Here is a 115,343-nt window from a genome sequence, read left to right on the forward strand (position 1 = left end):
ATGGTGCTGAATGTAAGCGGCGCTTTATTTATCGGAATGGCAGCTACCGCTTTGATCGCCTTTTTCACCGGTCAGCTCCATTTTTCAAAGGGATTTATGTCGCTTCCTCATTTGCCGGAAGGATTGATGATCTCAAATCCATTTACCGCTTTTGGCGATGTCATTCATCACGGCCTGTACGCTGTCGTCTTTTCTTTTCTATTAGTCACCATTTTTGATACGACAGGCACGATGATCGGAGTTGCCGAGCAAGCCGGGCTGATGAAAAACAACAAGCTGCCGAACGTGCGAAAAGCGCTGCTTGCTGATTCAACCGCGACGACAGTAGGAGCTGTTTTCGGCACAAGTCCGACGACTGCATTTATCGAGTCTTCCGCCGGTGTCGCAGCCGGGGGAAGAACGGGGCTTACGGCTTTGACTGTCGCGGTGATGTTTGCGGCTTCAATGTTTTTCAGTCCGCTTGTCAGCGCCTTGTCAGGTATAGCCGCCATCACCTCGCCTGCTTTGATTATCGTCGGCAGCCTGATGATGGGCTCAGTTTCCAATATGAACTGGAAAGAGATGGACGAGGCATTTCCTGCGTTTCTCGTCATTCTAGCCATGCCTTTGACCTCGAGCATTTCTACAGGAATCGCGCTTGGCTTTATTTCGTACCCAATTGTAAAAGCGGCGCGGGGAAAATGGAGAGAGATTCATCCGCTCGTCATCGTTTTCGCCATTCTGTTTTTCATCCAGCTGTTTATTTTATAAGGATAGACCAAAAAACCCAAACGTCGCCGTTTGGGTTTTTTATGTAAACAATAAAGAGACAGCGGCCGCTAAAAAACAACAGGCGGCAAACGCATAGTGCAGGATGTTGATACAGCTTTTTCTGGCCCGATAATATTCATCACTTTCCTTATCGGTGCCAATTAAAAAAGGGGCATCCATGACCTTGTCAAAAATAAGCGTCAGGATATAACGGCAAACCCCTGTGTATACCAGCAGCGCAATCACCTTCAGCCAAATTGGGGAAACAAATATGAGAACAGTGAAAGCTGACAGTAGCATGTACATCTGCCTTGCATACTCGCCATTCCTCAGCATAACTTTAAAAAACAACTCCTTATAGCCTGTGCAGATCGTTCGTCTTTTAAATATCCTTTTTGAATTTCGGTATAATAATGGTTTTCTTCTCATCCTGTCTTTTACTTTTGGCATTCCCGCCTCCTGACTCATCATCATCACAAGTCCTGCAAGGGCAAGCCTGCTTTTTTTCTCTTCAGTCACCTCAGCTTCAAAAGCCGTGAACGAGGCTGTCTTTTTCAAACTGCGGATAACTGAGAAAAACAAAAATAAAATGCCAAAAAGCGCAAGCAAGTGCCGCTCAGTAAAAACAATCAGGATAGCAGAACCAGCAAAAAGAATAGCTCTGACAAGGGTATCGCCAATCCATCTCGAAATGGAGCGCGGCTTTCTGATCCTGTCTTGCTTTAAGGATAAAAAGAATATATGAAGGCCAAACAAATAACACAATAGAGCAGTGCTTTCTGCGAATGTGATGAGAACAGAATGACTGATCAAGGGAAGGACAATGAAAAAGAGAAGCAGCCATTTAGCCAGCGTGGCCAGAAAAGAATACAAAAGCGCATACCGTTTGAGCTGATAGATGATTTCCTTCTTTTGCAGCAAAAACACTTTGTCCGCTTCCATTAAAAATGTACGAATCGAACCTGTAAACATGATCAGCACACACACAGCATACAGCCATCTCCATTCCGCCACTTCAGACCACTCATAAAGAAGGCCTCTTCCGTTCATCAAATCAATATACTGATAGATGACAAAAGCAATCGCCGGCAAAACGATATAGAGAGCGACTGTCCAGTCAATGACCGCATGCAACACTTTAAACTGATACTTATAATAGTCAAACAGCCTTCGAAAAAAGAGCGTACGCCCGTTCATAGCCGATCACCTTGAACTGCCTTATAAAAACAGTCAAGCAATGACTGCCCCTCTAATCCGGTCTTGTCCTGAACATCTTTTAACGTGCCTTGGAGAAATAATGAACCTTTCTCAATCATATAAAACCGGTCACAGATTTTTTCCGCGGTATCGAGTACATGCGTGCACATAAGAATTCCGGCTCCACGTTCTTTTTCAGCCTTAAGCATGTCCACAAAGCGTTTCGTCGATATCGGATCAAGGCCGATAAACGGTTCATCAATCACATACATATCCGGCTTAGAGAGAAAGGCCTGGATAAGCATTAGTTTTTGCTGCATGCCCTTCGAAAAGGTGACAGGCAGCTCATGTTTGACATGATCTAGCGAAAACGTCTGCAGCAGGCTTTGGGCCCGATGCGCAAATTCACTCTCTTCAATGCCGTGAAGTGTGCTGATCAGATCCAAATGCTCCCACAGCGTCAGTTCTTCGTAGAAGGACGGATGCTCCGGAATATATGCAAATGAACAGTCGTTCCAGGCAATATGCCCTTTAAAATCTTCTGAAAGGCCGAGTATCGCCTTGATTGCGGTGCTTTTTCCTGCGCCGTTAGCTCCGATCAGTCCAACCAGTTCCCCTTTTCTGACTTCCAGAAAAACATCGGTGAGCACTTTTTTTCGGCTTGTATACCCGGCCTGTTCTATTGAAGCTTCAAGCAAATTTGTCAAAACTCACTCACCTCCAAAATTTACTACGAAATAGAATAAAAAAAGTTTCTTTAACCATAATAATATTGAGCCGAAATACATAGTAATCCAACAAGGATGGCTGCCCAACGCGAAATTGGAAAAAATTAATAGGAGTTATCCCTAGATTCATCACTGCAATATCGTGTATAATGAGGGCGAATTATTTTAACAATTACAGATGTCTGCCTTTGTTGCTATTTCGTACGCAGTTGATAGTCGTGAGTTGTGGTTAGTCAAGTCCATCCGATCTTATGATAGGGAGTGGTTTTTTGAAACCTTCAACAAACCGTATGCTAACTCGAATCAAATCAGTTTACATGTTTATTCAAGAAAAAGGTCTTGTGACAACACAGGAACTGGTTGACGAATTCGGCATTACACCTAGAACGATTCAAAGAGACTTAAATGTGTTGGCATATAATGATCTTGTTCATAGTCCAAGCCGTGGCAAGTGGGAGACAACGAGAAAGAAAGTAAAGATTACCTCATAAATTGAAAATTACATAGGGCCGCCTGAGAGCGGTCCGATAGATAACAGGGCGAAGAAACTACTGAGCCTTGTTTTTGTGTGCTTATAAATAAAACCCCGCATTCGGTATGCGGGGTTTTTGTCATGCTTGCGGCTCATTTAGCAAATGAAGCTCTTCCTCTGTCAGCTCACGGTATTCTCCGGGTGCCAGAGCGGGATCTAGGGAAACGCGTCCCATCGAAAGCCGCTTCAGATAAACCACTTCATTGCCGACTGCCTTTGCCATTTGCTTGACCTGATGGTATTTTCCTTCTGTAATTGTCAGATATATAACGGTATTGCCACTGTCGTTTGTTTTGATTTCCGCTTTTGCCGGCTTTGTTTTATAGCCGCCCTCTATGTAGACACCCGTTTCCAAATCGGAAATGTCTTCCCGAGAAATCTGTGATTTTAAATGGACTTCATACGTTTTTGGAACATGCTTTTTAGGAGAAAGGAGCCGATGTGCGAGCTGGCCGTCATTTGTGAGCAGCAAAAAGCCCTCTGTATCTTTATCAAGCCTGCCGGCTGGAAATGGCTCAAATCTCATCTCCTCCGGCGTCAGCAGATCGACCACTGTTTGCTGCCGGCTGTCCTCAGTCGCCGACAGCACGCCCTGCGGTTTATTCATCATAAGATAAATGAACTCTCGATAATCAACCGGTTCCCCGTATACGGTCACCTCCTGCGTATCAGGATCAACGTGCTCCTTTACATCTTTGGCAGGTTTGCCGTCGATCATCACGGCTCCAGCCTTCACAACGGCTTTGACTTCTTTTCTGGAACCATACCCGCTGTTGGCAAGCAGCTTATCAAGTCTCATTCCCAATCTCTCCTTTATAAAAGAAAGCCCGCAGCATGCGAGCCCTCAGTTTCATCATATCTAGTTCATCAGCCTGCATGTCTGCCTTTCCTAAAGAAACCTGGCAAACGGCGGCCTAAAATTTTCTGCAAAAATCCTAATCGGTAGCCGCAATACAGGTAGACAGCTCCGCCAACAGCGGCCGCGATCACCACAACAATCGCAGCTTGCATCTGGCCATCCTGATAGGAAATAAAGAAGCCTAATACCCACTGCACGATTTTCACGGCAATACCCATAATGGCTGATAAGACCAGCATCAAAACAGTTCGTTTAACAAGTATCTTATACGAATAGCCTGCATGGCGCTTAATCATGATAAACCCATATAAAAGGGAAGCGATATATCCAAGCGCCGTCGCTAAAATCGCTCCGTCAGCCTGCATCAGCTTGATCAGCGGAACATTCAGCACAAGCTTGATCACGACACCGATCACAAGGCTGACAACCGCAAATTTTTGCTTATTGATGCCCTGCAGAATAGCTGCGTTGACTGTAAACAAAGAGAACAGAATTGCGACAGGCGAATACCAAAGCAAAATGTTTGCCCCCAGTTCAGGATGAAGGCTCTCTGACCCGTAAAAGAACGTATACGTCGGTCCTGACAATAGAGAGATCCCGACAACAGCCGGAATAATTAAAAACAGGATCGTCTGCATCGTTTGATTAATCTGCTGATTTAACAGCTTATAGTTTCCGCTTGTAAACGATTCAGTAATCGTTGGAATTAATGTCAGTCCAAAAGCAGTTGCTAGGGAAACCGGGATCATCACGAGCTTCTGAACATACAGGGTTAGAATCGCAAGCATGTCCTGGCTGATGGCTTGATGACCGGCTTCAATCATCGCTTTGTTAAACGTATTTGTATCAATATAGTTATACAAAGGGATGGCTAGTCCGACAAAAACGTACGGAGCAGCATAGCTGAACAGCTCGAAAAACATTTTCTTGTAGCTTAGGTTTGCTGTCGGACCCGTATTCGGCATCATCGCCAGCAGGCTGCCCTTCCGTTTGTTCCAATAAATATAAAGCACGACCAGCCCTCCGAAGGCACCGATCAGCGCTGCGAAGGTTGCATAGCCCACAGCGATGACAAGGCCGCCGTTGAAAACCTTCAAAATCAAGAATGTCGCACTCAATAGAAAGATGATGCGGACAATCTGTTCAACGACTTGGGAAACAGCTGTCGGACCCATCATTTGGTGCCCTTGAAAGAATCCGCGGACAAGGCTCATAATCGGTACGACCAAAAGCGCTAAGCTGACCATGCGGATGACATAAACGACATGATCAATTGTCAGGCCGTTATTATCCTTGCCTCCCAGCGATATTTCCGCAAACATCGGAGCCGATAGATACAGAATGAAAAAGGCTATCATTCCTGTGACTAGCATAACCGACATGCCCGCCTTGAGCATTTTCCTGCTTGTCTCATAATCCCCTTTTGAATTATATTTGGAAACAAATTTAGAAACAGCGGCCGGAAAGCCCATCGTAGCAATATTCAAAAATAAAGTGTATTGGTTGTATCCGTATTGAAATAATGCACCGCCTGTCGCCCCGACCATAATGCTGAAGGGAATTAAATAGACCATCCCCAGAATCCGCGATATATATGTACCGAGCGTTAATACAAACGTGCCTCTTAACAGTTTGCTTGACATGTTTCTTCATCACCATTTTCTACGAAGATTCAACTTTTCTATTTTACCACAACTGGGCATTTAGACGGTAATAAATACAAAAGCAATCCTGTGAACATTCATGTCCGCGGCAAAAGACGTTTAAGGAGCGGCTTTCTTTCGCTATAATAGTACTGCGGACGGGTGTCCGCACACGAAATGAAAAGAAAGTTGATGATAAAGATGAAACAATATGACGTAATCGTAATCGGCGGAGGCCCTTCAGGCTTGATGGCTGCGATTGCAGCAGGAGAACAGGGCGCTGGCGTGTTGCTGATAGATAAAGGAAATAAATTAGGACGGAAACTCGCGATTTCCGGGGGCGGCCGCTGCAATGTGACGAACCGCCTTCCTGTGGAAGAAATTATCAAGCACATCCCCGGCAACGGGCGTTTTTTATACAGCGCGTTTTCTGAATTTAATAATGAGGACATTATCAAGTTTTTTGAAAACCTCGGCATTCAATTGAAGGAAGAGGATCACGGCCGGATGTTTCCTGTGACCGACAAAGCCCAAAGTGTCGTTGACGCGCTGTTAAACAGGCTAAAGCAGCTCCGCGTAACAATCAGAACGAACGAGAAAATTAAATCTGTTTTATATGAAGATGGACAGGCAGCAGGGATTGTGACGAATAATGGCGAAATGATCCATAGCCAGGCAGTCATTATTGCTGTCGGCGGTAAAAGCGTGCCTCATACCGGAAGCACGGGAGACGGCTATGAATGGGCTGAAGCCGCGGGCCATACCATAACAGAGCTGTTTCCGACAGAGGTTCCCGTCACTTCTGGCGAACCGTTCATTAAGCAAAAAACACTTCAGGGCTTATCACTAAGAGATGTAGCCGTCAGTGTGTTAAATAAAAAAGGCAAACCGATTATCACACATAAAATGGACATGCTGTTTACCCATTTCGGCCTCTCAGGACCTGCCATTCTCAGATGCAGCCAATTTGTCGTAAAAGAGCTGAAAAAACAGCCTCAAGTGCCGATCAGAATCGACTTGTATCCGGATATCAATGAAGAAACGCTTTTCCAAAAGATGTATAAAGAACTGAAGGAAGCACCGAAAAAAACCATTAAAAACGTGCTGAAGCCTTGGATGCAGGAGCGCTATCTCCTATTCCTGCTCGAAAAAAACGGCATCTCTCCGAACGTATCGTTTTCTGAGCTGCCGAAGGATCCTTTCAGACAATTTGTAAGGGACTGCAAGCAGTTTACTGTCCTCGCAAATGGCACACTGTCGCTTGATAAGGCATTTGTCACGGGAGGCGGGGTATCTGTAAAAGAAATTGACCCGAAAAAGATGGCTTCTAAAAAAATGGAGGGGCTTTATTTTTGCGGTGAAATTCTGGATATCCACGGCTACACAGGCGGATACAATATTACCTCCGCCCTTGTCACAGGCAGGCTTGCAGGGCTAAATGCCGGGCAATACGCCCGTTCTTAATCATTACTCTTTAAATCTCTTGCCGCCAAACTCACATTTGAACATTCCCCGCATTCATGTTAGGGTGAGACTTGTTTTGTTTCACCTGATTGCGGGGTAATTTTAAGAGAGGAATGAGCTGCCATCGTACGACCATACTAAGCCTGCGAGCAAGATATAGGCGTACACAAAAAATTAGAGGGTGAGAAATGTTGAAACATATATCTAGTGTATTTTGGATTGTGATTGCAATCACAGCTGCAGCTGTATTATGGGGTGTTATTTCTCCTGACAGCCTGCAAAATGTGTCTCAATCGGCACAAGCATTTATTACCGATTCATTTGGTTGGTATTATCTTTTAGTTGTCTCTTTGTTTGTCGGGTTTTGTCTCTTTTTGATTTTCAGCCCGATCGGAAAAATCAAACTCGGAAAGCCTGATGAAAAACCGGAATTCGGGTTATTATCATGGTTTGCCATGCTGTTCAGCGCAGGCATGGGAATCGGCTTAGTATTCTACGGTGCGGCTGAACCGATCAGCCATTACGCAATTAGCTCTCCATCAGGTGAAACAGAAACCCCCCAAGCCTTCAGAGATGCACTCCGCTATACGTTTTTCCACTGGGGTTTGCACGCTTGGGCCATTTATGCCATTGTGGCATTATGCATTGCCTATTTCCAATTCCGCAAAGGCGCACCCGGGTTAATCAGCAGCACACTGTCACCGATTCTCGGGGATAAAGTAAACGGACCGATCGGAAAGGCCATTGACTGTATTGCAGTTTTCGCCACTGTTGTCGGGGTGTCAACAAGTCTTGGTCTTGGCGCAACCCAAATTAACGGCGGTTTGAATTACCTGTTCGGCATTCCGAATGCGTTTATCGTCCAATTGGTTTTAATCATTATTGTGACAGTGCTCTTTTTACTTTCTGCGTGGAGCGGACTCGGAAAAGGAATTAAGTATTTAAGCAACACAAACATGGTATTGGCCGGATTGTTAATGTTGTTTATGCTCGTTGTCGGGCCTACAGTGCTGATAATGAACTCATTTACAGATTCTATCGGACAATACATTCAAAATATCGTTCAAATGAGCTTCAGACTGACACCGAACGATCCTGAAAAACGCGAATGGATTAACAGCTGGACGATTTTCTATTGGGCATGGTGGATTTCCTGGTCTCCATTTGTCGGCATTTTCATCGCCCGTGTATCCAGAGGCCGGACGATCCGCGAATTTTTAATCGGCGTCTTGGTGACACCTTGTATTTTGACATTTCTATGGTTCTCCATTTTCGGCGTATCAGCCATGGATCTCCAGCAAAAAGGCGCGTTCAATGTAGCAAAGCTGTCCACTGAAACGATGCTGTTCGGAACACTTGATCACTATCCGCTGACAATGGTGACATCGATCCTTGCATTGATTCTGATCGCAGTATTCTTTATCACGTCAGCTGATTCAGCTACATTCGTGCTGGGCATGCAGACGTCGTACGGTTCTTTAAATCCGGCGAATTCTGTGAAACTCAGCTGGGGTATCATTCAGTCCGCCATGGCGGCTGTGCTCCTATATTCCGGAGGGCTTGCCGCTTTGCAGAACACAGCGATTCTGGCAGCGCTGCCGTTTTCTATCGTTATCCTGCTGATGATTGCCTCTCTCTATCAATCGCTCTCAAAAGAAAGAAGAGAGATCAAAAAAGCGGAGAAACTCGATAAACCAAGAAGTCCAAGAGTGAAAAAAGCATATTAACAAAAAAGATCTTTCCGCGCCTGCGGAAAGATCTTTTTATTTGCGATATAAAATAAGGGCGGAAAAACAGTAAAGCTGCTCGCCGTCTGGGTCGCACGCCGCCGAAACCGTATATTTGATATCTATCAGCTGCTCCTCCGATATCCCTTTTAAAAATGAATTGATTTCCGTTTGTAAGTCTTTTTCATGCTCTTCATCAAATACCGCTACCTTCAGCATTTTATCCGCTCTCCTTTCTCTATCAATCTATTCCGTTTGGAACAGCGTTATGATAGAGAAATGATGATTATCTCGTTTCCGGATAAAAAGCTTTCCGTATATGGGATTTCCTCTGTGGCTCGCCGCCGTGCTGCTCCACTTTCAGCAGCACGGCATAAACAATGCGCATATGGCAGTAGCTGATAAGGCTGACGCTGAAAAAAGGGACAATGCCCGGCAGGTACGCAAGCAAGAAAAAGAGAGCAACAGTCAGCGCAAGCATAGTAAGCGTATATTGCAAATACGCCACACTGAGCAAGAGCGAAAATTTCACATACAGACGTTTTTTCCAGTCAAAATGGACAAGCAGCGGAAACACATAAAAAAGCATGGATACGAACAAAAAGCCAAATATCATAATGGCGAAGCGCAGGATGTGCAGAAGGAAATGACTTGGATAAATTAAGGCCAAATCAATATAAATGATCACTCCGATGAGCGCCAGTACAGCGCCGAGCAGATTTGAACGAAAAAATTCACCCTTGTATTCCTGCCAAAACGTTTTGAGCACCGGAACGTTGTCCTGCCCCTGGATCCACTTCCGCATGACAGCGAATAAAGCCGCGGTCGCGGGCATGATGCCAAACACGCCGAGACCGAGCAACGTAAAAAACAGCCACAGCAAGTTTGTATACGCAAATCTCATAATCCATTCGCAAAAACGCAGCATCCGTCCCAGTGAGCCATCATGTTCCATGGCGCCCCCTCCTTTTTTGCATTATACATTCTGCATCTGAAAAAGCTCTTTCATGCCGATCGGCTTCTTTTCGGCAACCGAGCGCCACATTCCCTCACCAACCGCGATGGAGTAGGCTCCAGCTTCAGCCCCGGCTAAAATATCATAGCGGCGCAGCGGGTCTTTCCCTAAAAAAAGATCCTCAAGCAAAAGCGGATCACCTCCGCCATGCCCCCCTTCATTTTTGACCACTTGTATCGTCTGCTTTGATTCAAAAAGCGGATAGTATTCGATTGTCTGCTCAGGAAAAGCAAACGGAATTCTGGAAGGTTCGTGAAATTCATTTGATTCAATACGTCCTTTTGTGCCGTTGATCGTCAGCCGGTAGCCTTCATACGGGGCCGAAAAAATAATCGAGTAGCTTAACAGTGCGCCGCCATCATATTTGACTGCCGCCACGTACGTATCCTCGATGTCAATTTCCTCGTCAAAAATACACGCGTCAGGCCTGTATGCAGTATATAAGCTGGACTGGTCTCCTGCTTCAAGATGATCATCCTTTATAGAAGCTTTAGAGGAACGGGGATGCCACCTTGAATAGTAGTGGCATTTTTCTTTAACACGGCACGTCCCGCAAAAACGCCCGTCTTCTTCCGGCAAGGGGTTCCACTCACTGTCCGGCCCATAGTAATTCAAGGCGCCATAAGCAAATACCTCTTCCGGATTTTGCCCGAGCCACCAATTGACGAGATCGAAGTGATGTGTTGATTTATGGACAGAAAGACCGCCGGAAAACTGTCTCGACCTGTTCCAGCGTTTAAAATAGCTGGCGCCATGATACGTATCAATATACCAATTTAAATCAACAGAAGTGACCCTGCCTATTTTTCCGTCCAGAATCATTTCTTTTATTTTCCGATGAAACGGGCTGTAGCGATAGTTAAACGCGACGGTGACTTTTCCTTCGCTTTTGGCCTCCGCTTCAAGCACCCGATTCGCATCCTGCACTGTTGTCACCATTGGTTTTTCAGTAATCACATCTGTATTCCACTGAAGGCTTTTTACAATATATGCGACATGCGTATCGTCCCTGCCTGCCACAATGACGATATCAGGCTTTGAGACGCGCATCATCTCGTCAAAAGCATCTTCGCTAAACTCAGGCACGTGGGCCAGCTCGGGAAATTTCTTCTTGCAAACGGCAAAACGTTTCGGATCGGCATCCAGCAATCCCGTAATCTCATAATGAGTTGAAAACCGCTCCATCAGTGGTTTGATAAACATACTGAATGCTCTGCTGCTCAATCCGCAAAAGACGATGTTCTTCAATATCCTCACCTCTATCGGGCTTCAGTTAGTTGAGAAATCAGCTGCAGCGCTTCCTCTGTTTTTTCAGCATACACAGGGATAAACGCCGCCATATCGCGATTCAATTGAAAAGAATAGCCGTTCAGCTGTTTTTTCCCTTTTTCGATCTGAACGGCATAGATCGTTTTTTCTCCTGTTTTTTTATTAACAGTTGTATAAGGAGATGTTTTTTCAGGAGGCAATCCGTTTAACGGCTGAAAATTTTCCGGATCATCGTAAGCTTGAAACATGTCTTCAGGCACGATGAAAACATCTCCCTCATGGGCGGTAATTTCAGTCAGCAGTTTTTCCTGAAAAGCTGGAAAGATATCGACCTTCCCGGCATTCTGCTCGGCGGCCTTTTTTATTTTTTCCTGTACGCCAGCCTGCATATCAGAAAAGAGAATGACATGCATTCCGTCCGGCCTGCTTGAGCATGATGCCAAAAAGAGCACTGAGACGATCACACACAAAGCCGTACGTATCCTTTTTGTCATTTCCCCGCTGACCTAAAAAGAGGCTCCAGCTCTGTCATAGCTAAAATAAACGCGCCGGCTCCGTGCAGATCGTTTGTGCTTCTTTCGCGGCTGACATAATAGTCATAGAAACCGGCTGACGTTCCGACACATATGTCTTTGACGAGAAACGCTCCGTCTTCTGATGTTTCGGTTTTATGCTGAATCAAGCCTTGATACGCTTTTAGCAGTGTTGTTTCGTAAGCTCTGTCTAGATAGCCTTTATTGATTCCTTTTGCGATTGCGTACATGTACAGACAGGATCCTGAGCTTTCCAGCCAGTTATCAGACCTGTCTCCCTTATCAACGATCTGGTACCATAACCCCGTCTCTTTGTCTTGATAGCGACAGATGCTTTTAATCATGTCCTGCAGCGTGTTTTTCCACACATGACGGTTCGGATGCTTCTTCGGCAGCTCTTCAATCATGTCAGCAAGAGACATGACGTACCAGCCGATGGAACGTGCCCAAAATTCCGGTGAACAGCCTGTCTCTTCATTGGCCCAAGGCATTTTTTTCGCTTCATCCCAGGCGTGATAAAAAAGTCCGGTTTTTGCATCCTTCGTATGCTTTCTCATCAATGACTCCTGAAGCACAACCTGATCAAACAGCTCCGTCTCCTGCTTCAGATTGGCATATTTCAGTGCAAACGGCCCCCCCATGTATAAGCCGTCAAGCCACATTTGGTAAGGATAACCGTCTTTGTGCCAAAAACCGCCCTCAGACGTCCGGTTCAGTGTTCCATATAAGCTGCGCAGCCTTTTTGCCGCTTTGACATACCGTTCATCCTTCGTCTGCTCGTATAATGGAAAAAGAATGAGACCTGCTTGAATGGCGTCCAGTTCATCTCTTCTAAATAATAGATTGCCATTATCATCGATTAAGAGATCTGCATAAGCCTTCGCATACTCAAAATACCGCTTTTCCCCGGTTGCTTCCCACAGCCGCAATACACCGCATAAGAAAACACCCTGATGGTAGTGCCAGCGGTTTGCAGGTGGCAGCTCCTCGACTGTGTACGTGTTCATAATGGTGTTTGCCAATGCCTCCGCGTACGTAAGAGGCGATTTTACAGCGATTGATTGATCCATTGATCCCATCCCTTTCCTAATAAATTCCTTCCTCGCCAAATTTCTTCGCCAAACGATTCGCTAGCATGACCAAAATCAGCCCGACCGCCGCTTTAAATACGCCGACTGCTGTACTGTAGCTGAATTGGCCCTGTTTCAGCCCTGCAGTATAAACATACGTATCAAAAATTTCCGCCACTTCCCTGTTAGTCGCATTTAACAGCAAATACACATGCTCGAAGCCAAGCTCCAGCGTGTCTCCGATTTTCAAAATCAGCAAAACGACGATAACGCTTTTAATGGCGGGCAGCGTAATATGCCACATTTGCCGCAGCCGTCCCGCTCCGTCCATTTTCGCCGCTTCATACAGCTGGGGGTCAACCGCTGTAATGGCCGCCAGATAAATGATCGTCGACCAGCCCGCTTCCCTCCAGATAACCTGCAGAATATACAGGGGCCGGAACCATTCTTCGTTCAGCAGAAAATTGATTTTTTCACCGCCAAAAAACACAATCAGTTCATTAATCAAGCCTCCGTCTACCGTTAAAAGCACAAACGAAAGCGATACAACAATGACCCAAGACATAAAATGCGGGATATAAATCAGCGTCTGAACAAATTTTTTAAAGAGAGCAATCCGCACTTCGTTCAATAGAAGCGCCAGCAGTATCGGCACCGGGAAAAATATGGCCAGGTTCAAAGCAAATAACACGAGCGTGTTTTTTAACAAGAGAAAAAATGTAGGCTCAGTAAACAGCCTGATAAAATGCTTCAGCCCCACCCACTCACTGCCCAAAATGCCGAGGAACGGCTGATAATCCTGAAACGCAATCACAATTCCCCACATCGGGACATACTTAAAAAGCAAAAAATAAATACACCCCGGCAAAATCATCAAGTACAAATATTTTTGTTGAATCAGCTTGATTAGTAAGCGCTTTCTTTTTTCTTTTTTAAAAATGACTGCATCAACAGCCGGCGCTTGCGCTTCTGCTGTTTTCATTTTTTCCTAGCCTCCTTTCACGGATTCTTGCATTCACTGTAGCGCAGCAGGCAAAAGTCCGTCTACAATCATATGATCACATCCTGTTTTATCCCTTTATAATCAAGGGTTCAGCCGGTCCACCTGAAAAAAAGACACCGATATTAGAAAATGATTATTGACAATATCTATCAATCTTTGGATTAATTGTATTAAGGTGAAGTGGATGTTATGAAATGGGGGGTTTTATGAAAAGAAGCCAATACAAGTTTTACTACAAACTGATCACGTTTTTCTGCCTGCTCAGCACCATTCCGGTTATTTTGGTCGGATTATTTTCGTACGAGCACTCTCAGAAAACGGCTATTTCCAACGTTTCGGAGGAAAAATTCGACACACTCCAGCAGACCCAGCAAAGCATCGAGCATATATTGAAAACCGTCGATCACTCTTTAACCCACTATGTGAGTTCGCCGCCTCTCCTTCGCACATTGTCCGAGCCTTTGCACTCAGACCAATTTCAAATCTATAACCAAGTGAACCAAGAGCTCAATTATCTGCAAAGCTTTGATACCGATCTGTCCAACATGACGTTAGTCAGTTATACGAAAAAATGGTACATGAACAATTCCGGTTTGTACCGTTTGAATACAGACACTCTTCATGAAGCAGCCTCAGCGTACACGAAACAAAAAGCGAGCCGCTCCTATTGGACGCTTGAGGAAAACAATCATTTGATTTCAACCAAAGAAGGCACAGCAGAAAACTGCCGCTACAATATCAATTTAATTAAGCAGCTTCCTTTGAACAGCACAAATACAAAGGGATTGGCCGCCGCAAGCATCCCGAGCTGTTCGCTTGTCAAAAATATGCCCGGCTATTCAAACGCCAACAACCTGTTTATCATCGATGAAAAAGGCCTCATCATCCTTCATAACAATATGTCTGACGTTGGTGAATCTCTTCATAACGACGGCTTTGTCCAAAAAGTGCTGGCGCAAACGGCCAATAGCGGACAGTTTGAAACAGTGATTGACCGGATTCATTATAAAGTCACCTATCAAAAATCTGACTATAATGCATGGACTTATTTTTCTCTCGTTTCCCTGCCTGAGTTAAAAAAAGAAGCCAAATCAATCGGCTGGATCACTTTTGCAGTATGCCTCATTTTGTTAACGCTTTCATTGCTGTTCTCTTGGCTTGGCTCCCGCCATTTTTACAAGCCGATCAGGGTGCTTTACGAATCATTCGCAAGACATGGAGCCATACAAGAGAAACAACAGCCTCCTCAAAATGAATTTGAGTTAATTGAACAGAGCTTTAAGCAGCTGAAGGACAGAAATGACGACCTTGAAGAAACGATGAAGCAGCAGGCCACTCATCTGCAGCAATATTTTATGGTCAGGCTTATGCTTGGAAAACTGACGGATGAGGAGGTTGATAACCGTTTTGAAAGCCTCGGCTTAAAGCAAAATTGGCGGCACCTTGCCCTGCTTGTGCTCCAAATTGACACACTGAATCATACGCCTTATGAGAAAAAAGATATGGATCTGCTTTTGTTTGCCGTCAACAGCCTGATTGAGCGCAACATCCCGACGGACAAACATCTTGCCCCCGCCGTAGTTGACAAACAGCAGGCGACGATTTTGATCAATCAAAGCGGGACAAAGGAAGAATTCATGGCTGAGCTGAATGAGACTGCAAGGATGATTCAGGAAAAAGCGGAAGCTGAGCTGCAGCTGTCTGTCAGCATCGGCATCAGCCAGCCGTTTGATGTGCTGACAAAAGCGAAAACAGCCTATGCGGAAGGCTCAGAAGCGTTGAAATATCGGCTGAAAGCGGAAAACAAGTCGATCATCTTTTACGAAGACCTTGACCAGAAAAAAACCTTCAAAACCCATTTTCCAAAGCAGCTTCAGCATGAGCTGTTCGATGCTGTCAAAGCAGGAGACAAGGAGAAAGCGGATAAATGCCTGCACGCGATTTTACAAGCCATTTTCACCCAGAACACCAACCCGTATCAATTTCAAATCGCCATCGCCCGTTTTTTGAACCATGTGATTGAGCTGATGCATGTGCTTGGGATCGAATTGTTTGAGCTTGAAGAAAACAAAATGCTGTATGACCAAATTTTTGAGCTGAAAACGTTCGAGGATACCGAAAACTGGCTAAAGAATGAGTTTATTGATCCGATGACAGACAAAGTGAACGCCCGCGCGGATGCCCAGTACAAAAATATTTCCGACAACATCATTCATATCATCCATCATGAGTTTGAATCCGAATTGACACTGGACGAAATCGCACGCAGGCTGCATTACAACCCAAATTATTTAAGCAGTATTTTCAAAAAAGAAATGGGAATTTCATTCAGCGAGTATGTCTCAAGCTACCGACACCATATGGCGAAAAGCTGGCTTGCCGAAACCGACATGGCGGTCAAGGACATTGCCGAAAAGCTGAAATATAAAAACTCCCAAAACTTCATCAGATCATTTAAGAAGCTGGAAGGGATTACACCGGGAAACTACCGCCAGCAAAAAAGAAGCATGTAAAAAACCCAAAACCGCTTGCGCGTTTTGGGTTTTTCCAATGTTATTTTGCTTGTTTAAACGCTTCTTCGTATTCCTGAATAATTTGTTTTCCTCCGCTTGACTCCCATTTTTCCACTTCTTTATCGAACTGGCTTTCTGTGATGTCTCCAATCATATATTTGTAGGTCGCGTCATCAATGATTTTCTTCAGTTCGTCACCCCGTTCCGACTCCGATGCGGAATACAGGCTTTCAGCCGGGTTTGAGACGATAATCTTTTCATTGTCCTCGGTCAGCTCCTCGTACGCCGTCCGAAGCGGATCTCCAGTGTTTTTTAAGTAGGCTTTATCAATGGCAATTAAAGCGGACAGCGGCTGAATATCAGTCTGCCAGTCTTTTACCTGGCTTTCTTTGCGTGTAAACGTTTTGTCCTCACCTTTGTTGTAATGAACGCCGTCAATGCCATAAGTCATCAGGCTATAGACATCTTCTTCGGCAATTCGGTCAAAAAACGCCAAGATCCGTTTAAGCTCAGCTTCCGTTTTCACACTCGTTTTCGGGAAAGCAAACACGCCGTTATGGCCTCCTGATGCCCATACCCGCTCTTTCCCATCTGGGCCTTTTATGCGGTTGATGATCTCGAGCTTCATCGATTTATCAGAGGCATGGTCGCGCAGATTGACCGCATCTACCATATTGCCAATATAAATTCCGGCTTTTCCTTGAGAAAACAGCTCTTGCTGCTGGGTTTTGCTTGTGACGGGAAAATCCTTATTCATATACCCGTTATCACGCAGCTTTTTCATATAGTTCATCGTGTCTTTGTATTCCTGTGTCATGAAATCAGGCGTGAATTTGCCGCCCGATTCCTTCCAATCTGTCGGCATGCCTTCATACGAGCCAATCGTTTTAAACGCGCCGTAAATCAAGTCATTACGGTCTGCCAGCCCGAATGTATCATCTTTCCCATCCTTGTCCGGGTCGTCCTCCGTAAATGCTTTGGCCACTTCATAAAGCTCATCCAACGTTTTCGGGGTTTTCAAATTTAAATTGTCCAGCCAGTCCTTCCGAATGACGATCCCCTGTCTGGAAAGCGGGCGCTCTCTGTATATCCCGTAGAGCTTGCCGTCAATTGTCACATTTTTATTAATGAGTTTGTTCATTTTGTTTAAGTTGGGATAATCCTTGATATAATCGCCGATTTCCCAAAACATTCCTGACCGAAAGGCATTCATGACTGACGAATTTTTAATATCCTGGATGGTCACGATTTGCGGAAGATTGCCGGCTGCAAGCGCTGCATTCAGCCTGTCTTCTTTCACCGCGTCTGGAACCCAGGTGATGTCGAGTTCTGTATTTGTCAGCTTTTCAATTTCTTTAATCGCCCTGTCTTTCGGCGGCTGCTGGTGATACAAAATCGCCATCCAAGACAGCTTTACCTTTGAATCTGGGCCAGCTTTGCCTTCAGCCGAAGACTGATCAGTTCCTTTACAGCCCGCCAGCACTCCGCCGAGTGCCAGTACAAGCACAATCAAAAGCACCCTCCATTTGTTTCCCATCGTACCCCTCCGTTTCATATTTCTTTATCCTTTGACAGATCCCAGCAAAGCTCCTTTTGCAAAATGCTTTTGTATAAACGGATAGACAAGCAGAACAGGGATGGTCGCCACCACTATGACCGCCATTTTAATGGTTTGCTCAGGCGGCGGGCTGCCCGACCCCATTTCAGACATATCCCCCTGCATACCGCTTGATACAATGACGATTTGGCGCAGAAGCACCTGAATTGGCCATTTTGCTGAATCATTTAAGTACAAGATCGCTGTCATATACGTGTTCCAATACGTGACCGCATAAAATAGTGAAATCGTTGCGATCGCAGGAAGAGACAGCGGCAGCACAATTTTAAAGAATATGCCCAGATCATTGCACCCGTCAATTTTCGCGGACTCTTCCAGGCTTGACGGGATATTTTGAAAGAAGTTTTTCAGAATGATCAGGTTAAAGGCATTAATGGCTGTCGGCAAAATAAGCGCCCAGTAAGAATCGAGCAATCCAAGCGATTTGACCACAAGGAAAGTCGGAATCATGCCGCCGCTAAACAGCATCGTAAATACGACGAGAAACATGAGCGGCTGCCGGCCGATTAAATCACGGCGGGATAACCCGTAAGCCATCAGTGACGAAAGAAACATGCTGACCGCAGTGCCTATCACTGTCACAAACACAGAAACAAGCAAACTCTTATAAATAATATCTGTTGAAAAAATGTAGCGATAAGCATCTAGCGAAAAAGTGGTCGGTATTAAAATAAATTTTTTCGACACGACTTCTTCTACTGTGGCAAAGGATGCTGCGATAACATGAATGAACGGAAGTACGCATATTAAAGCGAACATCAGCAAGAAACCATAAATCAACATATCAAACAGACGGTTTTTCAGTGAATGTGCGATAGCTCCCACCTCCCTTTGTAAGCGTTATCATATTTTTGGAAACCGAGCTCAGCATGTGACGATATCGTGTCTAAAATGTAGCAAATCTGTGATTGCCATGTCTATAATCATTTGAACAGTGTCCCCGGCCGGGCGGGGGCTGCCGCGAATTGAGACCGATAACAAAAGAAAAAGAGCATAATCTTAGAAAATGATTATGCTCCGTTCTCCTCCTCGTTCAGAAGTTCAGCCGTATTGATTTGTGGCGAAAACCCAAGTTCATTCACGGCAGATTCAATGGACCATGGCCGGCCCGGATTATCAGAGACGGCGTAATAAGTGCCATACCGGATGTTGGTCTCAATGGCGGCTTTGAAAATCGACAGCAGATCGGGGTGAGAAAGCAGTGTCTTTTTCGTCCGTTCTTTTTCATGCAGCGTATCCATTTCATCTGTCACGACTGTTCCGATTCGAAGGTTGATTACTGATAGCTTATTTTCCAAATAAAACAAATGGCCGATCTGTTCAGAGGTCAGCTTTAATACACCGTACAAGTTTTTTGACAGCGGATAATCGCTTGTTGTGATTTCCCGTCCTAAGAGCGAGCGCCCGTCTTTTTCATATACATCTGTGACATGATTGCTGCTGGCGAACACGAGCTTTTGAATGCCGAGCTCCGCTGCCGCACGGCACAGATAATAGCTTGCCCTATAGAAAACATCCGTCATTTTTTCAAACTCAGCGATGTCCATAATATCGTATTTGATTTTCACAGCGAGTAAATTCAAGATGGCATCGGTATCTTTTGGAATCTTCTTCAACAGCTCCTCATAATTTGCCGCGTCAGCCTGAATGGAAGAGGCTTTGCCATCGAAATGATCTTTATCAAGCACAGTCACTTCATAGTCTGAAATAAGCCCTTCAGCAAGCAGTCTCCCAATCACACCATTTCCGCCGGCGATCAGCACTTTTTTCACGATGTTCACTCCCCTTTTTTATAGATTGCCCATTTTCGGCGGGGCTGACACTTTTTTGGCACTCACATTCTTAGGCTTATTCAAAAGTCACCGGCAGCTCCTCAAGCGCCCGAAATCCAAAAAGCGGCCGATACCGCCATTCAAAATCCGCAAGATTAAGGCTGGGCATTCGCTGCAGAAGAGTGTTAATCGCAATTTGCGCTTCTAATCGTGCCAGCGAGGACCCTAAGCAAACATGATGGCCATGCCCGAATGAAAGATGCGGATTAGGACTTCTCGTAATATCGAAGACATCGGGGTTCGTGAATATGCTAGGGTCTCGATTAGCCGCTCCTAACAAAAGATAGACTTGTTCTCCTTGACGGATCGTCACCCCGCAGATGTCAATATCCTCTGACGCAACTCTGGCTGTCATTTGCGTGGGGCTTTCATAGCGTAAACATTCCTCGACTGCGGTACCAATAAGATCTGGATTTTCTCTCAGTTTCAAAAGCTGTTCTGGATGCTGCAGCAGACAAAGGACTGAATTGCTGATGAGATTGACCGTTGTCTCATGTCCGGCGATCGCCAGCAATATGCACGTAGATGCCGCCTCCTCTTCCGTCAGCTTATCCTTTTCTCTCCCCTTCAAGAGCATGCTGATCATATCCTGTTGAGGGTGGCGTTTTCTCTTTTGAATCAGCTCTTTGAAATATGCCATAGCCTGCACAGCCATAATATTGCCCTCTGTTAATGCCTTTCTTGAGCGGGTAAAATCAATCGTTTGAATGAGACTCGCAGCCCACTCCTTTAATTGCTCCCTATCTTCCTCCGGTACACCTATAATGTTAGCTATGACAAAACTTGCTAAAGGAAAAGCAAAGTCCGAAATGACCTCCATCTTTTTTTTACCTTGCACTTGATCAAGCAAATGATGGACAGTTTCAATGATATACGGCTGATAACTCTCTGTCGTTCTCGGCGTAAACGCTCCGCTGGCAAGCGTCCGCAATCGTCTATGATCAGGCTGGTTCTGAAACAGCATCATTTGATTTTGCACATGTGAAAGGTCCTGATATTTGGTTGAGCTCTCAGGCAGCGGGGTGCGGACTTTGAATCTCGCATCTTTCAAAATAGCAGCCGTTTCTTCATATCCTGTGACATACCAGCCCGGGTATTTTAAGAAACTCCCTTTATAGATAGGATGAACAGCTCGCAATGTGTCGTAAAAAGAATATGGGTTTTTCAAAAACTCAGAAGATGCAGTTGACGATGCAATTGTCACGTGATTTTCTCCTTTCTGTTCAAAAATAAAAACAATCGACATCATACCGATTGCTTTTATTGATTCTTTCAGCTTTTCGCACTTAAACTAGCCTTCATTTCTTCGACTGATTCAACTTCAAAGCCTAAATCACTCAGCATTTTATGATCCTCCGTCTCCTCTTGCCCGGCAGTTGTTAAGTAGTCTCCGACAAAAATGGAGTTTGCGGCGTAAAGCCCTAATGGCTGCAATGTGCGGAGATTGACCTCTCTTCCTCCGGAAATGCGAATTTCTTTTGATGGATTGATAAAACGGAACAGCGCCAGCACTTTTAAACAATACAGCGGGTTTAATTCGTTGACGCCTTCTAACGGCGTGCCATCAATTGCATGCAAAAAATTCACAGGAATGGAATCCGCGTCAAGAGCCTTCAAGCTTTTGGCGATGTCAATGACATCCTGTTTCGTCTCCTTCATCCCGATAATGGCGCCTGAACACGGAGACAGCCCCGATTCTTTTGCGATTTCAACCGTATTGACTCTGTCATCGTATGTATGTGAGGTTGTGATGTTTGAATGGTTTCTCTGTGACGTATTCAAATTATGATTATAGCGGTCTACTCCTGCATCTTTGAGCCGCTTCGCCTGCTCTGGCTTCAACAGTCCAAGACATGCACAAATCTTCAGTCCATACGTCTCTTTAATTTCCTGAACCGCATCTACGACCTGATCCACTTCTCTGTTAGACGGACCTCTGCCGCTTGCCACGATACAATATGTGCCGATATTCAGATCGTGCGCCCGCTTCGCGCCTTCAAGCAGCGTTTCCTTATTCACCATCCGGTAAGACTCAATCGGCGCTTTCGAAATCGCAGACTGTGAACAATAGCCGCAGTTTTCCGGGCAGAGCCCGGATTTCGCATTCATAATCATATTGAGCTTTACTTTTTTTCCGTAAAAGTGTTTTCTGATGTGAAAAGCCCCGTGCATTAATAGCAAAATATCTTCATCAGGACAATGTAATATTGAAAGCGCCTCTTCGTCAGTCACTTCTGCTCCAGCCAGCACCCGGTCTGCGAGTTCCATCCATTGATTCATTCTCATACCCCCACTTGATTCATCAGTAATGATAGATTGATATGGTCTTTTACCATATGTAGAACCGTTTCTTTCGTCACGTTGGCAAGCTTTGGCGTAACCCCTAAAATCGGCACACCGCATAAGCGCTCAATCATCTCAGGATTGGTTTTTTCATCTTCATCAGGAGAGTCACTGATTCCATTGATGATAATTCCGGCGATTGGAAGCCCCATGCTTTCTGCATATTTGACAGTTAAAAAGGTATGATTAATGGTTCCAAGGCGAGGACGCGCCACAATAATCATGGGAAGCTGCAACGCTTTTATGACATGACTGACCAAATAGTCCTCTCCCAATGGCACAGAAATACCGCCTGCACCTTCTACGATGAAGCATTCATGTTTTTCTCTAATCCGCCCCCAATGGCTTAAAACCTCTTCCATGGTGACAGTCTTTCCCTCAAGTTTCCCTGCAACGTATGGTGCAAGCGGCGCCTTGAAGGCAAAAGGCGTAATGTCTTCATGAGAAAGACTGGTCTGCGACATATCTTTCAGCAAACTTGTATCACTATCTGGATGATGGCGCGATATCCCGCTTAAAAATGGTTTATACACCCCGACATGTCTATTATTGTCTTTCAATAAGGCAGCAAGACCGCTGGATATAACCGTTTTCCCTACTTCTGTATCAGTTCCCGTCACAAAAAAACCCCTCAAATGATGTGCAGCTCCTTTCCGATTGAATGAAATGTTTGCAGCAAATGATCAATATCACCCATACTGTGGTCAGACGTGATTGTAATTCGAATCCGGCTTTCACCCGGCGCAACGGTTGGCGGCCGAATGGCAGGAGCATAAATTCCCTTGCCCTGCAGTTTTTCAGCAAATAGGACCGTTTTATGGGCATCGCCAATGACTACAGGAATAATCGGTGTGTGATCTCCTTTCACCACATAACCCATATTCTTCAGACTGGTTCTGATCATGCTGATATAAGAAAATAAAAGCTGTCGTTTTTCCCTGCTGGCTTCAATGATGTTGAAAGCCTCGTGAGCAGCCGCACAGCTGGCTGGCGGAATAGCGGTTTGAAAGATAAATGTTCTGGCATGGTTCAGCAAAAAGTCGATGAAGACCGCTGATCCTGCCGCAAAACCTCCTTCCGCGCCAACAGCTTTGCTTAAGGTGCCGATAACAATGTCGGGACAAACACCAAAGTATTCACTCGTTCCTTGTCCCGAATCGCCCAAAACTCCTGTTGCGTGGGCATCATCAACGACCACGAAGGCATGATAGCGTTTCGCAAGTGAGATGATCTGATCAAGAGGGGCGATTGTGCCATCCATGCTGAATACTCCGTCTGTTACGATAAAACGGCGCTGATAACGCTGTGTTTCATTCAGCTTGTTTTCAAGATCATTCATATCAATATGCCGATAAACAACTGTATCAGCCTTAGAAAGTCGGCAGCCGTCGATCATACTTGCATGATTGAGCTGGTCACTTAAAATGACATCTTCCTTTTCTGGCAAGGATGAAAGGACACCGACATTGGCCAAGTAACCGCTCGAAAACAGCAGGGCCGCTTCTGTCAGTTTAAAGCTGGCAATCTTCTTTTCTAGCTTTTCATGCCAGACCGAATTGCCTGTCGTTAAACGTGAACCGCTGCTTCCTGTCCCAAATTGCTGCAATGCTGTTTGGGCTGCATCGATCAAACGTCTATCGCTTGCGAGCCCTAAATAATTGTTTGAGGACCAGACCGTTTGATTTTCGCCATCAATATTCCTCTCTGGAACCGGCGCTCCATCCATTGACCGCAGGTTACGATGTACGCCGGCTTCTTTCATTCTGTCTAACCGCTCGTTTAACCAGGAATCAATCTTCAAGGCTCGTAACCTCGTGGATCGCTTGTTTCATAATGGCAACCATTTCCGAGAGCTCTTCAGCTGTGCTGGCAAGAGGAGGAAGAAATGCAATCACGTCCCCAAGCGGTCTTGTCAGCATTCCTAACTCTCTCATTTTTAAGGAAACTTTGTATCCAATCCGCCGATCAGCCGGGTAAGGTTCTTTAGTTTCCTTTGATCGTACAAGCTCTGCACCGCACATAAAGCCAAGCTGCCGAATATCCCCAACATGAGGAAGAGCGTGCAGATCTTGAAGAAGAAAATGGAGCTTTTTACTTTTTTCCGCTACTTGTTCCACAATGTTTTCAGATTCAAATAATGCCAGATTTTCAAGCGCAACCGCACAGCCAAGCTGATTGCCTGTATAGGAATGGCCATGGAAAAAGGTTTTTAGGTTTTCATAATCATCATAGAATGCCTTATAGATGTCTTCAGTGGCAAACGTAACGGCAATTGGCAAATAGCCTCCTGTAATGCCTTTACCGGCAGCCATCAGATCAGGCTGGACATTCTCGTGCTCGCACGCAAACATTTTTCCTGTACGGCCAAAGCCTGTAGCGACTTCATCAACGATCATTAAGACATCGTATGTTGTACATAGCTCGCGCACGCCTGCCAAATATCCTTCCGGCATCACGATCATACCGGACGCGCCTTGTACCATTGATTCAATGGAAAGCGCGGCAATTTCCTCATGATGTTCCTCAAGCAGCTGTGCAAGCTCTCGGAGGCACTGATCACGGCACTCATCAGGATCACCGCTTTCAGAACGATACACATAAGGAATCGGGGCCTTGTAACTCTCGAACATCAACGGGCCGTATACGTGGTGAAAAAGCTCAATTGAACCGACACTGACGGCGCCAATCGTATCACCGTGATACCCGTTTTTCATTGCGATGAATTTTTGTTTCTCGGGCTTCCCGATGTTCTTCCAATACTGAAACGCCATTTTTAGGGCTATTTCCATCGCCTCTGCGCCGCTGTCTGAATAAAAGACCCGCGTGAGCTTTTTTGGGCTGATGTCGATTAATGTTTCGGCAAGCTGGGTTGCTGGAACATTGGTCATGCCCAATAACGTGGAGTGCGCAATTTTTCCGAGCTGTTTTTTTATGGCGTCATCTAGTTCTTTTTTGCGGTGTCCGTGGACATTAAGCCAAACCGATGAAAAACCGTCATAGTATTCCTTGCCGTTTATGTCTTTGACTTTGATTCCAGTCCCGCTTTCGATGATTAAGGGGTTTTCATCATAATCTTTCATTTGGGTAAATGGCAGCCAGAGGTGCTTTTTACTTTTTTCTATCAAATCATGAGTCATGATCTTCCTCCCACTCTATTAAAATAGGCTGCTTCTCCAGGTCATGTATGTACGTGTTTACATCATTGGATCCATCAATAAAAAAGACTCGGCAGCCCTCTTCAGTCCCGTATTCTTTCATTGCTGTAATACGCTGATAGCCCATTTTCTTACCCGCAACATAGCCTGTTATGTAATCCGGATCGTCCGACCAGCATAATTCTGCAACGACTGCCGGGTGCCGGCTTACCTTTGAAGCGAGCGCAAGGGCCTCTTTTATTCTTGAATGAGCTGGCACGTGACTGTGAAGCGCCCATTTTTCAAAATTAGCGTCCGGCCAATCCATTCTGGAGACCCGCACCCCTTTTTCTTTTGTTTGATCCATTCGCTTGCCTGTATGAATATCAAACAACACCGCACCCCTGACATCTGACCATTCAGGGATTTGTTCATATGCTTTTTCAATCACGTCTCGTGAAACGCCTTCTTTTTCCAATAACAATCGGGCAAGCTTTTGTCCTTCTTCCGGGCAGCTCACTTCATTCGTATGCACAGGCAATGGCTGAATGGTTTTTATCGATTCATGTACCTCTTCAAATTGAATTTGCATAAAATCAGGTTTTCCTCTTGAATGGGATAACCCTTTTTCTAATAAAGCATTGACTGTATGCTTCATCTCATGGAAAGGAATAAGCCGTTCTCCGCCGGATATATGCTTTCCGCCGTCTTCATGAGATCCATTCATTGAAGCCCTCATTCTGACACTATAAAAAGTTTCTTCTTGCATCATTTCTCGCCCTTTCACTGATAACTGAAGAACGTGTAGCGCTTCTCACCTAAATTGTTAACCAATTATATTCAAAGGTTAACAATTAGAATATATTATTCTCTCCTGTTTCTGTCAATAGAAGAAAGGATCGATTTATGGCAGTTGGTTAAAAGGAAACAAAAAGACCGTTTTCACACAAAACGGTCTTTTTCGATTTCTTTTTACAGTCACAGCCACTTTTGCAAAAACCGGACAGCTTCATGCCTTATAACTGCTGTTTCGAAATGTCCCGAAGCAGAACGGACCACTCGGTAGCAATCAGCAGCTCCCTGTCCAGCATAGACAGCTGTCAATTCTTTTTCGATTTTGTCCACGCCCTCAGCCGGCGTTAACCGATCGTGTACACCAACAAGACTAAGGTGCGGGCGCGGCGCGATCAGGCTTTGGATCTCCGATGCGGAAAAATGCTTTGCAAGCGATGGGACGTAATAATAAAAGCCGTGCCTGTCAAGATTCTGTGTTTTGATCAGCACGTGATGATCCACCTGGCTGCACAAATCCACACACACCTTAATCCGGTCATCGAGCGCCGCTGTCCACCACGCCATCAAACCTCCCATAGACATGCCGATGGTTCCGATCCTGTCAGGCTGAACATCAGAGCGTGACTGCATATAGTCTAACGCACTTAAACTGTCATAAATCATCATCCCCCACATCACTTTTCCGGTGAGAAGCATTTCTTTAAATATCTCGCTTTCCGCTTTTCCCCGCCGATCTCCAAACCCCCAATGATCAATCGCAAGAACGCCGTATCCGAGTGAAGTAAGCTCATCAGAAAAAGAAGGCGTTTTCAAATAATCCGCTCCCTCAATCAGCTCACTTTTTCCCCTATCATACTGGCCTCCATGCGAATGCTGAAACAATACGGCTGGGCACGGTCCTTCTGTTTTCTTCGGCTTCACAAAATAAGCGGGCGCCTTTTCATGTCCATTTAAATCGAGCAGGAGCGTTTCAACGATATTTTCTTCTCTTTCTTCAATACGTAATGTCTCAACACTGATTGGCCTCCGATCAGGCAAATCACCAAGCAATCGAAACAGTTGCTTTCTTCTTTCGGCTCTCATCCCATCACCCTTCCTTATTCGCTTACTTCACATTTACGAGACAGATCTGGGTTCCCCTTTATTTTTCCAACATAAATCACATCATTTACTAAATATTTAGTAAATATTATGGAATATTTCGAAAACAATTATTGTAACCGCTTACTTTTATATGATAATATCAATTTATCAAAAACAGATGAGTTAATATTTTACTAAATAGATGAGAGGGATACCCATGGTTCGTATTAAAGATATCGCCTTGAAAGCTAAAGTTTCCAGCGCAACTGTGTCCAGAATTTTAAATGAAGATGAGTCGCTTTCTGTTGCGGGCGAAACGAGACAAAGAGTCATCAACATCGCTGAAGAGCTTGGTTATCAAACCGTTGCCAAACGCCGAAAATCCCGCGGGCAAAAACAGCGGGCTCAGCCGCTGATCGGTGTGCTGAGCTGTCTGTCCCCTGATCAGGAAAGGCAGGACCCTTATTTTTCTTCCATTCGGAAAGGGATTGAAAAGGAATGCTTTGAACAGGAAATTTTCATTACAAATTCGATTCATCTCGGCTCCTTTCAGGAACATATCTTTCGGGAATTGGATGGTGTCATTGTCATCGGCCGTGTTCATGATGAAGCGGTTAAGCATATCAGCGGGAGGCTGGAGCATGCCGTATTTATCAATCATTCACCAGATCCGCAAGCATACGATTCGATTGGCATCGATTTTGAATCGGCTTCACGCCAGGCGATTGATCACCTTTTCGACTTAGGCTACAAACGGTTAGGCTACATTGGCGGACAAGAAAAAGAGCATACGCTGAAGGACGGCCAAAGCATTCGCAGAACGATTGAAGATAAACGCCTGACCGCTTTTTTGGAGTCAGCCGCCCCCCAGCCTGAGCATGTGCTGATCGGAGAATACAGCATGCGTGAGGGCTATCGCCTGATGAAGAAAGCAATCGATCAAGGCCATCTGCCGGAAGCATTCTTTATTGCCAGCGATTCTATGGCGATCGGCGCATTAAAAGCGCTGCAGGAAGCCGGACTGCAAGTGCCGCGGGATACCGCAATCGTCAGCTTTAACGGCATTGAGGAAGCTGAATTTGCCAGCACGCCTTTAACGACGGTGAAGGTATACACAGAGGAAATGGGCCGGACAGGCGTAAAACTGCTGCTTGACCGTCTCAATGGCCGAACGCTTCCTCAACATGTCACCCTGCCTACAACATTAATCGTAAGACAAAGCTGCGGATGTACAGCAAAGGAGGTGACATAAGCAAAGATTCATCACGATGATAAGGAGGAAAAGATGAAACACACTTTTGTTTTATTTCTCTCTCTTATTCTGCTTGTTCTGCCCGGGTGTTCAGCAGAGAAAAGCTCAGCAGATACCGCAAAAAAGACGTTAACCATTTATTCTACAATGTCAACCGACAGTGAAAGAGATACGTTCAGAAAACTAGCGGCAGCATTCGAAAAGGAACACAGTGACATTCATGTCAGCCTTCATTTCCCAGGCAATGACTATGAAAATATGATGCGTGTCAGAATGGCGGCCAATGATTTGCCAGATCTATTCGATACACATGGCTGGGGGAAAATCAGGTACGGAGAATATACAGCGGATCTCCGGGATATGAAATGGACTCAAGATCTTGATCCCAATTTAAACAGCATCCTCAAAAATAAAAGCGGAAAGGTGTATGCCTATCCAATCAATCAGGCAAAAGACGGTCTGGCGTATAATCGCAATATTTTAGACCGTTACGGCATTGCTCCGCCGGAAACCATGGATGACTTTATCAAAGCACTGAGAACGATTAAAGAAAAGAGCAAGGGAAGCATTGTTCCCTTCTGGTTTGCCGGATATGACAAAAGCTCATTCGCCCAATATTACGACCAATTCGCTACACCTCTTCTCATCACAGACCCTGCCCATAATGAAAAAAAACAGCTCATCAACGGCACTTTTCAATGGAGTAAATTCACTTATTTATCAGAAATCCTCAAACAAATGCAGAAAGAAAAATTGATCAATATCGACGCCGTCACGGCAAAAAAATCACAGCTCATTGAATTAATGGCCCAAAACAAAATCGCCTTTACAATGCAAGGCGGCACACTCGGCCAAGACGTTGCCCAGATCAACCCGAACGTCAAGGTCGGCATTATCCCGACACCTGCCATCCATCCCGGTGATGACCCGATATGGATCGGCGGTGAACGCTACACCCTTGCAGCATGGAAAGATTCGCCTCAATTAAAAGAGGCAAAAGATTTTATCGCATTTATGGCCCGCCCGGCCAATGCCAAACAAATGGCTGAAGCCACATCGCTTCCTTCAGGGCTGACCAATGTGAAAGCTGATATTTTCTACGCAAACGATTATGAGTATTATCAAGATGTCAAAGTCGAGCCTTACTTCGACCGGTTATACTTGCCAAACGGAATGTGGGATGTCCTGGGCACGGTTGGGCAGGAGCTCGCGGCTGACATTTTGGCGCCTCAAGACATTTCGCAGAAGCTGGGAAGAGAATATAAACGACTCCGGGAGCAATCCGAAACACAGGGAGCTGAAAACAATGAGTGAGATCGCAAGGGACGTTCATGTGAAACAGGTTAAGCCAAAAAAGCAGTCCTCACTTTGGTGGATGTACATTCCTGCTTTGCTCTCCGTTCTGGTCTTTATGATTTACCCGTTTGTGAAAGGCACATTGATTACCTTTACAAACTGGAACGGATTTTCACAAGTCTACCAATGGGTTGGATTCGCGCAATATGAAAGGCTGTTTTCTGATCCTGATACTTGGCATATCTTAAAAAACACGCTGCTTTACGGGCTTGGCAGCACCTTTTTTCAAAATGTGGTCGGGCTTCTGTACGCTCTCCTCTTAAATCAAAGCATTAAAACGAAAGCGGTAACAAGAACAATTGTGTATTTGCCGGTGATGATCAGCCCGCTCATTATGGGCTACATTTGGTACTTTTTCTTCTCCTATGACGGAGGCGCGCTCAACGATTTGCTCGGGGTCTTCGGCATCAGCCCTATTAATGCGCTCGCCAGTCCCTCGCTCAATCCATGGATCATTGTCATGATTAACACCTATCAATATGTCGGGATCGCTATGGTTGTCTACTTAGCCGGTCTGCAAAGCATTCCGAAAGACTACTATGAAGCGGCGCAAATGGATGGCGCGAAACAAGGCCAGCAGTTTTTTACCATCACGCTGCCGCTGTTAATGCCCTCCATTACCATTAATATAGTCATCAACATTATCGGAGGCTTAAAGCTGTTTGACGTCATCATTGCACTCACCGCAGGCGGCCCCGGAAATGCGTCACAATCCATGTCCACGTTTATGTATGATTTGTATTTCAAACGGCAGGATGCCGGCTATGCCGCAACGCAAGGCATATTTATGGCATTTGTCATTTTGATCATCAGCTTTTGCGCGCTTGCGTACTTTAAAAGAAAGGAGACGGAAATGTCATGAGAGCCGCCCGTACAAAAAGCATGCGGATCATTACGCTTCTTGCAGCCATTGTGGCCTGTGCGCATTTTATTCCTTTTTATATCCTGCTGACCACTTCATTGAAAGCAAAAGGAGACTACAGTTCGAAATGGATATTTCCAGCCGACATCTCCTTTCATAATTTTTCAGAGGCGTGGGAGCGCGCTTCGCTAGGAAACTCTTTTATAAACACCATGATCATCACAGGTTTTTCTGCCTTGTTATTAATTATATTCGGCTCACTTGCCGCCTACCCGCTTGCCCGGCGGGAAACGAAACTGAATAAAGCCGTTTTTGCCTTGCTGATTTCCATTATGATCATCCCTCCGTTAACGTCCATGGTTCCTTTGTACCGAATGGTCGTGGACGCCGGAATGGTCAATACACACGCAATCGCCATTTTCATCAATACAGCGGCTTACATGCCGTTAACCGTATTCTTATATTCAGGCTTTATCCGATCGACCATTCCAAAAGAGCTTGTAGAAGCCGCAAGAATTGACGGTGCAGGCATGCTGAAAATCTTTTTTACGATTGTGTTTCCTCTGCTGAAGCCGATCACTGCGACCATCTGTATCATTTCTTGTGTCTTTATTTGGAACGACTATCAATTTGCCATTTTCTTTTTACAAGATCAAAAGGTTCAGACATTAACAGTAGCCATGGCAGGTTTTTTCGGAGAAAACGCAAACAACCTTCATTTAGTTGCCGCAGCGGCACTTATGGCAATGCTGCCGATGGTTGTTCTGTTTTTGGCGCTGCAAAAATACTTTATTGCCGGCCTGTCTTCCGGAGCGGTAAAGGGTTAACATTAAAGGGGGAAGCAATATGAAAAAGATTACATTTATCGGTGCAGGGAGCACGATTTTCGCCAAAAATGTTTTGGGAGACTGCCTGTTAACAGAGGCACTGAATGGATTTGAGTTCGCTCTTTACGACATTGATCCCAAACGCCTGCAGGAATCCCAGCTCATGCTCGAAAATCTAAGAGACCGTTATAACCCAAGTGTGGCCATCAACAGCTATGATGACAGAAAACTCGCCTTGCAAAACGCAGGCTATGTCATCAATGCGATTCAGGTTGGAGGATACAAACCGAGCACAGTCATCGATTTCGAGATTCCTAAACGGTATGGGCTGCGCCAGACGATCGCCGATACAGTAGGCATCGGCGGGATATTCAGATCTCTCAGAACAATCCCGGTCTTATTTGATATCGCAAAAGATATGGAGGAAATGTGCCCTGACGCATGGTTCTTAAACTATACAAATCCAATGGCCACTCTTACAGGCGCCATGCTCCGCTATACCAATATCAAAACAATCGGGCTCTGCCACAGTGTTCAAGTGTGCACGAAGGATTTATTTAAAGCTCTCGGAATGGAGCATGACGGAATTGAGGAACGCATTGCGGGCATTAATCATATGGCTTGGCTTTTGGAAGTCAAAAAAGACGGCACAGATTTATATCCAGAAATCAAAAGGAGAGCGAAAGAAAAACAAAAAACAAAGCATCATGATATGGTGCGGTTTGAATTAATGGATAAGTTCGGCTATTATGTCACGGAATCGTCCGAACATAACGCAGAGTATCACCCGTACTTTATTAAACGGAATTACCCTGAACTGATCAGCGAGCTGCAAATCCCGCTCGACGAATATCCGAGAAGGTGCGTCAAGCAGATTGAAAATTGGGAGAAAATGCGGGATGATATCGTCAATAATAAAAACCTTACGCACGAACGCTCAAAGGAATATGGTTCAAGAATTATAGAAGCAATGGAAACAAACGAACCATTCACCTTCGGAGGAAACGTCTTGAATACAGGGCTGATCACCAACCTTCCTTCAAAAGCGGTTGTGGAAGTGACATGCGTCGCCGACAGAAAAAAAATTACACCGTGCTTCGCCGGAGAACTGCCTGAGCAGCTTGCAGCCTTAAACCGGACGAATATTAATACACAGCTGATGACAATCGAAGCGGCTGTCACACGAAAAAAAGAAGCGGTTTACCAAGCTGCAATGCTTGATCCGCATACAAGCGCGGAGCTTTCCATGAAGGACATCATCTCCATGTGCGACGATTTATTTGCAGCACACGGCGATTGGCTTCCGGAATACAAATAAAAACTAGGGGACCGCTCTCCCCTAGTTTTTTGGTTTTGTTTCGCCTTCCCAGGCCATCATGCCGCCTTCAACATTGACTGTTTTAAAGCCTTGCTCATCCAGGTACTTGCAGACGTTCATGCTGCGCATTCCTGAGCGGCAGATAAATACGTACTCTTTGTCTTTATCAAGGGTTTCCATTTTTTCAGGAATATCCCCCATGCGAATATGAACGGCTTGCGGGATCATGCCTTCCGCTACCTCTTCATCTTCTCTGACATCAATTAAATATAATTCTTCGTCCGCCTCAATTTTTTCTTTCAAAGCGGCTGTGCTGATTTCTTTTATTTCCAAAGAAAACACTCCTATTCACAGTGATCATGTTCAGTATATCAAAGTCAGCCGAACGATTGCTATTCTGAGACTGATGAAAAAAAATCCCCTTTTGGCAAAGGGGATTTTTTCTAGGCTTAGTTTGCCACAATATTGACAAGCTTCCCAGGCACCGCGATGATTTTCCGAATCGTTTTGCCTTCAAGCTGCTCTTTGACCTTTTCATCTGCTTGAGCAAGCTGTTCCAGCTGTTCTTTCGTTGCATCGGCAGGAACCTGTAATTTCGCTTTTACTTTTCCGTTCAGCTGAACAACGATTTCAACTTCATCATCCACAAGTTTTGTTTCATCATATACAGGCCAAGCTTCGTAGGCAATTGTGCCGGAATGGCCAAGCTTCTCCCATAGCTCTTCCGCTAAGTGTGGCGCGACAGGAGAAAGAAGCTTCACGAAGCCTTCCATATATTCTTTCGGCAGTTCTGTTGCTTTATAAGCTTCATTAATAAAGACCATCAGCTGGGAAATACCCGTGTTGAAACGAAGGCCTTCATAATGGTCTGTGACTTTCATGACCGTTTCATGATAGACGCGCTCCAATGTTTCACCCGCGCCTTCAACGATTTTTCCATTAAGCTCACCGCTGTCTTCAATAAATAGGCGCCATACACGGTCAAGGAAACGGCGCGCACCGTCTAATCCTGATTCAGACCAGGCGATTGAAGCATCAAGAGGTCCCATGAACATTTCGTACAATCTCAGCGTATCAGCACCGTGAGAGGCCACGATTTCGTCAGGATTGACAACGTTCCCTTTAGATTTACTCATTTTTTCGTTGTTTTCGCCGAGAATCATTCCTTGGTTGTACAGCTTTTGGAACGGTTCTTTCGTCGGCACTACGCCGATATCATAAAGGAACTTATGCCAGAAGCGGGCATACAGAAGGTGAAGCACGGCATGTTCTGCACCGCCGATATACATATCGACCGGAAGCCATTTTTCCAATTTTTCTGGTGATGCCAGCTGATCCGGATTGTGCGGATCAATATAGCGCAAGAAATACCAGCAGCTTCCCGCCCATTGCGGCATTGTATTCGTTTCTCTTCTTCCTTTTTTCCCTGTCTCAGGGTCTGTGACTTCCACCCACTCTTTAATGTTCGCAAGCGGTGATTCGCCCGTTCCGCTCGGTTTGATTTCATCCGTTTTTGGCAAAATCAGCGGCAGCTCCTCTTCCGGGACAGCTGTTGACGTTCCGTCTTCCCAATGAATGACCGGAATCGGCTCGCCCCAATAACGCTGGCGGCTGAAGAGCCAGTCACGAAGACGGTACGTCACTTTCTTCTCACCGTTTTTCGTTTCTTCCAGCCAAGCGATCACTTTTTCAATCGCTTCCTGTTTGTGAAGGCCGTTCAGGAAATCAGAGTTCACGTGCTCGCCGTCGCCAGTATAGGCTGCTTCCTCAACGTTCCCGCCTTTTACGACTTCCTTCACCGGAAGGCCGAATGTTTTGGCGAATTCAAAATCACGCTCATCGTGTCCTGGAACTGCCATGACAGCACCTGTTCCGTATGATGCAAGAACATAATCCGCAATCCAAATCGGCAGTTTTTCTCCGTTTACAGGATTGATCGCATACGCTCCTGTAAATACGCCTGTCTTTGTTTTCGCAAGATCTGTGCGTTCTAGGTCACTCTTTGATTGAATTTCTTTGATATAAGCTTCAACAGCTTCTTTTTGCTCTGCCGTTGTGATGTTTTCCACCAATGCGTGTTCCGGGGCAAGGACAGTGTATGTAGCGCCAAACAGCGTATCTGGTCTTGTTGTAAACACTGTAAAGGAATCATCATGTCCATCTATAGCAAAATGAACGTGAGCGCCTTCCGAACGGCCGATCCAGTTGCGCTGCATATCTTTAATGCTTTCCGGCCAATCAAGCTCTTCCAAGTCCTCAAGGAGCCTGTCCGCATAAGCGGTGATTTTCAGCATCCACTGCTTCATTGGGCGTCTCTCTACCGGATGGCCGCCGCGTTCGCTCTTGCCGTCAATGACTTCTTCGTTGGCAAGAACAGTACCGAGCGCAGGGCACCAGTTTACAGGCACTTCGTCAACGTAAGCAAGGCCTTTTTCGTATAGCTTTAAGAAAATCCATTGCGTCCATTTATAGTATTCAGGGTCAGTCGTATTGATTTCGCGATCCCAGTCATATGAGAAGCCAAGCGCTTGAATTTGGCGGCGGAAGTTATCAATATTCTGCTTCGTAAACACAGCGGGGTCGTTCCCTGTGTCAAGCGCGTACTGTTCAGCTGGCAGGCCGAATGCGTCCCAGCCCATTGGATGAAGGACATCATAGCCCTGCATGCGCTTCATGCGGGACAGAATATCCGTAGCTGTGTATCCTTCAGGATGGCCGACGTGCAACCCAGCTCCAGACGGATAAGGAAACATGTCCAGCGCGTAAAATTTTTGTTTTTCATTATTATCAAGAGTGGCAAATGTTTTGTTTTCAAGCCAATATGTCTGCCATTTCTTTTCTATCTCTTTGTGCTGAAAACTCAAAGTAAAAACCTCCTTCTGATTGAATACGGCGTGTATGGTTCAAGTATTGACGGGAAGGAGAGGATTATATTCAGAATATTCCCAAACTAAAAAAAACTCCCTCATCCCAAAAAGGGACGAGAGACTTTCGTTTTCCCGCGGTACCACCCTCGTTAGCGCGGCATACGCCGCACTCACTTGATACTTTTAACGCAGTTATGCGTCAGCGGCTTTTCACCGCTGCAACTCTGAGGTGAGTTCGGAAACAAACTTGATTGACTTTCACCAGCCGTCAACTCTCTGCAACAATATCTGTTTCTTACTGCTCCTCTTCATTGTTCTTATCGCAACCGTAATCTAACTGTATTTTATAGAATTCTGTTCATAAGTGCAAGCAGGTTTGTATACAATGGGAATGTACCCTGAACGGGCGGAGATTGAGGACAATTATTCGGGTGGAGTTTTGGTTTGACGTTTGGACTCGGCCGGTTCGCCGCCGCTGTTCAGTTCTCTCACAAAGTCAAAACTTCTGAGAACAGCTTCACCGCCGTAGCCTGAGATAATGGATAAGATGACAAGTTGAATTCCTGAATCGGGGTCAGCGGATAATACAAGTAAAATGGAAGCCGTCATGCCGATAAACCAATCTTCCAAAAATCCAAGGTAGATAAACCGCTTCGTCATTCTGGGCTTCTCCAGCCTGCCTCTCTTTTTCACATGACCGAGAATCCCCATGATTCCTCCAATTACACAAGCAATGAGTACCTGATGCAGCATCTTCATCATCACCTTCCTAAAGCCCTTATTTCGTAAAGCGACTTCAGGCCATCCAGCCCCCTTAAACGATTCCGATGATTTTCGATATCTACATACCGGCAAATCTGTAAAAAGCTTGTTTCTTCCATTATATGTGAACACATGATCGGTAAGCTTGATGCATTGGATTCATTTTTCACCCAGTGACATTGACCTAGTCACCTATTTAGCATGTAGAAAACCTTTCCGTTCATATGTTCAAATTCTGTTCTTATTTTTAGTGTATACGAGGACAAGCCCTAATGACAAACAACAAACTGCACTTGCTTGAATCAGAACATGTGTTGTGCTACGGTTACTGTAGAATTCATTTTTAAAAAGGGGAATATCAGGCTTTCGCATAGCAAGCTGACGGCCTAAGGGGGATTTATATGGCTAGTTTTCAATCATTTGGGATACCAGGACAGCTGGAAGTCATCAAAAAAGCACTTGATCACGTGCGAGTCGGTGTGGTAATTACAGATCCCGCACTTGAAGATAATCCTATTGTCTACGTAAATCAAGGCTTTGTTCAAATGACCGGCTACGAGACCGAGGAAATTTTAGGAAAGAACTGTCGCTTCTTACAGGGGAAACACACAGATCCTGCAGAAGTGGACAACATCAGAACCGCTTTACAAAATAAAGAACCGGTCACCGTTCAGATCCAAAACTACAAAAAAGACGGAACGATGTTCTGGAATGAATTAAATATTGATCCAATGGAAATAGAGGATAAAACGTATTTTGTCGGAATTCAGAATGATATCACCAAGCAAAAAGAATATGAAAAGCTTCTCGAGGATTCCCTCACGGAAATTACTGCACTTTCAACTCCTATTGTCCCGATTCGCAATGGCATTTCGGCTCTTCCGCTAGTCGGAAACCTGACAGAGGAGCGATTTAATTCCATCGTTTGCACATTGACGAATATCTTATCAACATCCAAAGATGATTATTTGATCATTGATTTATCCGGATTGGCCCAAGTGAACGAACAAACGGCCGACCAAATTTTCAAGCTGAGCCATTTGCTGAAATTGACCGGAACTGAGTTAATCATTACTGGCATTAAGCCTGAATTGGCTATGAAAATGAATAAACTGGATGCCAATTTTTCGTCGCTGAAAACATATTCAAATGTAAAGGATGCCGTTAAAGTGCTTCCGATTATGTAAAAAGATCCCGCTCACCCAGCTGGATCTTTCAGATTGTTGACAAAATCCTAAAATGGTTTTCATTTTAGGATTTTGTCATCTTTTCAGCGTGATTGAAAACCCTTGAAGTCTAGGAAGGACGAGCATAGGAGCGGAGCGAATGTTCTAATTCGTGAGCACCGAAGCGCAGGCCTGACAACGAATGCGAGGGTTTGTCGACACGCTGAAAGATCCCGCTCATTCGGCGGGATCTTTTATTATGAAGAGATTGATGCCTGCTTATTTGTTTCTTTAGCTGATTTTATCCGTTTGTCATATAGAAGCGTTGTGGCAATACTGATCAGCAGCAATACCAACAGAGATAAAACAAGAGCCCTAATGCCGTAATGATCGACAAGCACTCCTCCGAACAGGGGACCAATCATTCTGCCGCCTGTCGCCGCACTGTTGACAAAGCCTTGATAAAAGCCTTCTTTCCCTTTAGGGGCAAGCTGATTGGCAATAGTCGGCACAGCAGGCCAAACAAGCATTTCTCCGATAGTCAGGATCACCATCGCAGCGAGAAACATCGGAAATTGCTTTGCAGTCAGCAGCATGCTGAAAGACACAATAAAAATGATAAAGCCGATGACCATTTGCGCTTTTAGCGACTCGGCCCATTTTTTCACCACAAAACTGACGAGCGGCTGGCCGAGCACAATGAGAATTCCGTTAACCGTCCACAGCACGCTGTATAAGGAAAGAGATATTCCAATGCTTTGTGTGTACGAAGCAATTGTGGTTGACCACTGAGAATAAGCCAGCCATCCGAGTACATAGCCTCCGCTTAAAATGATCAGTGCGGCAAATTTTGCTTTGCTGTTCACAGCATCATAATCAAGCACGGATGTTTGGGATGCATCGCCCGTTTGAATATTTCGAAATCCGAAATATACAATAAAGAAAAAGATCAGATACAATACGGCATTTGCCAAAAATACATATGAAAACGAGAAAGATGCCACGACACCGCCAAGCGCTGAACCAACGGCCACGCCCGCGTTTTGCGCGACATATATCGCATTAAATGCCTTCCTTCCCCCTTCAGGCCATACCGATCCCGCCATTGCGTAGCTTGCCGGAAAAACAACACCGGAGCCAAAGCCCACAATCGTCAGCAGCACAATATAGGCTGGCCAATCATGAAAAAAGACAAGACCCATCAGGCTTGCTAACGTAATGGCTATCCCAAGCATAATCGATTTAAAACCGCCGATTTTATCAAACAAAAAACCTCCGCATAAATTGCCAGCCACACTGGCGCCGGAATTCAGCATCAGGACAAGTCCGGCTACTGTTAACGACTTTCCTAAATGATTATGGATATAAATCGTATTCAGCGGCCATAAAAAAGAAGCACCCGTCACATTGATAAACATTCCAATGACTAAAATTTTAAGAGCACGCGGCATACTCATCCCCCTTTCTTACCTAAAAAAGCTCATGAAAAAAACGAAACCTAAAACGGCTCCGTACGAATCCAGTTATCATAGCACATTCATTCTATCTGTCTCTCTCACATTTTTCAACTGATGAGCGTGAAAAAATCTAACAAATATTGTTTGAAAAATGTAAAATAAATAGAAAAAGGGGTCATATTATGGAAATGGTATTAGCATTCTTAGGTTTTCTGGCATGTCTCATTGCACTGGGCTATGGATTATATCACCTTGTCAGATATGTACTGAAAAAGGAAAAACGTTTCTCAAAGAGACTTTTTTGGCCGCTTTTCATTGGAGGCCTTGTGCTGCTCTTTACCGGGGCAGCATTGGCAGAACCTGACACTGCCGCAGCAAATGCCGAGAAAAAATATTCAGCGCTAAACGCCGAATATAAAAACCTCACAAAAGAGCACGAAGAACTTGAGAAAGAATATAAATCTGTCAGCTCTGAAGCAAAGAAATTAAAAGACAACAAAGAAGATCAAGACAAGCTTGAGAAGCTTAAAAACGAAAATAGCGATCTAAAAAAGACTCAGAAATCATTAAAAGCTGAGATTAAAGAGCTTCAAGAAAATCAAAAGCAGCTCAAAGAAGATGCAAAAACGGCAAAGGCTGAAAATGAAACACTTCGACAAGATAAAACAAAGCTTGAAAATCAATTAAAAGAGACGGAAAGCCAAACCGCCAGCTCTCATGAAGACACTGGAAGTTCTTCAAACAATACGAGTAAAAGTGATGAAACCAAAACAGCTGACAAAGCAGAAGGCTGTAATATCAAAGGAAGCAGAAACGGCATCTACCACACGCCAGGCAGTACATACTACGACCGGACAACCGATCCGGCTGAAATGTTTTGCTCAGTTGAAGAAGCTGAAGCCGCCGGTTATCGGGCGCCAAAACGATAAACAAAAAGCTCCAGAATGTCTGGAGCTTTTTCTGTTTCACAACGACGATTTAATGACCTTCTTATAATAAAGAACTGACAGAAAACCAAAAATGGAGTAGAGCGCAGTATATAACACCATCACCATAATCATAGGCGCCCATACCTCTGATCCGAATAAGAACCAGCCGGATTGGACGGCAAAGTAACTGTGGAAGAGGCCGACAACGAGCGGAATGCCGAAGTTGTACATTTGTTTGATGCGTATCCCCTTTATCAGGTCGCCCTGCGTAAAGCCGAGTTTTCTTAAAATTGTATAGCTCGGTTTTTCATCTTCACTTTCACCCATTTGTTTAAAATAAAGGATACAACCTGATGTAATCAGGAACGTTAACCCTAAGAAGCCGACGATGAACATCACCATACCAAACAGTGATTTTTGCGCAGCGCTTGTATCTAGTCTTGATAAATGCTCGTTTTTCTTGTTCACCTGTTGAAAAAGCTCATTTGCTTTTTCCATTTGATCGTCATGTTTCACATTGACGCCGATAAATGTAGATTGCGCCAGCTGAATGCGGGGGTCTTTATCCTTGTCCAGCTGTTTAAACAGGCTGTCATCCACAATGACAGCGGGCATGCCCCCGCTTGTAAACGTGTAGGACACAAGAAACTCTTCTCTTAATCCTTTATATTTTAATGGCTGCGTCTCGTGCTTGCTTTTTACTTTAATAACACCAGAGTCCTTGAAAACCATTATTTTTTGCAGCAAGTCGGTGTATCCTGAGAAAACGGCTTCTCCAGCCGCCACATCGACTCCTTTTACATCTTTGTCGCTAACAACAGCAAGCTGCATATTGCCGGGATCGCCCTGCATCTCTTTCGGAGTTCCATCCATAATATTTGCAATGTCAACATTTGCTTGCAGGACAGGTGTTGCCTTTTTTACAAACGAGATGTTGCTTTCCCTCAATTTGTTTTCAAATAACTTGGCATCTTTCTCATTCATGAATGAAAAATCAGCCGCTACATTTTGTTCAGCGGTCTTTTCCGACGAGTAATACGAGATGTAAGCAAGAGATAACAGCCCGATGGCGAGCGCTGAAACGGTTGTAATAATCGTCAGCAGCAGCGCATTCGATTTCATTCTGAACATGATCGAAGACAGTGACAGAACCTCAGAAATATTTAAGTAGCCGCCCTTGCTTTTTCGAATGATATTCGAGATAAACGTAACTGATCCTTTATAAAACAAAAACGTCCCGATAATGACGCTCCCCAGAATGAAGCTCATCGCAACAAACAGTTCATTAATGGTCTTAAATTTTCCGCCAAACAGCTCAGAAGACACATAGTATCCTGTCAAAATCAACACGATGCCTAAAGCGCCGATCAGCATTTGGAAAAATGATATTTTCTTCACTTTGTCTTCAGTGGAGGACGTTACTTTAAACAAAGATAAAATACTCTGTTTTTTGATAAACGTATAATTCATGATCATGATCAAAAGGTAAATGCCGCAGAACACAATGACCGTTTGGACCAAGGCCTGCTCAGAAAAATGCAGTTTCGCATCCGCTTTGACATCGACAATTTTGAACAGAATCATCAAGACAAGCTTCGATATCGAAAACCCGGCCGCTACCCCGATCGCTAATGAACCGAAATACAGCATGACATTTTCTGCACTTAAGATGCGAAAAATTTTATGCTTCGTCATTCCAATTAATTGAAACAGCCCGATTTCTTTACTCCGTCTCTTAATAAAAATCGTATTGGCATATAAAATGAAGATCGCCACTACAGCCACAAGCAAAATCGAAGCGGTTTTAATAGCCGCGGCTCCCTTGATTGAAGCCTTCACTTCGTTAATTGCTGGATCATACTGCAGCGTGACAAAGGCGAAATAAAGCGCCACGCTAAAGATGAGCGCAAACACATACAAATAGTAATTCCGGAGATTCTTTTTCAAATTTCGCAGGATGAGCTGATTAATGTTCATGCTGCACCCCGCCTAACACGCCTTGCGTTTTCATAATATCCTGGAAAAACGTTTGCCTGTCCTGGCCCCCTTTATTCAGCTGTGTATACATTTGCCCGTCCTTAATAAAAATGACTCTGCCGCAGTAGCTGGCAGCGACGGGATCATGGGTAACCATAATAATCGTCGCGTTGCGTTTTTGATTGAGCTGGCTCAGCTTATTTAATAGATCGGAGGCCGATTTCGAATCGAGCGCGCCGGTCGGTTCATCAGCGAAAATAATGCTCGGGTCATGAATAAACGCTCTTCCAGCGGATGTTCTCTGCTTCTGGCCGCCGGAAATTTCATTCGGGTATTTATCCCGCAATTCATATATTCCCAGTTCCTTGGCAACTTCCTCAAACTTGCGATTGGCTTCCTTTTTTGATAGTTTCGTGATCGATAAAGGCAGAAGGATATTCTCTTTCACTGTCAATGTGTCTAACAAATTGTAATCCTGAAAGATAAAGCCTAAATGCTGTTTTCTAAATTCAGCCAGCTGCTTTTCCTTCATAGCCGTCATGTCATTTCCATTAATATGAATGGTTCCGTGACTGACCTGATCGATTGAGGACAGAACGTTGAGCAAAGTGGTTTTTCCCGACCCGGAAGCACCCATAATACTGACGAATTCGCCCTTTTCAATGTGAATATCGATGCCCTTCAGCACTTCCTGTTTATTCAGCTTGTTTCCATAACTTTTTCGAATTTTATTCGCTTCTAAAATCACCATTTACGCAGTCTCCTTTATATTGGATAATCTCATTATAAAAAGGAATGCCGGGCTTTTCCTTCGATACGGCGAACAAAAAAGAAAAGCATGTGACATTTTCGTCACACGCTTATGACATGTTCAAATTGATTCCGTATTGGAAAGGTTAATGTAAAAACTGTTCCCGCACCAAACTCCGACTCAACATCAATATGGATCAATAACGGCGCCGCTGCTTTTTTTGCCAAGTACAGCCCCATGCCAGTTGACGCTTGATCATGGTGATCCGTTGTGGATGTAAACCCTTTATCAAAAATACGCGGTACATCTTTTGGATCAATGCCCCTGCCACAATCTTTCACTTGGAGCTGCGTCTGTTCCCCTTTTTGAAAGCTTTTGATCTCGATTTCAGAGGCTTCGCTGTATTTCACCGCGTTTGTCAGCAGCTGCCTGATGATAAACGCCAGCCATTTTGCATCGCTCAGCACTTCTTTGGCCTCGAGCTGTATGTCAAAACCGATCCCTTTTTGGATACACCACGATTGTAAATCTTTGATTTCTTTAAAGATCAAAGGCTGAAGCTGAATGAATTCTACTGACAGGTCGTTTTCAATAAATGAAATGCGTTTTTGATGAAGCTGCTGATCAAGAAGCAGGTGAATACGCAGCCATTCATATGACAGCTGGGATTTCAGTGCTTTTTCTTCCATTCTATCAATGATTAAATGCATCGCTGTTAATGGAGTTTTGACCTCATGGATCCATGCCATCAGCTCATCTTTTTCATTTTCCAATGCTAAGCGATGCCGTGCTGCGGTCTGCTTCAAGTGTTCTGTTTGCCCGGCAATGCTTCTTTCAACCATTGCTTCAAACGGCGTTTCCGGTTCATTTATGGCTGTCACATCGAGATTGTTCTCCCATGTTTTCAAGCTTTTATAAAACGCTGTTTCTTTCCGATAGCGGAACCAAAGGAATATGATAAAAAACAAGATGCACAAATACACCATATAAAGTACATTCCCAAATGATATGGAAGGATCGACAAAAGCAATGAACAGCATCAAAGCCTGCTGAAACAAAAACGCGGCAATCCAGCTCCGCCTTTCGATAAGGAATGCTTTAATCATAGAACTTGTCCTCTTCCTTCGCGATGTAGCCCTGGCCCACCTTTGTCTCGATATATGCACCAAGCTGCAGGGCGTCCAGTTTTTTTCGCAGGCGATTGACATTGACGGTCAGCGTATTATCACTAACAAAACGCTCATCGTTCCACAAGCTTCTGATCAGCTCTTCCCGGCTGACGATCTTGTTTTTTTGCTCTATTAATTGTTTTAGAATGAACATTTCATTTTTGGTCAGTTCAACAGATCCTTTGTCATTGCTGACGAGGTTCTGCTCCGCGTCTACAGCAGCGCCGCACCACGTTTTAATCGTACTCGGCTCCGTATTATAATGGTGCACACGCCGGAACATCGCTTGGATTTTCGCGATCAGCACATCAAAATGAAATGGCTTTTGAATAAAGTCATCTGCCCCGAGCTGCATGGACATCACCATATCAGCAGGATGATCCCGGGAGGATAAAAAGAGAATCGGAACATTTGACCGGGAGCGGATCAGACGGCACCAATGAAAGCCGTCAAATTTAGGCAGCTGCACATCAATAATGACACAATCAGGATTAACCGCCGCAAATTCCTGCAGCACCTGACTGAAATCCTGAATGCCGTATACATCATAGGACCATCCCGTTAAACGATCCTTGATTTCATGAAACAGCGATTCATCATCTTCAATCAGCAAAAGTTTAAACAATCGACTCACCGCACTTTTTCCTTTTTTATCAAGTGTATAGCAAAACGCCAGCATGCGCTATAGAAAAAGCCGGCTGTCTCAGCCGGCTCGTTCGCATTATAATTCTCTTCTCAACGCTGTCAGCACGTTGGTTTTGGTAGCTTTTCTCGCCGGGTTCATTCCGGAAATGACTGCGACCCCTCCGCAAATCACAACGGCAATGATCACAAGGCTCGCCGGGATGTAGGAGAATGTGTAATTCAAATCGCCCGCATCGCCACCGCTTGTGGCCGCAAGAATCATCGGAACGGCCAGGTTGACAAGGTAGCTCACGCCGTAAGAAATGATAATCCCAATCACACAGCCTAAAATTCCGATATACGCGCTTTCCATCAAGAACATTCGGCGAATGATTGACGGGCTCGCCCCAATCGCTTTCATAATGCCGATCTCTTGCGTTCTCTCTGTCACCGCCATCGTCATCGTGTTAAAAATGCCGATCGCTGAAATGATAACTGCGATACATCCGACAAAGATCAGTCCGATTTTGAAGACCATGAAGAAGGTATTGGCTCCCTCAAGTTCAGTAGTCACTGATGTGACATAGTACCCGTCATCTGTTAGATCATTTGTCAGCTGTTCCACATTCTCAAACTTATCAGCAAAAACACCAATGTTCGTTTCAACATTTCCGCCTTTGAAATCTAAGAATTCCGAAAAATCTTTTTTGAATTGATCACTGATAAAAATATTTGAGTCCTCCATCCAGTCTTGAGATGGTTTTTTTGTAATACCGACAATTTTAAAGTCATATGTTTTTGTTTTTGTAACATCCCCTGTTTTAGAATCTGTCTTCGATACACTTAGTTCAATTGTTTTATTTAGAATATCTTTCGTATAGCCCTTTGGTTCTTTTATATCTTCTGGATTTCCTTTTGCTTCCTCGATTTTTTTGTTATATTCTTCCGATTCTTTTTTCGTTAATAATCTCTTTGCGAAGTCGTATCCTACTACGATTTCATTTTCCGACTTTGCGACTCTTCCCTTTTCCAATTCCATATTGGCCTTTAATTCATCATTCATATTAGTAAAAATGAGATTTGAGCTTTCATTTGTACGATTGCCTAAAGTAGCTTTGTTTGGTTCATACACTTGCGTTCTTTCTACAACTGACCTTACGTGATCATACTTCTCTAAATCAGCTTTTTTAATCGGCTTGTCTCCTTCCTTGCCCATTACGCTGACTTTCGTTACAATCTGCTGGCTCATTGTCATATCTGTAATCGTCTTTTGAATCCCAAATCCAACGGACGACAACACAACCAAAAACGCACACGCCATTGTTGTCGCCAGAATCGTCATAAAGACGCGAAGCCTGTTTTTCTTCATATTTCTTCTGATAAAATGAACCTGATCCTTAAACCTCAACGGTAATTCCTCCTTTTAGCACACCATCATGAAGCTGAAATTTTGAATGTCCGATAGAAGCGACTTCATCATCGTGAGTAATGATCACAAATGTAATGCCACGCTCACGATTCAGCTGCTGGATCAATTCCAGCACTTCATGTTCCGTTTCTGAATCAAGGCTTCCCGTCGGCTCATCCGCTAAGATAATCGAAGGATTTAAAATCAATGCTCGAGCAATACTGACACGCTGCTGCTGGCCGCCTGACAGTTCATTCGGATAATGAGCGGCGTGGTTTTCCAGACCGACGCGTTTCAGCATGTCCTGCACCTTTTGCTTCCGCTCAGATGGCTTGATTCCTTTTAACGCCAGCGGCATTTCCACATTCTCATACGTCGTTAAACCCGGGATGAGCTGAAAGCTCTGAAAAATAAACCCGAAATGGTCAAGCCGAAATTGCGCCCATTCCTTTTCATTAAACCCCGTAACATCAGTGCCATTAATGACAATCCGCCCTTTTGTCGGCGATATGTAGCCGGAAATTAAATTCAAAAGCGTTGATTTCCCTGAGCCGCTTCGTCCGACAATGCAGGCGATTTCCCCTTTCGCCACGCTCAATGAAACATCCTTCAATACTGGAACTTCATTCTCACGGCCCTTTTTTCCGATCGTGAAAGAATGGTCGATATGCTGAACATCAATCATATGTTCTCTCTCCCTTACAAAAGTTTCATTTTTTTATAAATCGCAAAATAACTAATCAAGAAACCGATTACCGCACCTGTACCCATGCCAATGAGATAACCGGCAAAGCTCTCGCTTGCAGTAAATCCAAAATAGCCGAAGCCCATGATTCCTATGATAATAACGATGATCTGCACCGGGCGGTTAAGCGGCTTCCATAAGAAGAAATATCCGTTTCTTTCATTAGACATTTTAACAAAGCTAATATAGCCGATGATGTAAAAAATGATAGTCATGATAGCCGGAATGACTAAATAATATGGTGAATTCTCAGCCCATTTCGAGTCTACATAAATTATCGGAATGAAATACTGCACCCATTTAGGTACTGGACCATGGATAAAATCTATTGATCCGCCAAAAAGGATCTCGAGGTTGATCACAGGCAGGCTGATGAGTAAAAACGGCGAAATGGCCACGGTAAATGAGACTAGAAGCTGTGCGAAACTATTGCCTGTCAAAGCTCCTCCGGCCATAACCAAAGAATAAGCCAGCATGCTAACAATAATCATTCCCAAGCTGTAATTGTGAAAATAAACGGCCTGATCTGGCTTCAAAAGCATGATCAGCAAAACAGACAAAACATAACCTATGAGCTGCGGCACCACAATCACCATTCCGCCGGTAAGGAACTTCGCATGAAATATCTGCCCTCGTGTATATGGAAGGCTTAATGTAAAATCAAAGAAGCTCTTGCTACGTTCAATCCCAAGCTGGCTGACCGCCAAAACGACTCCCCAAATCCAAAACAATGAGATAAATGAGCTATTTAAATAATCAACGCTGAATACGCAGGGGCCGACCCAATTTTCTTTTCCAGTGACACAGCCTTGATAGATGAGATACATATTTAAAATTGATAATGGATTACCTAATATAAAAACCAAAATGGTGATAACTAAGGCGACTTTATTCTGCCGCCACTCTTTGTAAAGCAGTCCGGAATCCGGCAACTCACTTCCCTCCAAACCTAAGGCATTTCTTACACTTTTGTTTTCTTATAAATAGAGAAGTAGCTCACAAAGAATCCAGCCACTGCTCCAATGATCATACCCAAAATATAACCAATAATGGAATGTCCGGTATAGTATCCAAATAAACCAAATCCAAGGATGCCGAAAGCCATAACCAGAATTTGCACCGGGCGATCTAATCTGTTCCATAAGAAAAAGTGTCCGTTCCGTTCACTTGGAAGCTTCTTGAAGCTTATAAAGCCAATCAAGTAAAATAGCATGCTCATTACGGCTGGAATCAATAAAAGATATTTACTGTTAATCAGCCATTCATTTACAACGTAACTAATCGGTACTAGGTTCGATAAATTGCTTGCCAGAGAGAAATAACTCTCAGGGGAAGGGAATATTTCCCATATATTCGCACCAAAAACAACTTCTAGGTTTCCAACCGGCAATGCAATAATTAAATACGGCAATATAGCTGCTGAAAACGCCGTTAACAGTTGGGCAAAAGCATTTCCAGTTAACGCTCCGGCGGCCATCACCAGTGAAAAAGCCATAAAACTTATCACGATTACTCCAATGCTGCTGTGCTCAAAAAAGTAGACGTGTTCAGGGTTATAGACAAGAATCAGCAGCCATGCAAGTAAAAAGCCAATCAATTGTGACAGCACAATCACAAAACCGCCTAACCAAAATTTTGTCTGAAAAATTTGGCTTCTGTTATACGGGAGGCTTAATATAAAATCCATCGTGCCTTTCGAACGCTCCATTCCGAGGAAGCAGACCGCCAAAATGACACCCGGCACCCAGTTGATATCTATCAGATTGCTTATGGAATAATTCACAATAAAATCACAATATTGCGGGTCTTGGCGATCAAGACACCCTTGATAAGACAAATACGTATTAACGATAGAAAGCGGATTTGCCAATACTAAAAACGCGATACTTAACAAAATCACCACTTGATTCTGCTTCCACTCTCGATAGAGGAGACCTCGGTCTACCATCTCCGCTTCCCTCCAAACTTCGCAATGAACACTTCTTCCAGGTTGACAGGAAGCTCATTCCACACTTTTGGCTTCAGCTCTCTCAAAAAGCTCTTTTTCTCCTCATCGCTTTTCGGAATCAGCACTGTGTAAAACACGCCGGCCTGATCGAGCATCGGAATGTTTTGCTCTCTGATGGCCAAATTGACATCTGTATCGAAGGCCATTTGAATTTTAATGTATTCTTCTTTTAACTCATCAAGATCCATGACGTTGGTCAGGCTGTTATCTTCAAGAAAACCAATTCGGTTGCACATCCGCTCTATGTCTTCAAGCCGGTGGGACGTAATCAGGATGCTCGTATCACGCTCTGCCACTTCATCGACCATCAGCTGCAGCACATCATGCCTTGTCACCGCATCAATACCATCCGTCGGCTCATCAAGGAGGATCAGCGCCGGTCTCGCCGCAAACGACAGAACGAGCGATAGCTGCTTTTTTAAGCCTGTCGACAGCTCACGGTATTTTTTCGTTTCCGGAATTTCGTATCTGTTCATCAGCTCATTCGCGTACGTGACATCAAATTTCGGATATATTCTTCTCAAAATATCGACTAACTGCTTGTATGTATACTTATCGTAAAACGGATTTTGAACAGGCATGTAGATGATATTTTGTTTGACTTTCGGGTGCTTTTTGATTTCTACGCCGTCAAATAAAATCGTTCCGCTGTCAGCGAAAATGATTTGCTGGATTAAGCGAAGCATCGTCGTTTTGCCCGATCCATTGCGTCCAAGCAATCCAAAGATTTCTCCTTTTTCGATTGTTAATGAAACATCTTTTAATACTTGATTGCCGTCAATCGCTTTTGACAGCTGCCGCAGTTCAATCATTTTTTTTGCCTCCCTTCACATCAGCGCTGATTTCCTTTATCCATTCGTGCAGTTTTTCCAGCTCAACCCCTGCATAGTGTGCATCGATGATGAGCTGTTTGAGTTGCTCTTTAATCATCGTCATCTTCCCTTCAACCAGTGTCGTTTTTGCATTCTCCGATATATAGGTCCCTCTGCCCCGCAGCGTTTCAATAATCCCCTCTCGCTCAAGTTCTTTATACGCTTTGCTGACAGTGTTCGGATTCGCAATAATGATCGTTGCCAATTCTCTGACAGAAGGAAGCTTATCACCAGGCTTCATGATCCCTTTCAAACAAAGCTCTTTCATTTGCTGAATAATTTGTTCGTAAATGGGTGTTGAGCTTCTTGGATCGATTTGAATCATTTACTTCCCTACTTTCTATACGATCTGAACCTTTTATAGATAAAAATGATCAATTATACTTTTTTGCCATTCAAAACCGATCATCACAAGAACAAGAAAAAAAGAACAAGCGATCACAGATGCCGCAATCAGCATTGGCACGTTACGTTTGTTTCGTTTTTTATGTTTCATAACTGCCTCCCTTAATGTCAATATATAAATGATTTTATATTAGTGTCTATAGTGTATTACTTCAATTAGTACACTTAATACAATAAATACTTTGACTCACAAAGTCAATCCTTTTTTTACAAAAAAACGGACCCTTTTAAAAGGGTCCGTTTTCCTACACATCAAGAGGGTGCTGCAGGATCATATTATTTTGCAAAGATTGAAGCTGAAGTCTCATTCTGTACAGCTGTTCTCTCTGCTGATCATTTGACGACAGCCATAGTTTATTCAAGGCATTTACCGCATCTTCTAGCTGCATTTGTGCATCACTATATTCTTGATCGTTATAATGCTCTTGTTTAGAAGCGATTTTCAGCTGTTCTTCAGCATAATCATAGGCCTGCATACATTGCTGGAGATGTTCATCTACTGATTGTCTTGTTGCCACAGTAACCCCTCCTCTTGGTAATGGAAATCATCCATCATTCATATTGTAGCCTCATCTGACTTTATTCAATAAAGTAATTTATGGTCGATATTCATTTGTTCTCTTGTGAAATGCGTGCTACAATTTTAGGATGCAATCGTACGCAAGGAGGCACATGAATTGTGATGCAGAACAATCCTTTTCCTTATTCAAATACGGAAAAACGCTATCATACATTGAATTATCATCTCAGAGAACATTTCGGCCATAAGGTGTTTAAAGTAGCGCTTGACGGCGGTTTTGACTGTCCAAATCGGGATGGCACCGTAGCCCACGGAGGCTGTACGTTTTGCAGCGCAGCAGGCTCCGGAGATTTTGCTGGAAACCGGACCGATGATTTAATTACGCAATTCCATGACATCAAAAACCGCATGCACGAAAAATGGAAGGACGGCAAGTACATCGCTTATTTTCAGGCTTTCACAAACACTCACGCCCCGGTTGAGGTGCTTCGTGAGAAATTCGAATCCGTCCTCGCCTTAGATGATGTGGTCGGCATTTCGATCGCCACACGCCCGGACTGTCTGCCTGATGATGTCGTTGATTACTTGGCAGAGCTGAATGAACGTACGTATTTGTGGGTGGAGCTTGGGCTTCAAACAGTTCATGAACGGACTGCACTTTTGATCAACCGCGCACATGATTTTAACTGCTATGTGGAAGGCGTCAATAAATTAAGAAAACACGGCATACGTGTCTGCTCGCATATTATCAACGGGCTGCCTTTGGAAGACCGGGACATGATGATGGAAACGGCAAAGGCCGTCGCAGATTTGGATGTCCAGGGCATTAAAATCCATCTGCTTCACCTACTGAAAGGCACGCCGATGGTCAAACAATATGAAAAGGGCAAGCTGGAATTTCTTTCTCAAGATGATTATGTGCAGCTCGTCTGCGATCAGCTTGAGATCATTCCGCCTGAAATGATCGTCCACCGCATTACAGGTGACGGACCGATTGAGTTGATGATCGGGCCAATGTGGAGCGTCAACAAATGGGAAGTGCTTGGCGCCATTAATAAAGAGCTAGAAAATCGAGGCAGCTATCAAGGAAAGTTCTTTCAACGGCTTGAGGAGGAATCAGCGCTATGATTTTGAAGAAAATTCTTCCTTACAGCAAAGAACTGCTGAAAATGGCCGCGGGAGAGGGAGATATTGTCGTAGATGCGACAATGGGCAACGGACATGATACACAGTTTTTAGCGGAGCTTGTCGGTGAAAACGGCCATGTATACGCATTCGACATCCAAGAATCAGCCGTGGCCAATACAAAGGAACGGCTCGGTGACATGTATCAAGCGCGAACAACGTTATTTCACAAAAGCCATGATAAAATCGCTGAATCCCTCCCGCCTGAAACACATGGCAAAGTGGCGGCCGCGGTATTTAACCTCGGCTATTTGCCGGGCGGGGACAAATCAATTACGACAAACGGCAGTTCTACGATCAAAGCCATTGAACAGCTTCTCAGCATCATGAAAGACGAAGGTCTGATTGTTCTCGTCGTCTATCATGGCCACCCGGAAGGCAAAGCTGAAAAAAACGACGTGCTCGAGTTTTGCCGGGACTTGGACCAGCAAACAGCCCGTGTATTAACATACGGGTTTATCAATCAGCAAAATGACCCGCCATTTATTGTCGCCATCGAAAAAAAAGCTCAGATCAGCAAATGATTTGAGCTTTTTTCTTTGAATTTTTCATCCAGGACATTTTTTGAAATTTCCGGTAGGCTCTGCCGTTGATATAAAAGAAAAGGGAGGTTTTTCCGCTGGCTTTGATCAGCTTCTTTGCGAGCCGGCCCATTTCCTTTTGGCCTGCCACTTTATCATCTGACAAATAAACGCCAAGCAAGCCGCGATTGATTAAACGATGGAAGTTTTCATGCGGAATGCCTTGTAAATGCTCGTCGGCTTTATGGATAAAGTGTTCAAGCCGGTCCATCATCTCTTCATGAGACTGATAATACGAGCAGAAATTCAAGTCTCCTTCCAGCAAGTCCTCCTCTTGATCAATCAAATAATCAAGAAGAATATGAAGACCCTGTATGTAAGGAAAATAACTGTCTCGGATTTTTTTAGCGGTGCTTTCTGTGAAATCAGGCTGGAACGAATACGCAACCAGACAGAAAATGCCTAACGTTGAGCCTGCACAGGCTGAAAATTCATACCATTCCATCTCAGGCAGCTCTGATTCATATTGAGTAAACCACTTTTCAAGCCGCGGAACACGCTCATGCTCAATAACGTGCTTATGCACCTGCAAATCGCAATAATAGCCGCACAGTTCAAGCAGATAAGGTTTAATCATGTCATAGTGCTCAATGGAGCCGAGAACACGCTGGCACGTTTTAACCAGTTCATGCAAATATCCGCTGTCATCCTGTTCTTCCCTGAATTGATAATAGTTTTGCAGTTCCGCCCCAACTGTCAGTGCGTCCTGCATTGAGGCATGGAGCATCCGAAAATCCTGCGGGTCCAGCGAGGTGCTGCGGTCACACAGATTGTCCAAATAATCACTAATCGTTTGATACGCGATGATAAACTCGACACATTTCTGCTTTTGGCTGCCTGACAATAAGGCCAGTATGCCGCCGCCTTCACAGTGAAACGTTTTGTCCCGAATACTTGCGGTTGCCTGTGCTTTCAATTCACTGTTATGAATCGATTCTGATTTTTGCTTCCATATGTCCAGCTCTTGATGAACGAGCGGAAAAATATCTCGATATACCTTTGCCATCAATCCAAAAGGATGTTCCGGTACTGTCAACACATGCACCCCCTACTAGTTCAAATATATTGATCAGTAAACGCTCTTGCTGCTTTAAAAACATCTTCTCTCTCGGGTTCATTGAAGATCTCATGGTAAAGCCCTTCCCACTCTCTGTATGCTTTATTATGAGAAGCAACACCATTAAACCACTTGATGACCATCGTTTTGTCAACAAGCTTGTCATCACCGGCTTGCATCACAAGAAGCGGAACTTTCAAAAATGCCTCTGTCGGCACCATTGCCGATTCAATTGTCTTTAAAAGCTCTCTGTACCATCTGACAGAAACTTTCCTGACGTATAACGAATCATTTTGGTCAGCTTCGATGACGTCCTCATTGCGCGTCGCCATATCAATTGATAATCCCGAATCAACCTTAAGTGACGGAGCGATGACATTCAGGCCTTTTGATGCAAGATCAAGCGCTTTATTCACTTTAATTTGCAGTCCGAGACACGGTGATGATAAAATAATTCCCGTAATCCGGGGATTTCTTTGCTGTTTAACCCATTCAATCGCGACCAGACCGCCCATGCTGTGACCTAGAAGAAAAACCGGAAGATCAAAGGTTCGCGCTTTATCTATCCAAGCATCTACTTCATCAATGTATTCTTGAAACGAGCGAATATGCCCTCTCGCTCTTGTCGTTGTTCCCTGTCCAGGCAAATCGCCCATGACAACGTGATAACCCGAAGACCGCCACATTTCAATCAGCCATTTATATCGTCCGTGATATTCACTTGCCCCGTGAATGATTACAATCACGGCAACAGGTCTGTCTGCTTTCCAGGTCCACATGATCTTCACCTCATACGAAATTTAAATAGAGAAAGAAGGATGAATCTTATGATCTACCCTTATAAGGAACACAAGCCAGATATCCACCCAACAGCCTTTATAGCTGATAATGCAACAATTACCGGTGATGTCGTGATCGGAGAACAGTCCAGCATTTGGTTTTCTGTTGTCATAAGGGGAGATGTTGCGCCGACCAGAATCGGAAACAGAGTCAATATCCAAGATTTAAGCTGCCTCCATCAAAGCCCGAACAAGACGCTACTCATTGAAGATGACGCCACGATAGGCCATCAGGTTACACTTCATAGCGCTGTTATCCGCAAGAACGCCTTAATCGGGATGGGCTCAATCATTTTAGACGGAGCCGAAATTGGCGAAGGCGCTTTTATTGGTGCCGGCAGTCTTGTCCCGCCCGGAAAAATCATTCCGCCTGGCCATCTCGCCTTTGGCCGCCCTGCAAAAGTCATCCGCCCTTTGACGGAAGAAGACCGAAAAGATATGCAAAGAATACGGTCAGAATATGTAGAAAAGGGCCAATATTATAAATTTCTTCAACAAACATAAGACCTGCTTCGTCTTACTTTACCATTTTTCAAATTATATTTGAAAGCAATAACCATCGTTAACCCGGACGTCATACAGTTCGGGTTTCGATTTTTCCATAAAACGTTCACATATAGCATGAAACGTATGACTTTTATCTTATCACAAAACTATAAACAGCCTCTGCAAAAACACATACCTATTCTTTCCTGTTCTCTATTTTCTATGAGCACACACAAAAAGAGCCCACTGGGAGCTCTTTTTGTCAGCTGATATTTCGTTCGCTGGCAGCAGCCGCATTTTTTTTATGAAACCCTTTTCCATAGTACACAGCCAGCAAGATGAGAAACCATATCGGCCCGATAATCACGGCTACTCTTGTATCAGGGCTGTAAGCCATAAGAATGACGACGAATGCTAGAAATGCCAATGACACATAAGACGTAAACGGAAATAAAGGCATTTTGTACTTTAATTGTTTCTTTTCTTCCGGCTTCAAACTTTTCCTGTATTTTATTTGAGAAAGCAAAATGATTGCCCACGTCCAAATCGCTCCGAACGTCGCAATACTTGTAACCCAAGTAAATACCTTCGCAGGGACAACATAGTTTAACAGCACTCCGACTAATAAAGCGCCCGCTGAAGCCAGAACAGCTTTACCCGGGATGCCGCCTTTCGTCAGCTGACCATATGCTTGTGGCGCCTCTTTCTGTTCCGCCAAGTTAAACAGCATCCGCCCTGTGCTGAAAATACCACTGTTGCATGAAGACAGCGCGGCTGTCAACACGACAAAGTTAATGATACCTGCGGCCGATGGAATGCCCACTTTTTGAAATGTGAGAACAAATGGACTTCCTTGAGAGCCAATTTCCTGCCACGGATAAATAGACATAATGACAAATAAAGCGCCTACATAAAAAATCAAAATCCGCCAAAATACTGTATCGATTGCTTTGGCTAACGATTTTTGCGGGTTTTTTACTTCGCCAGCCGTCACCCCGATCATTTCAATCCCTAAATAGGCGAACATGACCATTTGAAGAGACAATAAAACCCCTTTTAATCCATGAGGGAAAAATCCTCCGTTGTTCCACAAATTGCTGATTCCGGTTGCAATGCCCCCATTGCCGACTCCTGCAATAATCATCAATAAACCGACAGCAATCATGGATAAGATTGCAACAATTTTAATCAATGCGAACCAAAATTCCAGCTCGCCGTAAGCTTTGACAGCCAGGAAATTAACACCCGTCATAATGACCAGTGCCGATAACGCCCAAATCCAGTTTGGCACGTCCGGAAACCAGAACCCCATATAGATGCCGACAGCAGTGATTTCGGCCATACAGGTGACAACCCATAAAAACCAGTAGTTCCAACCTGTTAAATAGCCTGCAAGCGGTCCCAAATAATCACGCGCATACCTGCTGAAGGAGCCTGCGACCGGTTTTTGAATGGCCATTTCCCCAAGCGCTCTCATAATAAAAAACATGACCAGGCCGCTTGCGGCATACGCTACCAAAATACCAGGCCCTGCTAATTGAATAGCTGATGCGGAGCCGAGGAACAACCCTACTCCTATAGCAGCTCCTAAAGACATTAAAGAAATATGCCTTTCTTCGAGTCCGCGGTGCAGCTCTTGTTTTTGTTTTTGCATGCTTCTTCTCCCCTAGAAAAAAATATCATTATATCATTTTTCTGAATATTCCGTACGGATTGGGTAAATCAATGATGATGGAGAAATAAAAGGATAACAACAAGGCTTTCGACTACTCGAAAGCCTTGTTGTCTGTTACACAAAGATGACTTCTTTAGGCTGATGGCTCAGCTCTTCAGGCATATACCGTTTTTCAATATTGATGCTGTGCCAGATCATAAAGATTAGCACAGTCCAAATTTTACGGCTGTTATCAGCCTTGTCCGCACAATGGTCTTCAAGAAGCTGAAGGACATAATCCTTATGGATATAAGCATCCGTTTGGCTTTCTTGAATAATATTCCGCACCCATTCGTTCATTTCGTTTTTCAGCCAATGACGGATCGGTACAGGGAAACCAAGCTTTTTGCGGTTTAATACGTGCTCAGGCACAATTCCTTCAGCGGCTTTGCGAAGAAGATACTTCGTCGTGCCGTTCTTCGTTTTCAGCTCATCAGGAATTTTTGAAGCGACGTCGAATACGACTTTATCCAAGAACGGCACACGCAGTTCCAAAGAATTCGCCATCGTCATTTTATCCGCCTTTAACAAAATGTCGCCGCGCATCCAAGTGTGGATATCGACATACTGCATTTTGTTGATATCGCTGTACGAGCTGCTTTCTGTAAAGTAAGTCTTCGTCACATCGCGATATGAAAGGTTCGGATTATAATGCTTCAACAGCTGCTTTTTGACAGACTCTTCAAAGATTTTCGCGTTACCGATATAACGATCCTGAAGCGGAGTGCAGCCGCGCTCAAGCAGGCTCTTCCCTCTCATACCTTCAGGCATAACGGCAGCAACGTGCAGAAGCATCTTTTTCAAGCCGGACGGAATCCGTTCAAACGGTTTAAGCGAAAGCGGTTCACGGTAAATGTTATATCCGCCGAAGAGCTCATCCGCTCCTTCACCTGATAAAGCAACCGTAACATGTTTTTTTGCTTCTTTTGCAACAAAGTACAACGGAATCGCTGCCGGATCAGCAAGCGGGTCATCAAAATGCCATACGATCTTCGGAAGCTCATTCATGTATTCCTCAGGCGAAATGACTTTGCTGATATTTTCAATGCCCAGCGCCGCTGCCGTTTCTTTCGCTACATCAACCTCACTGAAGCCCTGCTGTTCAAAGCCGACAGAGAATGTTTTTAAGCTTGGATGAAATTCCTTCGCAACAGACACAATAAAGGAAGAATCAATCCCGCCAGACAGGAACGAACCGACAGGAACGTCACTTCTCATATGAACGTTTACAGAGTCATAGATCGCGTCTCGGACTTCTTTCACAAGCTTGTCTTCTTCAGTCTGAACCGGCTTGAAGTTCGCTTTGAAATACGTTTTGAATGTGATATCGCCGTCCGGGCGGATTGTGAATTGTGAACCCGGCTCTACTTTTTTCACATGGGCATCAAGCGTGCTTGGTTCAGGAACAAATTGGAAAGACATGTACTGCTGCAATGCCTCTTTATCTATTTCAATATCATTCTGAGCAACCATTAAACTTTTTCTCTCTGAGGCAAAATAAACCTGATCATTGATCGTTGTGTAGTACAACGGTTTAATGCCGAATGGATCTCTTGCCCCATAAAGCACATGATCGTTTTTATTCCAAATCAGAAAGGCAAACATACCGCGCAGTTTGGACGCCGCTTCTTCTTTATAGTGACGGTAAGTCGCAAGAAGAACCTCTGTGTCCGAATCCGTGTTGAATGTGTACCCCTTTGCTTCAAGTTCTTCTCTCAGTTCGATATAGTTATAGATTTCTCCGTTAAAGATAATCCAATATGTTTCATCTTCATATGATAAAGGCTGTCCACCATTTTCTACATCAATAATGCTGAGCCGTCTGAATCCGAAGCCGACGTGCTCATCATGGAAATATCCATCACTGTCAGGACCGCGGTGAACGATCATTTGGTTCATTTGTTTGATTAGTTCTTCTTGATCAGCGGTTTGAGCTAACGGATGCTTGTTAAAAACCCCGACAAATCCACACATAGTATTGCCTCCATAATTAAAATTGTCATCATTGAACCCCTATTTATAGACGCTGTGAATAGTATTTGGTTTCACAGTTATGTAAAAAAATAAACATGAATACAACGATAAAAAAGGGAAAGCCGCTTAACCAGTAAGCGGCTATAAAATTATTCTCCTAACGCTTCTTTACGCAGCTGCTCCGCTTTGTCTGTGCGCTCCCATGGAAGGTCAACATCGTGACGTCCAAAGTGGCCGTACGCAGCAGTTTGTTTATAGATCGGACGGCGCAAATCAAGCATTTTGATAATGCCGGCAGGTCGTAAATCAAAGTTATTGCGAACAACTTCAATCAGTTTTTCCTCAGAAGCTTTTCCTGAACCGAATGTGTTGATTGAGATTGACACAGGCTGTGCAACACCGATCGCGTAAGCAAGCTGTACTTCGCAAGAATCAGCAAGCTCAGCCGCAACGATGTTTTTCGCAACGTATCTTGCCGCATAAGCTGCAGAACGGTCTACCTTCGTCGCGTCCTTACCTGAGAACGCGCCTCCGCCGTGGCGTGCATAGCCGCCGTACGTATCAACGATGATTTTGCGTCCTGTAAGTCCCGCATCCCCTTGAGGGCCTCCGATTACGAAACGTCCTGTAGGGTTGATGAAATATTTTGTTTCTTCATCAATCAGCTCTTCAGGAACAACCGGATTGATTACATGTTCTTTAATGTTGCGCTGAATTTGCTCAAGTGTAATTTCAGGGTGATGCTGAGTTGAAATAACAATCGCGTCAATGCGGACTGGTTTGTTATTTTCATCGTACTCAACCGTTACCTGTGTTTTGCCGTCAGGGCGAAGGTACGGAAGAATATCTTCTTTACGGACTTCACTTAGGCGGCGGGCTAATTTATGGGCAAGTGAAATTGGAAGAGGCATAAGCTCTTTCGTTTCGTTGCACGCATAACCGAACATTAATCCTTGGTCACCCGCACCAATCGCTTCAATTTCTTCGTCGCTCATTGTGCCTTCACGGGCTTCAAGCGCTTGGTCTACGCCCATCGCGATATCAGCAGACTGCTCATCAATTGATGTTAAAACCGCACAAGTTTCCGCATCAAATCCGTATTTTGCACGTGTGTATCCGATTTCTTTAATGGTTTGGCGAACCGTTTTCGGAATGTCAACATACGTAGAAGTTGTGATCTCTCCGCTTACAAGAACCAAACCTGTTGTCACAGATGTTTCACAAGCAACACGCGCGTTAGGGTCTTTCTTTAAAATTTCATCTAAAATGCTGTCAGAAATCTGGTCACAGATTTTATCCGGATGCCCCTCCGTAACAGATTCTGATGTAAATAAACGACGATTTTTACTCATGATTTGCTTCCTCCTGCACAAGGCCTCCCGAAAGACCTTGTATATATGATACGGAACTCGCTCCCTCTTATACAATGTACAGTTATATTAGAGAATGTTAATTGGCATATTTATGAAATAAAAAAACCTTTTCCATCGAGGAAAGGGTTTGGTCTTTGTGCCTTTCACTCTTATCGCTCAAGGAATCATACAACCTTGCAACAGGTTAGCACCTTGGTTGTCTCACTCAGTTGAACATAATAAATAACAGAGAAACCGGTTGCTGGGCTTCATAGGGCCTGTCCCTCCGCCAGCTCGGGATAAGAGTATCCGCTCAATGAAATATCTTATCGTAAAAGGGTTTGCAATGTCAATATGATTCAGAAGAAATAGGCACCTATATTGAGGGAAAACAATGGAAATGCACACACAAAAAACAATAAATAGTATAGACTATTTGAAAATATATGTTATACTAATTCACAATTAGCAAAACACAAAAAACGATAAAGGAAGGTTTCATATGAACTCAGTTGATTTGACCGCTGATTTACAAGCCTTATTAACATGTCCAAATGTGCGTCATAATTTATCAGCAGCACAGCTAACAGAAAAAGTCCTCTCCCGAAACGAAGGCATTTTAACATCCACAGGTGCTGTTCGCGCGACAACAGGCGCTTACACAGGACGCTCACCTAAAGATAAATTCATCGTGGAGGAAGAAAGCACGAAAAATAAGATCGATTGGGGCCCGGTGAATCAGCCGATTTCAGAAGAAGCGTTTGAGCGGCTGTACACGAAAGTTGTCAGCTATTTAAAGGAGCGAGATGAACTGTTTGTTTTCGAAGGATTTGCCGGAGCAGACGAGAAATACAGGCTGCCGATCACTGTCGTAAATGAGTTCGCATGGCACAATTTATTTGCGCGGCAGCTGTTTATCCGTCCGGAAGGAAATGATAAGAAAACAGTTGAGCAGCCGTTCACCATTCTTTCTGCTCCGCATTTCAAAGCGGATCCAAAAACAGACGGCACTCATTCCGAAACGTTTATTATTGTCTCTTTCGAAAAGCGGACAATTTTAATCGGCGGAACTGAGTATGCCGGTGAAATGAAGAAGTCCATTTTCTCCATTATGAATTTCCTGCTGCCTGAAAGAGATATTTTATCTATGCACTGCTCCGCCAATGTCGGTGAAAAAGGCGATGTCGCCCTTTTCTTCGGACTGTCAGGAACAGGAAAGACCACCCTGTCGGCAGATGCTGACCGCAAGCTGATCGGTGACGATGAACATGGCTGGTCTGATACAGGCGTCTTTAATATTGAAGGCGGATGCTACGCTAAGTGTATTCATTTAAGCGAGGAAAAGGAGCCGCAAATCTTTAACGCGATCCGCTTCGGGTCTGTTCTCGAAAATGTCGTTGTGGATGAAGATACACGCGAAGCCAATTATGATGATTCCTTCTATACTGAAAACACGCGGGCAGCTTACCCGATTCATATGATTAATAACATCGTGACTCCAAGCATGGCCGGCCATCCGTCAGCCATTGTATTTTTGACGGCTGATGCCTTCGGAGTCCTGCCGCCGATCAGCAAACTAACGAAGGAGCAGGCGATGTACCATTTTTTGAGCGGTTACACGAGTAAGCTTGCCGGAACCGAACGTGGTGTCACGTCTCCTGAAACGACGTTTTCTACATGCTTCGGCTCACCGTTCCTGCCGCTTCCTGCTCACGTCTATGCTGAAATGCTCGGCAAAAAGATCGATGAACACGGCGCAGACGTTTTCTTAGTCAATACCGGATGGACCGGGGGCGGCTACGGCACAGGCGAACGAATGAAGCTTTCTTACACTAGAGCAATGGTCAAAGCAGCGATTGAAGGCAAATTAGAGGATGCTGAAATGATAACTGACGATATTTTCGGCCTGCACATTCCGGCCCATGTTCCTGGCGTTCCTGATCATATCCTTCAGCCTGAAAACACGTGGACCAACAAGGAAGAATACAAAGAAAAAGCAGTCTACCTTGCAAATGAATTCAAAGAGAACTTTAAAAAGTTCGCACATACCGATGCCATCGCCCAGGCAGGCGGCCCTCTCGTATAAAAAACAAAAGCCAAGAGCAATTATGCTCTTGGCTTGTTTTAATTGACGGAATGCAAAGAAGTCAGCTTGTATGTAATGATGGTCCGGCCTTCTTCCCATTGAAGCTTCTGCACTTCAGCTGTGCCTGACTTTTCGCCAAACTTTGTTTTGCGTACATCCATTGGAATCTCCATCGGATATACTCGGTATCCGTCCTTCTCTAACGTGAATATATTTTCATCTATGCGAACTTCTTTTCCTTTTGTCACAATCAGTGTATTAAATTCAACAGGCATTCCCAAAGTGAAATCCCCTTTCGTTCTCTTTTTTCTTTATCATAACATATTTCACTGTCAGCGGTTTTTCATCCATTGTGTGAGCTGCCGCACGATACGCCGGTTTTCTTTTGGCGGGAAATAATGTGTGAATGTACTGTAGTACCATGTTTCCACCGGCTTATGCAGTTGTTTTAGCTTCTCTTCTAATAAATAGGAATGCTGAATCGAAACATTTTGGTCTTTTTCTCCATGGATTAACAGCACGGGAGCCTGAATTTTGTTTACTTGGTCAAACGGTGTCCTCCATTGATATTCCTCAGGCACCTTTTTCGGTGTTCCGCCGATGACTCTTTTCATCATTCGCCGCAAATCCTGCCGCTCCTCGTATGTAAGAATCATATCACTGACGCCTCCCCAGGAAACAAATGAAGCTGCCTGCCCGCCCATTTCGATCGCAGTGAGCATTCCCATAATTCCGCCGCGGGAAAAACCGAAGATATGGATTCTATCCTTCTTGACATTTGGGTGCTGCTGAAGCAGGCGAAAAGCAGAAAATGCATCCTCCCTGTCTTCTCCGGCAAAATCCTCATTGCCTTCTCCTCCTTGATTGCCTCTGTAAAAAGGAGCAAACACCACAAACCCTTGGGATGCAAACTGGATAATCCGGCCCGGCCGAACCATGCCCACGCTTTTAATCCCGCCGCGCAAATATAAAAATCCGTCATATTGTCCCGGTTCCGCCGGCTCAGCCAGAAGCCCCTTAACCCGTAATCCATTTGACAGATAGCAGATCGTATACAAACGCACATGCTGGCTTGGCGACGGAAATCTTCTTTTCTCTACAATCAAAACAGCCGCCTCCTTTTTTCTATATGCTTTCCTTACTCCAAAATTACATCCGGAGAACCTGGTTAGGCATTCACACATTTTTATACCCATCATACGATATGTAAAGCAAAAAAGGATATTAACTTGATGCGAAATAAGGAGGTTGTCTATGTGAACAGATGGTTAAGGCTGGGCTTCGCCTGTGTCGGCAGTATCTTTCTGATGTTCGCCCTGGCGGCTTGCAAGCAGGAAGAAACGCTCACCAAAGTCAAAGTAGCTGAAGTGACCCATTCAATTTTTTACGCACCTTTATATGTTGCTGAGTCTAAAGGTTTTTTTAAGGAAGAAGGGCTTGATGTCGATGTGAATACGACCTGGGGCGGAGATAAAACGATGACATCGCTTCTTTCCAACGGCTCCGACATCGCGCTTGTCGGGTCAGAAACATCTATTTATGTCGAAGCGCAAGGGGCTAAAGATCCCGTCATTAATTTCGCCCAGCTGACTCAGACAGACGGAACGTTTCTTGTCGCGAGAGAAGATGTTGAACACTTCGACTGGGATCAGCTGAAAGGAAAAACGTTTCTCGGTCAGCGAAAAGGCGGCATGCCGCAAATGGTCGGCGAGTATGTACTGAACAAACATAAGATTGACCCGCATAAGGATATAGACCTCATCCAGAACATAGACTTCGCCAATATTGCCAATGCGTTTGCTTCTGGAACCGGTGAGTATGTACAGCTCTTTGAACCGCAGGCTTCTCTCTTTGAGAAAAAAGGCATCGGCCATATCGTGGCTTCATTCGGAGAAGAATCAGGAGAGGTTCCTTATACGACTTTTATGGCGAAACAAAGCTATTTGAAGAAAAATGAAGACACAGCCGTCAAGTTTACAAAAGCCATTTATAAGGCGCAGCAGTGGGTTGAAAATCATTCTGCGAAGGACATCACAGATGCCATTAAAGATGAATTTGATGATACCGACCCAGACGTCATCGAAACATCCATTGAACGCTATAAAAAACAGCATTCATATTCACCAGACCCTCTGCTTAACGAAAAAGAATGGGAGCTTCTCCAAACCATTATGGATAAATCGGGAGAACTGCCGAAGCACATTCCATACAATCAGCTTGTAAATAAAGAAATTGCTGAAAAAGTCACCTCGGAGAAATAGGAGGCGCCATCTATGTCTTTCTTACATGTCGACCATGTAACCCATACTTATTTTTCTATTAAAGAAAAAACAACGGCTGTGCGGGATATTCATTTCGATGCCGAAAAAGGCGATTTCATCTCATTTCTCGGCCCAAGCGGCTGCGGAAAAACAACATTGCTTTCCATTATTGCCGGTTTGATTGAGCCATCAGAAGGCAGAGTTCTGATTGAAGGCCGTGAGCCGAATCAAAAAGAACATAATATTGGCTATATGCTTCAGCAGGATTACTTATTTCCCTGGAAATCTATCGAGGAAAATGTGCTTCTCGGTTTAAAAATCGCCGACACGCTGACAGAAGAAAGCAAAGCCGCTGCACTCGGTCTATTGCCGGAGTTCGGCCTCATAGATGTGGAGAAAAAATATCCGAAAGAACTGTCAGGCGGGATGCGCCAGCGGGCTGCGCTTGCAAGAACACTTGCGCCTAACCCTAGTCTGCTTTTGCTGGATGAGCCATTTTCCGCGCTTGATTTTCAGACAAAGCTGTCTTTGGAAAACCTGGTATTCCGCACATTAAAGGAATATCAAAAAACAGCAGTGCTTGTCACTCATGATATAGGGGAAGCGATAGCGATGAGCGATACGATCTTTTTATTTTCAAATCAGCCGGGCACCATCCATCAGATTTTTACCATTCCTAAGGAATTGGCCGCGATGTTGCCTTTTGACGCCCGTCAGGAACCTTCCTTCCAGACACTGTTTCAAACGATATGGAAGGAGCTGAATTCTCTTGAGAAACAGCAAAGAAACCATTGATCTGCTTCACGAGCAGTATCAATTCAAACAGAAAAAGGAAAAGTGGAAGGTCCATTCCTTTCAGCTTGCCATATTTATTCTCTTTTTCTCGGGCTGGGAAATCTCCAGCAGGCAGGGCTGGATCGATCCGCTGATCTTCAGCTCTCCATCAGCTGTGTGGCGATTATTGCTGGAGAAACTTGGTGACGGTTCTTTACTGTCACACATCGGCGTCACTTTATTTGAAACGGTGCTTGGCTTTTTGCTCGGGACGTTTATGGGCACGTGCCTAGCCGCTTTGTTATGGTGGTCTAACCGACTTGCCAGAATTTTAGATCCGTATCTTGTGATTTTGAACGCAATGCCGAAAGTGGCCCTGGGCCCGATCCTGATTGTCGCGCTCGGTCCCAGTTTTATCAGCATCATTGCGATGGGAGCCATCATCAGCGTCATTATCACAACCATCGTTGTCTACACCGCCTTCCAAGAGGTCGACGAAAACTATACGAAAGTCATGAAAACATTCGGCGCAAAAAAGTGGGTTATTTTTAAAGAAGTCATACTGCCTGCATCCTCCCCCGCGATTATTTCAACACTAAAAGTGAACGTCGGTTTATCATGGGTTGGCGTTATTGTAGGGGAATTCCTCGTTTCGAAGGTCGGATTAGGATATATGATTATTTACGGATTCCAAGTCTTCAATTTTACACTCGTCTTCTTAAGCCTGCTGATCATCGCCATCTTCGCCACTCTGATGTATCAGGGCGTCGAGCTGCTGGAAAAGAAATGGACGAAGGGGAGGACATAAAAAACCCGGCACATGTGCCGGGTTTTTTATTCAATCCATCCAGATTCTTTCAGTTTTTTCAAGCTGATCGGAAGAACGGAATCCTTCATAATAAAGCTGAATTTTTTATTGCGGGAAAGGTTCTCCGGCAGCTCGTGAAACAAAACCGGGCCTTTCGTTTCAAAGTAATCAGCCTGCTTTTCAAGCTTTTCTATATCTGCAAAATATATATTTTTTACAATCACTTTTTCTTTTCCGAGAACTTTATACTGTCCGAGATACTTGAGGCTTTTGACTCTCGCGCCCGTCTCTTCCTTTACTTCCCGGAGCGCAGCCTCTTCTGCGCACTCCATCGGCTCTACTTTCCCGCCTGGAAACTCATAGCCTCTGTCCTCATGTTCTGTTAAAAGCCATTTGCCGCCAAAACGGCAAATCACCCAGACATGCTTCGGGCTGTCCGAGAAAGGCTGATCGTCAAAGGAAAGCTGAACAGTATTCTGATAATAATCTTTAAACTCGTACATGTTTATCCCTCAAATCCGTTCCTAGCTATCTTCCATACATCATACCACAGTTACGTTTCTTCGGAAGCCTTTTATCAAAAAATAAGGGAAACCCAGCACGCCGTCAGGTTCTGCATGCAGACTAGCTCGTACAGTTTTTTTGCGATACTTTTGCCGGAAAGTGCGACCGACGCTCTGGGCTTTATTATGACCCGCGAACAGGGAAAAGTTACGGTTTGCGCTTAAATTTATTTTTTAACGTTTCTAAAAGATCGACAAGCATCTGAGGAACCGGTATGCCAAGAGAGCTGGCTGTCACAACAATTTGCACAGATTCATAAAGAATATAAAACATAATAGCCAAGTCACGAATTGATCCCTGTGTATTCAGCAGCTGATCAAAAAAGTGGCATACAGAGATCAGAGCCAGCGTGACTAATTTTTTGACAAGCCGGGCAAATACCTTTTTAAATGACAGTTTGTGAATAATGGTTTCCTTCAAAGTCGTACTGATAAATTCAATTGCCATAAGAGAGAGCAAAATCAGAAATGAATACTGAAAACCTCCAAAGAAAAAACCCGCTGCTGAAACGCTGACTGCTAAAAACGAAAAGATGCCAAAGTCTCTATCCATTTATCCCAACATCCTTTCACAGAAACGGCCTTACGATATTCTATGGTAAACAAGCCGAACGGATTGGATTTTTCAGAAAAATGGACTGGTTGTCGCCTATTTTTCAGATACAAAAAGAAAAGCCGGACGTCTTTTTTAAGACATCCGGCCGTTCTATTTTTGAACTTAACCTAGGTAAGCTTTTAGCATCCAGTTATGTTTTTCAATATTTTGATGGATCGCAAGAAGCATGTCCCCTGTTGTTTCGTCACCGACTTCATCAGCTAAATCCATGCCGTTTTTCAGCTCTTCCGCGATGACTGTGAAATCATCATATACGCTTTGAACCATTTGTTCAGCTGTTTCATTTCCAGCAGCTTCTTTGACAGAAGCCGTTTCTAAGGATTCCTTCATTGTTGCAATCGGTTTTCCGTTCAGCGCCAAAAGACGTTCTGCTAAGTCATCAATATAAGTTGCTGTTTCGTTGTACAGCTCCTCAAACTTTTCATGAAGAGTGAAGAAATCTTTCCCTTTCACATACCAGTGATAATTATGTAGTTTCACATACATGACCGTCCAGTTGGCTACTTGTTTGTTCACTGCTTGAATCAATTGTTCTGACATGGTATCTCCTCCTTGTTATATGACTATGTATACCCTTAATATCGTACGCTAAAACCTCTTTTTTACCCTTATCTGTCACGATTTCTTCTATTATGCTACAATTGTTAAAAAACGGGAGGTGGAATGTCATGACGCTTCTCATTACGATAAGTATTTTGATTGTGCTGGCTGTTTTGCTTGTAACCATTTGGACGACTGTAAAAGCCTATAATGTAAAGCATACCATTGATCCACCACAAGAAAATCACTCTGATTCACACAATCAATGATGATGTGAATGCTCCTCTTCTGACTGATTGCTGGCAGCATCGGCGTCTCCGACTTGGACTTTTAAGGTCGGCATGCTATGCTGTTTTTTTGCTGTGACATGAGATTGGACAGTGTATACACCATCTTCCTTAAACGTCGTTTCCAATCGGTATACGCCTTTTTCTTGTTTCACCTTAAACATTTGGCTTGCGTCTTTTTCCCCTTCTTTCCATACTTCAAACTCTACTTCATCGGCATCCGTCACAGCTTCATCACCATATGATACAGCTGCTTCATAAGCAGCGCTTTCTCCGGGATTTACTTTTTCAGGCCCGGTCAGCTTGACATCCAAAACCTCGGGCGTCTCAGCTGTATTTGCTTTACTTTCACCAGATCCGCATCCATTAAGCAATAAAGCAGAAAAAAGCAGAACAACCAACATCTTTTTCATGCCATCACCCTTTCATCGTTTACCTAAATAGTAGCAAACGCTTACAGCAAATGGTACACAAAATATGAGACGTCACAAAAAAGACCTTTTTGCTTAAGCGCAAAAAGGTCCTTTCTATTTTAGCCAAATACTTTTAGCAATTCTTCTTTATCCTGTGAAAGCCAGAAACGCATTAAACGTTTAGCGCCTTCCAGATCATGAAGCTTCGCTTGGCCGCACTGCTTTTCATTCGCAGCAGGTATTTCTGTAATCTCTACCGCTTCCTTCATTGTGTCTTCAAGCAGATCAACGATTTCCGCTGATGTCGGCTCTCCGCTCACAACTAGATAATAGCCTGTCTGGCAGCCCATTGGAGAAATATCAATGATATCAAAATGATCGTATTTCTCAGCGTGAGAACGAATCGTAAACGCGAGCAAATGCTCGAGTGTGTGAATGGTGTCAGGCTTCATCGCCTGTTTATTTGGCTGGCAAAAACGAATGTCAAATTTATTTACAACGCCGTCTGTTCCCACTTTATGCACGCCGCAATGTCTTACATATGGAGCAACAACCGCATTATGATCAAGCTCAAAACTTTCTACTGAAGGCATAATGGCACTCTCCCCTTTTTTAAAAATGTAATTTCATTATAACATACTTTTCCGATAAGAATTATTGATTAACTTTTCAATCTGTGTTTTTTTTCTTATACTTGCATCAGAAAGGTTGCTGAAGAAACATGAAAACCCTATTCATCGCTCTGATCAGAGGATATCAAAAATTCATCTCGCCCCTGACACCGCCAACGTGCCGCTTTTATCCGACCTGTTCCCAATATGGAATCGAAGCGATTAAAACACATGGCGCTTTAAAAGGCGGATGGCTGACAATCAAACGGATTTTGAAATGCCACCCGTTCCATCCGGGAGGAGTCGATCCCGTTCCTGAAAAGAAACAAAAACATTAATTGTTATAACCGTTTACGATAAGATCCAGTTTTCCGGTTTTAGGATCAATGACTAAGCCATGGACCGGAACGTTTTCAGGGAACAGCGGGTGATGTTTAATAACATCTACGCTGTCTTTCACACTCGCTTCCACTGAATCAAAGCTTTTAAACCATTGATCAAAGTCTACACCGGAGTACTTTATTGTTTCGATGCGTTCTTCCGGAATCCCTCTTGCTTTGATTTTTTCAAGCATGCTTTTGCTGCTGATTTTGCTCATGCCGCAATCGTGATGCCCGATCACACACACCTCATCTGCATTCAGCTCGTACACTGCGACGAGTATACTTCTCATGATGCTTCCGAATGGGTGTGTCACAAGCGCACCGGCACTTTTAATGATTTTCACATCACCGTTTCGCAAATTCATCGCATGCGGCAGCAGTTCAACCAGACGAGTATCCATGCAAGAAAGAATCGCCATTTTTTTATCTGGAAATTTTGATGTTTGATACTTTTCATACTCTCTTTGTTCAGTAAATGTCTTGTTAAATTCGAGAATATCATTTAGAAGACTCATGTTCGTTGTCCCTTTCTATTCTTTTTACTCTTCAATATATCACAACCCTTGTTTATTCGTCATAATAAAAAAAGACAAACCCTCAGGCCTGCCTTATTTCCCCATGTTATAGCGTTTTTTGAACTGCTCAACTCGTCCGCCTTTTTCATTGAATTTCTGGCGGCCTGTATAAAACGGATGCGTGTCAGAGCTTACCTCTACTTTAATGACAGGATATGTGTTTCCGTCCTCCCACTCTGCTGTTTCATTAGATGTTTTCGTAGAGGTGCTTAGAAAACGGTAGCCGCTGTTGACATCCTGAAATATCACTTTGTGGTTCTTTGGATGAATTCCTTCTTTCATGGGTATCTCCTTTCAATAAATCGTAATAATTACGTTTTATTTTATAACCTTACAAACGTTTTGTCAATCTTCTTATATCCTTCCCTCTGTTTCACATCGTAAACCTCATGGCATTTAAGAATAGGAAGAATAATCTAACCGAGGAAGCAAATAATAAACCCAAAATACATACAGAACGTCTTTTTGGAAAGGTGGTTTACGATTGTGGATGATTTAGTTTTGGCCAGAAGCCTTTTTGGCACGACGATGGGCTTTCATATCATTTTCGCAACACTTGGAGTCGGTCTGCCGCTCATGATTTTAGTGGCGGAATTGATCTATCAAAAAACGAAAGATGACCATTATGCGATCATGGCGAAAAGATGGACGAAAGCACAAGCCGTTTTGCTGGGGGTCGCCATACCGACCGGAACGATCGCGGGCACTCAGCTCGCGCTTTTATGGCCGGGATTTATGGAAGTCATCGGCCGGGTGATGTCCCTGCCATTTCAAATTGAAATCTATGCTTTTTTTGTTGAAGCCCTATTCATGTCGATTTATGTATACGCTGCAGACCGTTTGTCACCTGCAATGAGGATTGTTGCTGTTTTCTTTGTGTTAGTCGGGGCAGCAGCATCCGCTGTTCTGATCACGAATGTTCACGCTTTTGAAGGTACGCCCGCCGGTTTTAAAATTTTAAACGGAAAAATTACAGATGTTGACCCGTGGGCTGCGTTTTTTAATCCTAGCTTTTTTATCACTGCCGGCCATGTCGTGCTGTCCGCGTTTATGACTGGTGCGTTTATCGTGGCTTCTGTTGCGGCGTATAAAATGATCCGAACGAGGAAAAAGGAAAGGGTCTATCGCTTTCACCGGAAAGCCCTTTTGCTCGCACTGACGATCGGCGGTATTTTTTCATTGCTGACCGCTTTGAACGGACACGAATCTGCACAGATGCTGTACGAATACCAGCCCGAAAAATTAGCCGGTGCGGAAGGCCTATTTGAAACAAGATCCCACGCCCCGCTCGCTATCGGCGGTTTTACCGACCCGAATGAAGAAAAAGTAAAATGGGCAATCGAGATTCCATGGGCTTTAAGCTTTTTGGCAGCGAACCGTTTTGACACTGTTGTAAAAGGATTAAATGCATTTCCGAGAGATGAATGGCCGCCGCTTTTCATTCACACGCTGTTTAATGCGATGGTTGGTGTAGGCATGCTGCTAATTCTTTATTCCATTATCGGTGTGGTCTGGAGAAAGGTGCTCAAGAAAGACCGTTTCCCAACGTGGCTTTTGATCATTTTCATGACAGCAGGCCCTTTTAGTCTCATCGGCATTGAATTCGGCTGGATTTTCGCATGTACGGGGAGGCAGCCTTGGGTCATCTATCATCTGCTGAAAACGTCAGATGTCGTAACAACGACTGGCTCGATCGGGGTGCTGTTCTTATTTTTCACATTTGTTTATGCCGTGTTAGGCGCAGCTGTCGTCTACGTGCTGCTGTATTATTTCCGCAAGCACCCGGTTGACGAAGATTTAAATACAGCGGAGTCGTAATGGCTCCGCAAACAGGAAACCAAATGGAAGGAAGATCGTACAAATGGAGATTTCAACTGACGCTCTGATCGCCATCTCAATTATCTGGGGCTTTGTGTTTATTTACGCCGTCATGGCGACAATGGATTTTGGAGCGGGATTTTGGTCTATGATCTATTTAAACAAGGAGCATATGAAGGCCACCGATATTGCGAATCGCTTTTTGTCCCCGACTTGGGAGGTCACAAACGTCTTTATTGTGGCCATCGTCGTGGCGCTTTTCAGTTTTTTCCCCGGCGCGACATTTGTGCTCGGCACCGTTTTATTAATTCCCGGAAGCATGATTTTGCTGCTTTTAGCAATTCGAAGCGGATTTCTCGTGTTTTCAAATACAGCAAAGGAGCGGAAAACGCTAAGATATATTTCCGGCATCTCCGGCTTTATCATTCCTGCTATTTTAATTTTGGTGCTTCCTGTGACACACGGAGGGTTTATAGAAAAAACGGATGGAATCTATAACTTAAATATGTCTAAAATCTTTTCAAGCCCCAACGCCTATTCATTTATCGGGTTTGCGATTTTAAGCACCTTATTTTTGTCCTCGCTGTTGCTTGCAGATTTTTCAAATGTGGCAGAGGAACAGGATGCGTACCGAGCCTACAGAAAAAGCGCCCTGATTACCGGCCCGATTTCACTGTTGTTTGCTGTATGCATTATGGTAACTATGCGGAATGAAGCAAACTGGCTGTACAGCGGAATGATGAATGATTTTTCTTGGATTATTGCATCGTTCATTACATTTGTCATTGCTGGAATCGCTCTTTTTCTGCCTAACAAAAGCTTTGGTCAAAACATCGGAAAACCGCGTCTCGCACTTGTTGCGATTGGGATACAGTATTTTCTCGCAAGCTACGCGTACGGGCGGGCGCATCTTCCGTATATGATTTATCCCGATGTGACAGTCATGTCAGGCTTCACAGAGCCAGCAACGTTCAGAGCGCTGTTTGCAACGTATATCGTTGCATTTATCATTCTATTTCCGGGCTTCTTTTTCTTCTGGAAAATGTTTATGCGAGATAAACGCTATATCCGCCAGGAGGAATAGAGGGCAAGCCAGCCGGCTATACTAATCCAGAACCTTTATAAGGAGGGGATGGCATGGAGCAGAAAATTCTATGTGAGGTCAACAACTGTTCTTATTGGGGCAAAGGTAACAAATGCACCGCTGATGCCATTTATGTTGTCAGCCATACTGGTGAAACGGCTGAAAACAGCCGGGAAACAGACTGCAAAACGTTTAAGCCGCATGATTTATAATTAAAAGAAAGAGCTGCATCAGCCAGCTCTTTCTTTTTGCATGTTGAGTGTTCTCAGCTTTTTAGTTATGACCCCGTTTGCAGGTGAAAACAAAAAGGCGCTTGCATAACATACACCTGTCATGGCCGCCATCGCTCCTGAAATCGAAACATTAAGCCACGTTGCGAAGAAATAGCCCATGACCGCCGACAGCCCGCCAATCAACGCGCTGAGAATCAGCATATAAAGAAGCCGGTCTGTCAGCAAATGTGCCGCAGCCGGCGGAACAATCAGCATGGCCACAACCAATACGGCACCCACCGAATCAAAGGAAGCAACAGTCGTCAAGGACAGCATGCCCATTTGCACGTAATGAATGAGCAAAACCGGTATTCCCAAGGCTAAAGCCATTTGAGGATCAAACGAAGCGATTTTAAACTCCTTATAGCACACACTGATCAACACTACGTTTAAAACCAGAACAGATGCCAGCATCCAAAACGCTTTCGGCCCAATATCAACCCCGAATACCGTCACCGTATTCCACGGCACAAAAGCGATTTCTCCCATTAACGAGTGCTCAATATCGAGATGGACATTCGCTCCATACACAGAAAGCAAAATAACCCCGATTGCAAATAAGGATGTAAACACAACTCCTATGGCAGCATCTGATTGAACCCCCTTGCTATGAAGAAGCTGAACCAAGAAAGCCGTTAACAGACCGGTTGCGGCTGCGCCAATAAACATATAAATCCCATCGAGACTTCCCGTCACTAGAAAAGCGCCGACAATGCCAAGCAACACTGTGTGACTGATTGCGTCGGCCAGCATCGCCATGCTTCTCAGCACAAGAAATGTGCCGATCAATCCGCAGCTTACACCGACTAATACACCGGTAGCTATAATCCATGCTTCAAAACTCATTTGCGATCTGTCCCTTCTCGGCATCATGAGACGCTTTTCGACGCTCAGGCATCCGTCCATACAGCTTTAAGAGTGAATAAAGCCGCTCTCTCGTTTCTCTCGGTAAACGGTCCGGGTCAAAGTAGTCCTGATCGGATTCTATATTGGCAAGTTCCATTTCATGCATGAGATACACTTCATACATCCGCTGCTTCAAAGCTGTGTGATAGCCTTTTTCTATCCCTTTGCTTGTGATTTGCCAAATCCCATTTTCGATACGCTCAATGCACCTCTCTTGTTCCAAGTCATTTAATGCCTTAAGGCATAATGAAGGGGATAGGCGTCTTTTCTTTCTTACACTTTCAACAGTTACACAAAGATTATTCTTTTCATACTGTTCATAAATCGCCAAAAGCACTTGCTCCCTGCTTGTTCTGCGCCGCAGCCTCATCAGCCTTATGGCTTTAGCAGCCAATCCCCGCTTAGGCGCGCAAATCATTGAAAAAAGAAAGAGCAGCGTTGCAGATAAGATCATTAATGGCCCTGTCGCCATTCCCTTCATCGTGGTGCTAAGCAGGGTTCCGGCCACTCCGCTGACCCCGCCTGTAATCCCGGCAATGATGATCATCCCGGTTAATCGTTCGGTCCAATATCTCGCGGTTATGGCAGGTGTAATCAGCATAGCCGCCATTAATATCACACCAACAGTCTGAAGCCCAATGACGACAGCACAGACAATCAGACAAGCCAAAAGCCCGTTTAAAAAACGCACCGGGATTCCTAATCCCTTTGCAAACGCGAGATCAAAAGTAATCAATGTAAATTCCTTAAAGAAAACAATACATAGGAGCAGTAGAACAGCGGATATCCCTGCAATAAGGATGATATCCTGCCTGACCAATGAAGCAGCCTGGCCGAATAAAAAAGAATCAAGCCCGCTTTGGCTTCCCGCCCCCTGTTGCTGAATATATGTCAGCAGAATGATCCCGACGCCAAAAAACACAGAAAGAACAATCCCGATCGCCGAGTCCTCCTTTGTTTTTGAAAGCCGAGGAATCAGCTGAATACAAAACGTTCCGAGCAGTCCGGCGAGCGCTGCCCCCAGCAAAAAGAAAGGCAGTGATTTTTGCCCGGTGAACAGAAAAGCGAGACACACTCCCGGCAGAGCTGAATGGGCCATCGCATCGCCGATTAAACTTTGCTTTCTCAGCAGCACAAAGCTGCCCAAAACACCGCTTGCCGTCCCGAGCAAAAGCGTACCGGCCAGCACCCACTGTGTATTCGGATGCTGAAGCTGCAGCCACAAACTTTCAAACATTGCGCTCACTCCTTATGTCCTTCTGCCAGCACTTTATCTTTTAAAAACGTAAGCCTTCCTCCATATGTTTTTTGCAGGTTTTCGATCGTAAAAACGTTTTCCGTCGGTCCGAAAGCGATTTTCCTTAAATGAAGCAGTAAGATCCAATCGAAATAATCCTCGGCGGTCTGCAGATCATGATGGACGACAAGCACGGTTTTTCCTTTTTCTTTGAGTTCTGCCAACAGCGTCATAATCGCGCGCTCCGTCGCTGCATCAACACCTGCAAACGGTTCATCCATAAAATAAATGTCAGCGTTCTGGCAGAGTGCCCGGGCAAGAAACACCCGCTGCTGCTGTCCGCCTGACAGCTGGCTGATTTGCCTTTTCGCATAATCATGCATCCCGACTTTTGTTAATGCGGCCTTCGCCATCTCCACATCCGCTTTCTTTGGCCTCTTTAATAAACCGATTCTCCCGTATCTTCCCATTAGGACGACATCGAGCGGGCTTGTGGGGAAATCCCAGTCAACCGAGCCGCGCTGCGGAACATATCCGATTCTGGTCCGCTGATCCTTATAGTCTTTGCCGTAAATAGAGATGTCTCCGGAAGCTCTGGGCACAAGACCGAGAATCGTTTTGATCAAGGTTGATTTTCCCGCGCCGTTTGGGCCGATAATGCCAATAAGTTTTCCTTCAGGCACCTGCAGCGAAATGTCCTGCAGTACAGGCTTTTTATGATAAGCAACCGTCACATTATCAAGCTCAACAGGGAACATATCCTCCACCTCTTTTCTTTATTTAAGCGCTTTAGTAATCGTGTTGATATTGTGGCGGAACATTCCTTCGTATGTGCCTTCTTTTGTGCCCTTTTCACCCATGGCATCCGAATAAAGCTGACCGCCGATTGTGACTGTATGGCCTTTTTCTTTAGCGCCTTCCACCACTGCATTGATTGATTTTTCAGATACACTGCTTTCTACGAACACAGCTTTTATTTGTTTTTCTGTCAGAAGATCAACCAGCTCCTGAACATCCCTTAATCCATAGTCCGAATCTGTGCTGAGTCCCTGCAGGCCTTTTACCTTAAATCCATACTCATTCCCAAAGTACGCAAACGCATCATGAGCAGTCACAAGCACACGGCTTTTCTCCGGAATATGTGCGATCTCCTTACGCGACCACTTATCTAAATATTGCAAATCTTCTTTGTACTCTTTGGCATTTTTCCGAAAGGCATCTGCGTGCTGAGGCATTGCTTTGCTGAATTGCGCTTCAATTTCATCCACCGCATAGATCCATAACGGAATGCTGAACCAGACGTGGGGATCAAACGTCTTGCCTTCCCCCGCGGGAATAAGCTTATTTTTCGGAATGGCCTCAGCTACTGCCGCCGATTGTTTTTGTTCGCCGATTTTTTGGAGGACATCCTCCATTTTCCCTTCCAAATGCAACCCGCTGTACAGAACAACATCGGCAGACATTAATTTTTTCGTGTCACCTTGGGAAGCTTTGTAAAGGTGCGGATCAACCCCCGGTCCCATTAAAGAGGTGACTTTTACATGCTTACCTCCGATGTTTTCTGCTGCATCGGCAATTTGAGATGTTGTCGCTGTCACTTGTAATTGCTGATCAGCGCTTTTTCCGGCTGAATCCGTTCCGCATCCCGTTAAAGCAAAGGTCGCAAAAAGTACTGCTGCCATCAGCCCTTGTCTCATATTTCTCCTCCTCTTTGCCATCAATGTCCGATTGTTTTATCTTATGTTGTCAGTTCTTAGACATGTGACATTAAATTAGCCAAAAGCATGTTTTATTTACACAGGACAAAAAGTTTCCCTCATGCAAAATTATCGCGTTTGGCCATTTTTGTCAAGCTGATTTACATAAAAAAACCGGCTGGGTCAGCAGCCGGTCCAAACGAGAAGGGATGTATTCAACGAACACTTTTACTGTAACAGCACAGTGTCATTTATTCAAAATAGCAAAATGCTTTTTTCTTAACCATGCTGTGTGAAAACATCCATTTTGGTCACATATTTTCGCATAATATCTTGGTTTACCTCAACCCCTAAACCAGGCTGTTTTGACACAGAAATAAATCCATTATCAATACGAATATCAGGAGTTACAATATCTTCATCCCAATAGCGTGAGGATGAAGATATATCGCCAGGTATTGTGAATTGAGGCAGTGAAGCAAGCGCCACGTTCTGCGCTCTTGATATGCCTGTTTCCAGCATTCCTCCGCACCAAACCTGCATATGATGCTCTTTGCATAAATCATGAATTTTTAAGGCTTCTGTTAAGCCGCCGACACGAGAAGGTTTTATATTAATAATTTTGCAGCTTCCTAGCTCAATCGCCCGTCTCGCATCATCAACTGAACAAATGCTCTCATCAAGGCAAATGGCCGTTTTCAAATGTTTCTGCAAGTGGCGGTGGTCAACGATATCGTCAGCTTGGAGCGGCTGCTCAATCATCATTAAATGATAGTCATCAAGCTCCTTTAAACGGCTGATATCCTTCAGTTCGTAAGAGGAATTGGCATCGGCCATAAGCGGGATGGTTGGGAATCGGCTGCGGATGGCCTTGACCAATTCCACATCCTGCCCAGGCTGAATTTTAATTTTTATTCTTTGATAACCTTCTTTTTGATAGCTCTCAATTTCCTTCAGCATATCGTCAAGAGGCGCCAGGCCGACTACCACCCCGGCAGGGACTTTATCTCTTGTTCCGCCCAATGCCTCAGCAAGGGATACGCCCTTCTTTTTGGCATAAATATCCCATACAGCCGATTCAAGTCCCGCTTTTGCCATCCGGTTTCCTTTATACCGCGCCAGGCTGTCCGGCACTTCTGAAGGGTGATTGAATTCACGGCCGACGACATTTGGGATAAAAAAATCTTTTAGCATATGCAAACATGTTCCAATGGTTTCCTCGGTGTACCAAGGCGAAGAGAAAGCGGAAACTTCTCCCCAGCCTGTGACACCTGATGTATCAATGGCTTCCACGATCAGAAATTTACGCTCTTGAAGCGTTTCGATACTGTTTTTAAACGGTTTCTTTAAGTTCATGCTCAAATGGTAAAGCGTGATTTTTTCTATTTCGATCATAGCAGTTCTCCTTTACGCGCATCCTTCAGCTGATTTCGCAAGAGCTTATTAGACGCATTGCGCGGCAGGCGGTCAAGCACAAAGAATTTTGCCGGAATTTTATACTTCGCCAAGCGTTCTTTGCAGTAGTCAGTCAATTCTCCTGCGCTCACAGGCTTGTGAAGGACAAGATAGGCGTGAGGCACTTTCCCCCATTTTTTGTCCTCAGCCCCTGAAACCCCGGCTTCGGCCACAGCGGGGTGTGAAAGCAGCACTGACTCCACTTCGGCCGGATAAATGTTTTCTCCGCCGGATATGATCAGATCTGAACGTCTGTCTAATACATATAAAAAGCCTTCATTGTCCAAATAACCAAGATCACCTGTTTTCAGCCAGCCATTTTGAAAGGAGGCTTCGTTTGCGCTCTCCCGGTTAAAATAGCTTTTCATGACATTCGGGCCTTTGACCATGATTTCACCGTGTTCATACGGTTCACATACCTGTCCGTCCCGCTCTATTTTGATTTCACACGAAAACAGCGGTTTCCCCGCAGATCCGAGCTTTTCCATGCTGAATTCCGGCGACAGGGTAACAATTTGCGAGCATGTTTCTGTCATTCCATATGACTGAAAGACAGGGAATCCTTTCTCACGGCATTCCTCAAGCAATGGCAGCGGTGCAGGACCGCCGCCGAGAAGAATGCATCTGATGGATTCAGGGCAGCGGTTTGTTTCTTCCAAAAGACTGGCCAGCATAGTCTGCACCGCAGATATCATTGTCACTTCATGCCTGTTGATAGAATGCAGCACATCGCTTACGGAAAAACGCTGGTGAAGCACGACAGTCATTCCATAGATCACAGATTTAAATAATGCGGACAATCCGCTGATATGAAAGAGCGGCAATGCGATAAGCCAGCGGTCTTGTTCTGTTATACCCAAATTAAGAGCGGACGACACCGCACTGAAATAATGGTTTCCGAACGTTTGCTGAACTCCCTTGGGCTTTCCTGTCGTACCCGACGTATACATCAGCGTTGCCGTTGCATCCATTTGCATATAAGCCTCGATCTCAATTTCCTCTGCTGCTTCTTTCATCAGTTCATCCACATCAATCGTTTGAACGATGTGTTCATATTCTTTCTTCTCAAAGCTTGAATCTGTCAATAAAAAGCCGGATCCCGAATCCTCCAGCTGAAACAGCCTTTCATGTGTTGACAGCTTCGTATTCAAAAGCACCGCCTTAACACCAAGCAAAAAACAAGCGTGAACAGCGTATACCATTTCTGCACGGTTTTGGAGCAAAATAGCTGCAGTATCCCCTTTCCGAACCGAATGAGCGGCAAGCTGTTCCGCCATTCGTTTAGACGCGGCAAACAATTCTGCAAATGTCACGGTTTGGTCTTCATAGATGAGAGCGATTCTCTCAGGTGTCAGCTGTGCCCGCTGCATGAGCCAGTTGGGCTGTTCTGTCAGCATGTCATCATCTCCGAGGTAAAATGTCTGTATTGAAAAGAAAACAGCTTGGACCGCAAAGTCTCAAGCTGTTGGTTTACTAGATATTGCTGATCACGGAAAACGAGGGAACTGTCCGAAATCAGGTTTGCGTTTTTCCTTAAAGGAATCACGGCCTTCTTTTGCTTCATCTGTTGTGTAGTAAAGAAGGGTAGCATCCCCTGCAAACTGCTGAATTCCAGCAAGTCCGTCTGTGTCCGCGTTAAACGCAGCTTTAAGAAAGCGCAGTGCGGTCGGGCTTTTTTCAAGCATTTCTTCACACCATTTAATCGTTTCTTCTTCAAGCTGTTCCAAAGGAACGACTGTGTTGACAAGACCCATGTCCAGTGCTTCCTGTGCGTTGTACTGACGGCATAGGTACCAGATTTCACGTGCTTTTTTATGTCCTACAATTCGAGCCAGGTAGCCAGAACCGTAACCTGCATCGAAGCTTCCCACTTTAGGGCCTGTTTGTCCAAAAATTGCGTTGTCCGCAGCAATTGTCAAGTCACATACGATGTGAAGCACATGGCCTCCGCCGATCGCATATCCGGACACCATCGCAACAACCGGTTTCGGGATGACGCGGATTAAACGCTGAAGATCCAATACGTTAAGACGAGGGATCTGGTCGTCTCCTACATATCCACCGTGGCCGCGCACTTTTTGGTCTCCGCCAGAACAAAATGCTTTGTCCCCTGCACCGGCAAGCACGATAACCCCAACGTTTTGGTCGTCTCTTGCGTCAGCAAACGCATCAATCATTTCAGCAACCGTTTTAGGGGTAAACGCATTATGTACCTCAGGTCGGTTGATTGTTATTTTTGCAATGCCATTATACGTTTCATACAATATCTCATCGTATGTCCGTTTTGTTTTCCATTCAGCCATATGATGACCTCCTTTTATTCTCTATGTGAATGAGTCAGATGCTTGTCAAAAACTCACTCACTATTTTACCAAACAATCGCGGCTGCTCCACATGGACCGTATGTCCTGCTTTTGGAACAATCTCTATTCTACTAGAAGGAAGCATCTTATGCACCTCTTGATTGATGGCGCAAAATTTTTCGTCCCACTCCCCGCAGATCAGAAGCACAGGAACATCTATTTCCTCTACACGGCTCCACAAGGAAGGCTGTGAACCGGTGCCCATGCCGGTTAAACTGTTCGCAAGCCCAATCTTATTGTTCCGCAGACGGCCCGATCGTATCCTGTACCGAATATCTTCAGCCAGCCTCTGCTGAGATGAAAACAAAGGGATATTCTCCCAATACGCAACAAACGCTTCGAGCCCGTCTCGTAAAATAAAATCAGCAAGCTTCCGGTCCCGCATGATTCGTTCCCGCCGTTCCCCAAGTGTTTTGAGCCCCGGCGTCGTGCTTTCAAGCACAAGTGCCGATACCCGCTCGGGATATGTCATCGCAAAAGAGTAAGCAAGCCTTCCTCCCATAGAATACCCAATCAATTTCACTTTGTGAAGTTTTAATTGATCAAAAATCTCGGCAAGGTCAGAAACTTGCCGGGTTGTGCTGTATCTTTTCCCATTCAGCGGGGCATCGGTTTCCCCATGCCCTAAACAATCAATTTTGATCAAACGGGAATCAGGCAGCATTTCATCAAGAAAAGTCCATGATTGTTTGCTGCCGGTAAACCCATGCAGACAGACGACGGCTTCGGAAGCATTCGGTCCCTCGTCTGCCACTGCATATCGGACACCATCTGATACCGTTATGTTTACAGTTCCCATTGTTTTTTCACTTCCCGCACAGCCTCATTCAGCATATCGCGATGAAGCTGGACTCTTGATTGGCGATCCGTTTTGATTTCAATCAAATGGAGTCCGGGCTTGTCTGCCTGCGGCGCGTAAGCTGTTTTGAATTCATCCCAAGAAGCCGGGCATGAATACGTTCCGCCGTAAAGTGCAGCCGCATGCTTGAAATCGAGCCCTGTCGGTGTGCCGAACAAATCTTCAAAGTGTGTCTTCTCAGAAGCCTGCGGCAAAAAGGAGAAAATCCCTCCTCCGTCATTATTGACAAGAATCACAGTAAGAGGAATACCCAGCTTTTTGGCCGCCAGCAGGCCGTTTAAATCATGATAAAAAGATAAATCTCCAATCACAAGGGTAACAGGCGCTTTTGTTCCTTCACATACCCCCATGGCAGAGGAGACGACACCGTCTATCCCGTTTGCTCCCCGGTTTGAATAAATCCGGAAAGGGCGGTCCTGCTTTTCAAAAAACGTATCAACATCCCTGATCGGCATGCTGTTTCCCACAAACAGCGAGCTGTTTTCAGGCACAAGATGCTGAAGGATTCGATAGAGATTGCCTTCAAACGAAACATCTTCACTGCTGATTGTTTGCAGATGCTCGCGGAACCGCCCATTGACAAACTGCCACTTTTCCAGCCACTCTGAGGATCTGGTGGCAGCAGTAAGGCCTGCCATGATCTCCTCAGCAAAAACAGACGCATTACAATGAATCATATGCGCGCTTGCCTGTGTCGGGTCTCTCCACCCTCCATCCTCGTCAATCACGATTTGCTGAATCGTCGGATCATCCTTAAGCCATAAGAAAACCGGTTTTGAAACAGGCATCGGTCCAAACCGAATGACAACATCAGGACGGAGTTTCCGCTTCAGCTCATCATCTTTTAAAAACGAATCATACGCATCAATAACAGTGCTTTTATCATGAACACCATTCCGCAGATTAGACAGCGGATCTGCTAAAATTGGATACTGAAGCGCTTTTGACAGCGCAATAATGTTTTCCTTGTCCGCATCACTATGGAGCTCTCCACAGACGATCATTCCTTTTTCAGCCTCTGCGAGCATCTCAGCCACATCAGACAGGGACTCTCGGTCAACAGACTGCGTACCCGTTTTCACAGACACATGACGGCCTGTTCTCATTCTTCCAAACGGCTCATCTGAAAGATCCGGCATCAGCGGTTCGCGCAGCGGCACATTCACATGGACAGGCCCCATCGGGCGCTTTTGTGCTTCTCCGGCAGCGCGGCTTGCCAGCGTTCGGATGTATCTCAGCATTTGCGGAGACTCTTCAGGAAGAGCAGAGTCTGTGAAAAACTTAACAAAGTTACCGAATAAGAAGTGCTGATTAATAGCCTGCGGTGCGCCTACTTCGCGCAGCTCATGAGGCCGATCAGCAGTTAACACAATAATAGGCACCCTTGAATAATGGGCTTCAACCACAGCCGGATAAAAGTTGGCCGCGGCTGTTCCAGATGTACAGATCAATAGTACGGGACGCTGCTTCGCTTTTGCCAAACCTAATGCAAAAAATCCGGCAGACCTTTCATCAATTTGGACATGGACGCTGATATCGGGATGCGCAGCACAAAGAACAGCCAGCGGTGTAGATCTTGAGCCCGGACAAACGACGGCGTCCGTAATTCCGGAAAGGGCGAATTCATCAATAAAACTTCCGATGTAATGAGTAATCGGGTTGACTGTCAACGCCTCTCACCTCCTAATGCAGAGATCATCGGCTTCAATTTAATCTGTGTTTCTTCATATTCCGAGATTGGTTCCGAGTCTTCCACAATACCGCACCCGGCAAACAGCCTTGCTGTGCTTCCTTCGATGAGCCCTGAACGAATGGCGACCGCGAATTCCCCGTTATCCTGGCTGTCAATCCAGCCGATAGGGGCCGCATACCAGCCGCGGGACATCGGTTCAATCTCCCTGATCACGTCAACAGCTTTTTCCTGAGGTGATCCCCCAAGCGCGGGAGTGGGGTGCAGCTTCTCAATTAAGTCAAAAATCGAAGCAGACTCGCGCAGCTGTCCGACAATCGGCGTAAACAGGTGCTGAACGCTTTTTGTTTTGTACAAAACAGGTCCATCAGGCTTTTCAACCTCTGAACAGCTTGATACAAAAGCATTATGAATCATACCTACCACAATATCATGCTCAAGCAGGTTTTTCTCATCGTTTAATAATTCAAGGCCTATCCGGCGGTCGTCTTCTTCATTCACGCCTCGTTTAATGGAGCCTGCCAGACAGGAAGACATGACAGTGCCGCCGTCTCTTTTGATCAGTCTTTCCGGAGACGCGCCGACAAAGGTTTTGCCTTCTTGTTCAATTGCAAAAACATAGCTTGTCTGCTGATCGTCCAGAAGCGTTTTAAGCACCGGTTCAATTTGGATTGGACCGTCAAACGTGAGCAGCAGCTCTCGGGCAAGAACAACCTTATCATATTGTTTCTCTTTAATTTGGCTTGTGGCCGTTTCGATTGCTTTCAGCCAATCATCCTTATCCAGCTCTTCGGCTGCTGCAATCACAGCCTGATCTTCTTGCTTGAAATCGGGAACCATAAATTCCGCCGCAAAAGCTTTTAAGCCTTCTAAAACAGCTTCTGCGTCTTCTCCTCCGCTTACCCATCTGTTAACTGTTAAGAACGGGCCTTCAGCAGTCATCGTCAGCATAAGCGCAGGCACAAAGAAATCCCCTTCCGAGAAATGGTCCCATTGTGAACCTCTTTCTTCGCAAGGGTCAAAAGAAAATCCTCCGAATAACACAGGTCCCACTGCAGAATGCTGCAGCTTTTCTTCTTCATAAATATGAAAAGCCGTCTTTTTAAAGCGCTCCCATTGTTCAAAAACCTCACGATACCGCTCGCTGTTTTTTTGATTTGTCTGGAAAACCGCTTCTTTGCCAAGACCGACTATTGTCAATTCACTTTCAGGATCTGACCAAAAAAATCGATTGCCTGTATATTTTTTTGCTCCGTAATTGAAAAATGATAGAGGGTCAAGAGACTCGATTTGTCTCGAATAGCTTATTAAGACAGCATGGTTGACTTCTTTGGCTTTATGTAATGCATGTAGAACTTCCTTTCGGAACGTACGCTGCACCGTTGTCACCATGAGACATTCCTCCATAATCCTTAAAATGCTTTTAATACCATACACCTGTGTCTCCTTTGTGTCAAACACAGATCATGCAGTCCAAATGGCCTGCCTTACCTATTATAAACCTAATTTCAGAAATGAAAAAGAAACAAAGCTTAAATTTCTTTCTCCACTGATAGCAAAGGTTGTATCCGCTTACCATAAAAGGAAAACCTCCTATATTCCTCCACCCGCCATTTATGAAAGTTCTCAGGCGATCTGTTCATACTAAAGGTATGCATCACAGAGAAACGAGGCGATCACATTGCTTACGAAAGAACAGCTTCAGCATTTAAAAAATGAACTGGAACAAACGAAAAAAGATATCTTAAACCGTTTCAAAGACAATGATCATTTTCAGCTTAACTCAGCCTTTCCTTATGATTCGTGGGGTGAGCTTTCGGCATACGACAACCATCCCGGCGATCAGGCGACAGAACTTTACGAGCGTGAGAAAGACATCGCTCTAGACTTGCATGAGAGAGAGCACCTTCGGGACATTGAGCATTCATTGAAGGCGATAGAAAACGGTACGTATGGCATTTGTGAAGTCAGCGGAAAGGAAATCCCTTTCGAACGACTTGAAGCGCTTCCGACTGCCACAACCCTCGCGGAGTATTCGTCACAGGACGTGGTTTCCAAAGACCGTCCGATTGAAGAAGAAACACCATTCGGGCAATTTGAATTTGATGATGATGAAGAAATCAGAGCGCCATATGACAGTGAGGATTCCTATCAGGATGTCGAAAAATATGGGAACTCACAAACGCCGCAGGATATGGAAAACCCTCCGCTCAGCTATGATGATATGACGATGAATGCCGAAGAGAATATCGGCAATACGGAGTCTTACGAAAATTTCATCGCTACAGATATCACTGGGAAAGAAATTACCGTTTATCAAAGCAGAGCCCATGAGCGCTATGAAGAAGAACTTGACGAAGAGGGAATCATGACCACATTCGGCGATCTCCACGCTGATTGAACCCCCAATTATTGGGGGTTCTTTTCCGTTTTCAGCATATCGTAAATCAGCTTCAGATAATCCTTTTGCAGGCCGATGTCATACCGCTCGCCCTCTAGCAATTTCCCGTATACGGTACATGCCCCGAGCGAAGCTTTTATCGCATCCGTTACCTGCACTTCTCCTCCGCTATCAGCTTCTAATGCCTCCAGCTCATTAAAAATATCCGGTGTGAAAATATAACGCCCTGCTGCGGCAAAATGAGACGGAGGGTTTTGTTTAGGCTTTTCCACAATATCCTGTATGCGATAAAGCCCTTTTTCAACAGGCTCCCCTTTTATCACCCCGTAATGATGTAAATCCTCCGTTTTTGTTTCTTTTAAGCCGATCACACTGGACTGATATTTCGTATACGCTTCAATCAGCTGCCCCAAAGCCGGCTGATTGGCGGAAAAAATCAGATCATCTGGCAAAACGACGGCAAAAGGCTCTCCTCCTGCAAATTGCTTTCCGAAAGAAATGGCGTCGCCAAGACCCTTTGCATAAGGCTGCCGCACATAGTGAATCCGTATATCCGGAATGGGATGCTCTCTAAGTAAATGCAGTTTATTCTTAGAGGCCAAAAAAGCCTCAAGTGCCAAAGAGGAATCAAAATAGTCGACAATCAGATTTTTATGGCTCGATACAACCATCAAAATGTCCTCAATGCCTGACTCCTTTAATTCTTCAACAAGATAATGAATCACAGGCTTAGATCCTACCGGAAACATTTCTTTCGGAATCACCTTCGTCACCGGCAGATTTCTCGTGCCGAATCCGCCTGCAGGAATGATCGCTTTTTTTATCATGGTATTTTCCCCTCAGCTCATGTTTATTACATGATATTCCAAGAGCGCATCCCGATGTTTGTACATCTGAAATTAGGCGGAAGCAACTGGGCAGAAAGCGGAATCACGAACCAGCCCTTTTTTAATAGGATATTGATATATGACCAGTAATCTTGTAAAGGAGCTCAGGTGATGAAAATTTGTGTGGTTGGCGCCGGGTATGTCGGTTTAACCCTATCAGCGGCACTGGCATCCATCGGACATGACATGATATGCACAGACAAAGACGTCAAAAAAATCGGGCAGCTGAAAAAAGGAGTCATTCCCTTTTACGAGCCTGGGCTTTCAGATGCAATACTTCGTTGCGGCAATCTCTCGTTTTCTTCTGAAGTGAAATCGAGCATGGAGGAATGTCCCGTTATTTTTATCGCAGTCGGAACTCCGCCGCGTTCGGACGGATCAGCTGATACGAAAGCCCTGCAGTCCGTCATCGGTGATTTAAGCGAGGCGATCCGATCGTATAAAACCATTATTACGAAAAGCACTGTTCCGCCCGGGACAAATGAAAACATAGCAAAACAGCTGATTGCCTCCGGAGTGTCTAAAAACCTCTTTAATATCGTATCCAATCCGGAGTTTCTGCGGGAAGGCAATGCCTTATATGACATGCTGCATCCTGACAAAACAGTCATCGGTGTTCAGGAAGAAGATCACGTATCGGCAGCCATCGTCAAATCCATTTACAAACACATTGATACCCCTTTTATCGTTACAAGCTTAGCGGGAGCAGAGCTGATCAAATATGCCAACAATTTCTTTTTAGCGGCCAAAATTTCGTTCATTAACGAAATGGCCCGCATATGTGAAGCCTATCAATCAGATATCTCAGATATTTCCCGCGCTATCGGTCTAGACCCAAGGATCGGGAAGCACTTTTTGCAGGCAGGCATCGGATACGGAGGCTCTTGTTTTCCAAAGGATCTGCAGGCGCTGCAATTTGCTGCCCAGGAAAAAAACACGGAGACCTTCCTGCTCCGGGCCGTGCAGCACATTAATGACACCCAGCTTGGCCTGTATATCAAAAAAATACAGTCATTCTTCGAAACACTTCAAGGCAAGAAAGCGGCTGTACTCGGCATTTCCTTCAAACCGAATACTGATGACATCCGGAATTCTCAGGCTGTCAGACTGATGGAAAGGCTGGCGGAGCTGGGATGTGATGTTCATGCATATGATCCTGAAGCTGTACTTCCAGAACATTTGCGGCAACATGTAACTCAGCATTCTCAAGCTTTTGATGCGATCGAAGAGAGTGACTTTTTATTTTTGGCGACAGAATGGTCTGAGTTTTTAGCGTTTGATTGGAAAAAGGCTGCAGATATCATGAAAGGGCGTCTTGTGATTGACGGACGCAACGTACTAAAAAAAGAACTGATCGAGGCTTGCGGCCTGATCTGTACGGGAGTTGGCCGTCCATGAAAATACTCGTCACAGGAGCAGCGGGCTTTATCGGCTCCCACCTCTGCGAAGAATTACTAAAAGATAAGAAACATAACGTTATCGGAATCGATGACTTTATCGGTCCTACTCCATTTTCCTTGAAATTAAAAAACCTTAAAAACCTGCTGCCGGAAAAGCGATTTACGTTCATAAAGGAAAATCTGCTGACAGCCGATCTTGCTTCCTTACTGGAAGGAGTGGACGTCATCTTTCATTTGGCGGCCATACCGGGTGTCCGCTCAAGCTGGGGCAATCATTTTCACCCATATGCCGCACATAATATCCAAGCGCTCCAAAGGCTCCTCGAGGCGTGCCGGGAACATTCTATTCAAACGTTCGTCTTTGCATCCACCTCTTCCGTCTATGGCGAAAAACAAGGAAAAGTCAGCGAAAACACGTCGCTTTCTCCTTTATCTCCGTACGGGGTAACAAAGCTTACGGGAGAAAAGCTTTGCCATGTGTATAAACAGAGCTTTGGCATTCCAATTGTGATTCTCCGTTTTTTTACCGTATACGGGCCAAGACAGCGGCCGGATATGGCTTTTCACCGGCTCATTAAGCAGCACCTTCAGCAAAAGCCGCTTACCATCTTCGGTGATGGGCAGCAGTCAAGAGATTTCACTTATATCAGCGACTGTGTCAAAGGCATCACCGCTGTTCTTGGGAAACCCCACCTTATTGGTGAAACAGTAAATATCGGCGGCGCAGAGCGTGCCTCAGTCTTAAAAGTTGTCTCCCTCATTGAGGATATTTCCGGGAGAAAAGCAACACTGCACTTTTCGGACAAAATAGCAGGGGAACCGAGCAACACGTGGGCGGATATTTCAAAAGCAAAACAGCTCTTGCATTATGATCCCGCCACATCCTTAAAGGATGGCTTGACCAACGAAATCGCCTATTTATCGTCGCTGTATCAGGGGGAATAAAAATGAAGCTTGCCTTTATCTGTACAGAAAAGCTGCCGGCGCCCGCAGTACGCGGCGGCGCTATTCAAATGATGATTGACGGTGTCACGCCCTATTTCAGCAGCAGGTACGACCTGACCATTTTTTCAATAGAAGATCCATCGCTCCCAAAAAGAGAAACAAAAGACGGCGTACATTATATCCATCTGCCAAAAGAACATTACCGCGAGGCGGTAGCCGAAGAGCTGCGAGCCTCTTCCTTTGACCTCATTCATGTGTTCAACAGGCCTTTAAATGTCTCTTTATATAAAAAAGCCTCACCAAACAGCAAGATCGTTCTGAGCCTGCATAACGAAATGTTTTCTGAAAAAAAGATGACCTTCGCGCAAGGAAAAGAAGTACTCGACAATGTCTCCATGATCACAACAGTGAGCGAATTTATTAAACAAACCGTCATTGAACGTTTCCCTGAAGCCGAGGACATCACAAAAGTTGTGTATTCCGGCGTTGATTTAAACTCTTATCCGCCCGTCTGGACGATGAAAGGCTCGGCTGTCAGAAAAACATACCGGAAAAAATACGGTATTGAAGATAAAAAAGTTATTTTATTCGCCGGCCGCTTAAGCCCGACAAAAGGGCCTCACCTTCTCATTCACAGCATGAGACGGATTTTGCAGCAGCACCCTGATGCTGTACTGGTCATAGCAGGCGGGAAGTGGTTCAGCGATGACAGCGAAAACCAATATGTCACCTATCTGCGCACGCTGGCGCTGCCATACAGAGACCACATAATCTTTACAAAATTCATTCCCGCAGACGATATCCCAAACCTTTTTCTGATGGCAGATGTATTTGTGTGCAGCTCTCAGTGGAACGAACCCCTCGCCCGTGTGAATTATGAAGCAATGGCGGCCGGCACGCCCTTAATTACCACAAACCGGGGCGGAAACGGTGAAGTCGTAAAACACGAAGTCACCGGCCTTGTCATCGATAGCTACAACAAACCTTCTTCATTTGCAAAAGCAATTGACAGAGCCTTTACAGATCAAGAATTAATGAACAAAATGACAAAAAACGCCCGAAAGCATGTAGAAGCTTTATTTACCTTTACCCATGCTGCCAAAAGGCTCAATACTGTTTACCAATCCGTTCTGACCCCGAAAAACAAACAATTTCCGCCGCCTTTTCTGACGCAAAATTTTGATTTATCATCTATCAATCAGCTTTTTGTGAAAGCAAAAACATAAAACCTACAGCTCGTGTTGCAAAACGGGCTGTTTTTTCGCTACAGAGAACTTAAAAAAAGGCATAAATGTGACTTTATGCCTTGCGCTTTACAGTTTGAGAAAACCATGGAGCTGGTTTAGATTCACTTGGAAGAATGATGATTTCCACTTTAGCTTCTTCCGCTAAGTCTGGTTCTTCATCTTCATCCTCTTCTTCATATGGGGGCGCTGAGCGTTTCGAATCACGCTCCTCCTCAGGCTCCAGAGTGGTTTCGAATTTTGTTTCTTCTTCATCATCGACGATTTTGCGATCTGTTTCCTTTTCCTTCGTTTCTTTTTGATATTCTTTCGGTGCATTGATGTGAGGGAGCTCTCGAATGCTGCCCACATCTAAATGCTTCTCCTCTTCTTCCTTCTCAGCTGAGATTGAGTCATGAGCCTGCCATCCCATCGGTCCAGGCGGTGTAAATACGAATTGGTCGAGGTCCAGTTTAGAAATAGAGGCTTTTTGTCTCGATGACCTCATGTCAATTCGCCTCCCGATACGCTTTTATCTTTTTATACAGTTCCGGCAGTTTATCCAAAAACGAATCTTTAGATTCTTCAACAGAAATCATGTTTTGCAGCGCCCAGTTATACTTCTCATCTGACCACGTTTTCTTTTGCTTCAAATAATATTTGTGCCCGATTGCACAGAACAAATGCGGAAACGCGAGATCAATCCAAAGTACCTCGTACTGTTTTTCTGTGAGCGGATACACTGCGTCGTAGGCCGCAAGCAGTGCAACCATGAAATCAGTATCCCATACAGAAAGCTTAACCATCACTTTATTCAGCAGAATACGAAGGTCTCTTGACGGCAAATCGTAGGTAATCGAGTGAAGCTCCTTTAAAAAAGGCTCCCCTTCGATCTCAGTCAAACGTGCCAATGTAAAATCCTGAAAACAGAATCCGCCATGCTCGAGTGTCTCTTTTGTCCAGGTTTCGTATTCTGAGTCATCAAGCGCTCTGAGAGCTTCTTTTCCTCTTGCCAGCATTTTATCAGCATGTTTTAAGAAAGTTTGCGAAAATACGTCATCAGGATAGGATGCTGCGATCTGCATATTCCCTTCAAGTTCCTGCAGCTTCCAACGGTACAATTTGTGCCATTTTCCCAGCCTGCTTCTCTTCTTGCTTTCATCTGTGCAAACATATCCTTTTGAGGCATGATGAAAATGGCCGGCAAATGACATGACTTTTTTCATTTGCTCTGCATCATAGTAAATCATTTCTTTTCCTGTCACTTTGTCATATAAACTGTAAGAAACCTGATCCGTGCCCAAGCAGCTACCGCCATTTTTTGTTTGATGAATCGGCGCTATCGGCAGCCCTTTCTCTTGTAAATGGGCGTGTGCCTGAGTGATAAAAAGCATCCGCTCCGGTTTCATTTGCGCTTCTTTTAGCAGCTTTGGGCCATGATCAGTTTCGACTTCCCAGATTTTGCGCCCGCTTTTGTTCGATTTCAGCGCCACATGGTCGATATGAAACGGATAATAACTGAGAATTTCGGACACAATCTGTTCTTCATGCTCTTTTTGGTACACTCTGTTCACCCCTTCTATCTGTTCTTTTCATAGACGCTGAGCAGATTTTCAGCCACCCTCTGCCAGCCAAAATTGCTTTCTGCCTCACGGCGGCTGTATTTCCCAAGCCGTTCCCGCTTTTCCGAGCTGCTCAGCAAATCATTGATACGTTCGGCATATTGTTTAGGATTTTCAAAGTCATGAATGATGTAGCCGTTTTTCCCTTCCTCTATGACCTCTGGATTGCCTCCCCGATTGCTTGTAATAATAGGAAGTCCCGCAGCCATCGCTTCATAATGCACCCTTGCTAAAGGCTCCTGCCATTGCGAAGAGCATACAAATACATCTGACATGGTATAAAGGCGCGGAATGTCCTTTGGCTTCACAAATTGAATAAATGTGACATGATCCTTTTGCATCGCACCAAGGGTATGAAGATGTTTGACATAGTTATTTAATTCATTATCTCCGAACCATTTTGACCCGATAAACACCATCATGACATCGGGGTGCTCCTCAATGATGTCCGGCAAAGCCTGCAATAATATGTGCGGGCCTTTGACTTTGCTAAGCCGGCCGACAAACAAGACGATTTTTTTGCCGTGAAGCCCCAGCTCGCTTCGCATCTCTTCGCGAGCTCGCTGCCCTTCATTCGTCCAGCGAGGGTGGTACGTTTTTAAATCCACACCAGAATACACCGTTTTTGTTTTTGATCGTGCTGACGGAAAACGGCTTGTGATCGTCTGTCCGATATAATCGCTGACCGTAACAATCTGCGCTACGGAGTCGATGCAAATCTCGCCTTCCGCCTGGCTGATTTTATCGTAAGCGAACATTTCATTGTGAACGCTTAAAATAAAAACAGCATCCGGCGCCTGTTTCTTCAATTTCGGAACCCAGCTTGGGCGATTACAAACATGCACAAGATCAAAACGGCTCTTTTTCAGCTCTGCTCCAACGGCTTCTTCATAACGGTCTTCATCCAAATGCACATAATGGACACCGTCTACCTTCTCTCTATCAGCGAGATTCGGATCTTTAATAGAAAACACAGTCACCTCATGTTTTTTTGCAATTAAAGGGGCAACCGCTTCGAGGTAGATTTGAATGGCGCCTCCTCGAACCGATGGGACAGGAAGCTTCTCTGTGGCGATCAGTGCTATTTTCATACATAGCCTCCATTCCTGCATGATTTTTAACTAGTTAGAATCATGATACGGCTGAACAACCAACTTGTGCGGAATGGGACTGCCCTAAAAACAAAACGGGTAAACAACCAGATTCATCTATTAAATATAGTCAAATAACTCAATCATTTTTTCCTTTTGATTCATAAGGTAGGAGTAAAACAGGTAAGGATGTGTCCTTTAATGGCAGAAAACCATGAAGTCATTGAGGAGGGGAATTCATCAGAGCTTCCTTTATCAGCAGAAGATGCAAAAAAATTAACGGAGCTGGCTGAAAATGTGCTTCAAGGATGGGATGTGCAGGCTGAAAAAATAGACGTCATTCAGGGAAACCAGATGGCGCTTGTCTGGAAGGTCCACACAGACTCCGGCGCGGTTTGTCTAAAACGAATACACAGGCCAGAAAAGAAAGCGTTGTTTTCCATTTTCGCGCAGGACTATTTAGCAAAAAAAGGCATGAATGTTCCTGGCATACTCCCAAACAAAAAAGGCAGCCTATATTCTAAGCACGGCTCATTTCTATTTGTCGTATATGACTGGATCGAAGGAAGACCGTTTGAGCTGACTGTAAAGCAGGACTTGGAGTTTATCATGAAAGGCCTTGCTGATTTTCATACAGCTTCCGTCGGATATCAGCCGCCAAATGGCGTTCCCATATTTACCAAATTAGGTCGCTGGCCGAATCACTACACGAAACGATGCAAACAGATGGAAACGTGGAAGCTGATGGCGGAGGCGGAAAAAGAAGATCCTTTCTCACAGCTTTATCTTCAGGAGATAGATGGCTTTATTGAAGACGGGCTGCGCATCAAAGACCGGCTTTTGCAATCGACCTATGTTCCATGGACTGAACAGCTGAAAAAAAGCCCTAACCTTTGCCACCAGGATTACGGAACCGGGAATACACTCTTAGGAGAAAATGAACAGATTTGGGTCATCGACTTAGATACCGTATCATTTGATCTGCCTATTCGCGATTTGCGCAAAATGATTATTCCGCTTTTGGATACGACGGGTGTTTGGGATGACGAAACATTTAATGTCATGCTGAACGCATACGAATCCAGAGCCCCATTAACTGAAGAACAAAAACAAGTCATGTTTATTGATATGCTGTTTCCTTACGAGCTTTACGATGTCATTCGCGAAAAATACGTCCGCAAGTCTGCTTTACCGAAGGAAGAATTAGAATCAGCTTTTGAATATGAACGCATTAAAGCAAACGCATTGCGGCAGCTTATTTAAGACCATCATTTCCCCCGCATATCGGGGGTTTGATATTTATAAGATAAAGGGTAATTAAATACATGCGGAGGTTGCAAATATGAAAAAGATTGTCGGCGCTTTAGCCGTTTTTGTGATTACATATGCGCTGTTTTCAGCCGCAGGCTACCTGTTTCCTGTGGACCAAGAATGGTACAATTCATTGAAAAAACCGGACTGGACGCCAAGCGGAACTGCGATCGGCATCATTTGGGCCATCCTGTTTGCCCTGATCTCCCTTTCAGCAGCCATTGTATATGCTGCGTTTTCATTTAAAGGTGCGAAAAGCTTTTGGTTTACACTTTTGATAAATTACGTGCTCAATCAAGCCTTCAGCTATTTCCAGTTTACGCAAAAAAATCTGCTGGCTGCATCGCTTGACTGCCTGCTTGTCGCCATCACAGCAATCGTATTACTGATCATTGCCAAAAAATACAGCAGAGCCGCAAGCTATCTTCTTTTGCCTTATTTTTTATGGAGTGCATTTGCGACGTTCTTATCCTTTACAATCAATTCAATGAATCTGTGAACAAAAAAAGCCGCTTATACAGCGGCTTTTTCACATCATCGGCTTGATGCCCCAAATGTCCTTCGCATATTCCCGGATCGTGCGGTCGCTGGAGAAATATCCAGAATGAGCAATGTTTACAATCGAATGCTCAGACCATTTCCTTCGCTCTCGATAATCAGCTTGAATTCGCTCCTGTGCATCTGCATATGAGCTGAAATCCTTCAGCACAAAATACTCATCATTATGCGGAAGCAGCGAGTCAAAGATCGATTCAAATTCATCTGCCTCTCCTTCAAAAAAACCATTGATCAACTGATCCGCTACCTGCCTGATTCTCCTGTCATGCTGATAATATTCCCTCGACCTATAGCCGCCGTTTTCCTGATACGATAGAACCTCATCCGCCTTTAAGCCGAACGTGTAAATACAGTCAGGGCCCACCCGCTCAAGGATCTCGATATTTGCGCCGTCATGCGTGCCGATCGTCAAAGCCCCGTTCATCATAAACTTCATATTCCCTGTACCAGACGCTTCCTTGCTTGCGGTTGAAATTTGCTCACTTACGTCTGATGCCGGAAAAATTCGCTCAGCCATAGAAACTCTATAATTTTCTAAAAAAACAACTTTGATCAGCTGTTTGACCGCCGGATCATAATTGACTTTTTCTGCGACAGAATGGATCAGCTTAATGATTTTCTTGGCATAATAATAGCTTGGTGAAGCCTTTGCCCCGAAAATAAAGGTTTGCGGGTAGATTGAAAACCCCGAATCCTCCTTGAGGCGGTTATACAAATACATAATGTGAAGAACATTCAGCAGCTGCCGTTTATATGCATGAAGCCGTTTCACCTGTACGTCGAATATGCTCTCAGGGTTCACAACCACCCCGGCCGTGCAAAAAATCAAATCGGCAAGCTCTTGTTTTTTCTTGCTTTTGTTGTTTTGAAACTGTTCAATAAATGCAGGATCAGTGGCGTACGGTTCTAAACGGATCAGTGATTCCGGCTGCTTGACCCATTCATCGCCGATCGCCTCTGTAATGATGGCAGACAAGCCTGGATTCGCTTTTAACAGCCAGCGCCTGTGGGCAATTCCATTCGTCTTATTGTTAAAACGATTCGGAAACAGCAAGTGAAAGTCGCGCATCTCCCTTTCCTTTAATATATCGGAATGTATTTTTGCAACGCCATTTACACTGTAGCTGCCTACTATGGCCAGATGAGCCATTTTGACAACACCATGCGCTGTAATCGCCATGTTCTCTATCCTTTTCCAGTCTCCAGGATACTTTTCCCAAACTGCACGGCAAAACCTCTCATTGATCTCTTCAATAATCATGTACATTCGCGGGAGCAGCGGCTTAAACAAATGAATCGGCCATTTCTCGAGCGCTTCTGACAATGTTGTATGATTTGTATAAGAAATCGTATGTACAGTGATATGCCAAGCTTCTTCCCAGCTCATGTTCTCTTCATCGAGCAAAATCCGCATTAGCTCAGGCACCGCAAGCGCAGGGTGAGTGTCATTAATATGAATGCTCACTTTTTTATGCAGGCCGGATAAAGATTTATGTGTTTTACGGTAATTGTTCACAATGCTTTTTAAGCTTGCGCATACTAAAAAATACTGCTGCTTCAGCCGTAAAATTTTCCCCTCATCATGGGTGTCATCGGGATATAAGAATTCAGAAACCGCTTCTGTTTCTCGCTTATAAGACAAAATATTACCGCCGTGATAATGGGCATAGGGCTCGGCGTTCCAAAGCCTTAACGTGTTGACAGTGCCCGTTTCATAGCCGATGATCGGGATATCATAAGGAACAGCGGTAACAATTGTCGCTTGTTCATGGCGAAAATGCAGGCGCCCGCTTTTTTCTGTCATATGGACTTCGCCCCAAAACGGCACGTCCACTGCTTGATCCGCATTCCTTACTTCCCATACGTTCCCGTTTTTCAGCCATTGCTCAGGCAGCTCCACCTGATGTCCGTCTACAATTTTTTGCTCAAACAAACCATGCTTATAACGTATGCCCATGCCGTGCCCAGGCAGGTTCAACGAAGCAAGCGAATCTAAAAAGCAAGCGGCCAAGCGCCCAAGTCCGCCATTGCCGAGACCTGCATCGTTCTCTATCTGAAGGATCTCCTCTAAATTGATGCCGATTTCCTTTAAACCAGCTTCTACAACATCACGAACACCAAGATTCATTAAGTTTTGCTCAAGGAGCTGACCGAGCAGAAATTCGATTGATAAATAATATGTCTGCTTCCCGGAATTTGATCTGCTTTTTTCATTCGTTTCGATCCAATCAGCGCTGATATACTCTCTGACCATATTGCCCAACGTTTTATATTGATCCAGCTTGGCAGAATCTTTAAAGCTTTTTCCGCACGTCATTTCCAGACGCTTTAAAAATAAGTCTGCAAAGCGTTCTTTACTCGAGAACATCCCGTCCACTCCTTGTCACCTGCTCGAAAATACGCTGATACTCTTTAGCCGACTTCCCCCAGCTGTAATCTGCATTCATAGCGGTCTTCACGATGCTCTTCCATACATCCTGTTGGCAATAAAACGACAGCGCCCTTTCTATCGTAAATTTCAGATCATGCGCATTAAAGGCGGAAAACGTAAAGCCATTGCCCGTTCCCTCTTCCTCCTGATAGGCACGGACAGTGTCGTAAAGACCGCCCGTTTCCCTGACAATCGGAATGGCGCCATATTGAAGAGCAATGAGCTGCCCCAAACCGCACGGCTCAAATTTCGACGGCATCAAAAACATATCAGAGCCCGCATAAATTTGATGGGCTAGCGGCTCATCAAACCCGATATAAGCCCGGCACTTCTCATGAAAAGCAAATTCTGCATACCGGAAATAATCTTCAAATTCACGTTCTCCTGTGCCTAGCACAACCAGCTGTATGTCTTGCTCCTCAAGAAGTTCGTGCATAATTCTGCGGACAAGATCAAGCCCCTTTTGTTTAGTGAGCCTTGTCACCATACTGATCAGCGGAATATCGTTTTTCTCTGGAAGCCCCATCCGCTGCTGAAGCTTCGTTTTGTTTTCCAGCTTGCATGCAAGATCCCCTGAATCGTATTGCGCCTCTATATAAGGGTCGCTTTTCGGCTGATAGAACGTATCATCAATGCCATTTAATATGCCGGTTACATCATCTTCCCTATATTGCAAAACCTGTTCCAACTGCTCACCATAATACGGCGTCATGATTTCATTTCTGTAAGTGGGGCTCACAGTTGTCACATGATCAGCCGCAATGATGCCCGCTTTCATAAAATTAACAAATCCGTTGCATTCTAACCTTTCATAATGAAAATGATCCATCTCAAGACCCAGCAAGTCATGTGTGACATCAGGAGGGAATATGCCTTGAAACTGCAGGTTGTGGATCGTGAGCACGCTTTTCATCCGTTCATAAAAAGGATGTTTTCTGTACTCCTCTTTCAGCAAATAATTGACCATCGCTGTATGCCAATCGTGAGTATGAACAATATCGGCTTGAACATTCACAACTTTGGCAGCCTCCAGCACAGCTCTTGAAAAAAAGGCAAACCGCTCACCGTCATCATAATGCCCGTACAACGAATCCCTGTTGAAATAGTACTCATTGTCGATGAAGTAATAATTCACATCATTCTCTGCCATATGTTCAATTCCGCAATATTGCTGCCGCCAGCCGACAGCTACGGTACACTCAGCCTGTTTTTTCATACGCTTTTTCCACGGTTCAGGTATTTGGCTGTACTTCGGCAGCATCACAGCTACCTCATTGCCTAATCGCGCAAGCGCCTTTGGCAGAGCACCTGCTACATCGGCAAGACCTCCTGATTTCACAAATGGGGTGCATTCTGACACAGCAAATAATATCTTCAAGAATTCATCAGCTCTCCTTGCACCAAACCTTTTCTTAATACAAGCGGCTGCTCAGCTGTTCCTGCAGCTTCCGTCGCCTTGCCGATTTTAACATCCTTATCCGAAATGACCTGCTCAAGAAGACAATCCTCTCCAATCTGCGTTTTTTGCATAATAATGCAGTTTTTCAGCTTCGTACCCTTTCCGACATGGACCGCCCTGAACAAAATGCAGTTTTCAACCTCTCCTTCAAGCACACAGCCGTTTGCCACCAAAGAATTTTTGACAGTGCTGTGCTTTCCGTATTTCGTAGGCGGCTCATCCTTCACTTTTGTATAGATCGGCTGCTGCGGCAAAAACACCTGCTGCCAAAAACGAGGCTGAATGAGCTCCATACTGTGGGTATAATATTTTTCCACCGAATCAATGACAGCGGCATAACCTGAATATTCATAAGGGCAAATGGTCAGGGCGGAAGATTCCTTTTCAACAGCCTCCTGAATGGTTTTATAGCCTTTTTCGCTATGTCCGTAGATCAGATCCTTTAAAAGCGTTGTTGACATGATATAGATTTGCAGCGACTGGCCGTCCTGAAATACCTCGGTGACGTCGCAGCCAACCTCCTGATGGCGTTTCAGCACATATTGAAATTGAATGTTGCATACGGTATGGCTGTTGGAGATTACAGCATATTGCTGAGTGCTTCTGTGGAAGTAATCTAGATGGTCCGAAAACTGGCGAAAGGAACCGAATTCATCGTATTCGTGATGAAGATGGGGAGACGGGAAAAAAAAGAGGCCGTCCTTTTTCCGGTGCAAATCCCATTCCTTACCCGCCCCAAGGTGATCCATGAGCGAACGGTAACGATACTTCGGAAAAATTGCAACACTCCTAATATCCGCATTCACCATGTTGGAAAGCATAAAATCAATCAGTCGGTACCTGCCGGCAAAAGGGATCGCCCCGAGCGACCGCTGTGCTGTTAAATCCTGAAGAGAATGCTTATATGTGGTTTCATCTATAACACCTAACATTTGATTATTGAACACTGACTCTGCCCCCTCTTCAGTAATTAAATCAATTCTTTTTCTACAAATTCCTCTGAAACGAGCAGCACCTCTTCAATGTCTTTTTCGGAGCGAATCACTGCGCCATCCGGCAGCACCATCCCATTAGGAACGATGGCATTTTCAATGACTACATGCTCCCCAATCGTCACATCCGGCATTATGACGGATGATGTAACAGTCGTATGCTTACCAACAGTCACACCTTGAAAAAGAACGGAGTGAGACACATTTCCATATACAACACAACCTTCGTTCACAAGCGAATCTTGAACCTGCGCATCAGATGAAATAAATTGCGGAGGCTGATTTGGATTGACGGAGTAAATTTTCCATTTGCGTTCAAACAGCTTCAGCTCCGAGTCCTCTTTTAACAAATCCATATTGGCTTCCCACAAGCTCTGCACCGTTCCGACATCCTTCCAATATCCCTTGAACGGATAAGCAGAAAGCTTCTTTTTCTCTTCCAAAAGCAGTGGAATAATGTCTTTGCCGAAGTCGTGGCTAGAATAAGGGTTTTGATCGTCCATCTCAAGATACTGTTTCAAAAGCGGCCAATTGAATATATAAATTCCCATTGAGGCAAGATTGCTCTTAGGGAATTTGGGCTTTTCATCAAAATGTGTGATCGTCCCATCTGGATTGGCCTTCATGATGCCGAACCGGCTTGCTTCCTCCCAGCCCACTTCGATGACAGAGATGGTCACATCTGCTTTCTTTTCAATGTGATAATCAAGCATTTTGCCGTAGTCCATTTTGTATATGTGATCTCCTGATAAAATCAGTACATACTCAGGATCATACTGATTCAAATAATTGAGATTTTCATAAATGGAGCTTGCCGTCCCTTTATACCATTTGACTTCTGATGACTCGGCATAAGGGGGTAAAACCGTCACGCCGCCATTATATCTATCCAGGTCCCATGCACTGCCGATCCCAATATAGGAATTCAGCTCGAGCGGCTGATATTGCGTTAAAATCCCGACTGTGTCTATGCCTGAATTAGAACAGTTGCTTAGGGTAAAATCAATAATCCTGTATTTTCCCCCGAAAGATACAGCCGGTTTGGCCATATTTTTTGTTAATCCGCTGAGACGGCTGCCCTTCCCGCCGGCAAGGAGCATGGCTACACATTGTTTTTTCATCTTTTTATCTCTCCTCTTTTTTTAACCGCCCGTAAAATCGAGATGCCGTAAGGGGGGATGGTCATCGTGATATAACACGGTTTATGATGAAGTGCTCCCTTTTTAGCCGATAACGGCTTTTTGTTGATTTGCCCTGAGCCTCCATATGTTTCACTGTCACTGTTAAGCACTTCAATGTATTGAGTAAAAAAAGGAACTCCAACATCATATTGATGATAGACCACGGGTGTAAAATTACAAATGATGACAAGCGCCTCACCGTGCTTTTGGCCATAACGAATAAAAGAAAAGATTGATTGTTCGTCATTATGGACATCAATCCATTCAAACGATTGTGCACGATGGTCATGCTCATAAAGGATTTTGCTTTTTTGGTAAAAGCGGAGAAGATCTTGCGTAAAAACGCTGGCTTTCTGATGCATGGGGAAGGAGTCCAAAAACCAATCAAGCTGTTCTGTATCTTTCCATTCATCAAATTGAGCAAACTCTGATCCCATAAAGATCAATTTCTTTCCGGGATGCACTGTCATATAGCCCAGCAAAAGCCGATACTGGGCAAATTTCTGCCAGTAGTCGCCAGGCATTTTATTGAGAAGTGATTTTTTTCCGTATACGACTTCATCATGAGAAAACGGCAATACAAAATGTTCACTAAACGCATATAGTAATGAAAAAGAGATAAGCTGATGACAATGCCGCCTTTCTTCGGGCGGCGTCTCCATGTATTTCAGTACGTCATTCATCCATCCCATATTCCATTTATAATGAAAACCAAGCCCCCCTTCCTCAACGGCACCTGTCACTTGAGGCCATTCTGTAGAATCTTCTGCAATCATCATCACATGGGGATATGCCTCTCTCATGGTTTGATTGAGTTTTTTTAAAAAATCAACAGCATATGGATTCGTGTGGCGTTCATCCTGATTTGGCCAATACAAGATATTAGCCACTGCATCAACCCTAAATCCATCTATATGATAGAATTCCGCCCAGTACAACGCATTCGAAATTAAAAAACTATGAACTTCCGGTTTCCCCAGGTCAAAGTTTGCCGTGCCCCATAACCAGTTCTCCCGATCACGTTCTTCTTTGTATTCATAAAGCGGTTCTCCATCAAACATATAAAGGCCATGTGCATCTTTACAAAAATGTCCGGGGACCCAATCCAAAATGACTCCGATATTTTGTTGATGACATTCATCCACAAACTTCATCAGATCATGCGGCGGGCCAAACCTGCTTGTCGGGCTGTAATACCCCGTTCCTTGGTACCCCCATGAACGATCATATGGATGCTCATACACGGGAAGCAGTTCAATATGGGTAAACCCATGCTTCTTGATATAAGGGATAAGCGTCTGACTTAATTCTTTATAGGAATAATGCCTGCCATCAGAATGCTTCTTCCAAGACCCAAGATGCAGTTCATAAATGAAAACAGGTTTTTCATACAGCGTCTTAGCCTTCTGTTTCTTTTGCCATTTTTGATCTTGCCAGCTGTATCCTTCCAAATCGTAAGTAAGTGACGCTGTGTTTGGTCTGACTTCTGAATAAATAGCGTATGGATCTGCCTTCAGCCTGATCTCACCGTTATTCGTCACAATTTCGTATTTATATCGTTCCTTTTCTCCTATACCTGGAATAAATAACGTCCAAATGCCATTATCATTCACTCTGTGCATCACATGCTCTTCTCCAGACCAGCTGTTAAAATCTCCAGCCACTCGTACTTCCGACGCATGAGGCGCCCACACACAGAATTCATATCCGCTTTTGCCATTCAGCTCGCGGTAATGCGAGCCAAACAGCTGATAGCTTTTAAACAGACTGCCTTCGTGAAAAAGATAAACATCATGTGCTGTCGGGCTGGCAGCGGCCATGTAATCATCCTTTCTGACATCATAGTTTTCATTTATAGTATTTATTCGAAGAAATAAAAAAAAGCCCTTTCCTGAAAGCGCTTATACTTATAGACAATTAACTTCATTTTCTGAAGAAAAACGAAATATATGGAGATTTTTGTAGTCTGTTTTTAAAATAAAGAACAAAATCTAAGACATATCATGATTTATAAAAACAAAAAAACCTTGCAGGATATGCAAGGCTTCTGGATGACCCGTACGGGATTCGAACCCGTGTTACCGCCGTGAAAGGGCGGTGTCTTAACCGCTTGACCAACGGGCCGATAATTATGATATCTGTAATCATATGGCGGAGAAGGAGGGATTTGAACCCTCGCGCCGCTTACACGACCTACACCCTTAGCAGGGGCGCCTCTTCAGCCACTTGAGTACTTCTCCATTTGGCTCCACAGGCAGGATTCGAACCTGCGACCGATCGGTTAACAGCCGATAGCTCTACCACTGAGCTACTGTGGAACAAAAGTCATGGTGGGCCTGAATGGACTCGAACCATCGACCTCACGCTTATCAGGCGTGCGCTCTAACCAGCTGAGCTACAGGCCCATGACGATATAGAAATGGAGCGGGTGATGGGAATCGAACCCACGACATCAGCTTGGAAGGCTGAGGTTTTACCACTAAACTACACCCGCAATTTTTATTTGGGGCGATTGATGGGAATCGAACCCACGAATGCCAGAGCCACAATCTGGTGCGTTAACCACTTCGCCACAACCGCCAAAGCATATTGATAAATGGTGGCTCGGGACGGAATCGAACCGCCGACACACGGATTTTCAGTCCGTTGCTCTACCAACTGAGCTACCGAGCCTAAGTATTTAAATGGCGGTCCGGACGGGACTCGAACCCGCGACCTCCTGCGTGACAGGCAGGCATTCTAACCAACTGAACTACCGGACCATTTTAAAATTTGGTTGCGGGGGCAGGATTTGAACCTGCGACCTTCGGGTTATGAGCCCGACGAGCTACCGAACTGCTCCACCCCGCGATGATTAGGAATATGTATGGCGGAGGAAGAGGGATTCGAACCCCCGCGGGCTTTGACACCCCTGTCGGTTTTCAAGACCGATCCCTTCAGCCAGACTTGGGTATTCCTCCGTATAGTGGTGGACCTTGTAGGACTCGAACCTACGACCGGACGGTTATGAGCCGTCTGCTCTAACCAACTGAGCTAAAGGTCCATTGGTAGCGGCGGAGGGGATCGAACCCCCGACCTCACGGGTATGAACCGTACGCTCTAGCCAGCTGAGCTACACCGCCAAATATTTTTGAAATCAAGTGGAGCCTAGCGGGATCGAACCGCTGACCTCCTGCGTGCAAAGCAGGCGCTCTCCCAGCTGAGCTAAGGCCCCAAGAATGGTCGGGAAGACAGGATTCGAACCTGCGACCCCATGGTCCCAAACCATGTGCTCTACCAAGCTGAGCTACTTCCCGATTTCATATAGATCATGGCGCGCCCGAGAGGAGTCGAACCCCTAACCTTTTGATCCGTAGTCAAACGCTCTATCCAATTGAGCTACGGGCGCAAAACTTAATGCCGAGGGCCGGACTTGAACCGGCACGGTAGTCACCTACCGCAGGATTTTAAGTCCTGTGTGTCTGCCAATTCCACCACCCCGGCGTGGATGGTATAGTTGGAGCGGAAGACGGGATTCGAACCCGCGACCCCCACCTTGGCAAGGTGGTGTTCTACCACTGAACTACTTCCGCAGAAATGGTGCGGATGAAGGGACTTGAACCCCCACGTCTGTAAAGACACTAGAGCCTGATTCTAGCGCGTCTGCCAATTCCGCCACATCCGCAACATGTAAATGGTGAGCCATGAAGGACTCGAACCTTCGACCCTCTGATTAAAAGTCAGATGCTCTACCAACTGAGCTAATGGCTCTTCTTACAATAGACTTGAATATTATATCATATAAAAGTGGTGCCGGCAAGAGGACTTGAACCCCCAACCTACTGATTACAAGTCAGTTGCTCTACCAATTGAGCTACACCGGCATATATGTAAAACCGATATGTATAATGAAAAATGGTGGAGGATGACGGGCTCGAACCGCCGACCCTCTGCTTGTAAGGCAGATGCTCTCCCAGCTGAGCTAATCCTCCATACTTGCACTAACGTGCAATTGCTTGGCGGCGTCCTACTCTCACAGGGGGAAACCCCCGACTACCATCGGCGCTGAAGAGCTTAACTTCCGTGTTCGGTATGGGAACGGGTGTGACCTCTTCGCTATCGCCACCAAACAAATTGAGAGTGTTCTCTCAAAACTAGATAACAGGTGTGACATCATTCAAAAATATGGTTAAGTCCTCGATCGATTAGTATCTGTCAGCTCCATGTGTCGCCACACTTCCACCTCAGACCTATCAACCTGATCATCTTTCAGGGATCTTACTTCCTTGCGGAATGGGAAATCTCATCTTGAGGGGGGCTTCATGCTTAGATGCTTTCAGCACTTATCCCGTCCGCACATAGCTACCCAGCGATGCCCTTGGCAGAACAACTGGTACACCAGCGGTGCGTCCATCCCGGTCCTCTCGTACTAAGGACAGCTCCTCTCAAATTTCCTGCGCCCGCGACGGATAGGGACCGAACTGTCTCACGACGTTCTGAACCCAGCTCGCGTACCGCTTTAATGGGCGAACAGCCCAACCCTTGGGACCGACTACAGCCCCAGGATGCGATGAGCCGACATCGAGGTGCCAAACCTCCCCGTCGATGTGGACTCTTGGGGGAGATAAGCCTGTTATCCCCGGGGTAGCTTTTATCCGTTGAGCGATGGCCCTTCCATGCGGAACCACCGGATCACTAAGCCCGACTTTCGTCCCTGCTCGACTTGTAGGTCTCGCAGTCAAGCTCCCTTGTGCCTTTACACTCTGCGAATGATTTCCAACCATTCTGAGGGAACCTTTGGGCGCCTCCGTTACCTTTTAGGAGGCGACCGCCCCAGTCAAACTGCCCACCTGACACTGTCTCCCCGCCCGATAAGGGCGGCGGGTTAGAAGGTCAATACAGCCAGGGTAGTATCCCACCGATGCCTCCACCGAAGCTGGCGCTCCGGTTTCCAAGGCTCCTACCTATCCTGTACAAGCTGTACCAACATTCAATATCAGGCTGCAGTAAAGCTCCACGGGGTCTTTCCGTCCTGTCGCGGGTAACCTGCATCTTCACAGGTACTATAATTTCACCGAGTCTCTCGTTGAGACAGTGCCCAGATCGTTGCGCCTTTCGTGCGGGTCGGAACTTACCCGACAAGGAATTTCGCTACCTTAGGACCGTTATAGTTACGGCCGCCGTTTACTGGGGCTTCAATTCGCACCTTCGCTTACGCTAAGCGCTCCTCTTAACCTTCCAGCACCGGGCAGGCGTCAGCCCCTATACTTCGCCTTACGGCTTCGCAGAGACCTGTGTTTTTGCTAAACAGTCGCCTGGGCCTATTCACTGCGGCTCTCTCGGGCTTGCACCCTAACAGAGCACCCCTTCTCCCGAAGTTACGGGGTCATTTTGCCGAGTTCCTTAACGAGAGTTCTCTCGATCACCTTAGGATTCTCTCCTCGCCTACCTGTGTCGGTTTGCGGTACGGGCACCTCTCACCTCGCTAGAGGCTTTTCTTGGCAGTGTGGAATCAGGAACTTCGCTACTATATTTCGCTCGCCATCACAGCTCAGCCTTATGGGAAACGGATTTGCCTATTTCCCAGCCTAACTGCTTGGACGCGGATATCCAATACCGCGCTTACCCTATCCTCCTGCGTCCCCCCATTGCTCAAATGGTGAGGAGGTGGTACAGGAATATCAACCTGTTGTCCATCGCCTACGCCTTTCGGCCTCGGCTTAGGTCCCGACTAACCCTGAGCGGACGAGCCTTCCTCAGGAAACCTTAGGCATTCGGTGGAGGGGATTCTCACCCCTCTTTCGCTACTCATACCGGCATTCTCACTTCTAAGCGCTCCACCAGTCCTTCCGGTCTGGCTTCACAGCCCTTAGAACGCTCTCCTACCACTGTTCGAAGAACAGTCCGCAGCTTCGGTGATACGTTTAGCCCCGGTACATTTTCGGCGCAGAGTCACTCGACCAGTGAGCTATTACGCACTCTTTAAATGGTGGCTGCTTCTAAGCCAACATCCTGGTTGTCTAAGCAACTCCACATCCTTTTCCACTTAACGTATACTTTGGGACCTTAGCTGGCGGTCTGGGCTGTTTCCCTTTCGACTACGGATCTTATCACTCGCAGTCTGACTCCCAAGGATAAGTCATTGGCATTCGGAGTTTGACTGAATTCGGTAACCCGGTAGGGGCCCCTAGTCCAATCAGTGCTCTACCTCCAAGACTCTTACCTTGAGGCTAGCCCTAAAGCTATTTCGGAGAGAACCAGCTATCTCCAGGTTCGATTGGCATTTCACCCCTACCCACACCTCATCCCCGCACTTTTCAACGTGCGTGGGTTCGGGCCTCCATTCAGTGTTACCTGAACTTCACCCTGGACATGGGTAGATCACCTGGTTTCGGGTCTACGACCACGTACTCATGCGCCCTATTCAGACTCGCTTTCGCTGCGGCTCCGCATCTTCTGCTTAACCTTGCACGGGATCGTAACTCGCCGGTTCATTCTACAAAAGGCACGCCATCACCCGTTAACGGGCTCTGACTACTTGTAGGCACACGGTTTCAGGATCTCTTTCACTCCCCTTCCGGGGTGCTTTTCACCTTTCCCTCACGGTACTGGTTCACTATCGGTCACTAGGGAGTATTTAGCCTTGGGAGATGGTCCTCCCGGATTCCGACGGAATTTCACGTGTTCCGCCGTACTCAGGATCCACTCAGGAGAGAACGAAGTTTTGACTACAGGGCTGTTACCTCCTATGGCGGGCCTTTCCAGACCTCTTCATCTACCTCGTTCTTTTGTAACTCCGTACAGAGTGTCCTACAACCCCAAGAGGCAAGCCTCTTGGTTTGGGCTGATCCCGTTTCGCTCGCCGCTACTCAGGGAATCGCATTTGCTTTCTCTTCCTCCGGGTACTTAGATGTTTCAGTTCCCCGGGTCTGCCTTCTCATATCCTATGAATTCAGATATGGATACCACTCCATTACGAGTGGTGGGTTTCCCCATTCGGAAATCTCCGGATCAAAGCTTGCTTACAGCTCCCCGAAGCATATCGGTGTTCGTCCCGTCCTTCATCGGCTCCTAGTGCCAAGGCATCCACCGTGCGCCCTTTCTAACTTAACCGTTAAAAAGAATCACTATGTGATATCTTGTGTTACTAATTGAATGTGATGTCTACTGTTATCTAGTTTTCAAAGAACACGTTTCGAAGGAATGATCCTTCAAAACTAAACAAGACAGGGAACGTTCTGTTTATAAGACCCAAGGTCTTATATTCCGTATAATATCCTTAGAAAGGAGGTGATCCAGCCGCACCTTCCGATACGGCTACCTTGTTACGACTTCACCCCAATCATCTGTCCCACCTTCGGCGGCTGGCTCCTAAAAGGTTACCTCACCGACTTCGGGTGTTACAAACTCTCGTGGTGTGACGGGCGGTGTGTACAAGGCCCGGGAACGTATTCACCGCGGCATGCTGATCCGCGATTACTAGCGATTCCAGCTTCACGCAGTCGAGTTGCAGACTGCGATCCGAACTGAGAACAGATTTGTGGGATTGGCTTAACCTCGCGGTTTCGCTGCCCTTTGTTCTGTCCATTGTAGCACGTGTGTAGCCCAGGTCATAAGGGGCATGATGATTTGACGTCATCCCCACCTTCCTCCGGTTTGTCACCGGCAGTCACCTTAGAGTGCCCAACTGAATGCTGGCAACTAAGATCAAGGGTTGCGCTCGTTGCGGGACTTAACCCAACATCTCACGACACGAGCTGACGACAACCATGCACCACCTGTCACTCTGCCCCCGAAGGGGACGTCCTATCTCTAGGATTGTCAGAGGATGTCAAGACCTGGTAAGGTTCTTCGCGTTGCTTCGAATTAAACCACATGCTCCACCGCTTGTGCGGGCCCCCGTCAATTCCTTTGAGTTTCAGTCTTGCGACCGTACTCCCCAGGCGGAGTGCTTAATGCGTTAGCTGCAGCACTAAGGGGCGGAAACCCCCTAACACTTAGCACTCATCGTTTACGGCGTGGACTACCAGGGTATCTAATCCTGTTCGCTCCCCACGCTTTCGCTCCTCAGCGTCAGTTACAGACCAGAGAGTCGCCTTCGCCACTGGTGTTCCTCCACATCTCTACGCATTTCACCGCTACACGTGGAATTCCACTCTCCTCTTCTGCACTCAAGTTCCCCAGTTTCCAATGACCCTCCCCGGTTGAGCCGGGGGCTTTCACATCAGACTTAAGAAACCGCCTGCGAGCCCTTTACGCCCAATAATTCCGGACAACGCTTGCCACCTACGTATTACCGCGGCTGCTGGCACGTAGTTAGCCGTGGCTTTCTGGTTAGGTACCGTCAAGGTACCGCCCTATTCGAACGGTACTTGTTCTTCCCTAACAACAGAGCTTTACGATCCGAAAACCTTCATCACTCACGCGGCGTTGCTCCGTCAGACTTTCGTCCATTGCGGAAGATTCCCTACTGCTGCCTCCCGTAGGAGTCTGGGCCGTGTCTCAGTCCCAGTGTGGCCGATCACCCTCTCAGGTCGGCTACGCATCGTTGCCTTGGTGAGCCGTTACCTCACCAACTAGCTAATGCGCCGCGGGTCCATCTGTAAGTGGTAGCCGAAGCCACCTTTTATGTTTGAACCATGCGGTTCAAACAACCATCCGGTATTAGCCCCGGTTTCCCGGAGTTATCCCAGTCTTACAGGCAGGTTACCCACGTGTTACTCACCCGTCCGCCGCTAACATCAGGGAGCAAGCTCCCATCTGTCCGCTCGACTTGCATGTATTAGGCACGCCGCCAGCGTTCGTCCTGAGCCAGGATCAAACTCTCCGATAAATGGATCACAGGTTAAGTTCACCGCATCCTGCGGCGACACCTGTGTGACCTGCGTCGTGCAGGCCCTAGTTTGACTGACTACGCACATCGCAGTGCGATTTTTAAAAACTGAATTAACAGGTACGTTTTGTCTTGTTTAGTTTTCAAAGATCATTTCGTTACTTCTCAATGAAGCAGCTTTACTAATATAACATTCAGCTTCTTTTTTGTCAACAACTTTTTTCAAGTTGTTTTGAAGCATCTAGTTTGTGTCCGCTGTGCATCAGCGACGTTTAATAATATAACACCTGTATTTATTTATTGCAATAGTTTTTTAAAAAAAATCTATAAAACAAATAAACTATAATCCTCGCCATGATTTCTAAAGCGTGTGTATCATATAAGTTTCTTAAAAGAACATATACATCAGTCATGTGATCTTGTTGTTTTTTTCGTTTTCTTGTATAGTAGAAACGAACTAAATACTGATGACCACAAGGGGAGCATTAAAGCTGAGAGTGAGCGGTTTCGTTCTGACCCTTTGAACCTGTTAGTTAACGCTGGCGTAGGGATGTGGCAAAGTCAAATGAATTGCAGATCGTAAAGCAGTGCGTGGAACTTTTCTCATCCTTCCGCGTGCTGCTTTTTTGTTGTCCTTTTGGTTGTCTGTCAATGGAAGGAGATAGATATGAATCAATCTAAGCAACTGGTTCGCCTTATTGAAATTGCCATTATGACAGCGGCAGCCGTTATTTTAGACATTGTCTCAGGAATGTTTCTTAGCATGCCTCAAGGAGGCTCGGTCTCCATCATGATGATTCCGATCTTTTTAATTTCGTTTCGCTGGGGTGTCAAAGCAGGTCTTACTACAGGTTTGTTGACAGGTCTAGTACAAATAGCAATCGGAAACTTGTTTGCTCAACATCCTGTACAGCTATTGTTAGATTACATTGTCGCTTTCGCAGCAATCGGCATAAGCGGCTGTTTCGCTTCTTCTGTCCGTAAAGCCGCTGTATCAAAAACAAAAGGGAAATTGATTGTTTCAGTGGTCAGCGCAGTTTTTATCGGCAGTTTGCTGCGCTATGCCGCGCATGTCATTTCAGGAGCTGTGTTTTTCGGCAGCTTTGCTCCAAAAGGAACACCGGTATGGATTTATTCTTTAACTTATAATGCGACTTACATGGTTCCTTCATTCATTATTTGTGCAATTGTCCTATGTTTATTATTTATGACAGCACCCCGTCTGCTTAAAAGTGACAAAGCGTAAAAGTAACAATCCCCCAGCGAATTCCGCTGGGGGATTTTTCGTTATCTGTTAAGAAGTGTTTTTAAAGCTGAAAGATCCGGCCAGCCAAGACCTACTTCTTTCAGCCTTACTCCGGCAATTTCAAAGTTGTCCTCCGCTACTCTTTCAGGTGAATAGGCCTGATAAAATATAATCGAGGGATTCTGCTCAATAACCCAAACAAACATACTTGAAAAACCATGTTGAAGCAAAAACTCCGCTCCTTTTGCTAAGAGCGCCCTGCCTGCACCTTGCCGCTGGCGCTCTTCCAGAAGATAAATAGCGTATAACTCGCCGTCATAGCCTTCTTGTTCAGAGCGAATAGGTCCAAATGAAGCAAAGCCGAATACTGAACCCTTTTCGTCCTGAGCAACAAATACTCCCTTTAACGAGCGACTTTTCCATTTGTCTTCAAATTCCTTATAGTTCAGGCTGTTTAAATAATCAATCGGGATAATTTCGTGGTATGTTGTCCTCCAGCTGTCTACATGCACTTTTGCAATGTCCTTTATATCCTCTAACTTCGCTTCACGTACAGTTACCATACGGTTCTGCCCTTTCCTTACTCTGATTTTTGGATCGTTTTGGCTTCTTTGATTTCATTTGTTAATTCATTAATGCTTTGTTTTACGTTTCCTTTTCCTGAAAAGTTCTCAAGCATTTCTTTTACATCAATTCCTGAGGATGCTTTTAAACTTTCTTGCAGACTTGACATTAAGTTCGTCGCATAGCTGGTTACTTTGTTTGCTCCGCTTGATTCACCGCTTCCTCCTGTATCGACAACGGTGATTTTATCAATATTTGAAAGAGGTGCCGCTGCTTGTTTCGCGTATTCCGGAAGCATTTTGACAATCATATCGAAAATCGCCGCCTGCCCGTACTGTTCAAAGGCGGCCGCAATTTTCTCTTTTGCTTCCGCTTCTGCAAGACCTTTCAGGCGGATAACCTCTGCTTCTGTCTCTCCTTTCGCTTTTTCCGCTTCTGCTTTTGCTAGCCCGTCAATTCTTACTTTTTCCGCCTCAGCCTTTGCCATTGCTTCAATACTGTACTTCTTGGCATCGGCTTCCGCGAGCTGTTTGGCTTTCTCAGCTGCTGCGGACTGCTCAACAGAATAACGGTCTGCATCGGCTTTTTTCTTTACCTCTGAGTCGTATTGACGTTCACGGCGAAGAATTTCTTTTTCTTCTAGTTCTATTTGTTTTTGGCGTTCGATAATTTTAACCTGCATTTCCTGCTCTGTGACTTGCTGGCGCGCTCGGGCAGTCTCTAAATCATATGCTTGGTCGGCATTCGCTTTTGCCGTATCTTGTTCTCTGCGGAATTCAGCCATTTTGAGCTGATTGATTTTTTCAGCTTCAGCGATTTCCGTCGCCCGTTCAAGTTCTGATTTTTTTGCGTCTTTATCGGCTTCTGCCCGCTTAATTCGGGTTTCTTTATCAGCCTCTGCTGTTGCGATATCAGCATCGCGTTTTACTTGGGCAATTCTCGGTTTCCCTAATGATTCAAGATAACCGTTTTTATCACGAACATCTTTAATGGTAAACGAGACGATTACAAGTCCCATTTTCGCGAGATCCTGTGAAGCGACACGCTGCACCTCTTGAGAGAATTTTTCTCTGTTTTTATAGATTTCTTCTACTGTCATTGAGCCGAGAATGGAACGAAGGTGGCCTTCTAAAACCTCCCGCGCTTCCTGCTCACGGTCGTCTTTTGATTTCCCTAAAAATTGTTCGGCCGCTGTAGCGATTTCTCCTATAGAACCGCCGATTTTAATAATCGCAGTTCCATCGGCCATTACTGGCACTCCTTGTTCTGTATAGACTTCAGGTGTCGAAACATCGAGTTTGCTTGATAATAGGCTTAGCGGCTCTGCCTGCTGGAAGACGGGAAGGACAAAGGTTCCTCCGCCGCGGACGATTTTAATACGGTTGCCGCCTTCATCGACATGAACATTTTTATTACCCAGATAGCTCCCTGTTACAATTAACGCTTCATCAGGCCCTGCTGTACGATACTTCGTAATAAACACAGCTATTAGTGCAATTAATAAAAAGAATACAACTCCGATGATCATTATAATCGGCATTGTCATATCAAATTCCTCCTTTTATGTTAAATGGGTTCATGCGGAGTAACCGAAAGAACTCCGTTGTTAATATCTACGACTAACACCGTTGTCCCGTAACTGATCTGCTGATTATCAAAACTGACCGCTGACTTTGAAATGGTCCCGCCTATCCCTTCTATGACCACTTCACCAAACCCGTCAACCGGCACAGCTGTAATCACTTTACCGAGTCTTCCTCTGAGATCATCTTCTCTATATGCCAATGATTCTTCTGCAGATGATAATGGCACCAGTACAAAGATGTGAAGCAATACCACCAGCATGATCGAAAGGATGCAAGATAAAAGCGCAATCAGCAAGCTTGACAGAGGCAATACAAGTTCACCTATATATCCGCCCGCTGAAAAACATGTAAAAAATGAGAGCACTAATGTCGGATTAAGAAACGGAATGCCTTCTGACAGCCCTGAAAATACATCTCCGAAAAACAGGAATAACAGCGTAAGGCTGCCCGCAATAATAAGCGTATAAAGATACATTGTTTGTATAGGTACTCCAAATAACTCCAACTTCCTCATCCTTTCTTCATCAATGCATTGATGAACGGCTGCCGTTACCATTTATACGAGACACCTCGGGAAAAGTTTCAAAATTTTAAGACAAATAACCCATTTGAAGTGCTTTATAAATGATAATTGCTTATATATATGGTAATGTCATTTTAGGAGGAGATATGATGAGTATCTTTAATGAAGCCAGATTAGAAACGTGGAACGAATTGAAAGGACTTTCTGACGAAAAGCTGAATCAAAAGCCTTCTGCTGAAGAATGGAGCATACGGGAAGTTCTTGACCATTTGAAAAAAATCGATATGACCGCACAAAAAATGTTGAAGGAACGTGTAAAGGACGCTCCGATTAAAGAAATTGAAGAAAAACCGCTTGAAGTAGCACAGGACAGAAATAATAAACGGAAAGCCCCGAGTCATCTTGAGCCTGCGCATGATTTTATTTCAGGCAGCCAAATGAAACGTGAGCTTGATGTGGTAAGAGAGCAGCTGACTGCTGCGATTGCCTCTCTGAAAGAAGAAGATTTTGAAAGAGTGCTTCCGCATCCTGTGTTTCAAGAGCTGACTGTCAGACAGTGGATCGATTTTATCGGCCATCATGAAAAACGGCACCTCAGCCAAATGAAAGAAATTAAAGAAAAGATAGAAAGGGCCTGATTTAATCAGACCCTTTCTGCTTTTCGTTTGACTTTTCGCTGATAGGAATGAACTTCTATTTCATCACCTGTGTAAACAGCACCAGGTCTCTCCACAATACAGACAATCCCTCTAATGCCCAGTGCGTGGCGGACGAAAGCCGACGCCAGCTTCGGTTGGTCCGGATAATAAGACTGAATGACTTCTCCCGGCTGGATACACGGATCATTTTCGCCCTCACACAGCAGAGCCGCTCCGCTCGGAAAAATAATCCGGCTTCCTTCTTTTAATGAAGTAAGATCTGGCATACCGCTGACTGCCACATTCGCCCCGAGCCATTCCGGCAAAATTCTCGGCACTCCCATTTTTAAAGCGATTTCGTTGCATTCCTCTATTGAAACAATTGAAATTTGTCTGCGGTTGAAAATTTCAGTCCCTCTTGAAAACATTGGTTCTCTGGCTCCCGCTTTTTTGGTCAGGCCAAAATGCAAGTCGCCGGGGATGCCGCCATAATCAAAATCAAGCTTGTCCATTTGCTTTGTTACGAAGCTTTTTGTATCTGCGATATATAAGCCTTCCGCTTTTGCAGTCATACGCTTCCACATCAGCTGGCACCTTCCTTCTTATCTAAAATTTCCACCTATGCTTCATTATCCCAAAAAATCCCGCTCTGTAAAGGAGCGGGATTTTGATTATACCGTTTTAGGCGTAAGGTTAAAGCAGCGTTTGTAGATCCAGTTGTATGCTTTTTCATTTAAATCTCTAGGGTTTCCGAAGGTTTGCGGATCTTTCATTGCTTCTTTAGACAAGCGTTCGATCATATCAGGTGATACTCCCTGCTCTTCTAAAGTCGGCACTTCTAAATCTTCGACCAGATCATACATCCAATTGACAGATGCTTTCGCAGCTTCTTCTGTTGTCATCTTGCTTGTATCAATACCGAACGCTTTCGCAATACGCGCAAACTTCTCAGGATAGCCCTTCCAGTTGTATTCCATGACAGGGCCCATCATCGCCGCTACACATTGGCCGTGAGCGACTGGGATAATACCGCCAAGCGTTTGGCTCATCGCATGAGCAGCGCCCGCTGATTCACTTCCGTAAGAAAGACCGGCAAGCATCGCAGCCTGCGCCATTCCGTACCTTGCTTCCAGATCCTCTCCATCAGCAAATGCCCTCTTGATGTAATGAGCGGCATACTCAATCGCCATTAAGGCAACCGCATCCGTGATTGGCTGTGCAAATTTCATTGTATAGCACTCAATGGCATGGGCGAGCGCATCAATTCCCGTCATAGCTGTTACATGCGGAGGCATTGAAACATGAAGCTCAGGATCAATGATTGTCAAGTGCGCTGCAATCAGCGGACCGCCCGTGTTGAATTTGAATTCTCTTTCTTCATCTGTGATAACCGCCCATTGGGTTACTTCTGATCCGGTTCCAGCTGTAGTGGGAATTGTCGTCAGCGGAGGAATGCGGTTTTCCAGCGGTTTTTTCCCATCTGCCGCTTCATAATCAAGCACGCTTCCTTCGTGAGTCGCTTCTACTCCGATTGCTTTTGCTGTATCCATGGAGCTTCCGCCTCCGACTGCCACCAAACCATTACAGTTCTCTTTTTTGTAAAG

At 45.0% G+C, this 115,343-nt stretch carries 106 protein-coding genes, 21 tRNA genes, 3 rRNA genes, 2 riboswitches and 1 other annotated feature (2 of these 133 only partly in view); of the genes, 32 read left to right on the forward strand and 98 right to left on the reverse strand.

What is annotated here, in order from left to right:
• Nucleotides 1-750 carry the 3' portion of a hypoxanthine/guanine permease PbuO gene (gene pbuO, locus NST22_RS15600; protein WP_003229234.1) on the forward strand. It extends 549 nt beyond the left edge of the window, so only the last 750 of its 1,299 coding nucleotides appear in the window; its start codon lies beyond the left edge, outside the window; its stop codon occupies nucleotides 748-750.
• 39 nt (nucleotides 751-789) lie between these two features.
• On the opposite strand, the gene NST22_RS15605 is transcribed toward pbuO, so the two are convergent.
• Nucleotides 790-1,947, reverse strand: a complete 1,158-nt coding sequence (locus NST22_RS15605) for an ABC transporter permease (RefSeq protein ID WP_003229232.1) — start codon at nucleotides 1,945-1,947, stop codon at nucleotides 790-792.
• Nucleotides 1,944-2,654: an ABC transporter ATP-binding protein gene (locus tag NST22_RS15610; protein WP_003229230.1), complete on the reverse strand. Its 711-nt coding sequence runs from the start codon at nucleotides 2,652-2,654 to the stop codon at nucleotides 1,944-1,946. Before NST22_RS15610 ends, NST22_RS15605 begins: the two co-directional genes overlap by 4 nt.
• Before the next feature lie 290 nt (nucleotides 2,655-2,944).
• Between NST22_RS15610 and NST22_RS15615 the strand changes: the two genes are divergently transcribed.
• Nucleotides 2,945-3,166 carry a DeoR family transcriptional regulator gene (locus NST22_RS15615; RefSeq protein ID WP_003152337.1) on the forward strand — a complete coding sequence of 74 codons (222 nt, stop codon included), beginning with the start codon at nucleotides 2,945-2,947 and terminating at the stop codon, nucleotides 3,164-3,166.
• Nucleotides 3,167-3,286: 120 nt separating this feature from the next.
• On the opposite strand, the gene NST22_RS15620 is transcribed toward NST22_RS15615, so the two are convergent.
• Nucleotides 3,287-4,006 carry a pseudouridine synthase gene (locus NST22_RS15620; RefSeq protein WP_003229226.1) on the reverse strand — a complete coding sequence of 240 codons (720 nt, stop codon included), beginning with the start codon at nucleotides 4,004-4,006 and terminating at the stop codon, nucleotides 3,287-3,289.
• Nucleotides 4,007-4,074: 68 nt separating this feature from the next.
• Entirely contained in the window at nucleotides 4,075-5,709 is a 1,635-nt protein-coding gene (murJ, locus tag NST22_RS15625; protein ID WP_003229224.1) for a lipid II flippase MurJ, read from the reverse strand.
• 201 nt (nucleotides 5,710-5,910) lie between these two features.
• On the opposite strand from murJ, the gene NST22_RS15630 reads away from it, so the two are divergent.
• The gene (locus NST22_RS15630; RefSeq protein WP_003229222.1) at nucleotides 5,911-7,173 is read left to right on the forward strand and encodes an NAD(P)/FAD-dependent oxidoreductase; all 1,263 of its coding nucleotides are present in this window, start codon (nucleotides 5,911-5,913) and stop codon (nucleotides 7,171-7,173) included.
• Between the two features lie 188 nt (nucleotides 7,174-7,361).
• The gene (gene opuD / locus NST22_RS15635; protein ID WP_003229220.1) at nucleotides 7,362-8,900 is read left to right on the forward strand and encodes a glycine betaine transporter OpuD; all 1,539 of its coding nucleotides are present in this window, start codon (nucleotides 7,362-7,364) and stop codon (nucleotides 8,898-8,900) included.
• Between the two features lie 36 nt (nucleotides 8,901-8,936).
• On the opposite strand, the gene NST22_RS15640 is transcribed toward opuD, so the two are convergent.
• From NST22_RS15640 to rmgP, 6 genes are all read right to left on the reverse strand, one after another.
• Nucleotides 8,937-9,119 carry a sporulation protein Cse60 gene (locus tag NST22_RS15640; RefSeq protein WP_003223398.1) on the reverse strand — a complete coding sequence of 61 codons (183 nt, stop codon included), beginning with the start codon at nucleotides 9,117-9,119 and terminating at the stop codon, nucleotides 8,937-8,939.
• Nucleotides 9,120-9,186: 67 nt separating this feature from the next.
• Nucleotides 9,187-9,855 carry a YesL family protein gene (locus NST22_RS15645; RefSeq protein WP_003229218.1) on the reverse strand — a complete coding sequence of 223 codons (669 nt, stop codon included), beginning with the start codon at nucleotides 9,853-9,855 and terminating at the stop codon, nucleotides 9,187-9,189.
• Nucleotides 9,856-9,876: 21 nt separating this feature from the next.
• Nucleotides 9,877-11,163 carry a Gfo/Idh/MocA family oxidoreductase gene (locus NST22_RS15650; RefSeq protein ID WP_009968003.1) on the reverse strand — a complete coding sequence of 429 codons (1,287 nt, stop codon included), beginning with the start codon at nucleotides 11,161-11,163 and terminating at the stop codon, nucleotides 9,877-9,879.
• A gap of 11 nt (nucleotides 11,164-11,174) precedes the next feature.
• Entirely contained in the window at nucleotides 11,175-11,678 is a 504-nt protein-coding gene (rmgS, locus tag NST22_RS15655; protein ID WP_010886596.1) for a rhamnogalaturonan transport/degradation protein RmgS, read from the reverse strand.
• Nucleotides 11,675-12,796 carry an unsaturated rhamnogalacturonyl hydrolase gene (gene rmgQ, locus NST22_RS15660; RefSeq protein WP_014906487.1) on the reverse strand — a complete coding sequence of 374 codons (1,122 nt, stop codon included), beginning with the start codon at nucleotides 12,794-12,796 and terminating at the stop codon, nucleotides 11,675-11,677. The genes rmgS and rmgQ overlap by 4 nt, the downstream gene beginning before the upstream one ends.
• Nucleotides 12,797-12,803: 7 nt before the next feature.
• Nucleotides 12,804-13,769: a polygalacturonan/rhamnogalacturonan ABC transporter permease gene (gene rmgP, locus NST22_RS15665; protein WP_003229209.1), complete on the reverse strand. Its 966-nt coding sequence runs from the start codon at nucleotides 13,767-13,769 to the stop codon at nucleotides 12,804-12,806.
• Nucleotides 13,770-13,984: 215 nt separating this feature from the next.
• Between rmgP and NST22_RS15670 the strand changes: the two genes are divergently transcribed.
• The gene (locus NST22_RS15670) at nucleotides 13,985-16,303 is read left to right on the forward strand and encodes a helix-turn-helix domain-containing protein (protein ID WP_009968004.1); all 2,319 of its coding nucleotides are present in this window, start codon (nucleotides 13,985-13,987) and stop codon (nucleotides 16,301-16,303) included.
• Nucleotides 16,304-16,343: 40 nt separating this feature from the next.
• Here NST22_RS15670 and NST22_RS15675 read toward each other — a convergent pair whose 3' ends face one another.
• The 10 genes from NST22_RS15675 to NST22_RS15720 form a co-directional block, all read right to left on the reverse strand.
• The gene (locus tag NST22_RS15675; RefSeq protein WP_004398776.1) at nucleotides 16,344-17,840 is read right to left on the reverse strand and encodes an extracellular solute-binding protein; all 1,497 of its coding nucleotides are present in this window, start codon (nucleotides 17,838-17,840) and stop codon (nucleotides 16,344-16,346) included.
• Between the two features lie 24 nt (nucleotides 17,841-17,864).
• The gene (locus tag NST22_RS15680; RefSeq protein ID WP_010886597.1) at nucleotides 17,865-18,725 is read right to left on the reverse strand and encodes a carbohydrate ABC transporter permease; all 861 of its coding nucleotides are present in this window, start codon (nucleotides 18,723-18,725) and stop codon (nucleotides 17,865-17,867) included.
• 206 nt (nucleotides 18,726-18,931) lie between these two features.
• Entirely contained in the window at nucleotides 18,932-19,693 is a 762-nt protein-coding gene (locus NST22_RS15685) for an NAD(P)-dependent oxidoreductase (protein WP_003245974.1), read from the reverse strand.
• A gap of 76 nt (nucleotides 19,694-19,769) precedes the next feature.
• Nucleotides 19,770-20,957 carry a biotin biosynthesis cytochrome P450 gene (bioI, locus tag NST22_RS15690; RefSeq protein WP_004398783.1) on the reverse strand — a complete coding sequence of 396 codons (1,188 nt, stop codon included), beginning with the start codon at nucleotides 20,955-20,957 and terminating at the stop codon, nucleotides 19,770-19,772.
• A 68-nt stretch (nucleotides 20,958-21,025) separates the two neighbouring features.
• Nucleotides 21,026-22,033 carry a biotin synthase BioB gene (gene bioB, locus NST22_RS15695; RefSeq protein WP_004398967.1) on the reverse strand — a complete coding sequence of 336 codons (1,008 nt, stop codon included), beginning with the start codon at nucleotides 22,031-22,033 and terminating at the stop codon, nucleotides 21,026-21,028.
• 2 nt (nucleotides 22,034-22,035) lie between these two features.
• Nucleotides 22,036-22,731: a dethiobiotin synthase gene (gene bioD / locus NST22_RS15700; RefSeq protein ID WP_004398591.1), complete on the reverse strand. Its 696-nt coding sequence runs from the start codon at nucleotides 22,729-22,731 to the stop codon at nucleotides 22,036-22,038.
• On the reverse strand, nucleotides 22,728-23,897 hold the full coding sequence (bioF, locus tag NST22_RS15705) for an 8-amino-7-oxononanoate synthase (RefSeq protein WP_009968008.1): 1,170 nt from the start codon (nucleotides 23,895-23,897) through the stop codon (nucleotides 22,728-22,730). Before bioF ends, bioD begins: the two co-directional genes overlap by 4 nt.
• On the reverse strand, nucleotides 23,887-25,233 hold the full coding sequence (gene bioA / locus NST22_RS15710; RefSeq protein WP_004398913.1) for an adenosylmethionine--8-amino-7-oxononanoate transaminase: 1,347 nt from the start codon (nucleotides 25,231-25,233) through the stop codon (nucleotides 23,887-23,889). Before bioA ends, bioF begins: the two co-directional genes overlap by 11 nt.
• The gene (gene bioW, locus NST22_RS15715; RefSeq protein WP_009968009.1) at nucleotides 25,223-25,999 is read right to left on the reverse strand and encodes a 6-carboxyhexanoate--CoA ligase; all 777 of its coding nucleotides are present in this window, start codon (nucleotides 25,997-25,999) and stop codon (nucleotides 25,223-25,225) included. Before bioW ends, bioA begins: the two co-directional genes overlap by 11 nt.
• Nucleotides 26,000-26,208: 209 nt before the next feature.
• Complete coding sequence (locus NST22_RS15720) at nucleotides 26,209-27,108, reverse strand: alpha/beta hydrolase (RefSeq protein ID WP_004398709.1); 900 nt, start codon at nucleotides 27,106-27,108, stop codon at nucleotides 26,209-26,211.
• 217 nt (nucleotides 27,109-27,325) lie between these two features.
• On the opposite strand from NST22_RS15720, the gene NST22_RS15725 reads away from it, so the two are divergent.
• The 5 genes from NST22_RS15725 to melA are packed head-to-tail and all read left to right on the forward strand — an operon-like array spanning nucleotide 27,326 to nucleotide 32,723.
• Entirely contained in the window at nucleotides 27,326-28,360 is a 1,035-nt protein-coding gene (locus tag NST22_RS15725; protein WP_004398480.1) for a LacI family DNA-binding transcriptional regulator, read from the forward strand.
• 33 nt (nucleotides 28,361-28,393) lie between these two features.
• Nucleotides 28,394-29,674, forward strand: coding sequence for an ABC transporter substrate-binding protein (locus NST22_RS15730; protein WP_004398680.1), 1,281 nt, complete (start codon nucleotides 28,394-28,396; stop codon nucleotides 29,672-29,674).
• The gene (locus NST22_RS15735; RefSeq protein ID WP_003246003.1) at nucleotides 29,667-30,578 is read left to right on the forward strand and encodes a sugar ABC transporter permease; all 912 of its coding nucleotides are present in this window, start codon (nucleotides 29,667-29,669) and stop codon (nucleotides 30,576-30,578) included. Before NST22_RS15730 ends, NST22_RS15735 begins: the two co-directional genes overlap by 8 nt.
• The gene (locus NST22_RS15740) at nucleotides 30,575-31,405 is read left to right on the forward strand and encodes a carbohydrate ABC transporter permease (RefSeq protein ID WP_004398630.1); all 831 of its coding nucleotides are present in this window, start codon (nucleotides 30,575-30,577) and stop codon (nucleotides 31,403-31,405) included. The genes NST22_RS15735 and NST22_RS15740 overlap by 4 nt, the downstream gene beginning before the upstream one ends.
• Before the next feature lie 19 nt (nucleotides 31,406-31,424).
• Entirely contained in the window at nucleotides 31,425-32,723 is a 1,299-nt protein-coding gene (gene melA / locus NST22_RS15745) for an alpha-galactosidase MelA (RefSeq protein ID WP_003246000.1), read from the forward strand.
• Between the two features lie 21 nt (nucleotides 32,724-32,744).
• On the opposite strand, the gene NST22_RS15750 is transcribed toward melA, so the two are convergent.
• The 3 genes from NST22_RS15750 to NST22_RS15760 all read right to left on the reverse strand — a co-directional run bounded on the left by NST22_RS15750 (nucleotide 32,745) and on the right by NST22_RS15760 (nucleotide 36,349).
• Nucleotides 32,745-33,056 (reverse strand): rhodanese-like domain-containing protein, encoded by a 312-nt coding sequence (locus tag NST22_RS15750; RefSeq protein ID WP_004398993.1) that lies wholly within the window; start codon nucleotides 33,054-33,056, stop codon nucleotides 32,745-32,747.
• Between the two features lie 116 nt (nucleotides 33,057-33,172).
• A complete protein-coding gene (leuS, locus tag NST22_RS15755) occupies nucleotides 33,173-35,587 on the reverse strand; it encodes a leucine--tRNA ligase (protein WP_003246072.1) in 2,415 nt (804 codons plus the stop codon).
• 109 nt (nucleotides 35,588-35,696) lie between these two features.
• Nucleotides 35,697-35,911: a binding site (T-box leader), on the reverse strand.
• 102 nt (nucleotides 35,912-36,013) lie between these two features.
• The gene (locus NST22_RS15760; protein WP_003246114.1) at nucleotides 36,014-36,349 is read right to left on the reverse strand and encodes a DUF4257 domain-containing protein; all 336 of its coding nucleotides are present in this window, start codon (nucleotides 36,347-36,349) and stop codon (nucleotides 36,014-36,016) included.
• Between the two features lie 404 nt (nucleotides 36,350-36,753).
• Between NST22_RS15760 and NST22_RS15765 the strand changes: the two genes are divergently transcribed.
• Nucleotides 36,754-37,539, forward strand: coding sequence for a blue-light photoreceptor (locus NST22_RS15765; protein ID WP_004399022.1), 786 nt, complete (start codon nucleotides 36,754-36,756; stop codon nucleotides 37,537-37,539).
• Nucleotides 37,540-37,775: 236 nt separating this feature from the next.
• Here the strand turns inward: NST22_RS15765 and NST22_RS15770 are convergent, their stop codons facing one another.
• Complete coding sequence (locus NST22_RS15770) at nucleotides 37,776-38,969, reverse strand: MFS transporter (RefSeq protein ID WP_004398741.1); 1,194 nt, start codon at nucleotides 38,967-38,969, stop codon at nucleotides 37,776-37,778.
• A gap of 188 nt (nucleotides 38,970-39,157) precedes the next feature.
• On the opposite strand from NST22_RS15770, the gene NST22_RS15775 reads away from it, so the two are divergent.
• Complete coding sequence (locus NST22_RS15775) at nucleotides 39,158-39,904, forward strand: LMBR1 domain-containing protein (RefSeq protein ID WP_003229141.1); 747 nt, start codon at nucleotides 39,158-39,160, stop codon at nucleotides 39,902-39,904.
• A 36-nt stretch (nucleotides 39,905-39,940) separates the two neighbouring features.
• Here the strand turns inward: NST22_RS15775 and bceB are convergent, their stop codons facing one another.
• The 12 genes from bceB to NST22_RS15835 all read right to left on the reverse strand — a co-directional run bounded on the left by bceB (nucleotide 39,941) and on the right by NST22_RS15835 (nucleotide 50,381).
• The gene (gene bceB / locus NST22_RS15780) at nucleotides 39,941-41,881 is read right to left on the reverse strand and encodes a bacitracin ABC transporter permease BceB (RefSeq protein WP_003229139.1); all 1,941 of its coding nucleotides are present in this window, start codon (nucleotides 41,879-41,881) and stop codon (nucleotides 39,941-39,943) included.
• Entirely contained in the window at nucleotides 41,871-42,632 is a 762-nt protein-coding gene (gene bceA / locus NST22_RS15785) for a bacitracin ABC transporter ATP-binding protein BceA (RefSeq protein WP_003229137.1), read from the reverse strand. Before bceA ends, bceB begins: the two co-directional genes overlap by 11 nt.
• Before the next feature lie 101 nt (nucleotides 42,633-42,733).
• Entirely contained in the window at nucleotides 42,734-43,738 is a 1,005-nt protein-coding gene (gene bceS, locus NST22_RS15790; RefSeq protein ID WP_004398652.1) for a two-component sensor histidine kinase BceS, read from the reverse strand.
• The gene (bceR, locus tag NST22_RS15795) at nucleotides 43,731-44,426 is read right to left on the reverse strand and encodes a two-component response regulator BceR (protein ID WP_004399109.1); all 696 of its coding nucleotides are present in this window, start codon (nucleotides 44,424-44,426) and stop codon (nucleotides 43,731-43,733) included. Before bceR ends, bceS begins: the two co-directional genes overlap by 8 nt.
• Nucleotides 44,427-44,522: 96 nt before the next feature.
• The gene (ytrF, locus tag NST22_RS15800; RefSeq protein WP_004398682.1) at nucleotides 44,523-45,833 is read right to left on the reverse strand and encodes an ABC transporter permease YtrF; all 1,311 of its coding nucleotides are present in this window, start codon (nucleotides 45,831-45,833) and stop codon (nucleotides 44,523-44,525) included.
• The gene (ytrE, locus tag NST22_RS15805; protein WP_003229129.1) at nucleotides 45,823-46,518 is read right to left on the reverse strand and encodes an ABC transporter ATP-binding protein YtrE; all 696 of its coding nucleotides are present in this window, start codon (nucleotides 46,516-46,518) and stop codon (nucleotides 45,823-45,825) included. The genes ytrF and ytrE overlap by 11 nt, the downstream gene beginning before the upstream one ends.
• A 14-nt stretch (nucleotides 46,519-46,532) precedes the next feature.
• Nucleotides 46,533-47,510 carry an ABC transporter permease YtrD gene (gene ytrD / locus NST22_RS15810; protein WP_004398887.1) on the reverse strand — a complete coding sequence of 326 codons (978 nt, stop codon included), beginning with the start codon at nucleotides 47,508-47,510 and terminating at the stop codon, nucleotides 46,533-46,535.
• Nucleotides 47,511-47,539: 29 nt separating this feature from the next.
• Nucleotides 47,540-48,526: an ABC transporter permease YtrC gene (gene ytrC / locus NST22_RS15815; protein WP_003246175.1), complete on the reverse strand. Its 987-nt coding sequence runs from the start codon at nucleotides 48,524-48,526 to the stop codon at nucleotides 47,540-47,542.
• Nucleotides 48,520-49,398 carry an ABC transporter ATP-binding protein YtrB gene (gene ytrB / locus NST22_RS15820; RefSeq protein ID WP_004398506.1) on the reverse strand — a complete coding sequence of 293 codons (879 nt, stop codon included), beginning with the start codon at nucleotides 49,396-49,398 and terminating at the stop codon, nucleotides 48,520-48,522. The genes ytrC and ytrB overlap by 7 nt, the downstream gene beginning before the upstream one ends.
• Entirely contained in the window at nucleotides 49,391-49,783 is a 393-nt protein-coding gene (gene ytrA / locus NST22_RS15825) for a GntR family transcriptional regulator YtrA (protein WP_003229121.1), read from the reverse strand. Before ytrA ends, ytrB begins: the two co-directional genes overlap by 8 nt.
• 33 nt (nucleotides 49,784-49,816) lie before the next feature.
• Nucleotides 49,817-49,954, reverse strand: coding sequence for a hypothetical protein (locus NST22_RS15830; protein WP_003229119.1), 138 nt, complete (start codon nucleotides 49,952-49,954; stop codon nucleotides 49,817-49,819).
• Nucleotides 49,955-50,108: 154 nt separating this feature from the next.
• Nucleotides 50,109-50,381 (reverse strand): YtzC family protein, encoded by a 273-nt coding sequence (locus NST22_RS15835; RefSeq protein ID WP_003229117.1) that lies wholly within the window; start codon nucleotides 50,379-50,381, stop codon nucleotides 50,109-50,111.
• Between the two features lie 161 nt (nucleotides 50,382-50,542).
• On the opposite strand from NST22_RS15835, the gene NST22_RS15840 reads away from it, so the two are divergent.
• Together NST22_RS15840 and NST22_RS15845 are read left to right on the forward strand one after the other, a co-directional pair.
• Entirely contained in the window at nucleotides 50,543-51,511 is a 969-nt protein-coding gene (locus NST22_RS15840; RefSeq protein ID WP_009968016.1) for a TIGR01212 family radical SAM protein, read from the forward strand.
• Entirely contained in the window at nucleotides 51,508-52,092 is a 585-nt protein-coding gene (locus NST22_RS15845; protein WP_004398483.1) for a class I SAM-dependent methyltransferase, read from the forward strand. The genes NST22_RS15840 and NST22_RS15845 overlap by 4 nt, the downstream gene beginning before the upstream one ends.
• On the opposite strand, the gene tbcS is transcribed toward NST22_RS15845, so the two are convergent.
• Nucleotides 52,082-53,185: a tetraprenyl-beta-curcumene synthase gene (tbcS, locus tag NST22_RS15850; RefSeq protein WP_004399076.1), complete on the reverse strand. Its 1,104-nt coding sequence runs from the start codon at nucleotides 53,183-53,185 to the stop codon at nucleotides 52,082-52,084. The genes NST22_RS15845 and tbcS overlap by 11 nt on opposite strands.
• Before the next feature lie 20 nt (nucleotides 53,186-53,205).
• Entirely contained in the window at nucleotides 53,206-53,985 is a 780-nt protein-coding gene (gene ytpA / locus NST22_RS15855) for a phospholipase YtpA (protein WP_004398545.1), read from the reverse strand.
• 48 nt (nucleotides 53,986-54,033) lie between these two features.
• Between ytpA and NST22_RS15860 the strand changes: the two genes are divergently transcribed.
• Nucleotides 54,034-54,549 carry a gamma carbonic anhydrase family protein gene (locus tag NST22_RS15860; protein ID WP_004399093.1) on the forward strand — a complete coding sequence of 172 codons (516 nt, stop codon included), beginning with the start codon at nucleotides 54,034-54,036 and terminating at the stop codon, nucleotides 54,547-54,549.
• 244 nt (nucleotides 54,550-54,793) lie between these two features.
• On the opposite strand, the gene alaP is transcribed toward NST22_RS15860, so the two are convergent.
• The 3 genes from alaP to metK form a co-directional block, all read right to left on the reverse strand.
• A complete protein-coding gene (gene alaP, locus NST22_RS15865) occupies nucleotides 54,794-56,185 on the reverse strand; it encodes an alanine permease AlaP (protein ID WP_003229105.1) in 1,392 nt (463 codons plus the stop codon).
• Between the two features lie 135 nt (nucleotides 56,186-56,320).
• Nucleotides 56,321-58,219 carry an asparagine synthase (glutamine-hydrolyzing) gene (gene asnB / locus NST22_RS15870; protein WP_004398625.1) on the reverse strand — a complete coding sequence of 633 codons (1,899 nt, stop codon included), beginning with the start codon at nucleotides 58,217-58,219 and terminating at the stop codon, nucleotides 56,321-56,323.
• A 149-nt stretch (nucleotides 58,220-58,368) separates the two neighbouring features.
• Nucleotides 58,369-59,571: a methionine adenosyltransferase gene (metK, locus tag NST22_RS15875; RefSeq protein ID WP_003229102.1), complete on the reverse strand. Its 1,203-nt coding sequence runs from the start codon at nucleotides 59,569-59,571 to the stop codon at nucleotides 58,369-58,371.
• Nucleotides 59,572-59,738: 167 nt separating this feature from the next.
• Nucleotides 59,739-59,877, reverse strand: a riboswitch (SAM riboswitch).
• Nucleotides 59,878-60,073: 196 nt separating this feature from the next.
• Here metK and pckA point away from each other — a divergent pair.
• A complete protein-coding gene (gene pckA, locus NST22_RS15880; protein ID WP_003229100.1) occupies nucleotides 60,074-61,657 on the forward strand; it encodes a phosphoenolpyruvate carboxykinase (ATP) in 1,584 nt (527 codons plus the stop codon).
• A gap of 38 nt (nucleotides 61,658-61,695) precedes the next feature.
• On the opposite strand, the gene NST22_RS15885 is transcribed toward pckA, so the two are convergent.
• On the reverse strand, nucleotides 61,696-61,938 hold the full coding sequence (locus NST22_RS15885; RefSeq protein ID WP_004398611.1) for a DUF2584 domain-containing protein: 243 nt from the start codon (nucleotides 61,936-61,938) through the stop codon (nucleotides 61,696-61,698).
• 51 nt (nucleotides 61,939-61,989) lie between these two features.
• On the reverse strand, nucleotides 61,990-62,763 hold the full coding sequence (locus NST22_RS15890) for a prolyl oligopeptidase family serine peptidase (protein ID WP_003246204.1): 774 nt from the start codon (nucleotides 62,761-62,763) through the stop codon (nucleotides 61,990-61,992).
• A gap of 150 nt (nucleotides 62,764-62,913) precedes the next feature.
• Here NST22_RS15890 and NST22_RS15895 point away from each other — a divergent pair, with 150 nt between their 5' ends.
• Genes NST22_RS15895 through NST22_RS15905 form a run of 3 tightly spaced genes read left to right on the forward strand, consistent with a single transcriptional unit; the run spans nucleotide 62,914 to nucleotide 65,500 of the window.
• Nucleotides 62,914-63,918 (forward strand): ABC transporter substrate-binding protein, encoded by a 1,005-nt coding sequence (locus tag NST22_RS15895; RefSeq protein ID WP_003245977.1) that lies wholly within the window; start codon nucleotides 62,914-62,916, stop codon nucleotides 63,916-63,918.
• A gap of 12 nt (nucleotides 63,919-63,930) precedes the next feature.
• Nucleotides 63,931-64,713 (forward strand): ABC transporter ATP-binding protein, encoded by a 783-nt coding sequence (locus NST22_RS15900; protein WP_003229092.1) that lies wholly within the window; start codon nucleotides 63,931-63,933, stop codon nucleotides 64,711-64,713.
• On the forward strand, nucleotides 64,688-65,500 hold the full coding sequence (locus NST22_RS15905; protein WP_003229090.1) for an ABC transporter permease: 813 nt from the start codon (nucleotides 64,688-64,690) through the stop codon (nucleotides 65,498-65,500). The genes NST22_RS15900 and NST22_RS15905 overlap by 26 nt, the downstream gene beginning before the upstream one ends.
• A 26-nt stretch (nucleotides 65,501-65,526) precedes the next feature.
• Here NST22_RS15905 and ytkD read toward each other — a convergent pair whose 3' ends face one another.
• The 3 genes from ytkD to NST22_RS15920 form a co-directional block, all read right to left on the reverse strand.
• Nucleotides 65,527-66,003 carry an RNA deprotection pyrophosphohydrolase gene (gene ytkD / locus NST22_RS15910; RefSeq protein ID WP_003229087.1) on the reverse strand — a complete coding sequence of 159 codons (477 nt, stop codon included), beginning with the start codon at nucleotides 66,001-66,003 and terminating at the stop codon, nucleotides 65,527-65,529.
• A 208-nt stretch (nucleotides 66,004-66,211) separates the two neighbouring features.
• On the reverse strand, nucleotides 66,212-66,616 hold the full coding sequence (locus tag NST22_RS15915; protein ID WP_003229085.1) for a holin family protein: 405 nt from the start codon (nucleotides 66,614-66,616) through the stop codon (nucleotides 66,212-66,214).
• A gap of 165 nt (nucleotides 66,617-66,781) precedes the next feature.
• A complete protein-coding gene (locus NST22_RS15920) occupies nucleotides 66,782-67,219 on the reverse strand; it encodes a Dps family protein (protein WP_003229083.1) in 438 nt (145 codons plus the stop codon).
• Nucleotides 67,220-67,347: 128 nt separating this feature from the next.
• Here NST22_RS15920 and ytzI point away from each other — a divergent pair, with 128 nt between their 5' ends.
• Nucleotides 67,348-67,488 (forward strand): YtzI protein, encoded by a 141-nt coding sequence (gene ytzI, locus NST22_RS15925; RefSeq protein WP_003229081.1) that lies wholly within the window; start codon nucleotides 67,348-67,350, stop codon nucleotides 67,486-67,488.
• On the opposite strand, the gene NST22_RS15930 is transcribed toward ytzI, so the two are convergent.
• Nucleotides 67,482-67,919 carry a FixH family protein gene (locus NST22_RS15930; RefSeq protein WP_004398648.1) on the reverse strand — a complete coding sequence of 146 codons (438 nt, stop codon included), beginning with the start codon at nucleotides 67,917-67,919 and terminating at the stop codon, nucleotides 67,482-67,484. The genes ytzI and NST22_RS15930 overlap by 7 nt on opposite strands.
• Before the next feature lie 119 nt (nucleotides 67,920-68,038).
• On the reverse strand, nucleotides 68,039-68,512 hold the full coding sequence (locus tag NST22_RS15935; protein WP_003219361.1) for an S-ribosylhomocysteine lyase: 474 nt from the start codon (nucleotides 68,510-68,512) through the stop codon (nucleotides 68,039-68,041).
• 128 nt (nucleotides 68,513-68,640) lie between these two features.
• On the opposite strand from NST22_RS15935, the gene yidD reads away from it, so the two are divergent.
• On the forward strand, nucleotides 68,641-68,868 hold the full coding sequence (gene yidD, locus NST22_RS15940; RefSeq protein ID WP_003229076.1) for a membrane protein insertion efficiency factor YidD: 228 nt from the start codon (nucleotides 68,641-68,643) through the stop codon (nucleotides 68,866-68,868).
• On the opposite strand, the gene NST22_RS15945 is transcribed toward yidD, so the two are convergent.
• Both NST22_RS15945 and NST22_RS15950 read right to left on the reverse strand, forming a co-directional pair.
• On the reverse strand, nucleotides 68,865-69,428 hold the full coding sequence (locus tag NST22_RS15945; RefSeq protein WP_003229074.1) for a carbonic anhydrase: 564 nt from the start codon (nucleotides 69,426-69,428) through the stop codon (nucleotides 68,865-68,867). The two genes, yidD and NST22_RS15945, sit on opposite strands and share 4 nt — an antisense overlap.
• Nucleotides 69,429-69,521: 93 nt before the next feature.
• The gene (locus NST22_RS15950; protein ID WP_003219346.1) at nucleotides 69,522-69,770 is read right to left on the reverse strand and encodes a type B 50S ribosomal protein L31; all 249 of its coding nucleotides are present in this window, start codon (nucleotides 69,768-69,770) and stop codon (nucleotides 69,522-69,524) included.
• A gap of 204 nt (nucleotides 69,771-69,974) precedes the next feature.
• On the opposite strand from NST22_RS15950, the gene NST22_RS15955 reads away from it, so the two are divergent.
• The 3 genes from NST22_RS15955 to NST22_RS15965 are packed head-to-tail and all read left to right on the forward strand — an operon-like array spanning nucleotide 69,975 to nucleotide 72,602.
• Nucleotides 69,975-71,306, forward strand: a complete 1,332-nt coding sequence (locus NST22_RS15955; RefSeq protein WP_004399130.1) for a cytochrome ubiquinol oxidase subunit I — start codon at nucleotides 69,975-69,977, stop codon at nucleotides 71,304-71,306.
• Between the two features lie 43 nt (nucleotides 71,307-71,349).
• On the forward strand, nucleotides 71,350-72,390 hold the full coding sequence (locus NST22_RS15960) for a cytochrome d ubiquinol oxidase subunit II (RefSeq protein ID WP_003229071.1): 1,041 nt from the start codon (nucleotides 71,350-71,352) through the stop codon (nucleotides 72,388-72,390).
• Between the two features lie 53 nt (nucleotides 72,391-72,443).
• Complete coding sequence (locus NST22_RS15965) at nucleotides 72,444-72,602, forward strand: DUF1540 domain-containing protein (protein WP_003229069.1); 159 nt, start codon at nucleotides 72,444-72,446, stop codon at nucleotides 72,600-72,602.
• An 18-nt stretch (nucleotides 72,603-72,620) separates the two neighbouring features.
• Here NST22_RS15965 and mntD read toward each other — a convergent pair whose 3' ends face one another.
• The 10 genes from mntD to NST22_RS16015 form a co-directional block, all read right to left on the reverse strand.
• Entirely contained in the window at nucleotides 72,621-73,508 is an 888-nt protein-coding gene (gene mntD / locus NST22_RS15970) for a manganese ABC transporter permease MntD (RefSeq protein WP_003229067.1), read from the reverse strand.
• Nucleotides 73,498-74,805: a manganese ABC transporter permease MntC gene (mntC, locus tag NST22_RS15975; RefSeq protein ID WP_003229064.1), complete on the reverse strand. Its 1,308-nt coding sequence runs from the start codon at nucleotides 74,803-74,805 to the stop codon at nucleotides 73,498-73,500. The genes mntD and mntC overlap by 11 nt, the downstream gene beginning before the upstream one ends.
• A gap of 5 nt (nucleotides 74,806-74,810) precedes the next feature.
• Nucleotides 74,811-75,563: a manganese ABC transporter ATP-binding protein MntB gene (mntB, locus tag NST22_RS15980; RefSeq protein ID WP_004398644.1), complete on the reverse strand. Its 753-nt coding sequence runs from the start codon at nucleotides 75,561-75,563 to the stop codon at nucleotides 74,811-74,813.
• A gap of 18 nt (nucleotides 75,564-75,581) precedes the next feature.
• Complete coding sequence (gene mntA, locus NST22_RS15985) at nucleotides 75,582-76,502, reverse strand: manganese ABC transporter substrate-binding protein/adhesin MntA (protein WP_003229060.1); 921 nt, start codon at nucleotides 76,500-76,502, stop codon at nucleotides 75,582-75,584.
• A 279-nt stretch (nucleotides 76,503-76,781) separates the two neighbouring features.
• Nucleotides 76,782-77,897, reverse strand: a complete 1,116-nt coding sequence (menC, locus tag NST22_RS15990; RefSeq protein ID WP_004398737.1) for an o-succinylbenzoate synthase — start codon at nucleotides 77,895-77,897, stop codon at nucleotides 76,782-76,784.
• Nucleotides 77,894-79,354 (reverse strand): o-succinylbenzoate--CoA ligase, encoded by a 1,461-nt coding sequence (locus tag NST22_RS15995; protein ID WP_003229056.1) that lies wholly within the window; start codon nucleotides 79,352-79,354, stop codon nucleotides 77,894-77,896. Before NST22_RS15995 ends, menC begins: the two co-directional genes overlap by 4 nt.
• 90 nt (nucleotides 79,355-79,444) lie before the next feature.
• Nucleotides 79,445-80,260, reverse strand: coding sequence for a 1,4-dihydroxy-2-naphthoyl-CoA synthase (gene menB / locus NST22_RS16000; protein WP_003229054.1), 816 nt, complete (start codon nucleotides 80,258-80,260; stop codon nucleotides 79,445-79,447).
• 34 nt (nucleotides 80,261-80,294) lie between these two features.
• The gene (gene menH, locus NST22_RS16005) at nucleotides 80,295-81,119 is read right to left on the reverse strand and encodes a 2-succinyl-6-hydroxy-2,4-cyclohexadiene-1-carboxylate synthase (RefSeq protein ID WP_004398592.1); all 825 of its coding nucleotides are present in this window, start codon (nucleotides 81,117-81,119) and stop codon (nucleotides 80,295-80,297) included.
• Entirely contained in the window at nucleotides 81,107-82,849 is a 1,743-nt protein-coding gene (gene menD / locus NST22_RS16010) for a 2-succinyl-5-enolpyruvyl-6-hydroxy-3-cyclohexene-1-carboxylic-acid synthase (RefSeq protein ID WP_003229050.1), read from the reverse strand. Before menD ends, menH begins: the two co-directional genes overlap by 13 nt.
• Complete coding sequence (locus tag NST22_RS16015) at nucleotides 82,846-84,261, reverse strand: isochorismate synthase MenF (RefSeq protein ID WP_004398674.1); 1,416 nt, start codon at nucleotides 84,259-84,261, stop codon at nucleotides 82,846-82,848. The genes menD and NST22_RS16015 overlap by 4 nt, the downstream gene beginning before the upstream one ends.
• A gap of 289 nt (nucleotides 84,262-84,550) precedes the next feature.
• Here NST22_RS16015 and NST22_RS16020 point away from each other — a divergent pair, with 289 nt between their 5' ends.
• Nucleotides 84,551-85,270, forward strand: coding sequence for a yteA family sporulation protein (locus tag NST22_RS16020; RefSeq protein ID WP_003229046.1), 720 nt, complete (start codon nucleotides 84,551-84,553; stop codon nucleotides 85,268-85,270).
• Nucleotides 85,271-85,278: 8 nt separating this feature from the next.
• On the opposite strand, the gene NST22_RS16025 is transcribed toward NST22_RS16020, so the two are convergent.
• A complete protein-coding gene (locus tag NST22_RS16025) occupies nucleotides 85,279-86,097 on the reverse strand; it encodes a UTP--glucose-1-phosphate uridylyltransferase (RefSeq protein WP_003229044.1) in 819 nt (272 codons plus the stop codon).
• A gap of 171 nt (nucleotides 86,098-86,268) precedes the next feature.
• On the opposite strand from NST22_RS16025, the gene NST22_RS16030 reads away from it, so the two are divergent.
• Genes NST22_RS16030 through NST22_RS16040 form a run of 3 tightly spaced genes read left to right on the forward strand, consistent with a single transcriptional unit; the run spans nucleotide 86,269 to nucleotide 89,728 of the window.
• Nucleotides 86,269-87,555, forward strand: a complete 1,287-nt coding sequence (locus NST22_RS16030) for a UDP-glucose/GDP-mannose dehydrogenase family protein (RefSeq protein ID WP_004398478.1) — start codon at nucleotides 86,269-86,271, stop codon at nucleotides 87,553-87,555.
• A complete protein-coding gene (locus NST22_RS16035) occupies nucleotides 87,552-88,502 on the forward strand; it encodes an NAD-dependent epimerase/dehydratase family protein (protein WP_003229036.1) in 951 nt (316 codons plus the stop codon). Before NST22_RS16030 ends, NST22_RS16035 begins: the two co-directional genes overlap by 4 nt.
• A 2-nt stretch (nucleotides 88,503-88,504) precedes the next feature.
• Nucleotides 88,505-89,728, forward strand: coding sequence for a glycosyltransferase family 4 protein (locus NST22_RS16040; RefSeq protein ID WP_003229035.1), 1,224 nt, complete (start codon nucleotides 88,505-88,507; stop codon nucleotides 89,726-89,728).
• Between the two features lie 73 nt (nucleotides 89,729-89,801).
• Here NST22_RS16040 and NST22_RS16045 read toward each other — a convergent pair whose 3' ends face one another.
• The 3 genes from NST22_RS16045 to cotSA are packed head-to-tail and all read right to left on the reverse strand — an operon-like array spanning nucleotide 89,802 to nucleotide 92,438.
• A complete protein-coding gene (locus tag NST22_RS16045; protein ID WP_004399071.1) occupies nucleotides 89,802-90,233 on the reverse strand; it encodes a hypothetical protein in 432 nt (143 codons plus the stop codon).
• A 1-nt stretch (nucleotide 90,234) separates the two neighbouring features.
• Entirely contained in the window at nucleotides 90,235-91,290 is a 1,056-nt protein-coding gene (gene cotS, locus NST22_RS16050; protein WP_003229031.1) for a spore coat putative kinase CotS, read from the reverse strand.
• A 14-nt stretch (nucleotides 91,291-91,304) separates the two neighbouring features.
• Nucleotides 91,305-92,438: a spore coat protein CotSA gene (cotSA, locus tag NST22_RS16055; RefSeq protein WP_003229028.1), complete on the reverse strand. Its 1,134-nt coding sequence runs from the start codon at nucleotides 92,436-92,438 to the stop codon at nucleotides 91,305-91,307.
• A 189-nt stretch (nucleotides 92,439-92,627) separates the two neighbouring features.
• Here cotSA and cotI point away from each other — a divergent pair, with 189 nt between their 5' ends.
• Both cotI and NST22_RS16065 read left to right on the forward strand, forming a co-directional pair.
• Nucleotides 92,628-93,701, forward strand: coding sequence for a spore coat kinase CotI (gene cotI / locus NST22_RS16060; protein WP_010886600.1), 1,074 nt, complete (start codon nucleotides 92,628-92,630; stop codon nucleotides 93,699-93,701).
• A 79-nt stretch (nucleotides 93,702-93,780) separates the two neighbouring features.
• Entirely contained in the window at nucleotides 93,781-94,248 is a 468-nt protein-coding gene (locus NST22_RS16065) for a TspO/MBR family protein (RefSeq protein WP_003229024.1), read from the forward strand.
• A gap of 30 nt (nucleotides 94,249-94,278) precedes the next feature.
• Here NST22_RS16065 and glgP read toward each other — a convergent pair whose 3' ends face one another.
• The 29 genes from glgP to NST22_RS16210 all read right to left on the reverse strand — a co-directional run bounded on the left by glgP (nucleotide 94,279) and on the right by NST22_RS16210 (nucleotide 109,182).
• On the reverse strand, nucleotides 94,279-96,675 hold the full coding sequence (glgP, locus tag NST22_RS16070; protein ID WP_004399110.1) for a glycogen phosphorylase GlgP: 2,397 nt from the start codon (nucleotides 96,673-96,675) through the stop codon (nucleotides 94,279-94,281).
• Nucleotides 96,662-98,116, reverse strand: a complete 1,455-nt coding sequence (gene glgA / locus NST22_RS16075; RefSeq protein ID WP_003246015.1) for a glycogen synthase GlgA — start codon at nucleotides 98,114-98,116, stop codon at nucleotides 96,662-96,664. The genes glgP and glgA overlap by 14 nt, the downstream gene beginning before the upstream one ends.
• Nucleotides 98,113-99,144: a glucose-1-phosphate adenylyltransferase subunit GlgD gene (gene glgD / locus NST22_RS16080; protein ID WP_004398841.1), complete on the reverse strand. Its 1,032-nt coding sequence runs from the start codon at nucleotides 99,142-99,144 to the stop codon at nucleotides 98,113-98,115. Before glgD ends, glgA begins: the two co-directional genes overlap by 4 nt.
• 23 nt (nucleotides 99,145-99,167) lie before the next feature.
• A complete protein-coding gene (locus NST22_RS16085) occupies nucleotides 99,168-100,310 on the reverse strand; it encodes a glucose-1-phosphate adenylyltransferase (RefSeq protein ID WP_009968049.1) in 1,143 nt (380 codons plus the stop codon).
• On the reverse strand, nucleotides 100,307-102,190 hold the full coding sequence (gene glgB, locus NST22_RS16090; RefSeq protein WP_004398803.1) for a 1,4-alpha-glucan branching enzyme: 1,884 nt from the start codon (nucleotides 102,188-102,190) through the stop codon (nucleotides 100,307-100,309). The genes NST22_RS16085 and glgB overlap by 4 nt, the downstream gene beginning before the upstream one ends.
• 232 nt (nucleotides 102,191-102,422) lie before the next feature.
• Nucleotides 102,423-102,494 (reverse strand) — tRNA-Glu (locus NST22_RS16095).
• A gap of 25 nt (nucleotides 102,495-102,519) precedes the next feature.
• Nucleotides 102,520-102,610, reverse strand: a tRNA-Ser gene (locus tag NST22_RS16100).
• Between the two features lie 3 nt (nucleotides 102,611-102,613).
• A tRNA-Asn gene (locus NST22_RS16105) sits at nucleotides 102,614-102,688 on the reverse strand.
• 10 nt (nucleotides 102,689-102,698) lie between these two features.
• Nucleotides 102,699-102,775: transfer RNA gene (locus NST22_RS16110), tRNA-Ile, on the reverse strand.
• A 15-nt stretch (nucleotides 102,776-102,790) separates the two neighbouring features.
• Nucleotides 102,791-102,864 (reverse strand) — tRNA-Gly (locus NST22_RS16115).
• Nucleotides 102,865-102,874: 10 nt separating this feature from the next.
• Nucleotides 102,875-102,950, reverse strand: a tRNA-His gene (locus NST22_RS16120).
• Nucleotides 102,951-102,967: 17 nt separating this feature from the next.
• Nucleotides 102,968-103,043, reverse strand: a tRNA-Phe gene (locus tag NST22_RS16125).
• 12 nt (nucleotides 103,044-103,055) lie between these two features.
• A tRNA-Asp gene (locus NST22_RS16130) sits at nucleotides 103,056-103,132 on the reverse strand.
• 11 nt (nucleotides 103,133-103,143) lie between these two features.
• Nucleotides 103,144-103,220: transfer RNA gene (locus NST22_RS16135), tRNA-Met, on the reverse strand.
• A 17-nt stretch (nucleotides 103,221-103,237) separates the two neighbouring features.
• A tRNA-Ser gene (locus NST22_RS16140) sits at nucleotides 103,238-103,330 on the reverse strand.
• Between the two features lie 6 nt (nucleotides 103,331-103,336).
• Nucleotides 103,337-103,413 (reverse strand) — tRNA-Ile (locus tag NST22_RS16145).
• 2 nt (nucleotides 103,414-103,415) lie between these two features.
• Nucleotides 103,416-103,492 (reverse strand) — tRNA-Met (locus NST22_RS16150).
• A 19-nt stretch (nucleotides 103,493-103,511) separates the two neighbouring features.
• Nucleotides 103,512-103,584: transfer RNA gene (locus tag NST22_RS16155), tRNA-Ala, on the reverse strand.
• Nucleotides 103,585-103,589: 5 nt separating this feature from the next.
• A tRNA-Pro gene (locus tag NST22_RS16160) sits at nucleotides 103,590-103,666 on the reverse strand.
• A gap of 15 nt (nucleotides 103,667-103,681) precedes the next feature.
• A tRNA-Arg gene (locus tag NST22_RS16165) sits at nucleotides 103,682-103,758 on the reverse strand.
• Between the two features lie 9 nt (nucleotides 103,759-103,767).
• Nucleotides 103,768-103,853 (reverse strand) — tRNA-Leu (locus NST22_RS16170).
• A gap of 14 nt (nucleotides 103,854-103,867) precedes the next feature.
• Nucleotides 103,868-103,942: transfer RNA gene (locus tag NST22_RS16175), tRNA-Gly, on the reverse strand.
• A 5-nt stretch (nucleotides 103,943-103,947) separates the two neighbouring features.
• Nucleotides 103,948-104,034, reverse strand: a tRNA-Leu gene (locus tag NST22_RS16180).
• Between the two features lie 10 nt (nucleotides 104,035-104,044).
• Nucleotides 104,045-104,120 (reverse strand) — tRNA-Lys (locus NST22_RS16185).
• Between the two features lie 37 nt (nucleotides 104,121-104,157).
• A tRNA-Thr gene (locus tag NST22_RS16190) sits at nucleotides 104,158-104,233 on the reverse strand.
• Between the two features lie 32 nt (nucleotides 104,234-104,265).
• Nucleotides 104,266-104,341: transfer RNA gene (locus NST22_RS16195), tRNA-Val, on the reverse strand.
• Nucleotides 104,342-104,363: 22 nt separating this feature from the next.
• Nucleotides 104,364-104,479, reverse strand: a 5S ribosomal RNA gene (gene rrf, locus NST22_RS16200).
• Nucleotides 104,480-104,534: 55 nt separating this feature from the next.
• Nucleotides 104,535-107,462: ribosomal RNA gene (locus NST22_RS16205) — 23S ribosomal RNA — on the reverse strand.
• A gap of 170 nt (nucleotides 107,463-107,632) precedes the next feature.
• Nucleotides 107,633-109,182: ribosomal RNA gene (locus NST22_RS16210) — 16S ribosomal RNA — on the reverse strand.
• The 16S, 23S and 5S rRNA genes sit together here with 21 tRNA genes alongside, the layout of an rRNA operon.
• Nucleotides 109,183-109,648: 466 nt before the next feature.
• Nucleotides 109,649-109,750, forward strand: a riboswitch (TPP riboswitch).
• Between the two features lie 99 nt (nucleotides 109,751-109,849).
• Between NST22_RS16210 and thiT the strand changes: the two genes are divergently transcribed.
• A complete protein-coding gene (gene thiT, locus NST22_RS16215; protein ID WP_003228966.1) occupies nucleotides 109,850-110,428 on the forward strand; it encodes an energy-coupled thiamine transporter ThiT in 579 nt (192 codons plus the stop codon).
• Nucleotides 110,429-110,469: 41 nt separating this feature from the next.
• Here thiT and NST22_RS16220 read toward each other — a convergent pair whose 3' ends face one another.
• From NST22_RS16220 to NST22_RS16230, 3 genes are read right to left on the reverse strand one after another with little or no spacing between them, the layout of a single operon-like run.
• Nucleotides 110,470-110,991, reverse strand: a complete 522-nt coding sequence (locus tag NST22_RS16220) for a GNAT family N-acetyltransferase (protein WP_003228963.1) — start codon at nucleotides 110,989-110,991, stop codon at nucleotides 110,470-110,472.
• 17 nt (nucleotides 110,992-111,008) lie between these two features.
• A complete protein-coding gene (gene floT / locus NST22_RS16225; RefSeq protein ID WP_003228960.1) occupies nucleotides 111,009-112,538 on the reverse strand; it encodes a flotillin lipid rafts scaffold protein FloT in 1,530 nt (509 codons plus the stop codon).
• Between the two features lie 20 nt (nucleotides 112,539-112,558).
• Entirely contained in the window at nucleotides 112,559-113,083 is a 525-nt protein-coding gene (locus NST22_RS16230) for an NfeD family protein (protein WP_003243808.1), read from the reverse strand.
• 167 nt (nucleotides 113,084-113,250) lie between these two features.
• Here NST22_RS16230 and NST22_RS16235 point away from each other — a divergent pair, with 167 nt between their 5' ends.
• A complete protein-coding gene (locus tag NST22_RS16235) occupies nucleotides 113,251-113,739 on the forward strand; it encodes a DinB family protein (RefSeq protein WP_003242867.1) in 489 nt (162 codons plus the stop codon).
• Between the two features lie 5 nt (nucleotides 113,740-113,744).
• Here NST22_RS16235 and NST22_RS16240 read toward each other — a convergent pair whose 3' ends face one another.
• Together NST22_RS16240 and gbsB are read right to left on the reverse strand one after the other, a co-directional pair.
• Nucleotides 113,745-114,323, reverse strand: coding sequence for an MOSC domain-containing protein (locus NST22_RS16240; protein ID WP_003243361.1), 579 nt, complete (start codon nucleotides 114,321-114,323; stop codon nucleotides 113,745-113,747).
• Between the two features lie 87 nt (nucleotides 114,324-114,410).
• Nucleotides 114,411-115,343, reverse strand: partial view of a choline dehydrogenase gene (gene gbsB, locus NST22_RS16245; protein ID WP_003243227.1) — the 3' portion only. The gene runs 276 nt beyond the window's last position; 933 of the gene's 1,209 nt are visible here — the last part of the coding sequence; the start codon falls outside the window, past its right edge; its stop codon occupies nucleotides 114,411-114,413.

It is taken from the genome of Bacillus sp. PS237, assembly GCF_037963345.1.
GTDB lineage: Bacteria > Bacillota > Bacilli > Bacillales > Bacillaceae > Bacillus > Bacillus subtilis.

What these genes read in the sequence shown, in the direction of transcription:
- menH (WP_004398592.1), bottom strand. Translation starts at nt 81,119, where the DNA reads ATGGGAACTGTAAACATAACGGTATCAGATGGTGTCCGATATGCAGTG.
- NST22_RS15830 (WP_003229119.1), bottom strand. Translation starts at nt 49,954, where the DNA reads ATGAAACATAAAAAACGAAACAAACGTAACGTGCCAATGCTGATTGCG.
- pckA (WP_003229100.1), top strand. Translation starts at nt 60,074, where the DNA reads ATGAACTCAGTTGATTTGACCGCTGATTTACAAGCCTTATTAACATGT.
- ytpA (WP_004398545.1), bottom strand. Translation starts at nt 53,985, where the DNA reads ATGTGGACCTGGAAAGCAGACAGACCTGTTGCCGTGATTGTAATCATT.
- NST22_RS16235 (WP_003242867.1), top strand. Translation starts at nt 113,251, where the DNA reads ATGAGTATCTTTAATGAAGCCAGATTAGAAACGTGGAACGAATTGAAA.
- NST22_RS16085 (WP_009968049.1), bottom strand. Translation starts at nt 100,310, where the DNA reads ATGAAAAAACAATGTGTAGCCATGCTCCTTGCCGGCGGGAAGGGCAGC.
- NST22_RS15740 (WP_004398630.1), top strand. Translation starts at nt 30,575, where the DNA reads ATGAGAGCCGCCCGTACAAAAAGCATGCGGATCATTACGCTTCTTGCA.
- NST22_RS15605 (WP_003229232.1), bottom strand. Translation starts at nt 1,947, where the DNA reads ATGAACGGGCGTACGCTCTTTTTTCGAAGGCTGTTTGACTATTATAAG.
- NST22_RS15730 (WP_004398680.1), top strand. Translation starts at nt 28,394, where the DNA reads ATGAAACACACTTTTGTTTTATTTCTCTCTCTTATTCTGCTTGTTCTG.
- NST22_RS16035 (WP_003229036.1), top strand. Translation starts at nt 87,552, where the DNA reads ATGAAAATACTCGTCACAGGAGCAGCGGGCTTTATCGGCTCCCACCTC.
- mntB (WP_004398644.1), bottom strand. Translation starts at nt 75,563, where the DNA reads ATGTTCCCTGTTGAGCTTGATAATGTGACGGTTGCTTATCATAAAAAG.
- NST22_RS15630 (WP_003229222.1), top strand. Translation starts at nt 5,911, where the DNA reads ATGAAACAATATGACGTAATCGTAATCGGCGGAGGCCCTTCAGGCTTG.
- NST22_RS15950 (WP_003219346.1), bottom strand. Translation starts at nt 69,770, where the DNA reads ATGAAAGAAGGAATTCATCCAAAGAACCACAAAGTGATATTTCAGGAT.
- yidD (WP_003229076.1), top strand. Translation starts at nt 68,641, where the DNA reads ATGAAAACCCTATTCATCGCTCTGATCAGAGGATATCAAAAATTCATC.
- ytrA (WP_003229121.1), bottom strand. Translation starts at nt 49,783, where the DNA reads ATGATTCAAATCGATCCAAGAAGCTCAACACCCATTTACGAACAAATT.
- bioA (WP_004398913.1), bottom strand. Translation starts at nt 25,233, where the DNA reads ATGACTCATGATTTGATAGAAAAAAGTAAAAAGCACCTCTGGCTGCCA.
- alaP (WP_003229105.1), bottom strand. Translation starts at nt 56,185, where the DNA reads ATGCAAAAACAAAAACAAGAGCTGCACCGCGGACTCGAAGAAAGGCAT.
- NST22_RS15915 (WP_003229085.1), bottom strand. Translation starts at nt 66,616, where the DNA reads ATGGATAGAGACTTTGGCATCTTTTCGTTTTTAGCAGTCAGCGTTTCA.
- murJ (WP_003229224.1), bottom strand. Translation starts at nt 5,709, where the DNA reads ATGTCAAGCAAACTGTTAAGAGGCACGTTTGTATTAACGCTCGGTACA.
- bioW (WP_009968009.1), bottom strand. Translation starts at nt 25,999, where the DNA reads ATGCAAGAAGAAACTTTTTATAGTGTCAGAATGAGGGCTTCAATGAAT.
- NST22_RS15900 (WP_003229092.1), top strand. Translation starts at nt 63,931, where the DNA reads ATGTCTTTCTTACATGTCGACCATGTAACCCATACTTATTTTTCTATT.
- NST22_RS16065 (WP_003229024.1), top strand. Translation starts at nt 93,781, where the DNA reads ATGAAAAAGATTGTCGGCGCTTTAGCCGTTTTTGTGATTACATATGCG.
- NST22_RS16220 (WP_003228963.1), bottom strand. Translation starts at nt 110,991, where the DNA reads ATGGTAACTGTACGTGAAGCGAAGTTAGAGGATATAAAGGACATTGCA.
- mntA (WP_003229060.1), bottom strand. Translation starts at nt 76,502, where the DNA reads ATGAGACAAGGGCTGATGGCAGCAGTACTTTTTGCGACCTTTGCTTTA.
- NST22_RS15920 (WP_003229083.1), bottom strand. Translation starts at nt 67,219, where the DNA reads ATGTCAGAACAATTGATTCAAGCAGTGAACAAACAAGTAGCCAACTGG.
- NST22_RS15720 (WP_004398709.1), bottom strand. Translation starts at nt 27,108, where the DNA reads ATGAGAGCCGAAAGAAGAAAGCAACTGTTTCGATTGCTTGGTGATTTG.
- ytzI (WP_003229081.1), top strand. Translation starts at nt 67,348, where the DNA reads ATGACGCTTCTCATTACGATAAGTATTTTGATTGTGCTGGCTGTTTTG.
- melA (WP_003246000.1), top strand. Translation starts at nt 31,425, where the DNA reads ATGAAAAAGATTACATTTATCGGTGCAGGGAGCACGATTTTCGCCAAA.
- NST22_RS15930 (WP_004398648.1), bottom strand. Translation starts at nt 67,919, where the DNA reads ATGAAAAAGATGTTGGTTGTTCTGCTTTTTTCTGCTTTATTGCTTAAT.
- NST22_RS15670 (WP_009968004.1), top strand. Translation starts at nt 13,985, where the DNA reads ATGGGGGGTTTTATGAAAAGAAGCCAATACAAGTTTTACTACAAACTG.
- metK (WP_003229102.1), bottom strand. Translation starts at nt 59,571, where the DNA reads ATGAGTAAAAATCGTCGTTTATTTACATCAGAATCTGTTACGGAGGGG.
- ytrB (WP_004398506.1), bottom strand. Translation starts at nt 49,398, where the DNA reads ATGATTGAACTGCGGCAGCTGTCAAAAGCGATTGACGGCAATCAAGTA.
- NST22_RS15775 (WP_003229141.1), top strand. Translation starts at nt 39,158, where the DNA reads ATGGAAATGGTATTAGCATTCTTAGGTTTTCTGGCATGTCTCATTGCA.
- NST22_RS15960 (WP_003229071.1), top strand. Translation starts at nt 71,350, where the DNA reads ATGGAGATTTCAACTGACGCTCTGATCGCCATCTCAATTATCTGGGGC.
- NST22_RS15935 (WP_003219361.1), bottom strand. Translation starts at nt 68,512, where the DNA reads ATGCCTTCAGTAGAAAGTTTTGAGCTTGATCATAATGCGGTTGTTGCT.
- ytkD (WP_003229087.1), bottom strand. Translation starts at nt 66,003, where the DNA reads ATGTACGAGTTTAAAGATTATTATCAGAATACTGTTCAGCTTTCCTTT.
- NST22_RS15640 (WP_003223398.1), bottom strand. Translation starts at nt 9,119, where the DNA reads ATGCTGAAGGTAGCGGTATTTGATGAAGAGCATGAAAAAGACTTACAA.
- NST22_RS15995 (WP_003229056.1), bottom strand. Translation starts at nt 79,354, where the DNA reads ATGCTGACAGAACAGCCCAACTGGCTCATGCAGCGGGCACAGCTGACA.
- asnB (WP_004398625.1), bottom strand. Translation starts at nt 58,219, where the DNA reads ATGTGTGGATTTGTCGGGGTTTTTAACAAGCATCCGTTAGCTCAAACC.
- rmgP (WP_003229209.1), bottom strand. Translation starts at nt 13,769, where the DNA reads ATGAAAACAGCAGAAGCGCAAGCGCCGGCTGTTGATGCAGTCATTTTT.
- mntD (WP_003229067.1), bottom strand. Translation starts at nt 73,508, where the DNA reads ATGAGTTTTGAAGCATGGATTATAGCTACCGGTGTATTAGTCGGTGTA.
- NST22_RS15860 (WP_004399093.1), top strand. Translation starts at nt 54,034, where the DNA reads ATGATCTACCCTTATAAGGAACACAAGCCAGATATCCACCCAACAGCC.
- NST22_RS16040 (WP_003229035.1), top strand. Translation starts at nt 88,505, where the DNA reads ATGAAGCTTGCCTTTATCTGTACAGAAAAGCTGCCGGCGCCCGCAGTA.
- NST22_RS15645 (WP_003229218.1), bottom strand. Translation starts at nt 9,855, where the DNA reads ATGGAACATGATGGCTCACTGGGACGGATGCTGCGTTTTTGCGAATGG.
- bceA (WP_003229137.1), bottom strand. Translation starts at nt 42,632, where the DNA reads ATGGTGATTTTAGAAGCGAATAAAATTCGAAAAAGTTATGGAAACAAG.
- NST22_RS15770 (WP_004398741.1), bottom strand. Translation starts at nt 38,969, where the DNA reads ATGCCGCGTGCTCTTAAAATTTTAGTCATTGGAATGTTTATCAATGTG.
- bceB (WP_003229139.1), bottom strand. Translation starts at nt 41,881, where the DNA reads ATGAACATTAATCAGCTCATCCTGCGAAATTTGAAAAAGAATCTCCGG.
- mntC (WP_003229064.1), bottom strand. Translation starts at nt 74,805, where the DNA reads ATGTTTGAAAGTTTGTGGCTGCAGCTTCAGCATCCGAATACACAGTGG.
- ytrC (WP_003246175.1), bottom strand. Translation starts at nt 48,526, where the DNA reads ATGGTAGACCGAGGTCTCCTCTATCGAGAGTGGAAGCAGAATCAAGTG.
- opuD (WP_003229220.1), top strand. Translation starts at nt 7,362, where the DNA reads ATGTTGAAACATATATCTAGTGTATTTTGGATTGTGATTGCAATCACA.
- menB (WP_003229054.1), bottom strand. Translation starts at nt 80,260, where the DNA reads ATGGCTGAATGGAAAACAAAACGGACATACGATGAGATATTGTATGAA.
- rmgS (WP_010886596.1), bottom strand. Translation starts at nt 11,678, where the DNA reads ATGACAAAAAGGATACGTACGGCTTTGTGTGTGATCGTCTCAGTGCTC.
- NST22_RS16030 (WP_004398478.1), top strand. Translation starts at nt 86,269, where the DNA reads ATGAAAATTTGTGTGGTTGGCGCCGGGTATGTCGGTTTAACCCTATCA.
- NST22_RS15945 (WP_003229074.1), bottom strand. Translation starts at nt 69,428, where the DNA reads ATGAGTCTTCTAAATGATATTCTCGAATTTAACAAGACATTTACTGAA.
- NST22_RS15760 (WP_003246114.1), bottom strand. Translation starts at nt 36,349, where the DNA reads ATGAAGATGCTGCATCAGGTACTCATTGCTTGTGTAATTGGAGGAATC.
- bioB (WP_004398967.1), bottom strand. Translation starts at nt 22,033, where the DNA reads ATGAATCAATGGATGGAACTCGCAGACCGGGTGCTGGCTGGAGCAGAA.
- NST22_RS15725 (WP_004398480.1), top strand. Translation starts at nt 27,326, where the DNA reads ATGGTTCGTATTAAAGATATCGCCTTGAAAGCTAAAGTTTCCAGCGCA.
- thiT (WP_003228966.1), top strand. Translation starts at nt 109,850, where the DNA reads ATGAATCAATCTAAGCAACTGGTTCGCCTTATTGAAATTGCCATTATG.
- glgB (WP_004398803.1), bottom strand. Translation starts at nt 102,190, where the DNA reads ATGGCCGCTGCCAGCCCGACAGCACATGATGTTTATCTTTTTCACGAA.
- NST22_RS15735 (WP_003246003.1), top strand. Translation starts at nt 29,667, where the DNA reads ATGAGTGAGATCGCAAGGGACGTTCATGTGAAACAGGTTAAGCCAAAA.
- NST22_RS15965 (WP_003229069.1), top strand. Translation starts at nt 72,444, where the DNA reads ATGGAGCAGAAAATTCTATGTGAGGTCAACAACTGTTCTTATTGGGGC.
- NST22_RS15675 (WP_004398776.1), bottom strand. Translation starts at nt 17,840, where the DNA reads ATGGGAAACAAATGGAGGGTGCTTTTGATTGTGCTTGTACTGGCACTC.
- floT (WP_003228960.1), bottom strand. Translation starts at nt 112,538, where the DNA reads ATGACAATGCCGATTATAATGATCATCGGAGTTGTATTCTTTTTATTA.
- menC (WP_004398737.1), bottom strand. Translation starts at nt 77,897, where the DNA reads ATGATCGAAATAGAAAAAATCACGCTTTACCATTTGAGCATGAACTTA.
- glgP (WP_004399110.1), bottom strand. Translation starts at nt 96,675, where the DNA reads ATGTTCTCGAGTAAAGAACGCTTTGCAGACTTATTTTTAAAGCGTCTG.
- NST22_RS16045 (WP_004399071.1), bottom strand. Translation starts at nt 90,233, where the DNA reads ATGAGGTCATCGAGACAAAAAGCCTCTATTTCTAAACTGGACCTCGAC.
- NST22_RS15620 (WP_003229226.1), bottom strand. Translation starts at nt 4,006, where the DNA reads ATGAGACTTGATAAGCTGCTTGCCAACAGCGGGTATGGTTCCAGAAAA.
- rmgQ (WP_014906487.1), bottom strand. Translation starts at nt 12,796, where the DNA reads ATGGGATCAATGGATCAATCAATCGCTGTAAAATCGCCTCTTACGTAC.
- NST22_RS16240 (WP_003243361.1), bottom strand. Translation starts at nt 114,323, where the DNA reads ATGTGGAAGCGTATGACTGCAAAAGCGGAAGGCTTATATATCGCAGAT.
- NST22_RS15845 (WP_004398483.1), top strand. Translation starts at nt 51,508, where the DNA reads ATGATTTTGAAGAAAATTCTTCCTTACAGCAAAGAACTGCTGAAAATG.
- cotSA (WP_003229028.1), bottom strand. Translation starts at nt 92,438, where the DNA reads ATGAAAATAGCACTGATCGCCACAGAGAAGCTTCCTGTCCCATCGGTT.
- bceS (WP_004398652.1), bottom strand. Translation starts at nt 43,738, where the DNA reads ATGATTAAAGCATTCCTTATCGAAAGGCGGAGCTGGATTGCCGCGTTT.
- NST22_RS16015 (WP_004398674.1), bottom strand. Translation starts at nt 84,261, where the DNA reads ATGGTGACAACGGTGCAGCGTACGTTCCGAAAGGAAGTTCTACATGCA.
- cotI (WP_010886600.1), top strand. Translation starts at nt 92,628, where the DNA reads ATGTGTCCTTTAATGGCAGAAAACCATGAAGTCATTGAGGAGGGGAAT.
- ytrE (WP_003229129.1), bottom strand. Translation starts at nt 46,518, where the DNA reads ATGATTGATGTTCAGCATATCGACCATTCTTTCACGATCGGAAAAAAG.
- NST22_RS16025 (WP_003229044.1), bottom strand. Translation starts at nt 86,097, where the DNA reads ATGATAAAAAAAGCGATCATTCCTGCAGGCGGATTCGGCACGAGAAAT.
- NST22_RS15765 (WP_004399022.1), top strand. Translation starts at nt 36,754, where the DNA reads ATGGCTAGTTTTCAATCATTTGGGATACCAGGACAGCTGGAAGTCATC.